Below are 113633 nucleotides of genomic sequence, written 5' to 3' on the forward strand. Positions count from 1 at the left end.
CGACGCGCGCGCCGTCGGCGATGTGGCGGTGGGGAAGGCGGGGTTCTCGGTGGGCACGACGCTCCTCTTCGTTGAGTGACGACGCAAAAACCGTGCGTCGATAGGTAATGAGTATGACGATCATAGCCGGATAATTCAATGGTCGAATTATCTCGATTCGGAAACGCCTGGATGAGGCCGCCTTGCCTCAGCGAGCGGTGAGCCTCAGCGCCCGGCGAGCGTCAGCGGGTCGTCGAGCGCCGCATCCCGTGCCTGGTGCAGGGCGCCGAGCAGCGCGGCATCGGCGCCGAGGCGTCCGGCCAGGATGCGGGGGACAGGGATCGCGGCATCCGGCGTCAGCTGCAACCTCGGGATGCTCGTCTCGGCGATGCGATCGGCGAGCTCGGCCCAGTATCCACCGAGGACGATCGCCGACGGGTCGAGTGTCATCCGCAGGAGGGCGATGGTGCGTCCGATCCACTCTGCCGCGTCCGCGAACGCTGACGTGGCCGCAGGTTCTCCCGCCTTCACCCGCTCGACGAGCAGGTCGAGTGCGGCGGTGAGGCCGTCCCGGTCGCGCACCTCGGCGAGCCCGGCGTTCGCGAGCACGACGTCCGGACCGGCGACCGTCACCAGGCAGCCGTGCTGCCCGCACTCGCAGAGCGCGCCGTCGTAGTCGACGGCCAGGTGGCCGAGCGGTCCGCCGAGGAACGGCGCACGCTCGACGAAGCCTCCGCCGATCACAAACGCTCCGCCGATGCCGCTGTTGCTCTTGAGGTACAGGACAGCGCGCTCCTCGGGCAGCAGCCGCGCTTCCGCCAGGGCGGCGGAGACGTCGGAGTCGAGGGTGGTGTCGGCGGGGAGGCGCGGCTCGCGTTCGCGCAGCATCCCGAGCACGTCGACGCGCCCCCAGCCGAGGTCGGTGTCGGCGAGCACGACGCGCGGATCGCCGCCGACCGGGGCGAGCACGATGACGGTGAAGCCGACCGGGCGCCTGCCCAGCTCGTTCAGCCGGTCGAGCCCGCGGCCGAGGGTGTGGGCGGCGACGTCGAGCACCGCATCCGGATCGCCCATCGGCCTGCCGTGGTGCTCGGCGATGCGAAAGAGTTCCGTGCCTGCGATGTCCTGGGCGAGGAAGATCGCCTGGTCGGCGTCGAGCTGCATAGCGGCGAGGGCGATCGTGTCCGCGGCGAGCGTGAGCATCGTCTTGGGGCGTCCGTTGCCCGTCGCGACGACCTCCGCCTCCCGGATCAGGCCGTGCTCGATCAGCAGGTCGGCCAGGGCTGTGACAGTGCCGCGGGAGAGGCCGGTGCCGGCCGCGAGCTCGCTGCGCGAACACGGGGCGACGGCGAGCCTGCGCACCAGCAGCGCCAGGTTGTGGATGCGCACATCCGCGCTGTCGAGACCGGTGGCAGAACTCATAGCGCCAGACTCTCACACGATGGGCGGGGCTCTCACTCGATGCGCATCCGAGGCCTTGGCCGTTAAAGACTCGACGCCCGGTGGTGCGGCGATGCCTGCGACTCTCCCGGGCGACGAGTTGATCTTGTGATCTAGGTACAAGGTTGCTCCGCATCCCGGAGGAGCGCAAGAGCGGATTTCGGACATGCGCTCTGAGAGAACGCACTTTGACGATGGGCGGCCGAGCCAGTTGGATGGACGCATGGCAGAAAACACCAACCAGAAGCCCGAAGTCGACGCCCCTGACGGCCCGGCTCCGGAGGCGCTCGAAATCGTCGACATCGTCGAGGGCACCGGCCCCGAGGCGACCGCCGGCTCAAAGGTGGACGTGCACTACCTCGGCGTCGAGTACGAGACCGGCGAGGAGTTCGACTCCTCGTGGAGCCGCGGGCAGTCCATCAACTTCCCGCTCAACAACCTGATCAAGGGCTGGCAAGACGGCATCCCCGGCATGAAGGTCGGCGGCCGTCGCAAGCTGACCGTCCCGCCCGCGCAGGCCTACGGCCCCGCCGGCGGAGGGCACCCGCTCTCCGGCAAGACCCTGATCTTCGTGATCGACCTGCTCGGCGTCAGCTGATCGGTGGGTTGACGTGAGCTGACGCTCACACGATTCGTGCGAAAGGTGCGGTGCGGCTCGGCCGCACCGCACCTTTCGCACCGAGTGCACCAGCGCCCAGCGACGGCTCGGGGCGAGACGGCTCGGAGCGTGTCGCGTCAGAGCGCCGGCGGGTGCATGAGCGTCGGGATCGCGATGCGGTTCCAGACATTGATCGTCGCGATCGCCAGCAGCAGGTTCGCCAGCGCCTCCGCGTCGAACTCCGCGAGTGCCCGCGCGTAGAGGTCGTCCGAGACGCCGCCCTGGATGAGCGTGACCTCTTCGGTCAGTTCGAGCGCCACGCGCTCCCGCTCACTGAACCACTCCGACTCGCGCCAGGTGATCACCGAGAACACCTTGCGCAGCGGGTAGCCGCCGGCCTGCAGGTCGACCGAGTGCATGTCGACGCAGAACGTGCATCCATTGATTTGGGATGCGCGCAGCTTGATCAGGTCGCCGAGCGGTTCCTCGACGTTCTTGGCGACGTAGCCGTCGAGTTGGATGACCTTGCGGTAGCCCTCTGGGGCGATGGATGCGATGTCGATTCGTTCTGTCATGCTGCCAGCCTAGAAACGTCATTGGCCGCGGGTAAGCTCCAATTCAGCACATTCGGATCAGGCCAATCGCGGAGGTTCTCGTGGAGTTCCACGTGCAGATCGACGGCAGGGGAGACCGGGCTGACCGCATCTACCGGCAGCTGCGCGACGCCGTGCTGGATGGACGCCTCCGGCACGGCGAACGCCTCCCGGCCACGAGGGAGCTCGCCGAGCGGCTGGGCGTTTCCCGCTCGACCGTCGCCACCGCGTACGAACGGCTCACGGCGGAGGGCTACCTGAGCGCACGCGTCGGCTCCGGGACATTCGTGTCGGCGCCGACGTCCGCGAAGACCGCGTCGGCGGCGCGCGGGCGGCGCACCACCGCGCATCCGGTGGCACGGTGGGCGGACATCGACGACCCGCTCTGGTCGGAGCCGCTGCCGATCGCCTACGACTTCAGTGTCGGCACCCCGGACCCTGCCCTGTTCCCCGCCGAGTCGTGGAGGAGGTTCGTCGCCGCCGAGCTTCGCGGTGGCATCCTGCGCTCCGGGCACTATCGCGACCCTGCCGGGCTGCGCAGGCTCCGCGAGGCGCTGGCCCGGCATCTCGGCGTCGCCAGGTCGGTGGATGCGCTGGCCGACGACATCCTGGTCACCAGCGGGGCGCAGCAGGCGTTCGACCTGATCGGGCGCGTGATGCTGGAACCGGGCGACGTGGTCGCCGTGGAAGACCCCGGCTACCCTCCGGTGCGCCAGCTGTTCGAGACGATGGAGCAGTGGTCGTGCCCGTCCCTGTCGACGCCGACGGCCTCCGGGTGGATGCGCTGCCCTCCTCCGCGAAGCTCGTCTACGTGACGCCGTCGCACCAGTTCCCCCTCGGCGGCGTGCTCACCTTCGAGCGGCGCACAGCGCTGCTCGCCTGGGCGGCCGCGCACGACGCGGTGATCATCGAGGACGACTACGACAGCGAATACCGCTACGCCGACCGGCCACTCGACCCGCTGCAACGCCTCGACAACGAGGGGCGTGTCGTCTACGTCGGCACGTTCTCCAAAACGATGCTGCCGTCGCTGCGGCTCGGCTTCCTGGTCGCCCCGCCATCCCTGATTCCCGCGCTGCGGAGCGCGAAGCGGCTCACCGACTGGCACAACGACCACGTCACGCAGGCGGCGATGGCCCGCTTCATCGACTCCGGCGGCTTCGCCAGGCACGTCCGTCAGGCCACGAAGCAGTACGGGATGCGGCAGCGGCAGATCGTGGAGCAGGCGGAGGCGCTGCTCGGCGGCACCCTGCGCGTCGTGCCGTCGGTGGCGGGGCTGCACGTCTGCCTGCTGCCACGGGATGCGGTGGTCGCCGCGGGGTTCGACGCGGACAGGGTGGCGGCGGAGGCGGCGGCGTCCGGGGTGTCCGTGCAGTCGATCGCGCGATTCGGGATGGGGGAGACCCCGGCCTCCGGACTGATGCTCGGCTTCGGCGCGATCGCGCCAGAGGATGTGCCGGACGGGTTGCGCGTGCTCGCCAAGGCGGTTGCGCGGGCGGGCATGGAGAACACGCGCACGCAGTGAAACGGGGCGCGCTGCCGAAGCAGCGCACCCCGTAGTCGGGCGACGGCGATCAGATCGCCGACCAGCCTCCGTCGGAGGCGAGCACGACCCCGCTGACGTTGGAGGAGTCGTCGCTGAGCAGCCAGGTGATGGAGGCGGCGAGCTGCTCCGGCTGTGCCACCGGCGGCACCATCGTCTGCATCAGCGGGCCGAGGCGCTGTCCGGCCCACTCCGAGCGGAACGGGGCCTCGATGTTGGTCGCGACCGGTCCGGGAGCGACCGCGTTGGTGCGGATGCCCTTGGGGGTGTAGAAGACCGAGGTGCTCTTCGTGAAGCCGACGACAGCGTGCTTCGACGCGGTGTACGCGACTCCGGCGGCGGACCCGCGAAGCCCGGCCTCGGAGCTGACGTTGACGATCGAGCCAGAGCCGGCCTCCAGCATCAGGGGGATCACGGCGCGGGTGAGGCGCATGATCGCGGTGACGTTGATGTTCAGCACGCGGTCCCAGGTGGCGTCGTCGATCTCGCCGGCCGGCTGGAAGCCGTCCATGATGCCGGCGACGTTGGCGAGCGCGTCCACGCGGCCGTCCGCTGCGGCGATGATGGCGGCGATGGTCTCTTCACTCGACACGTCGCCGGCGACGGCAACGAGGTCGAGGTCGGGGTGCTCGGCGGTGAGCGCCTCGAGCCGGTCGGGGGCGATGTCGCTGGCGATGACGCGTCCGCCCTCTGCGGCGATGCGGAGCGCCGTCGCCCTGCCGATGCCCGAGCCTGCGCCGGTGACGATGGCCGTCTTGCCTGCGAAGCGAGCGGAGTCGTTTGTGCTCATTCCTGTGTCTCCTGAGAGTCGTGGTGTGGCGCTCGATCTGGGCGTCACTGCATTTATAGCACTCAGTGCCATAATGGTTGATGTGAATTCGCCAGCAGCCGAACCGGCTCCCCGCCGCCGCGGCAGGCCCGCCGATGTCGACCCTGAGCAGGTCGCCCTCCTCGCCCTGCGCCACTTCGCCGAGCACGGCTACGACGCGACCACGATGGATGACATCGCGCGCATCGCCGGCATCGGCAGGCGCACGCTGTTCCGCTACTTCCCGAGCAAACCCGCCCTGGTCTGGGGCGGCGTCGAACCGGTGGTCGAGCGCACCCGCGCCGAACTGGACGCGGCGAACCAGGACGAGCCGATCGCGTCCGTCCTGCGCCGCGCCATCGCGCACTCACTCGACATGCCGCCGGACCGCGTCGAGGCCACCAGGCGCCGCCTCCTGCTGATCGGCTCCGACGAGTCCCTGATCGCCTTCGGCCTCGGCCGCCTCTCGCTCAACCGCGACGTCCTCGCCGCGTTCATCGCGCGCCGTACGGGCACGGACCAGGACGGGCTGCGTGCGCGCGTCCTCGCCGACGCGCTCTCGGCCGCGTCGTTCTCCGCACTGCTCTGGTGGGCGGCCAACAGCGACGACGACCCCGCCATCGTGATCGAGGAGGCGCTCGCCGCGATCGGCGGCTGAGCGTTCGCACGCGCGCACCCACCGGATGCGCGCGGCCGCCCGCGAATCAGCCGTTCGGCAGGATCACCGCCCGGCCGCGGATCTTCCCCTCGTGCAGCCGCTCGTACGCTTTCGGCGCCTCGTCGAGCGAGTACGTCTCGATCTCCACCTCGATGGAGCCTGCCCGCGCCAGATCCAGCACCTCGATGAGCTCGGCGCGCGAGCCCCAATACGGCGTGCGCACGGCGACGTCGTATGCGATGCGCCCGAAGCCGACCGCGAGCGCGCCTCCGCCGATGCCGACGATCGTCACGTCGCCCTCCGTCGCGGCCATCGCCCCGGCGAGCTCCACGGTGGGCTGGACGCCGACGAAGTCGAAGACGGCGTTCGCGCCCCGGCCGCCGGTCAGGTCGCGGACCGCCGCCACCGCATCCTGATTGGACAGCAGCACGTGGTGGGCGCCGACGGACGTCGCGAGGTCGAGCTTCTCCTGGTTGACGTCGAGCGCGATCACGGTCGCTCCAGAGATCGCCCGCAGGATCTGGATGCCGACATGGCCGAGGCCGCCGGTGCCGATCACCACGGCCGTCGTGCCTGCCCCCAGCTTCGGCAGTGAGTTCTTGATCGCGTGATACGGCGTGAGTCCCGCGTCGGTGAGCGACACGTTCGCCACGGGGTCGAGTCCGTCAAGGGGGACCAGGTGGCGTTCGCTGTCGACCACCAGGAATTCGGCCATCGAACCAGGGGCGCCGAGTCCGGGCGGCCGGATACCTTCCGACTGCGCGTTCAGACAGTAGTTCTCCTTGCCCTGTGCGCACATCAGGCAGCGGCCGCACCCCCACGGCCCGTAGACGGCGACAGCGTCGCCCTTCTTCACGCCGGCCACTCCGTCGCCGACCGCCTCGACGATCCCCGCACCTTCGTGGCCGAGGGTGAGGGGGAGTCCGTAGACGTACTGGTCGGCAGGGAGCCCCATGATGAACTCGTCCGAGTGGCAGACTCCGGCCGCGGTCACTTTCAGAAGCACCTGGCCTGGCCCGATCTCCGGATCCGGGATCTCGACGACGACGGGGCGGGAACCGATCTCACGATACTGAAGCGCTTTCATGTGCGGCACGATACTCCCCGCGGCTATCGCGCGGCCAGAACGGTCACGCGTAGCATTTCGGCCATGCCGATCATCGACTCCTTTCCCCAGGGAACGCCGATCTGGGTGGACCTGCAGAGCACGGACCAGGCGGGCGCGGCCGCGTTCTACCGGCAACTGTTCGGCTGGGAGGTGTCGCCCGCGGGCGCAGAGACCGGCGGATACTCGATGGCGACGTTGCGGGGAGTGCCTGTCGCGGCGATCGGTCCGCTTCCCGCGACGTTCCCCGACGGCAGCACCTCGGTCTGGACCAGTTACTTCACGGTCGATGACATCGCGGCCTCCGCTCGAGCGGCCGAACAGAACGGCGGCTCCGTCCTGCTTCCGCCCGGCGAACTCGCCCCCGGCGTCCAGCTCGCCATCGTGGCCGATCCTGCCGGTGCCGTCCTCGGTCTCTGGCAGACGGAGAAGGACTCCACCTGGCTTCGCGAGGAACCCGGCGCCGTCGACTGGCTGGAGCTCGTCGAGAACGGCTGCGAGAGCTCGTACCCGTTCTACGAGTCCGTGCTCGGCGTCGGCGTGAGCCAGCTGGAGCTGGGCGGCGGGGTTTACACGCTGTTCGACGTGGGGGAGTCGAGCGCCGCCGGCGCATTCGAGCCGGGCAGGGAGGTGCCTCCGCACTGGCTGGTGTACTTCACGGTCGCAGACCTGGATGCGGCGACGGTCCGGCTGACCGAGCTCGGCGGCGCCGTGCGCGGAGAGCGCGCGTCCGCGCAGGGCGTCGGCCGGTGGGTCGGCACCGTCGACCCGTTCGGCGGCGCGTTCGCCCTGCTCGAACCGGAGCCGGAACCCGCGTGAGCGCGCGGAAGGCACCACCTCTCGTCTGGTAAGCTTTCCAGGTTGCCGTCTAACGGCCGCGGATAAAGAGAGCCCGGGCATTCAGCCAACGGGCACCGCGCAACGAGAGAAAGGGGATCACCTCTATGGCACTTGATGCAGACGTCAAGAAGGCGATCATCGAAGAGTACGCGACCCACCCCGGTGACACCGGATCCCCCGAGGTTCAGGTTGCAATCCTGACCAAGCGGATCAAGGACCTCACCGAGCACCTCAAGGAGCACAAGCACGACCACCACTCGCGTCGTGGCCTGCTCCTCCTGGTCGGCCAGCGTCGCCGCCTGCTCGGCTACCTGTCGGACATCGACATCGCCCGTTACCGCTCGCTGATCGAGCGTCTCGGACTTCGTCGCTAGTCCTGCAAGCCGCACACGTGGCAGCTCTGAGCGTGTCTCGCACAGCTCTCCGCTGACACCGCTAGCTTCTTGCGAACGGGCCGTCACCTTCGGGTGGCGGCCCGGTTTCGTCCTTCCGGGGTGCGCTTCCTGTTCGCGGCGGCGCGCGTCAGGCGGCGCGCGCGGCGAGCGTGCGGTCGACGAGGGTGGCGGCGACCAGCGCTGACGCGACCAGTGCAACACCGATCACCACGCCGACGAGGCCGATCAGCGGCGACGCCAGCGGGAGCGCCAGCAGCAGGATCACAGCGATCCCGGTCTTCAGCGGGCGCACGACGACCTCGTCCACCAACGGCTTGTGCAGCACGTAGAGCAGCACCAGGAACACCGCCACCGGAACGGCGACCGCATACTCCACCACCGTGTCCGACACCGTCACTCCTCCGGACGCACCGCGCTGCACCGCCACCTCGATCCCGGCGCCGAGGGCAGCGAGCGAGGCGAAGACCAGGTAGTGCCCGTAGCCCCAGTAGAACGAGCGGCGGCGCCGGGTGCTGAGCCCTTCGCCGGCCGGCTCGAGGAAGTACAGCCACCACAGCGCGAACAGCAGCACGAGCCCCGCCGCCGCGATGGCGACCAGGGGTACGGAGACGCCGTGTGCCTCGAGCCCGTGCTGCACGCCGATGGCCGAGGCGGACACCGATTCGCCCAGCACGATGATGGTGAACAGTCCATAGCGTTCGGCGATGTGGTGCGGATGCCACGACGTCTTCCCTGTCCGCTCGGCCCACACCGGCACGGACAGGTCGAGCACCGCGGCGACGATGAACGTCCACACGTCCGTCTCGGGCGGCAGGAAAAGCCGTGACACCCACAGCACCTGCACCGCCGAGACACCGGCCGCGTAGCGGAACGCGGTGGTCCTGCCCTGGGGATGCTCGATACCCGCTCTGATCCACTGGCTCACCAGGCCGACGCGCATGATGAGGTAGCCGATCGTGATGGCGGTGAAGTCGCCCCCGCCGAACGCGCTCGGCACGCCGGCCGCGAGCACGAGCACCCCGCCCATCTGCACCAGCGTCGTGATGCGGTACGGGACGTCGTCGGTGTCGTAGGCGGAGGCGAACCAGGTGAAGTTCATCCACGCCCACCAGATCGCGAAGAACACCATCAGGTATGGGCCGATGTCCGCGGACAGGTGCCCGCTGATCGTGGCCTCCGCGAGCTGGGCGGCGACCTGGGCGATGGCGACCACGAAGGTGAGGTCGAAGAGCAGTTCGAGCGGGCTCGAGACGCGATGGGCCTCGTCGGTGGCGCGGCCGGTCATCGGGATGCGGAAGGCGCTGGTCATGGTCTCATTCTGGCCGGGATGTGCGTCGGCGCGGGATGTGCGTCGGCGCGGGAGGGCTGCCAGCATAGGGGTATGCTCCGCCGCCACCCTGTGCTCAGCGCCGTCACGGCCGTCTATCTGCTCGCCGTCGGCTGGATCACGATGTCGTCGCAGCCGCAGGACTCTTCACAGAATCACTTCATCCGGGATGTCATCGCCCAGATCGGCCGGTTCCCTCCCACTTCCTGGGTGACGTACAGCGGTGTCGAGTTCACCGCGAACATCGCGATGTTCGTGCCGATGGGCGCGCTGTTCACCCTGCTGCTCGGGATGCGCCGGTGGTGGGTGGCGCTCATCATCGGCTTCGTGGCGACCTGCACCATCGAGTTCATCCAGCTGTTCCTTCCGACCAGGTACAGCGACATCCGGGACATCATCGCGAACACCACGGGAACGATCATCGGGATCGGGATCGTCGCGCTGATCGTGTGGCTGCGACGGCGCGGGAATAGTCCTGGCACCCCGCCCGTTGATGACGATATCCATGCAAACGCATTGAAATAGGGAGCAGCGGAAATGCAGTTCGGAATCTTCAGTGTCGGCGACATCACGACCGACCCCACCACCGGTCAGACCCCGACCGACGCCTCGCGCCTGCAGGACGTCCTCACGATCGCGCAGCACGCGGAGGAGGTCGGCCTCGACGTCTTCGCGATGGGCGAGCACCACAACCCGCCGTTCTTCCCGTCGAGCCCCGTGGCCATCAACAGCTACCTCGCCGCCAAGACCAACCGCATCATCCTGTCGACCGCCACGACGCTGATCACCACGAACGACCCCGTGCGCATCGCCGAGGAGTACTCGATGCTGCAGCACTTGTCCGGCGGCCGGATGGACCTCACCCTCGGCCGGGGCAACACCGGCCCGGTGTACCCGTGGTTCGGCGAGGACATCCGCCAGGGCATCCCGCTCGCGCTCGAGAAGTACGCGCTGCTGCGCCGCCTCTGGACCGAGGAGTACGTGGACTGGGAGGGCAAGTTCCGCACCCCGCTGCAGGGCTTCCAGTCGACCCCGCGCCCGCTCGACGACGTTCCCCCGTTCGTCTGGCACGGCAGCATCCGCAGCCCGGAGATCGCCGAGCAGGCCGCGTACTACGGTGACGGCTTCTTCGCGAACCACATCTTCTGGCCCGCCTCGCACACCCAGCAGATGATCGCGCTCTACCGTCAGCGCTTCGAGCACTACGGTCACGGCACCGCCGACCAGGCGATCGTCGGCCTCGGCGGCCAGGTGTTCATGCGCAAGAACTCCCAGGATGCTGTCGCCGAGTTCCGACCGTACTTCGACAACGCGCCGGTCTACGGCCACGGCCCGACCCTGGAGGAGTTCACCTCGCAGACGCCGCTGACCGTCGGCAGCCCGCAGGAGGTCATCGACCGCACGCTCGGCTTCCGCGACTACGTCGGCGACTACCAGCGCCAGCTCTGGCTGATGGACCACGCCGGCCTTCCGCTGAAGACCGTGCTGGAGCAGCTCGACCTCCTCGGTGGCGAGGTCGTTCCCGTGCTCCGCAAGGAGTTCGCGAAGGACCGCCCCGCGCATGTGCCGGACGGCCCGACCCACGCCGCGATGGTCGCCGAGCGCGACGCGGCCGAGCTCGTGGCCGACGCTGCCGCCGCCGCATCCACTGTTTCTGACGCATCCACTGTTTCGGAGGTGAAGTGATGACCACCCGTAAGATCGCCGTCGTCTCGGCCGGCCTCAGCCAGCCGTCGTCCACCCGGCTCCTGGCCGACCGGCTCGCCGAGGCGACGGTGCGCCGCCTCACCGAGCAGGGCTTCGAGGTCGAGGTGTCGACCATCGAGCTCCGGGATGTGGCGAAGGACGTCACCAACAACCTCCTCGCCGGATTCCCGAGCCCCGCGCTCGCCGACGTGATCGAGACGGTGACGGGAGCGGACGGACTGATCGCCGTGACGCCCATCTTCACCACCAGCTACAGCGGGATGTTCAAGTCGTTCTTCGACATCCTCGACCCGACCGCCCTCGACGGGATGCCCGTGCTGATCGGCGCGACCGGCGGTACGGAGCGGCATTCGCTCGCCCTCGAATACGCCATGCGCCCGATGTTCACCTACCTGCACGGCGTCGTCGTGCCGACCTCGGTGTACGCGGCGTCGGCGGACTGGGGGAGCGGCGCGGACACCGTCAAGGCGCTGCCGGACCGCATCGAGCGCGCCGCTGGCGAGTTCTCCGCGCTGGTGAGCGCGTCGGACCGGTCGGAACGCGTGAAGGACCCGTTCGCGCTCGACGGCGACTTCGCCTCGATGATCGGCGGGTTCCAGGGCGACTGACGCTGCGGCGCGCGTAGGTTCGGTGCATGAGCGCCGAAACCGTGGAGAAGTCCAGACCGGACGCCCCGCCCTTGTTCTTCGAGGCGGAGGCGGCCGGTCTGCGCTGGCTGGGAGACGCGACAGCGACCGGAGGAGCGCGGGTGGTCTCCGTCGTCGATGTCGCGCCCGGCCGGATCGTGCTGGAGCGCGTCGAGGAGACCCGTCCGGCTCCGGATGCGGCCCGGGCGTTCGGCTCGGTGCTCGCTGTGACCCACGCGGCGGGCGCCGCGGCGTTCGGCGCGCGGCCGGACGGCTGGGACGGCCCGCTGTTCATCGGCAAGCGGCCCCTTCCCGCGGCGGACGAAAGCTCGTGGGGACGCTTCTACGCCCGCGACCGCATCCTGCCGTACCTCGACATCGCGGCAGACGCGGGCGGCGTGTCCACGGCGCAGCTCCCGGTGATCCGCGCCGCCGTCGACCGGATCGACTCCGGCGAGCTCGACGACGGGGAGCAGCCGGCGCGCATCCACGGCGACCTGTGGAACGGCAACCTGCTGTGGGATGCCCACGGCGGCATCCTGATCGACCCCGCCGCCCACGGCGGCCACCGCGAGACCGATCTCGCCATGCTCGCCCTGTTCGGGGCGCCGCACCTCGACGCGATCACCGACGGCTACGACGCCGCCGCGCCGCTGCGTGCGGGCTGGCGGCAGCGCGTCCCGCTGCACCAGCTGCATCCACTGGTCGTGCACGCCGCGTCGTACGGGCCCTCCTACGGCGACGCGCTGGCGGACGCCGCAGTCGCCACGCTCGCGCTTCCTGCTGGAATGACAGGCTGACCTGCTAGGATTCTTGTGGTTGGCTGCATGCCGACCGCAACTCAATACTGAGTACCAAACGGAGCAGGCTGGCAGGAGCTGGTCCTCGGTGGTGGTATCCGGATGCGCAGGGCGAGCGAACGCAGCGCAACCGTGTATTTCTACTGATGGCCAGACGGGCACAGAACCGCGCCGGGATACTGTCCCGCGCGCAGGAAGCCGCACGTACACGGAGGACTTCCGTGTCGATCTGCCTGTTCCCCTGCTCCGATGGAGGAGTCGCCGCCCATACGGGGCGACGACGTAAAACAAAGGAGAAAGACCTCTTGGAAGGTCCCGAAATCAAGTTCGCCGAAGCAGTCCTGGACAATGGACGCTTCGGCACCCGCACGGTCCGGTTCGAAACCGGACGCCTCGCACAGCAGGCACAGGGCGCCGTCGCCGCCTACCTCGATGAGGAAACCATGCTGCTGAGCGCGACCAGCGCCAGCAAGCACCCGAAGGACAACTTCGACTTCTTCCCGCTGACCGTCGACGTCGAAGAGCGTTCGTACGCAGCAGGCAAGATCCCCGGCTCGTTCTTCCGTCGTGAAGGCCGTCCGTCCACCGAGGCCATCCTGGTCTGCCGTCTGATCGACCGGCCGCTGCGCCCGTCGTTCGTCGACGGACTCCGCAACGAGGTCCAGATCGTCATCACCGTCCTGAGCATCGCTCCTGACGAGTTCTACGACGCTCTCGCGATCAACGCCGCGTCCATGTCCACCCAGATCTCCGGCCTGCCGTTCAGCGGCCCGATCGCCGCGGTGCGCCTCGCGCTCATCCCGGGCAACGGTGCTGCAGAAGACCAGTGGATCGCGTTCCCGAAGGCTTCGCAGCTGGAGGAGGCCGTCTTCGACATCGTCGTCGCCGGTCGCGTCATCACGGACAAGAACGGCCAGGAAGACGTCGCGATCATGATGGTCGAGGCCGAAGCCACGGAAGGCAGCTGGAACCTCATCCAGGCCGGCGCCACCAAGCCGAGCGAAGAGGTCGTGGCCCAGGGCCTCGAGGCTGCGAAGCCGTTCCTCAAGCAGCTCGTCGCCGCGCAGAACGTCGTCGCCGAGCAGGCCGCGAAGGCCATCGCCGACTACCCGGTGTTCCTGCCGTACTCGCAGGAGACCTACGACAACGTCGCCGGCCTCGCATACGACGAGCTGGTGAACGTCTACCAGATCGCCGACAAGATCGAGCGCCAGAGCGCCGACGACGCGCTCAAGGACCGCGTCAAGGTCGCCCTGACCGAGAAGGTCGAAGCCGGTGTGCTCCCCGCAGAGACGCTCACGCAGTTCTCGGCGGCGTACAAGTCGGTCTCCAAGGTCGTCATGCGCGGACGCGTCCTCCGCGAGGGCATCCGCATCGACGGCCGTGGCCTCACCGACATCCGTCCGCTCGACGCCGAGGTGCAGGTCATCCCGCGCGTCCACGGTTCGGCGATCTTCCAGCGCGGCGAGACCCAGATCCTGGGCGTCACCACGCTGAACATGCTCAAGATGGAGCAGCAGATCGACTCTCTGTCGCCTGTCACCAAGAAGCGCTACCTGCACCACTACAACTTCCCGCCGTACTCGACCGGTGAGACCGGCCGTGTCGGTTCGCCGAAGCGTCGCGAGATCGGGCACGGCTTCCTCGCCGAGCGCGCCCTCGTGCCGGTGCTGCCGAGCCGCGACGAGTTCCCCTACGCGATCCGTCAGGTGTCCGAGGCGCTCAGCTCCAACGGCTCCACGTCGATGGGCTCCGTCTGCGCCTCCACCCTGTCGCTGCTGAACGCCGGAGTGCCGCTGCGCGCCCCGGTCGCCGGCATCGCGATGGGCCTCATCTCCGACACCGTCGACGGTGAGACCCGTTACGCGGCCCTCACCGACATCCTCGGTGCCGAGGACGCGCTGGGCGACATGGACTTCAAGGTCGCCGGTACGAGCGAGTTCGTCACGGCGATCCAGCTCGACACCAAGCTCGACGGCATCCCCTCCGCCGTTCTGGCCGGTGCGCTCAAGCAGGCGAAGGATGCTCGCACGACCATCCTGAGCGTGCTGAACGCCGCCATCGACCAGCCGGACGAGATGGCCCCGACCGCGCCCCGCGTGATCTCGGTCCAGATCCCCGTCGACAAGATCGGTGAGCTGATCGGCCCGAAGGGCAAGACGATCAACGCCATCCAGGACGAGACCGGCGCCGACATCTCCATCGAGGAGGACGGCACCGTCTACATCGGCGCCGTCGACGGTCCGTCGGCCGAGGCAGCCCGTGCCCAGGTGAACGCGATCGCGAACCCCACCAACCCGGAGGTCGGCGAGCAGTTCCTCGGAACCGTCGTCAAGATCGCCGCGTTCGGTGCGTTCGTGTCGCTGCTCCCGGGCAAGGACGGCCTGCTGCACATCTCCGAGGTGCGCAAGCTCGCCGGTGGCAAGCGTGTCGAGAACGTCGAAGACGTGCTCGGCGTCGGCCAGAAGATCCTGGTGGAGATCACCAAGATCGACGACCGCGGAAAGCTGTCGCTCGCCCCGGTCCTCGCCGAGGCCGACGAGGCTGACACGCACGGCCGCGACGCCGCCAGCGAGGGCCCCGCGGCTCCCGCCGAAGGCGAGTAGCCCCGAGTAGTCCGACCGGGCTTCCGCCCGTTCCCGAAGGCCGCGCAGACTCCGTCTGCGCGGCCTTCGCCGTCCCCGCCGCCCGTCCCCGCGCACCCCGCGTCCCCCAGCAATCGAGCCGGGACTTATGCACGCGACACGCCGGCGTGTCGCGTGCATAAGTCCCGACTCGATTACTTGGTGGCGTCGCGGGCGAGGAGGGGGTGCAGGCGGTATGGAATGAGCTCGCCCATGTCGAGGGCGGTCTCGGCGCGCTCGACGCCGTCGGCGGCCTGGATGGCGCCGGTGATGCGGAAGAGGTCCTCCGCGTCGGTGCAGACCACACGCACCAGCAGGTCGGACGGCCCGGAGAGGCCGTGCGCCGACACGATTTCGGGGATCGTGGCCAGTTGCTCGACGATCGTCGCCAGCTTCTGCTGGTGCACGTGCACGGTCACGAACGCCGCGAGCGGGTAGCCGGCGGCGTGCGCGCTGATCCGCCGATCGAACGACAGAAAGACGCCGGAGCGCTCCAATTCGGCCACCCGCGTCTGCACCGTGTTGCGGCTCAGCCCGAGCCGGTCGGCGAGCGTCACGTTCGTCGCTCGAGGGTCTTCTGTGATGGCGACCAGGATGCGTCGGTCGGTGCTGTCGATAGTGCGCATAGTGTGAAAGCTAGCACGCGGCGACACGCCCGAATAGTGCAGGATGCACGGTCGACACGCCGATGGTTGTGCGGGGTGATCCGAAAGCGTAACGTTCCGGGTAATTCCGGCAAAGGGGCCGGAAGCCGGTCGACCGCGCCACAAGTGCGATGACCGGGCGCGAGAGTGAAGGTTGCGTGAACCGTGACGATCGACAATCAGCCTGACATCCGGATGTCCGACGACGACGGTCGGATGGACGATGTGCACCTCGGCGAGCTGCGGCTCGGCGGCATCGACACCGTGCAGCTCCTGACTCCCGACGGGACGAAGTTGAGCGACGACCGGTACGACGCGTGGATCTCCGACATCGGCGACGACCAGCTCCTGTCGTTCTACGAGGACATGGTCGTCATCCGCCGCATCGACACAGAGGCGACAGCCCTGCAGCGTCAGGGCGAGCTGGGGCTGTGGCCGCCGCTGCTCGGCCAGGAGGCCGCCCAGATCGGCTCGGGCCGTGCGCTCCGCTCCGACGACTTCGTCTTCTCCAGCTACCGCGAGAACGGCGTCGCGTACTGCCGCGGCGCCCAGCTCACCGACCTCGTGCGCGTCTGGCGCGGCACGGCGCAGTCCGGCTGGAACCCGTACGACATCAACATGGCCACCCCGCAGGTGATCATCGGCGCGCAGACCCTGCACGCCACCGGTTACGCACTCGGCATCCAGGCCGACGGCACCGACGCGGTCGCCGTCGCGTACTTCGGCGACGGCGCGACGAGCGAGGGCGACGTGAACGAGGCGATGATCTTCGCCGCGACGTATGCCGCTCCCGTCATCTTCTTCTGCCAGAACAACCAGTACGCGATCTCCGAGCCCGTGTCGCTGCAGGCGCAGCGGCCGATCGCCGAGCGCGCGCCCGGCTTCGGCATCCCGAGCGTGCGGGTGGACGGCAACGACGTGCTCGCGGTGCTCGCAGTGATGCGCTCCGCCCTGGAGCGCGCCCGTTCGGGTGGAGGACCGACGTTCATCGAGGCCGTCACATACCGGATGGGCCCGCACACCACCGCGGACGACCCCACTCGTTACCGCGACCCTGCCGAGCTTGAGCAGTGGAAGGTGAAGGACCCGATCGCCCGTGTCGGCGCATACCTGAGCAGCCAGGGCGCCCTGGGCCCCGATCGCGAGGAGCAGGTCGCTGCGAAGGCGGACGCCGTCGCCGCCGAGCTGCGGGCCGGCTGCGTCTCCCTCCCCGATCCCGACCCGATGACCGTGTTCGACAACGTGTACGCCGAGGCGCACACCGGCATCGCACGCCAGCGCGACCACTACTCGCGCTACCTCAGAACCTTCGTCGGAGGCGATGGACGATGACGACACTCACGATGGCGAAAGCCATCAACGCGGGACTCCGCAAGGCGCTGGCAGACGACGAGCACGTGGTCCTGATGGGCGAGGACATCGGAACCCTCGGCGGCGTGTACCGCGTCACGGACGGGTTGCAGACCGAGTTCGGGCCCCGCCGCGTGATGGACTCCCCGCTGGCCGAGTCCGGCATCCTGGGCACGGCGGTCGGCATGGCGTACCGCGGCTACCGCCCGGTGGTCGAGATCCAGTTCGACGGCTTCATCTACCCGGCGTTCGACCAGATCGTGAGCCAGGTGGCGCGGATGCACTACCGCACGGCGGGCGCTGTGCGGATGCCGATCACCATCCGCGTGCCGTTCGCGGGCGGCATCGGGGCGGCGGAGCACCACTCAGACTCTCCGGAGGCGTACTTCGCCCACGCGGCGGGGTTGCGCGTGGTGAGCCCGTCGAGCCCGGAGGACGCGTACACGCTCATTCAGCAGGCCATCGCCTCCGACGACCCCGTGCTGTATTTCGAGCCGAAGCGCCGCTACCACGTGAAGGGCGAGATCGACGAGACCGCGGCCCTCGCGGACGCCCGCCCGATGGGGACGGCGCGCGTCGTGGCCGAGGGCAGCGACGTGACGCTGGTCACCTATGGCGGCCTGGTGCAGACCGCCCGGGATGCGGCAGCAGCGGCCTCCGACGACGGCCTGTCCGTCGAGGTGATCGACCTGCGCTCCCTGTCGCCGCTCGACGTCGACACGGTCGCCGAGTCCGTGCGGAAGACCGGCCGCCTGGTGATCTCGCACGAGGCCGCGCTGTCCGGAGGGATGGGGGCGGAGATCGCCGCGTCCATCACCGAGCGCTGCTTCTACTACCTGGAGCACGCGCCGGTGCGCGTGACCGGCCACGACATCCCGTACCCCGCCGCGAAGCTGGAGGGGGCCCACCTGCCGGACCTCGACCGCATCCTGGACGGCGTGGACCGTGCGATGGACCGCCCGAACTCGCTCACCGGGGTGGAGGAGCTGTGACGGTCAGGGAGTTCGCCCTGCCGGATCTGGGTGAGGGCCTGACGGAGTCAGAACTGGTCAGCTGGAAGGTCGCCGTCGGCGACACGGTGCAGCTGAACCAGATCATCGCGGAGGTGGAGACCGCCAAGGCGCTGGTCGAGCTTCCTGCACCGTATGAGGGACGGGTGTCGCAGCTGTTCGTCGAGCCGGGAGTGACCGTCTCGGTGGGCGAGCGGATCGTGGCGTTCGAGGTCGGCGGTGCGGAGGAGGCTGCTCCGACACCGGATGCGGTTCCCGCCGACGCGCCGGAGCCGAACCTCGTCGGGTACGGGGCGAAGGCGGACTCGACCGATCGCCCGCGACGACGGGCTCGTCCCGGAGTCGGTGTTGCCGAACCGGTCGTGGAGACGGCCGAGCCGGTCGCCGCAGCCCCGGTCGCCGCAGCCCCGGTCGCCGCAGCCCCGGTCGCCGCAGCCACGGTCGTCGGCGATCGGCCTCGGGCGACGCCACCGGTCCGCAAGCTGGCACGGGAGCGCGGGATCGACCTCGCGCGCATCGCCGGGACAGGGGAGCGCGGGCTGGTCACACGCCACGACGTCGAGGCGTTCCTGGACGACGCGGCACCGACCGAACCGACTGCGCCAACAGCGCAGCCAGCGCCGTCCGCGCAGCCAGCCCGGCCCCGCGAGACGCGCATCCCGATCAAGGGCGTTCGCAAGGCGACGGCCGACGCGATGGTCCGCAGTGCCTTCACCGCACCGCAGGCCACGGTCTTCCTCACCGTCGACGCCACTCCCACCATGGAACTGATCGGCCGCCTCCGCGCGTCCGAGCCCCAGGAGCGTCGGCCCGGCCTGCTGACCGTGATCGCGAAGGCGCTCTGCATCGCCGTCCGCCGGACCCCGGAGGTCAACGCCCGCTGGGACGAGGCCGCCCAGGAGATCGTGCAGTTCGGCTACGTCAGCCTCGGGATCGCCGCGGCGACCCCGCGCGGGCTGGTGGTGCCGACGATCCGGGACGCGGACGCTCTCGGCCTCGGCGACCTGGCCGCGAGCATCCGGAGCCTGGCGGAGACGGCGCGCGCCGGACGCACGACACCGGAGAGCATGACGGGCGGGACCATCACGATCACGAACGTCGGCGTGTTCGGGATCGACGCCGGAACGCCGATCGTCACGCCGGGGGAGGCCGCGATCCTCGCGGTCGGCGCCGTGCGGCGTCAGCCGTGGGAGTACCACGGGGAGGTTGCGCTTCGCGACGTGCTGACGCTGGCGCTGTCGTTCGACCACCGGATGATCGACGGAGAGCAGGCGGCCAGGTTCATCGCCGACATCGGCAGGATCGTCGCCGACCCCGCCTCCGTCATCGCGATGGTCTGAGCAGGAACTCCCGGCTACGCGTGCAGGGCGGCGTTCAGTTCGATGCCGCCGCCCGCACGACGGAGCACCTCGACGGCGCCCGTGAGCGAGTTGCGGCGGAACAGCAGTCCGGAGACGCCGGACAGCTCGACCGCCTTGACCGTGCGCGGTGCGCCGTCGGCGGTCGGGGCGTCGCCGACGAGCACGACCTTCGTGCCTGCCGTCACGTACAGCCCGGCCTCGACGACCGAGTCGTCTCCGATCGAGATGCCGATGCCGGAGTTCGCACCGAGGAGCGCGCGCTCGCCGATGGCGACGCGCTGGGTTCCGCCGCCGCTCAGGGTGCCCATGATGGACGCGCCGCCGCCGATGTCGGAGCCGTCTCCGACAACGACGCCCTGCGAGATGCGGCCCTCGACCATGGACACGCCCAGCGTTCCGGCGTTGAAGTTCACGAAGCCCTCGTGCATCACCGTGGTGCCGGGGGCGAGGTGCGCGCCGAGCCGCACGCGCGACGCGTCGGCGATGCGCACGCGGTCGGGGGTGACGTAGTCGAGCAGGCGGGGGAACTTGTCGACGCCCGTCACGTGGATGCCCGCGCGCTGCAGCGTCGGCCGGAGGCGGGAGAAGTCGGCCGGGTGCACCGGGCCCGCGTTGGTCCAGGTGACGATCGGCAGGTGCGAGAAGACGCCGTCGAGGTTGATGCTGTTCGGCCGGACGAGCAGGTGCGAGAGCAGGTGCAGGCGGAGGTACGCATCCGGAGTGGAGGCTGGAGCGGCATCCAGGTCGATCTCGACGGTCACGACGTCGACGCGCACATTGCGGCGGGCGTCCTCGACGGCCAGCGCCTCGAACTCGGCCGGGGCGATCCAGCGGTCGCGCCCTGCCGGGAGGGAACCGAGACGTGGCTCAGGGAACCAGGTGTCGAGCACGGTTCCGTCTCCCGCGACGGTCGCGAGGCCATAGCCCCAGGCGGTGCGAGGGGATGCGGGCGCGGCGGATTCGGAGGAAACGTCGGAGGGCATGGCTCTAGATTAGTAGGGTGCCTCTCGACCTCAGCGCCTCGTCCATCGACATCACCCGCCAGATCTGCGACATCGAGTCGGTGTCCGGCAACGAGAAGGAGCTGGCCGACGCCATCGTGGAGGCGCTCAGCGGACTCGGCCATCTGGAGATCATCCGCGACGGCGACACGGTCGTCGCCCGCACGAACCTCGGCCGGGGTCGCCGTGCCGTCATCGCCGGGCACATCGACACGGTCCCACTGAACGACAACCTGCCGACCCGCTTCGAGACGATCGACGGCATCGAATACCTCTGGGGGCGGGGAACGGTCGACATGAAGTCCGGCACCGCCGTGCAGCTCAAGCTCGCCGCAGAGCTCACCGATCCCGCCATCGACATCACCTGGATGTGGTACGACCACGAAGAGGTCTCCGCCGAGCTCAACGGCCTCGGCCGCCTCGCCCGCAACCGGCCAGACCTGTTCGAGGGCGACTTCGCCATCCTCGGTGAGCCGAGCAACGGCGTCGTCGAGGGCGGCTGCAACGGCAACCTCCGCGTCGAGGTCCGCACCTACGGGCTGCGGGCGCATTCCGCACGCGGCTGGATCGGCGACAACGCCATCCACAAGGCAACGCCGATCCTGGACACGCTGGCGGCGTATCAGGCGCGCGACGTCGAGGTCGACGGCCTGGTGTACCGGGAGGGCCTCAACGCCGTCGGCATCACCGGCGGGGTCGCAGGCAACATCATCCCGGACGAGTGCATGGTGCACATCAACTACCGCTTCGCGCCGTCCCGCAGCTCCGCGGAGGCCATCGAGCACATGCACGAACTGTTCGGCGACTACGAGATCACCGTGGTCGACCGCGCGGACGGCGCTCGCCCCGGCCTGGATGCGCCGCTCGCGCAAGAGTTCCTCGCTGCGGTCGGCGGGGTGGCCAAGCCCAAGTACGGCTGGACGGACGTCGCACGGTTCAGCGCGATGGGCGTCCCCGCCGTCAACTACGGCCCTGGCGACCCTCTGAAGGCGCACGCGGACGACGAGCGCGTCGCGGTCGACCAGATCACCGCCGTCGAGGCGGGACTCCGCTCCTGGCTCACCGGTGCTCCCCGCCGCTGACCTGGAGGCGCCGCCGCAGCAGGCGAGCGGCTTCCGGCGCCCGTGGGGGCTGTGGTGGGTGCGCGTGCTCGCCGTCTACGTCGCCAGCAGGGTCGTCTCGACCGTCCTGCTGCTGATCTTCGCGAGCGTCCAGGGGCAGAACCCGTGGACGGGCGCGCATCCGGACTACTTCTCGTTCGCGACGATCTGGGACGGCGTCTGGTACAACATCGTCGCCGTCTCCGGCTATCCGTCCGCGCTGCCGAGCGTGGACGGCATCCACGTCACCGAGAACGCCTGGGCGTTCATGCCCGGCTATCCCGGGCTGGTCGACGTGGTCATGTTCCTGACCAGGATGCCGTGGGCGCCGGCCGCGGTCACGGTCTCTGTGCTCTGCGGGGCCGGGGCGGCGCTGGTTTTCTACCGGCTGATGCTGCGGGTCGGCCTGTCGGCGTCGACCAGCCTGTTCGCCGTGGTGCTGTTCTGTGTCTCCCCGGTGTCCCCGCTGTTCCAGCTGGCATACGCGGAGTCCCTGTACCTCCTGCTGCTCGCCACCGCGCTGCTGCTCCTGGTGGAGCGCCGGTACGGCTGGCTGTTCCCCGTGGTGACGGTGATGGCGTTCACCAGGCCGAGCGGGCTCGCGTTCGCGCTGGCACTCGGGATGCACGTGATCTACCGCTGGGTGGTGCGCGGACGCGACCCCTTCCCGGTGCGGGACCGCATCCTGAGTGTGTCGCTGGCGGTGTTCAGCGGGATCGCGGGGCTGGCGTGGCCCGCGATCGCCGCGCTGGCGACCGGCTCGATCACGGCGTACACCGACACGGAACTCGCCTGGCGCGCTCCGTACATCGGGTACACGCACCTCGTGCCGTTCAGCTCGTGGTTCCAGGGCGCGTACTGGTGGTCGAACGCCATGCTCGGGCTCCCTGGCTGGCTGGGCATCGTGGTGCTGGTGGTCCTGCTCGCCCTGTTCGCGATCACGCTGTTCTCGCCCGCCGTCCGCAGGCTGGGCGTCGACCTGCGGTTCTGGATCGTGGCGTACGCGCTCTACCTGCTCGCCGTTTTCTTCCCGCAGTCGAGCACGTTCCGGCTGCTGATGCCGCTGTTCCCGCTGCTCGGAGCGCTCGCGCTACCCCGCAGCAGGGTCTACCGGGTGGGGCTCGTGGTGCTGTTCGTGGCGTTGCAGGTGGGCTGGCTGGCCATCGCGTGGGGTGTCGACGGAGCCGACTGGTCGCCGCCGTGATCGGGGTCCGGCCCCGAACGAGGGTGGATTCGATTTCCACCCGCCAGCCCCGATGACAGATAATGGACTTACATCCACGAAAGGGGAGCTGCATGGCGGCCATGAAGCCGAGGACCGGGGACGGGCCAATGGAGGCTGTGAAGGAGGGTCGGCTCATCATCGTGCGGGTGCCGCTCGAAGGTGGGGGACGGCTCGTCGTCTCCGTCAACGACGCGGAAGCCAAAGAACTTCACGATGCTCTCGCGAGCGTCGTGACTTCCTCCTAGCGCACACGTACGAATACCCGACGAACGGGCCCCTTCGGGGGCCCGTTCTGGGTTTCCGGCTGCGCTGACGCCTGGGTTACGGGGTGAGCTTGGTGAGCTGCAGGAGCCCGTCGCCGGCAGGGGAGAGGGCGGCGATGACGGCACCGGAGGCCGCGGTCTCGGTGATGAGGGTGCGGAAGCCCGTCGCGACATCGTCACGGGCGGCGGGGTCGGAGACGCGGCCCTTCCACAGCGCGTGCGCGACGAGGACGGTGCCGCCGGGCCGCGCGAGGCGCAGACCATGTTCGACGTACTCGATCACGGAGGCGGGGTCGGCGTCGACGAAGACGATGTCGTAAGAGTTCTCGTTCATCCGGGGGAGCACATCCAGTGCCCTGCCGGTGATGAGGCGCACCCGGTTGGCCGCGATGCCCGCCTCGGTGAAGAAGCCGCGCGCGTGCTGCTGGTGGTCGACCTCGGAGTCGATCGACGTGAGCTGCGCCTCAGCGCCGCCGGTGAGCAGCCACAGCCCGGAGACGCCGACTCCCGTTCCGATCTCGACGATGCTCTCCGCCGCCGTCGCCGCGACCACGATCGCCGCCTGCGCACCGATGCTCGGCGCGATCGGCTCGATGCCCAGTTCGAGCGACTGCTGGCGGGCGCGCGCGATCACTTCGCTCTCGACGATGACGTCGTCCGCGAACTTCCAATTCGAATCTTTGTCAGACACAGTGCTCCCGATGCTCTCCGTTTCAGGATACGGCCATGACGCACAGCAATACCGGAGGCGCGACCGCGATACTCTTGCTGCTGTGTTCGGTCTGACTTTCGACAAGTTGCTCATCGTGGCGGTGATTGCCGCCTTCCTGCTGGGCCCCGAACGCCTGCCCACCTACGCCGCGAAGCTGGGCAAGTTCACCAGGTCGCTCCGCGATTTCGCCAACGGCGCCAAGTCCAGGATGCGCGACGAGATGGGCCCGGAGTTCGACGAGGTCGACTGGAAGAAGCTCGATCCGCGCCAGTACGACCCGCGCCGGATCATCCGTGAGGCCCTCCTCGACGACCCCGCTGCCGCCTCCGTGGCGACCGAGAGCAGCATCAAACCGGTCACCGAGTCCGCGTACCTGCAGCACAAGCGCAAGCTGGAGGCCGGCGCCGTTCCGCCGTTCGACAGCGAATCCACGTAAGCGGTCTCCATCCACCGCCCGCATCCAATACGATGCGGGAATGATCGCAACGGAGCAGACGGTCGCGCGCGCGACCGTCACCCGCTACGCCGTCGGCTCACTGGGCACAGGCGGCTTCTCCACCCTTCCCGGTCTCGTCCTCGTCTACTACCTGACGGACACGCTCGGAGTCGCCGCGATCGTCGCGGGCATCGTGGTGACGCTCGCCAAAGTGTGGGACGTGGTGATCGACCCGGTGATCGGCGCGCGCTCCGACCGGATGCTCGCGGTGTCCGGTTCGCGCCGCCCGATGATGGTGCTGGGCGCGGTGTCGCTCCCGGTGTTCTTCCTGCTGACCTTCGCCGTGCCGGGCGGCATGTCGCAGCCGTTGGCGGCGGGGTGGGTGTTCGTGGCGTTCCTGCTCACGGCGACCGCCTTCAGCCTGTTCCAGGTGCCGTACATCGCTCTTCCGGCCGAGCTGGCGTCCGGTTACGACCAGCGGACCAGGCTGCTGACCTGGCGCGTCGTCGTGCTCACCTTCGCGATCCTGTTGTTCGGGGCTGGCGGCCCTGCGCTGCGCTCGCTCGGCGGCGACAACCAGTTCGCCGGATACTTCCTGATGGCGCTCGTGGCAGGCGTCGTGATCGGCGCCGGGATGCTCGTGTCGGCGTTCGTCGCGCCCCGCGGCCCGGCCGCGACGGTCGTTCCTCCGAAGGTGGGCATCGTCACGACGCTGCGCACGAACTACGCGGCCGGCGTCCGGGCACTCCGGGACAGCCAGCCGTTCCGGGCGCTGCTCCTGACCTTCCTGCTGCAAGGGCTCGCGACCGGGCTGATGCTCGCGGGGGCCAACTACGTGGCCACCTGGGTGCTGCACTCCGAAGACGCGGTGACGTTCCTGTTCGTCGCGTTGATCGGACCGGCCCTGATCGTGACGCCGGTGTGGGGCGTCGTCTCGCGGCGGATCGGCAAGGAGCGCGGCTTCCTGCTGGCCAGCATCCTGTTCGGGGTGGCGTCGCTGTCGATGCTGCTGCTGATCTGGTTCCCCGGCGCCTGGGTGTATGCGCCGGTCGCGCTGGTCGGTGCAGGATACGCCGGGATGCAGTCGCTGCCGATGGCGATGCTGCCCGACGTGATCTCGCACGATGCGACGCGCAACGGCCCGGGGCGTGCAGGGACTTTCGGCGGGATGTGGACGGCGGGGGAGACCACGGGGATGGCGCTCGGCGCGACCGTGCTGACGATCATCCTGGCCGCCACCGGATACGTCACCCGCTCGATGACGGACTCCGCAGCCGTGTCCGCGTCGCAGCCCGCGAGCGCCGTCGTCGGCATCGTGATCGGATTCAGCATCGTCCCGGCGGCGATCGTGGCGTTCAGCCTCATCCCGCTCTCCCGGTACGGCCTGCGCAAGGAGGACATCGATGGTCGCGTTTGACTCTGCGGCGATCCTGGGGCGGCTCGCCGCGCTCAGGGCCGCCGACGCCCCGACGCACGGCGGACGGGTGCTGAGCTACGTCTACGACTCCGGCTTGGCGGAGGTGGACGAGCTCGCCGCGCAGGCGATGCGGCTCGTGCAGCCGGTGAACGGGCTCGACCCGACCACGTTCACCTCGGTGGCTGTGATGGAGCGGGAGGTGCTCGGCTTCGCCAGGGAGTTGCTGCACGGTTCGGACGACGTAGTGGGCTCGGTCACCTCGGGAGGCACGGAATCGTGCCTCCTCGCGGTGAAGACGGCGCGCGACGTCTGGCGCGCGGCAGGCGGCACCGGGCGGGCGCGCATGGTCGCCCCTGTCACGGTGCACGCGGCGTTCCAGAAGGCCGCGCACTACTTCGACGTGGAGCTGGAACTGGTCTCCGTGCATCCGGAGACCGGCGTGGTGGACCCGGAAGCGATCATCGACAGGCTCGGGCCGGACGTCGCATTCGTCGTCGTCTCCGCCCCTGGCTATCCGCTCGCGGCGCTCGACCCGGTCGAGGCGGTGGCCGCCGCCTGCGACGCCGCGGGCATCGCCTGCCATGTCGACGCGTGCATCGGCGGCTGGATCCTGCCGTTCTGGCGGGCGGCTGACGGCTCGCCGCTGCCGCTCTGGGACTTCCGGGTGGCCGGGGTCACCAGCATCTCGGCGGACCTGCACAAGTTCGGCTACGCCCCGAAGGGCGCCAGCGTGCTGCTGCAACGCGGGCGCGACCGGCAGCGGATGCAGTACTTCGCCACCACTGGATGGCCGGGCTATCCGGTGGTCAACCCGACGATGCTCGGTTCCAAGTCGGCGGGCGCCCTCGCTGCGTCGTGGGCGATCGTCCAGGCGCTCGGGGCGCGCGGCTTCGCCGAACTCGCGGAGTCGTGCCGCCGCGCGACCAGGGCCCTGGCCGACATCGTCGGCGACATCGACGGCCTGCGGATCGTCGGCGATCCGGTCGGGCCGCTGCTGGCCGTCGCCACGGACGAGTCCGTGCCGCCGGAGCGTCGCGTCGACCCGCACCACTGGGCGGACAGGGCGGGCAGGCGCGGCTGGCACCTGCAGCTGCAGCCGGGGATCGTGCAGCCGGATGGCACACGGCTTCCGCACACGACCCACCTGACGATCACGCCGGTGACCGAGGAGCGCGTCGACGAGCTGGAGGCCGCGCTGCGCGCCTCCGCCGACGAGGTGCGCGGGGTGCCGCGCGTCGACCCCTCCGCCATCCTCGGCGCGCTGCCGCCCGGGCTGGCGGACGGCCCGCTCGACGCGGAGTCCGCCTGGGGGGTTCTGCAAGCGATCGGGCTCACCGGGGCGAGCGACGACGCCTCCGGCGCGCGCCTGCCGGACGACCTCGCGCCGTTCCTGGCGCTGATCGAGGCCCTGCCACGCCCACTGACCGAGCGGCTGCTGATCGAACTGCTCGCGCGGATCGTGGAGCCGACCGAGAGTTAGCCGGCAGAGAGTTAGCCAGCGGATAGCCAGCGGAGAGGGCCGCTAGATCACCGAGATCCCGAGCTTGCGCCCGGAGAGCCCCCGCGCACGCGTGGCGAGACGGTCGGCGACCGAGCGGATGGCGACCGACGCCGCATCGGCAGGATCGGTGACCACGATGGGCGCCCCATTGTCACCGCCCGCCCGCAACGGGATGCTCAGGGGTACAGAGGCGAGCAGCGGCACGTCGTCTGCTCCGGCGCTGAGCCTGCGCGCCACCTCGGCGCCACCACCGCTGCCGAACAGGTCGAGCACCGTGCCGTCCGGCTGGGGGAGCCCTGCCATGTTCTCGATGACGCCGATGACCTTCTGGCCGGTCTGGCGGGCGAGAACGCCGCTGCGCTCCGCCACGTCGGCCGCAGCGGGCTGCGGGGTGGTCACCACGATCACCTCGGCGTTGGGCAGCAGCTGGCCGACCGAGATGGCCACGTCGCCGGTGCCGGGCGGCAGGTCGAGGAGGAGCACGTCGAGGTCGCCGAAGAAGACGTCGCCGAGGAACTGCTGGATGGTGCGGTGCAGCATCGGCCCCCGCCAGGCGACAGCGGCGGACGGCGAGTCCACGAACATCCCGATGGACACGACCTTCACGCCGTAGGCGACCGGCGGCAGGATCATGTCATCGACTCTGGTCGGGCGCTGCGCGACCCCGTCGGCGTCGGTGAGGCCCAGGATGCCCGGGATCGAGAAGCCGTGAACGTCGGCGTCGACGATGCCCACCCTGAGTCCGCGCTCAGCGAGGGCGACAGCGAGGTTGGCCGTGACGGTGGACTTGCCGACGCCGCCCTTGCCGCTGGTGATCGCGTACACGCGGGTGAGCGAGTCCGGCCCGAACTGCTGGGCCCTGGCTGCACGTCCGCCGCGGAGCTTCTCGGTGAGCGCCCTGCGCTCCTCCTTCGACATCACGGAGACGTCGACCGTGACATCGGTGACCCCGGACACGCTCGCGGTCGCGATGCGCACATCCCGCTCGATCGTGTCGGCGGCCGGGCAGCCGACGATAGTCAGCTTCACGCCGACCGTCGCGTGCCCGGAGGAGTCGACGGCGACGTCGCCCACCATGTCCAGCTCGGTGATGGGCTTGCGGATCTCCGGGTCGAGCACGCCATCGAGGGCGCGCCGGACCGTGTCGGACAGCTCAGACACGCGCCTGCTCGCCGTCGTCCTCGCGCTTGTCGAGGTCGTCGAGCAGTGCGCGCAGCTCCGCCCGGATGAAGTCCTTGGTCGCGATGTCCTTGATCGCCAGCCGCAGCGCCACGACCTCGCGCGCCAGGTATTCGGTGTCGGCCAGGTTGCGCTCCGCGCGCTGCCTGTCCTGCTCGATCTGCACGCGGTCGCGGTCGTCCTGCCTGTTCTGGGCGAGCAGGATGAGCGGTGCCGCATACGACGCCTGCAACGACAGCACCAGGGTCAGCGCGATGAAGCCGAGCGCGATCGAGTCGAACCGCCAGGCGACCGGCGCCAGCGTGTTCCAGGCCATCCAGAACACCACGAAGACCGTGAGGCCGAGGATGAACCACGGGGTGCCCATCCCGCGGGCGATCAGCTCGGTGAAGCGGCCGAAGCGGTCGTTGTTTCCGACGGTTCCGCCGCGGCGGGGGATGACGGTGGTGCGGAGGCCCTTCGGCGCATCCAGTCTGGTGTCCTGCTTACCTCGTGCCATTGCCGCCCCTCCTTCCGTTCACAATGCGGATACTGCCGGTCTCATCGGAGACGGGCGCGCGTTTCACGGGCTCGTCTTCGTCGTCGTGACTTCGCCAGTCGTCGGGCAGCAGATAGTCGAGGATGTCGTCAATGGTCACCACCCCGACCAGTCGGTGGTTGTCGTCCACGACGGGGACGGAGACCAGGTTGTAGCTGGCCAGGATGCGCGACACCTCGGCGGCCGAGGTCTCGGCGGTCACCGGTTCGAGGCTCGGGTCGAGCAGGGTGCCGAGGCGAACGTGCGGCGGGTAGCGCAGCATCCGCTGGAAGTGCACGACGCCGAGGAAGCGCCCGGTCGGCGCCTCGTACGGCGGCAGGGTGACGCAGACGGCCGCCCCCAGGGCGGGCGCGAGTTCGTGCCTCCTGATTAGGGCCAGGCCCTCCGCGACGGTGGCGTCGGCCGAAACGATAATCGGCTCGGTGGTCATCAGGCCGCCGGCGGTGTCCGGCGCGTAGGTGAGGAGCATGCGCACGTCCTCCGCCTCCTCCGGCTGCATCAACTCCAGCAGATGCTCGCCGCGCTCGTCGGAGAGCTGGGCGATGAGGTCGGCGGCGTCGTCCGGCTCCATCTGGTCGAGCACGTCGGCCGCACGGTCGTCATCGAGCTGGGCGAGGATCTGCACCTGCTCGCTCTCCGGCATCTCCTCCAGCACGTCGGCGAGGCGGTCGTCCGGCAGCTCCTCCGCGACCTCGAGCATCCGCTGTTGGGGAAGGTCGAGCAGGGTGTTCGCCAGGTCGGCCGGCTTCAGCTCCGAATACGTGGCGATCAGCTGTTCGGCGGACTGCGCCTCGCCGCCGGTTTGCTTCTCGCGCACCTCGTTCCAGTTGGCGAACGTGGTCGGCCCCTTGCCGAACGGCGACGAGCCGGTCTTCGGCCTCCGTACGAAGAGCTGGCTGATCGCCCACTCTCCGGTCGACGACTCCTCGATCGCCACATCCTCGATGGTCGCTTCGCCCGAGCCGTCGGCGAACAGCACGCGGCGGCCGAGCATCTCGGCGATCACGCGCACCTCGCCCCCGCGCTGCTCGAACCTGCGCACGTTGATGAGTCCGGTGGTGATGATCTGGCCGCTGCCGATGCTGGTCACGCGACCGATCGACACGAACACCCTGCGCTTGCCGGGGATCTCGACGATCAGGCCGACGACGCGCGGCGGATCGCTTTTTCGGTACACCACCAGGACGTCGCGCACCTTGCCGACCCGGTCGCCGACCGGGTCGAAAACGGTGCACCCTGCCAAACGGGCGACGAAGACTCTGGTGGCACTCACATGTAATAACTTTAAGCCCTCAAAGCGTACGAACGCTGCGGATGGAAGAATGGGTGCATGAGCAGTCAGAGCCCGCTAGGCGGACGCACCCGTGGCCTGTTCCCCACGCTACCCAGGGGAGAGGTCGTCGCGACCTACGAGACGTACCCGGAGGCGCAGCAGGCGGTCGACGTGCTGGCGCGTGCCGACTTCCCCGTGGACAAGGTATCGATCGTGGGAAGCGACCTCAAAAGCGTCGAGCGGGTGACCGGCAAACTCACCTGGGGCCGCGTGGCCGTGGCAGGCGCCGCATCCGGTGCCTGGCTCGGAATCTTCTTCGGACTGCTGCTGGTGATCTTCTCGCCGCAGGTCAGTTTCGCGTTCGTGATCGCCGCCGTGCTGATCGGTGCAGGGTTCGGGATGCTGTTCGGCATCGTCTCCTACGCGATCAACCGCCGTCGCCGCGACTACACCTCGGTGATGCAGGTGATCGCGACCAGCTACTCCCTGCTCGTCGACTCCGAACTCATCAACCGCGCCCGCAACCTCCTGGAGGGCGGCGCGGAGGCCATCCGCGAGGCGCACGTCGCCGAGCCGCACCCCTCCGACCCGCCCGTCGCGCCGCACCCCTCCGACCCGCCGCCGCCCTTCCCGCCGGCCCAGCACCCCAGCGACCCGCCGCCAGCGCCGCCCGCGCCTCCTGCAGACACCCCGCGCTGACAGCCGCTTCAACCGCGGCTAGCGCAGGCGCTGCACCCACGCCTCGACGTCGTCGGCGGTGCGAGGGATGGCGATGGAGAGGTTCTCCGCGCCGTCGGCGGTGACCAGGATGTTGTCCTCGATCCGCACGCCGATGCCGCGGAACGCCTCCGGCACGGTGAGGTCGTCCGGCTGGAAGTACAGGCCGGGCTCGATCGTGAACGTCATGCCCGCTTCCAGAACGCCGTCGATGTAGAGCTCGCGGCGCGCCTGGGCGCAGTCGTGCACATCCAGGCCGAGGTGGTGGCTCGTGCCGTGCACCATGTAGCGACGGTGGTGCTGATTGTCGGCCTGCAGCGCTTCCTCGGCGGTGACCGGCAGCAGGCCCCACTCGGCGGTGCGCGTGGCGATGACCGCCATCGCCGTCGCGTGGATCTCACGGAACCGGATGCCGGGGCGCACGATCGCGAACGCCGCGTCCGCCGCCTCGCGCACTGCCTCGTAGACCAGGCGCTGCGTCTCGGTGAACGTGCCGTCGATCGGGAAGGTGCGGGTGATGTCGGCGGTGTAATAGCTGTCGACCTCCACCCCGGCGTCGAGAAGGATGAGGTCGCCCGGCACCACGGGGCCGTCGTTGCGCGTCCAGTGCAGGATGCACGCGTGCGGTCCGCTGGCGGCGATCGTGTCGTAGCCGACCGTGTTGCCGTCGGCGCGGGCGCGGCCGTTGAAGACGCCCTCGACCAGGCGCTCGCCCCGGGGATGCGCAGTGATGCGCTCCAGGTCGCCGATCACGTCGTCGAAGCCGCGGGCGGTCGCTGCGACGGCGGCGCGGAGCTCCGCCACCTCGTACGCGTCTTTGACGAGCCGCAGTTCGGAGAGGTCGCGCGCGAGCTGGTCGTCGCCGTCGTGCACCTCCGGGTCGTAGCCGGGGGCGGAGGAGTCGTCGCCCGCGAGCACCAGGCGGAGTGCATCCACGGTGTCGGTGAGTGCCGAGTCGGCCTCGCGCAGAACGAGGGTGTCCGCGTCGGTGGCGTCGAGGACGGCGTCGAGGTCGGCGATGCCGCGGGTCGGCAGGGCCAGGTCGGCGGCGACCTGGGCGAGCGACGGGCGCGGTCCGATCCAGAACTCGCCGATCTCCGGGTTGGCGTAGAACTCGTCGGAGTCGCGGCCTGCGCGCTCCCGGAAGAACAGGGTGGCGTCGTGTCCGGCGTCCGTCGGTTCCAGCACCAGGACGCTGCCGGGCTCGGAGTCGGAGCCCCAGCCGGTGAGGTGCGCGAACGCCGAGTGCGCGCGGAAGGCGTAGTCGGTGTCGTTCGACCGCTGCTTGAGCCGGCCGGCCGGGACGATCACGCGCTTTCCGCGATACAGCTCGGAGACGGCGGCGCGCCGGGCGGCGGCGAAGGACGCCTGCTCGCGCGCGGCGGGAAGGGTCTCCTCCCGGTCCGCCCAGCCGCTTCCGATGTACTCCTTGAACCCGTCCGACCCCGGTGTGGTCGACCGGTTGGACGTGGCGCGGGGCGCGGGGGCGGCGGTTGCGGGCTGAGACGGCTGCTGCGAGGACATGCCGACCATTCTTCCACTCCTAGGATGGAGTGCATGGCTGATGAGAGACGCTTCCGTGGTCCCATCGACCTGCACACCCACTCGTCCGTCTCCGACGGCACCGAGACACCGGCCGAGCTGGTGCGGGCCGCGGCGGTCGCAGGGCTCGGCACGGTCGCGCTCACCGACCACGACTCCACGGCCGGCTGGCTGGAGGCGGCGGAGGCAGGCCGGGAGGTCGGCGTCACCGTCATCCCCGGCATGGAGTTCAGCACGCGTATCGAGTTCGCGAGCGTCCACATGCTCGGCTACCTCTTCGATCCGGGGAATCCGGCGCTGGTCGCCGAGACGGCGCGGATCCGGCAGGGCAGGCTCGCCCGCGCGGAGGAGATGGTCACCCGCATCGCGGAGGACTACGACATCACGTGGGCCGACGTGATGGCGCAGGCGACGGAGGGTGCGACGGTCGGTCGTCCGCACATCGCCGACGCGCTCGTCGCACGCGGACTGGCCAGCGACCGCAGTGCGGCCTTCGCGGGCATCCTGCACTGGCGGGGCGGCTACTACCAGCCGCACTACGCGCCAGAACCGCTCACCGGCGTGCGGCTGATCCGCGAGGCGGGTGGCGTCCCGGTGCTCGCTCATCCGGCGACAGGGGGACGCGGCAGGGTCATCCCGGAGGACCGTCTTGCCCGGCTGGTGGATGCGGGCCTCTTCGGTCTGGAGATCGACCACCGCGAGAACACGGTCGACGGCAAGGTGCGGCTGCACGAGCTGGCGGCGAAGTTCGGCCTCGCCGTGACGGGGTCGAGCGACTATCACGGGGCAGGGAAACCGAACCGTTTGGGCGAGAACACGACCGATCCTGTGGTTCTTGACAGGATCATCGAAGAAGCGACAGGCGCGGCGCCCTTCTACGCCTCCTGAGGTTTTCTGCATAGCCTGGTCACGGTCCGGGGGAGTTTCCACCGAGAGCGAGGACATTGCGTGAGCCGACGAAGCTGGTCAGCGACGGTTGCGGCGACGGTGCTGGTCGCCGCCATCGTGACGGCGGGCGGTGCTGCGCCCGCCCTCGCAGACACCTCGTACCCGTCGTGGGACGACGTGCAGGCGGCCAAAGCGAACGCGGCGGCCAGCCAGGCGGAGGTCGACCGCATCAACGGCCTGCTCGCAACCCTGCAAACGTCCGCGAACGCCGCGGGCGACCTCGCCGTCAAGCGTTTGGGGGAGTACGGGCAGGCCGAGGCCGCCCTGCAGTCGGCGACGCAGAAGGCCGACGACCTCCACAGCAAGGCCGACGCCGCCACGGTCAAGGCCGCGTCACTGCGCGCGCAGAGCGGCAAGCTCGCCGAGCAGCTCACCCGTTCCGGCGGCTCGGAACTCTCGCTGCGGCTCTTCCTCACCGGCAACAGCTCGGTGAAGTCGACCCAGCTGCTCTACCAGCTCGGCGCGGTCAGCAAGCTGGCCGATCAGGCGAGCACCCTGTTCGCGCAGGCGACGGCGCAGAAGAACCTCGCAGCATCCCTCAGCCAGCAGGCGGCCGCAGCGCGCACGATCCGCGACCAGCTCGCGACCGCGGCGAAGACAGCACTCGACGCCGCGAAGGCCGCGAAAGAGGCCGCTGACGCCCAGCTCGCCGACCAAAAGCAGCACGCCACGACGCTTTATGCGCAACTCGCGACGCTCAAGAACACCGAGGCGTCCGTCGAGGAGAAGTACGCAGCGGGCGTGGCGGCCGCGGCGGCCGCCCAGCAAGCGGCGAACAATGGCGGCAGCGCCGACGGCGTCGCGCCGCCAGCTGGGATGAACGTCGACCCGGCCGCTGCGCAGGCGTACGCGTCGAGCCGGCTGAGCGCCTTCGGGTGGGGTCAGGACCAGATGGGGTGCCTCATCCGGCTGTGGGACCACGAGTCCGGATGGCGCGCCAACGCATACAACTCGTCGAGCGGAGCGTACGGCATTCCGCAAGCGTGGCCTGGCAGCAAGATGTCCTCGGCCGGCTCGGACTGGATGACGAACCAGAACACGCAGGTCAACTGGGGCCTCGACTACATCAACCGCGCGTACGGCTCCCCGTGCGCGGCGTGGAACTTCGAGATGAGCCACACCCCTAACTGGTACTGAAGAATCGAGTCCGACGTTCTTCCCGCAACACGCTGGCGTGTCGCGGGAAGAACGTCGGACTCGATAGTGGGGGTGCTGAGGGATCAGGCGGTGGGAGCCGTGGGGGCTCCGCCGCGCGAACGGCGGCGACGGCGGCGCGGGGCGCTGTTGCCGTCGTGGTGCTCTGCTCCGCCGCCGTCGTGGGTTCCTGAGGCGGGAACGTCGGACGAAGCGGTGGCGGAGGCCGGGGCGGTCTCGGCTGCGCCGGCTCCGCTCGGGCGTCCTCCGCGCGTGCGGCGGCGGCGCTGGCCGTCACCGGTGTCGCCGGAGCGCTGGCCGCCCTCGGAGCGCCCGCCCTCTGAACGACCACCCTCGGAGCGGCCGCTGTCCGAGCGTCCGCCGGAGCGCTGCGCGCTCTCGGTCTTCACGGCCGGGGTCGCCTTCAGGCGTCCCTTGGAGCCGGTCGGGATGTCGAGGTCGGAGAACAGGTGCGGCGACGACGAGTACGTCTCGGTCGGATCCGGCTGCCCGAACTCGAGCGCACGGTTGATGAGCGCCCACTTGTGCAGGTCTTCCCAGTCCACGAACGTGACGGCGATGCCGGTCTTGCCAGCGCGGCCGGTACGGCCCGCGCGGTGCAGGTAGGTCTTTTCGTCGTCCGGGATGGTGTGGTTGATCACGTGGGTGACGTCGTCGACGTCGATGCCGCGGGCGGCGACGTCCGTGGCGATCAGGATGTCTTTCTTGCCGGCCTTGAACGCGGCCATGGCGCGTTCGCGCTGCTCCTGGTTGAGGTCGCCGTGCACGGCGGCGGCGTTGAAGCCGCGGTCGTTCAGTTCCTCGACCAGCTTGGCGGCTGCACGCTTGGTGCGGGTGAAGACGACCGTCTTGCCACGCCCCTCGGCCTGCAGGATGCGGGCGACGACCTCGTCTTTGTCGAGCGAGTGCGCGCGGTAGATCAGGTGCTTGATGTTCGCCTGGATCTGGCCCTCGTCGGGGTCGGTCGCGCGGATGTGGATGGGGCGCGTCATGAAGCGGCGCGCCAGGGCGACGATCGGGCCGGGCATCGTCGCGGAGAACAGCATGGTGTGGCGCGTGGCCGGGGTCTGAGCGAACAGCTTCTCGATGTCGGCGAGGAAGCCGAGGTCGAGCATCTTGTCCGCCTCGTCGAGCACCATCTTGCGCACATTGGAGAGGTTCAGGAGGCGCTGGCCAGCGAGGTCGAGCAGACGGCCGGGCGTGCCGACGACGATTTGCGCGCCCGACTTGAGCTGGGCGATCTGGCCCTCGTACGCCTTGCCGCCGTAAATGGCGACGACCTCTGTGTCGCGGTTGGCCGCAGCCTGCGACAGGTCTTCGAAGACCTGGACGCACAGCTCGCGGGTCGGGACGACGACGAGCGCCTGCACGCCGGGCTCCGGGTGGAGGCCGAGACGCTGGATGATCGGGAGGCCGAAGCCGAAGGTCTTGCCGGTTCCCGTCTTGGCCTGGCCGATGATGTCCTGGCCGTCGAGGGCGAGCGGAATGGTCTGCGCCTGGATGGGGAACGGCTCGATGATGCCCTTGGCTGCGAGCGCGTCGACCATGTCCTGGTCGACCTTGAGATCTGAGAAAGTCACTGGTGAATATGCCTGTCGATCGTGAATGAAGGTCTACGCCTTGATCCTCGTTCGCAGGCGTAGGGCCGTCGATCCAGCGCCGACGGCATCCCAAGCCTACTGGACGTCCCCGTTACACTGCTGTACGTGGCATCCCTGTTCTCCCGACGCCGGCCCCCGGTCGAGCTTCCCCGTCTGACGCCGCGGAGCACGCCGACACAGGCGATCCGCATCGACCTGCACGAGGTGATGCCCGACCTGCTGCCGTATCTCGGCCAGGCCGCGTACCTGCAGCTGGAGGCGTTCCAAGCGCTGTCGCGCGTGGTCGGGGAGGTGGAGGACCTGTCCGCGAAGGAACTGGTGTCCTCCGCTGCCGGGCACGCGCTGTCCAAGCATCAGGGGGTCGTGGCCGAGATCCGCCGCCGCGGCGACGAACCCGCCGAGGTGATGAAGCCGTTCGCCGACGAGATCGACGGGTTCAGCGCGCTGACCACCGGCTCTGATTGGCGGGAGACGCTCCTCGCCGTGCTGGTGACGAGCGGTCTGCTCGACGACTTCTTCATCCGGCTGTCGGTCGGGCTGCCGGGCGATGTCGGCCCGCGCATCGGCCAGCTGCTCGGCTCCGACAACGGGCAGGACGGCATCCTGGAGGTGCTGCGCGACGAGATCGAGGCGGACCCTCAGTTGTCGTCGCGGCTCGCGCTGTGGGGGAGGCGGCTCGTCGGAGACACGCTCCTCGTGGCCCGCTCCGCCCTGCACCTGTCCGGCAACTCCGCCAAGGACGACGAGCGCATCGAGCCGATCTTCACCGAACTGATCGCCGCGCACACCCGCCGGATGGACGCCCTCGGATTGACGGCGTAAGCAGCACGTCACCGCTTAGCAGCACGACTAGCGCGCGACGGCGCCCTTGGTGAGCTCGGCGAGCAGGTGGTCGTCGCGGGAGGTGCGGACGCGGCCGATCACGAGGTCGGCGACGGCGACGATGACCGCCGTCCCGACGAGCGTGATCCACCAGATCCAGCCGCCGTTCCATTTGAGGCCCGCCCAGGTGAGGGCGACCCAGAGCACGCACGCGACCATCACGCCGAGCGCGGGCATGAGCACGGCGCCGTGCGTGTGGCGGTGCGGCAGGAAGTAGCGCGCTGCGAGGCCGATGATCGCCCCGCCGAGCGCGATGAAGAGCAGTTCCACGCTGGTGAACCTAGCCGACGAAGCCGATGCGGCGCGACTCGTCCGACCCGATCTCCACATAGGCGATGCCGGCGGTCGGGACGACGTACAGCTTGCCCTTGTCGTCTTTGAGACGGAGGAAGCCGGTGCCGCTCGTGAGCGCCGCCTCGACCTGCGATGCGATCTCCTCCGCCGTCTGCGACGACTCGAAGCTGAGCTCGCGAGGAGCGTTGACGATTCCGATGCGGATCTCCACGTGTGGTGCCTTTCGAATCTGACCGGCGGATGTGAGTTCAGACTACGACACGCAGCCACCGGCGCTGCGCAACGTTCTCTGTCGGCGGACGCCGGTACCGTTTCAGGCATGACGATCCGAGGTTTCCGACCGCGCCCCGAAGCGGAGCTCGCGCACGGGGACCGGGCGATCGTGACCCTCGACGACACGCAGTCCGCCGTGCTCTCGCTGCAGGACGGCGCGTCGGCCTCGATCATCGGGGCGCCGGGCACCGGCAAGACGACCACACTGGTCGAGGCGCTGGCCGAGCGGGTGCTGGAGCGCGGCTACGGCACGGGCGAGGTGCTCGCGCTGAGTGCATCCCGATCGGCGGCCACCCGGCTGCGCGACAGGATCGCGCTGCGGATCGGCGTCCCGACCAACGGGCCGCTGGCGAGGACGGCGACGTCCCTGGCGTTCCAGCTTGCGGGGGAGCGCGCGCGAGCGAACGCGCAGGAGCCTCCCCGGCTGCTCACCGGCGGCGAGCAGGACCAGATCATCGCCGAGCTCATCGACGGCCACCTCGAAGACGGAACGGGCCCGGTCTGGCCGGAGCCGCTCGTGGCCGAGGTCCGCACGCTGCGCGGGTTCCGCACCGAGCTGCGTGAGCTGATGGCGCGCTGCGTCGAGCTCGGGATCACGCCGAGCAGGCTGTCCGAGCTCGGGGCGATCACGGGGCACGACGAGTGGAGGGCCGCTGCCCGGTTCATCGGGGAGTACCAGCGCGTCGTCGACAGCTACCGGGGAACGTTCGTCGACTCGTCGGAGCTGATCGCCGAAGCCGTGTCCGTCGTGCGCGCCGGCAGCTCGCTCGACCGGTTGCGGGCGATCTTCGTCGACGATCTGCAGGAGGCGACGCTCGCCACCGTCTCGCTGCTGCGCGCGTTCGCCGCGCGCGGCGTGGCCGTGGTGGCCTTCGGCGACCCGGATGTCGCGTCCACGACCTTCCGCGGCGCGGAGGCGACGGCGCTCGGCCAGCTTCAGGCGCGGCTCGGCGTGCCCGTTTCCCGCTTCGTGCTCGGCACTGCGCACCGTCAGACGCCGGCGCTCCGCGACCTCACGACGCGCGTGACGGAGCGGATCGGCACGGCGGCGGCGGGAGTCCAGCGGCTCGCGGCGGCCGGTCGGGATGCGCCGGGCGGCGCGACCAGCGCCGACGATGCCGTTGGCGGCGTGGGCGCGGCCCAGGAAGTGGTGCGTATCGAGGCGTCCTCCGCCCCCGCCGAGGCCGCGCGGCTCTCGCGCAGACTCCGCGAACAGCACCTCCTGAACGGCGTGCCGTGGAACAGGATGGCCGTCGTCGTGCGCTCCGGCTCACACGTGCCAGGTCTCGCCAGGTCGCTCGCCGTCGCCGAGGTGCCGACGCGCACGAGCGTCGCCGGTCGTGCGCTCCGCGACGACTTCGCGGCAAGGCAGCTGATCAGCGTGGCCGGCGTCGAGCTCGGAGCGGTGGACCTCACTCCCGATGTCGCCACCGACCTGCTGCTCGGGCCGTTCGGCGGCCTCGACGGCATCAGCCTCCGCCGTCTGCGGCTCGCGCTCCGCCAGGAGGAGCTGGCCGGGGAGGGCAACCGTTCGGCGGACGACCTGCTCGTGGAGGCTCTGGGCGCGCCCGGCCGTTTCGCGACCATCGACTCCGCTCCCGCTCGCCGCGCATCCAGATTGGCGGAGACGATGGCGGCCGGGAAGGCGAAAGCGGCCGACGGCGCGACGATCGAAGAACTCCTCTGGCACGCCTGGGAGCGCAGCGGCCTCGCCAAGCGCTGGCTGGAGCAGTCGGAGCGCAGCGGCATCGTCGCAGACGAGGCCAACCGTCACCTCGACGGCGTGGTCGCCCTGTTCACGGCGGCCAGGCGGTTCGTGGAGCGGTATCCGGAGCGGCCGGCGTCCGACTTCGTGGTCGAGCTGCTCGGCGCCGAGGTCCCGGAGGACACCCTTGCGGCCCAGACGGCGGGGGAGGCTGTGCTGGTCTGCACCCCGAGCGCCACCATCGGCGCCGAGTTCGACATCGTCGCCGTCTCCGGGCTCCAGGAGAGCGTCTGGCCGAACCTGCGGCTGCGCGGCTCGCTGCTGCACCCGCAGAAACTCGCCGACGCGCTCGCGGGAATCACAGCGGACACGGTCGACGAACGAGCACAGGTGCTCGGCGACGAGCTCCGGATGTTCGCGCTCGCCGTGTCCCGCGCGCGCACGCAGGTCATCCTCACCGCGACGGCGAACGACGACGAGCAGCCGTCGCCGTTCCTCCGGCTGGCGGCCGACCTGGCATACGACGACACGGACGACTCTGTGCATCCCCTGTCGCTGCGCGGCATGGTCGGGCGGCTGCGGAGGCGTCTGGTCACCACCGGTGCCCCGGATGCGGCCGACGCGCTCGCGCGGCTGGCCGTCGCCGAGGTCGAGGGCGCAGCACCGGACGACTGGTACGGCCTGATCGCGCCGTCGACGGACGAGCCGCTGGTCGACCTGGACGATCCGGAGGCGGTGGTGCGGGTCTCGCCGTCGCGGCTGGAGACGTTCGAGAAGTCGCCGCTCGCCTGGTTCGTCGACGCGATGGCGTCCTCCCCGAGCGGGCTCGCGGCCGGGATCGGCACCGTCGTCCACGCGGTGATGGAGCAGGTCAGCACGGAGCCGGACGGCGACCTCAGCGTGGAGCGGGTCTGGCGCGGCGTCGAGGAGCGCTGGAACGAACTGCAGTTCGAGTCGCCGTGGCTGGAGGAGAAGGAGCGCAGGCGCACCAGGAAGCTCGCCGAGGGCGTCTCCGAATACCTGCGCGACTTCGAGCGCGCGGGAGGGACGCTGCTCGGCTCCGAGGGAGCCTTCGAGCTCGGCGTCGGCCGCGCGCTGATCCGCGGCACCATCGACCGCGTCGAACGCACAGAGGAAGGAACAGTCGTCATCGTCGACCTCAAGACAGGCAACACCGTCCCGAGCGCCGCGCAGGTGGCCGGTCACGCGCAACTCGGCGCGTACCAGCTGGCCATGGAGCACGGTGCAGTGGAGGCGGCGGGCGACGCGCCGTCCGGCGGCGCGAAACTGCTCTACGTCAGCAAGGGCGTGCGCGGCAAGGGTTACCGGGAGGTCGCGCAGGAGCGCGTCGACGACGACGGACTCGACCGGCTGAAGGCGCGCGTCGAAGAGGCTGCGACGGGCATGGCGGGCAACACCTTCGCCGGAGTCGTCGACCTCGGAGACCGCGACCCGCACGCGAAGTACGAGTACCGCATCCACCTGGTGCCGGCGGTCAGCTCATGAACGAGGAGACCGGCGACGGCCTGCTGGAGTGGGGAGCGGAGGAGACGACGCTCGACTTCGTGGAGCAGGCGTTCACGCTCGCCCAGGACGAGCATCCACGACCGGCGCGCCGGATCAGTGCGGTGGAGATCGCGGAGGCGCTCGGCCTGCCGAGCCCGACGCTGCAGCAGCAAGCGGTGATCGAGGCCCCGCTCGAACCCGCGATCGTGGTGGCGGGGGCGGGCAGCGGCAAGACGGAGACGATGGCCAACCGGGTGGTCTGGCTGCTCGCCAACGGGCACGTCAGGGTGCCGGAGATCCTGGGGCTGACGTTCACGCGCAAGGCAGCGGGCGAGCTGGCCCTGCGGATCAGGAAGCGCATCGAGCAGCTGGTGGCCTCCGGCATCACCGACATCGAGTTCGATCCGTTCGATGCCCCGGAGGTGGCGACGTACAACGCGTTCGCCAACGCGATCTTCCGCGAGAACGCGCTGCTGATCGGGCGAGAGCCGGAGTCGGCGGTGCTCAGTGAGGCGTCGGCGTGGCAGCTCGCCCGCCGGCTCGTCGTCACGAGCACGGACGACCGGCTGGTCGAGCTGGAGAAGAGCGTGGACACGGTGACGTCCGCCGTCATCTCGCTGAGCCGCGCGCTCAGCGAGAACGTGGTCGATGCGGCCGACGTGGAGCGCATGACCGAGCGTTTCCAGACGATCGCCGAGCTCCCGACCGGCAGCGGCAGGGTCAAGGAACTGTACGCCTCCGTGCGCGCGGCCATCTCCGTCGTCGGCGCGCTGCCTCCGCTGCTGGACCTCGCCGGACAGTTCGCGGCCGAGAAGGTGCGTCGCGGGTTCGTCGAGTACTCCGATCAGGTCGCCCTCGCGCTGCGGGTCAGCGAGCGGGTGTCGTCGGTCGCCGACGACTACCGCGCCCGGTACCGGGTCGTCCTGCTCGACGAGTACCAGGACACCTCCGTGGTGCAGACCCGCCTGCTCTCCGGCCTGTTCGGCGGGCAGGCCGTAATGGCGGTCGGCGATCCGCACCAGTCGATCTACGGCTGGCGTGGAGCGAGCGCGGCCAACCTCGGCCGGTTCTCCCTCGACTTCACCGGAACGCGCGACGGCGCCGCCGAGTACGCGCTGAGCACGAGCTGGCGCAACCCGACGAGTGTGCTCGACGCGGCGAACGCACTGGTCGCCCCGCTGACCGCCCGCTCTCCCGTGCACGTCGAGCAGCTGCAACCGCGGCCCGGCGCGCAGGAGGGCGAGCTGCTCGCGGTGTTCGAGCAGACCGTCGCCGACGAGGCGGAGGCCGTCGCGGCCTGGCTGGCGGCGCGGCTGTCCACCCGGGATGAGCGGGGCGCCGTTCCGAGCGCCGCCATGCTCTGCCGGTCGCTCAAGAAGATCGACGTGTTCACCGCGGCCCTCTCGCGCAGGAACATCCCGTATCACGTGCTCGGTCTCGGCGGCCTGCTGGAGCAGCCCGTGATCGCCGACCTGGTGAGCGCGATGCGGGTCATGCACGACCCGACGGCCGGGTCGGAACTCATCCGGCTGCTCACCGGAGCGCGCTGGCGCATCGGCCCGAAAGACATCGCCGCCCTGCGGAACGTCGCCTCCTGGCTGGCCGCCCGCGACCACCGGTTCCAGGAGCTCGACCCGGAGGTGCGCAGGCGCATGAGGCAGTCGGTGGCGGGCGACGAGACCGCCTCGCTCGTCGACGCCCTCGACTTCGTGGTCGAGGCGAAGGAGGGCCACTCGCAGCTCTCCGCGTTCAGCGAGGATGGCCTCCACCGGATGCGCGCCGCCGGACGCCAGCTCGACCACCTGCGGTCGCGGGTCGGCCTCGACCTGCTCGACCTGGTGACGCTCGTGCCGCAGGAGCTGCTGCTCGACATCGAGGTCGCCGCGAACGAGACGGCCCAGCTCGGGCAGGCCAGCCTGGACGCCTTCGCCGAGCAGGTCTCCTCCTACCTCGCCAGCGACGACCAGGCGACCCTCGGGTCGTTCCTGGCCTGGCTCGCAGAGGCAGAGCGCCGCGACAACCTGGCGCCGCGCAGTGAGGAGCCGGAGCCAGGCACGGTGCAGATCCTGACCATCCACGGGTCGAAGGGCCTGGAGTGGGACATCGTCTCGGTGCCGCGGATGGTCGACGGCGAACTGCCAGGCGCTCCGCAGAGCAAACGCGGCTGGTTCGAGTTCGGCGCGCTGCCGTACGAGTTCCGCGGCGACGCTACCGAGCTGCCCGTCCTCGCCTGGCGCACCGCCGAGACCCAGAAAGACGTGGACGAGTCGATGACGGCCTTCGAGGAGGAGATCGTCGCCCGGCACGCCGCCGAGCAGCGGAGGCTGGTCTACGTCGCCGTCACCCGGGCGAAGGAGCACCTGCTGCTCTCCGGGTCGTACTGGTCCACCCAGAAGAAGCCGAGGGGGCCGGGGGCGTACCTGCTCGAACTGCAGGCGGCCGGCCTCGTGCCGGACGACGCGTTCCCCGACTGCGACGAGCCGGACGAGAACCCGTTCGCGCTCGACGCGCAGACCGTGCTGTGGCCGCTCGACCCGCTTGGTGCGCGGCACGACAGGGTGCACGCGGCGGCCGCCGCGGTCCAGACCGCGATCGAGCGCGGGCCGGGAGACGGCGGTGTGTACGCCGACGACCTCGACCTGCTGCTCGCCGAGCGCGCCCGCCGCGCGAGCGACGCCGGGCTGGTCGAACTGCCGACGCGCATCCCGGCCTCCCGGTTCAAGGACTACGTGAGCGACCCGGCGTCCGTCGCCGCCGCCCTCCGCCGACCGATGCCCGAGCGGCCGTACCGGCAGACCCGCCTCGGAACGCTGTTCCACGGCTGGGTGGAGCAGCGCTACGGCACGCTCGCCGGAGCGGCCGACGTGATCGACGCCGCCGCGAACGAGCTGGACGACCCGGCAGGGGAACAGCTGGAGGCGGAGCAGCTGGCCGAGCTGCAGCGCACTTTCGCGGCCAGCGAATGGGCAGGACGGAAACCGGACGAGGTGGAGATCGAGATCCACGTCACCCTCGCCGGGCAGGTCGTCGTCTGCAAACTGGATGCGGTCTACCCGGCCGACGACGGCGTGCACAGCCACCAGATCGTCGACTGGAAGACCGGCAAGGCGCCGCGCGACGCCGCCGACCTCGAACGCAAGCAGTTGCAGCTCGCGCTCTACCGGCTGGCGTACGCGCAGTACGCCGGGGTCGACCCGGAGAGGATCGACGCCGTGTTCTACTTCGTGGCGGACGACGAGGTCATCCGCCCGGAGCGCCTCTACTCGGCGGAGGAGTTGCGGTCGCTCTGGTCGTCGTCGACGGGCTTCATGCCTCCGGCGTGACCGTACGCGTCCGAGTTCCGGTCGCCGGGGGTGCGGTCGAGCATCGCCTCGACATCGTCGATGGCGAGGATCGGCCCAGTCGCGGTCGACAGCGGGGTGACGGCGTTGCTGTGCACCCTGTCGACCAGGCCGTCGAGCATCTGCACGGCGTCGTCCACGATGCGCTGGTCGCGGACTTCGCGGCCGTGCAGCAGCCAGCGGGCGACCTCCAGCTCCGCGTAGAGCATGGCGCGCTGGGTGAACTGCCGGTCGGTCGCCACCTGGCGGGTGGACGCGTACGCGCCGAGCGCACCCTCCGTCGCCTCCGGGTTCATCGCGAGCAGCCAGTGCAGGTCGCGTGCTGGATCGCCGACGCGGAGCGCCGACCAGCCGAGCACGGCGAGGACGGTGTCGTCCTCGACCAGGAAGGAGTCGGCGGTGAGTGCGCCGTTGACGACGGTCGGCTGGAACTGCCAGAGCGACTGGTCGGCCGACGCGTCGCGCCAGCGGTCGCGCAGGGCCGACGGCAGCAGCCCGGTGGAGGCGGCGGACTCGATCAGCGCGGTGGTCGACGTGTGGCACTCCGCGGCGCTCAGGACGGGAAGTCCCGCCTCGCCGACAAAGTTCGTCGGAAGCGTGTGGATGGCCGCGATGGCGTGCCCGATGGATCCGGCGAGCCCGTCGCCCGGCGGGATGTCGTCCACGTCGATGTGATGGCCGGGCAGGAAACCGTAGACGATCGCGCGGGTGCCGCCGACCGGCGCCTGGCCGAGATAGGTCGGAACGTCGAACGGGAGGCGGCTGCGGATGCCGGTCGTGAGCGCTCGCAGGGCCACCAGGTCGGCGCTCTGCTCGGTCTCCGCCGCCTGGGACGCGGGGACTCTGATGACCGAGGTGGCGCCGTCCCGTCCGTTCAGGAGGGCGGCGTCGAACTCGCCTGCGCCGCCGAGGCTGTAGCTGCGGGCACCGGAGACCTCGAGCCCCGGCACGGCCGAAGTGGCCAGCGCGGCTAGAGTGAGATGGGATCTGGCCATGCGCCAAGGTTAATCGGACTTCCCCGCGTGAGACGTTCGCCACGCCCCGAAAGGACCTCGATGTCGCCCATCCCACTCGATTCGCTGCCGCTCTCGCGTCACGCCGTCGACCGCGACCACGTGTCACGATCGCGCCCTGCGCTGTTCGACGAGCTCTGGGAGGAGCCGTCGACGCGCGTGCTGGCGTTGTGGAAGGGCCGCGCACTGCTCACCGAGCAGAGCGTGGCCGCCGCGACGCCCACCGCGGACGGCTGGGGTGCATCCGGTGCTGGAGCTGCCGCGCTCGACCTGCTGCCGGTCGAGCGGGTCACCTCGGCGCTGGTCAGGGTCTACCTCGGCCGCACGCTGGTCGCGACAGCTGCCGAGCCGGTGGGAACGGCCGTCGTGCTCGAAGTGCTTACGGACGCCGCCGCGCAGGAGCTCGAACCGGATGAGGACCGCTGGGGCAACCTCCGCACCGTCGCGACCGCGCTGACCGACCGGGATGCCGGGCTCTTCACCGAAGCGCTCGCCATCGCCAACTGGCACGCGTCGCACACGCACTGCCCGCGCTGCGGCACCCCGACGGTCGTCGAACAGGCCGGCTGGGTCCGGCATTGCTTCGAGGACGGCTCCGAGGTCTTCCCGCGCACCGACCCCGCCGTGATCGTCACCGTGCTGGACGCGGAGGACCGGCTGCTGCTCGGCTCGAACGCCATGTGGGAGAACTCCCGGTATTCGCTGCTCGCCGGGTTCGTTGAGCCGGGGGAGTCATTCGAGTCCGCCGTGCAGCGCGAGATCTTCGAGGAGGCGGGCATCCGGGTCGTCGACCCGCAGTACAGGGGATCGCAGCCCTGGCCGTTCCCCGCCTCCGTGATGGTCGGCTTCACCGCGCGGCTCGCCGACGACCAGTCCCCGGATGCGCTCGCCCCGGACGGCGAGGAGATCCTCGACCTGCGCTGGTTCAGCCGCACCGAGCTGTGGGAGGCGCGCGAGCAGGTCATCCTTCCCGGCCGGTCGTCCATCGCCCGCGCGCTGATCGAGGCGTGGTACGGGGGTTCCCTGGACGACGCCCCGGCGGCGGACGAGGCCCCGGTGGCGGGCGAGGCCCCGGCGGCGACGTGAACCCGGACACTCTCCTCGACGGTCTGGATGCGCAACAGCGGGTCGCCGCGGAGGCCCTGCTCGGGCCGGTGTGCATCCTGGCGGGTGCAGGCACGGGCAAGACGCGCGCTATCACGCACCGCATCGCATACGGGGTCGCCTCCGGTGCGTACGCGCCGAACAGGGTCATGGCGCTCACCTTCACCAACCGCGCTGCGGCCGAACTCCGCGGACGCCTCCGGCAGCTCGGTGCGGGCGGGGTCGCTGCGCGCACCTTCCACGCCGCGGCGCTCTCTCAGCTCAACTTCTTCTGGCCGCAGGTCGTCGGAGGCCAGCTCCCGAGCGTTCTCGACGGCAAGGGGCGGGTGCTCGGGCACGCGGCGGAGCGTCTCGGGCTCAAGGTGGACACCGCGACACTGCGCGATGTGGCAGCCGAGGTCGAGTGGCGCAAGGTGTCCGGCCTGACCATCGAACAGTATGCGGCGACGGTCACCACCCGCACGGTGCCGGGCAACCTGACGGCCGACCAGCTCGTCCTGATGCTGCAGACCTACGAAGACCTCAAAGACGAGCGCAAGCAGATCGACTTCGAGGACGTGCTCCTGGTCTGCGCCGGCATGATCGAGATCGAACCGGCCGTGGCGATGCAGGTGCGCGAGCAGTACCGCTTCTTCGTCGTCGACGAGTACCAGGACGTCTCCCCGCTGCAGCAGCAGCTCCTCGACCTGTGGCTCGGCGGCCGGCGCGACGTGTGCGTCGTCGGAGACGCCAGCCAGACCATCTATTCGTTCGCCGGGGCGCGCAGTGAGTATCTGCTCGATTTCGAGCGGGCGCATCCCGGTGCGACGGTGGTGCGGCTGGAGCAGAACTACCGGTCGACGCCCCCGGTGGTGGAGGCGGCGAACCGGCTCATGCGCGGCCGGACCGGTGCGCTGACCCTGCACTCGGCGGCTGTCACGGGAACGACCGCCGCCGGGACCGACGCCGGAACCGCCGCCGCCGAGCCGCCGACCGGCATCCCCGCGCCGTCCTCCTATGAGAACGACAGGGACGAAGCACGCGGCGTCGCGCAGAAGATCGCCGCGGAGCTCGCCGGGGGAGCGAAGCCGGAGGACATCGCGATCCTGTACCGGGTGAACGTGCAGGCCGCCGCCATCGAGCAGGCGCTCGGCGATCTCGGCATCAGCTACCAGATCCGCGGCTCGAAACGGTTCTTCGACCTCCCGGAGGTGCGCCAGGCGATCATGTCGCTGCGCGCGGCCAGCGTTGCCATCGGTGACGAGCCGCTGTTCAAGTCGGTCAGCGACGTGCTGCGTTCGCTGGGCTGGAGCCAGGACCCGCCAGAAGCGCGCGGCGCCGTCCGCGACCGCTGGGAGTCGCTGAACGCCATCATGGGGCTCGTCGACACGATGCCGCCCGGCACCTCGTTCCGTCGGTTCACCGACGAGCTGCTGACCCGCCAGGCCGGTCAGCACGAGCCGACGCTGTCGACCGTCACCCTCGCAACCCTGCACTCGGCGAAGGGCCTGGAGTGGGAGTCGGTGTACCTCGTCGGTCTCAGCGAGGGTCTCGTGCCGATCAGCTACGCGAAGAGCTTCGAGCAGATCGACGAGGAGCGCCGCCTGCTCTACGTCGGCATCACCAGAGCACGCAGCGGTCTGCGGCTCAGCTGGTCGCAGACCGGCCAGTACGCCGGTCGGTCCTCGGTGCGTCAGCCGTCGCGGTTCCTCGCGGAGATGGCGCCGCCAGCCCTCGCGTCCCGCTGAGGTTCGGAACGGGGGTCGGAACAGCGGGCCGGCACAGCGAGGCACCCGCACTCAGGATGCGGTTCCCACGTCTGCGCGGTCCGTTCCCCTGTCGTGTACGCGATGGTCACACTCGACCCGGTGAGTGCGTTGCCCCCGCCCACCAGGTCGAGCACCGCGTAGGCCGCGACGCTCGCGGTGGTGGCGGCGACGAGCGGCGTCTCGCGCCGGGCGTCCCTCGTGTGCAGCTGGCTCGCCATCGCGGGCCACGCCGGGTCTGCGTCGACCAGCCACCGGTCGACGCAGCCGACGCACGGTCCGGCTCCGGGTCGCGCGAGTGGCCCGACCCGCACGCCGTCGTCGCCGAACACCACCGCCAGATGCGGCACGTCCCTGCTCAGCCAGCGCCGGTGCCGCTCCGGCTCGATCGCGAACGCCCCGACGATCACGGAGGCTGCGGCGACGTCGACCACCGGGTCGGCCCAGGTGAGCCCGCTCCGCACCTCCACGCCTGCCGCGCCCAACATCTCGGCCAGGCGCGCAGCCGTCTGCCCCGACCCGTCGAGTATGACAACGGGCCGCATGCGCTGGTCGTCGTCCGGCGCAGGGTCGGCCGGCGGTGCGAGCACCGGCGCGATCCGTTCGAGCAGCCGTTCGACGGCTCCGGAGTCGGCGCGCGCCCTCCGTGCGACCATCTGCAGCCCGGGCATCGTCACCCCGGCGTCGAGCGCGACGAGCATCCGCTCCTCGGCGTTGGTCACATCGTCGAGCGTCAGGATCGCCGTGTCCACGCCGAACTGCAGCATGCTGGGCGACCGCCACACCCGGTGGATGCGCGGATCGAGTGCGTAGACCATCCCGGCATCATGCCGTAGATCGCCGCGGCCCGCAGAAGTTATCCACAGGCCGGCGCTGTCGGTCACAGGACGTGCGCGCCCGTCTTCCTCCACCGCTTCCGGAGCCCGTTCAGGCCGCGGGTGGTCGGGCGCTCCACGATCGCGTAGATCACGCACGAGGCGGTCACCGCCACGCCGACCGCCAGCGTCACGCTCAACCAGCCGAAGCGCGCTCCCGTGAACCCGGCGATCGCGAGTGCCGCCGGCACCATCGGCGCGACCAGCGGATGCGAGAGGTAGAGCGAGTACGACGCGTCGCCGAGCCAGGTCAGCCAGCGCGGGATGAACGGGGAGATCCAGTTCTCGAACAGCACAGCGAGGAGGAGGACGCCGACGATGACCACCCAGGTGATGAGCTTGCCGAGGTCGCCGGAGGCGTATGGGCCGACGAACTCGACGACGGACCAGACGGCGAGGATCAGGGCGCCCCAGAGCAGCGCCTGCCGGGTGTTGCGCGTGCGCGTCCAGCGGGCGATGACCATCCCGGCCAGGAAGAACAGCACGATCGGGTCGAAGTAGAACGCCCAGGCCGGCCAGTCCGGGCCGCGGAGGATGTTGGCGAGGGCGACGACGGTCAGGACGATGCCGCAGAAGCGGATCGCGTCGACCCTGAGTGCGATGGCGATGCTGACCAGCGCGTAGAAGGCCATCTCGAAGATCAGCGTCCAGCCGACCGCGAACAACGGTTGCACGTCCCCGTCGATGTTGCGCGACGGCAGGAACGCATAGGAGAGCACCGTCGTGTCCCAGCGGAGCGCGGCGTGCATCACCAGCGACGGCACGGCGACAAGGGTGATGAGTTTGATCGTGGTGACGATCCAGTAGAGCGGCGCGATCCGGATGGCGCGGCGCAGCGCGAAGTCCGCCCAGTCGCGCCCGCCCTTGCCATCGGCGGTGAGGAGCATCACGAAACCGCTGATGCCGAAGAAGAGCATGACGCCGAGGCCGCCTTGGTACCAGACGCCCATCGACGGGTCGAGCCGTTCCGAGGTGTAGTACATCGAGTGCGTAATGACCACCAGGGCAGCGGCGACGAAGCGCAGAGCCTGGACGCCGCGGTAGGTCTGTCGGGTGGCGCCGCTCGTCGAGGGGTCTCTGCGTGAGCGTGCGGTGCGGCGGAGGGGCGGGTCTGACGGGGAGCGGGTGATCGTAGACATATCAGGAAACATAATAGATATAAATACTGTGTGATTTCCATAACTGTCCCGCAAACACGAAGAAGCGCCGCACCCCGAAGGGTGCGGCGCTGATGCCGGGCGGTGAGGACTACTCCTCGGTCGGGCGCTCCGTGTCGCCGCGCAGCAGGTCTTCGAGGGCCTGGTCGATGGCGTCGCGCTCCGGCTCCTGCCCGCTGGCCGTGGCCGTCAGACGGGCGACCAGCGCAGCGGGGTCGTCGAGGTCGGTGGACTGGGGGAGCAGGTCGGGGTGCGACCACAGGTCGTCCCTGGCCTCCTGACCGACCGCGTCGGTGACGGCCTGCCACATGGCGGCGGCGTCGCGCAGGCGTCGCGGGCGCAGTTCGAGGCCGACGAGCGTGGCGAACGCCGACTCGGCAGGGCCACCGGAGGCGCGGCGGCGGCGAACCATCTCGGCGATGGCGTCGGCCTTCGGCAGAAGCCGGGTCGCGTTGGCCGTGACGACGTCGACCCAGCCTTCGACGAGCGCGAGCACCGTCTCCAGACGTGCGAGCGCCTCCTGCTGCTCCTCGGTCTTCGGCGGGATGAGCGCCCCACTGACCATGGCCTCGCGGAGCTCCTCCGGGTTGGACGGGTCGAAGCCCTCCGCGAGCTCTTCGAGCCGGTCGGTGTCGATGGTGATGCCCTTGGCGAACGCGGTGATCTGGGTGATCAGCTGCAGGCGCAGCCACTTGGCGTGACGGAACAGCCTGGCGTGGGCCAGTTCGCGCACTGCGAGGTAGAGCTGCACCTGGTCGGCGGGGATGTCGAGGCCGTCGCCGAACTCGGCGACGTTCTGGGGAAGCAGTGCCGCCTGGCCGTCCGCCATCAGCGGGATGCCGATGTCGCCCCCGGAGACGACCTCCTTGGCGAGCTGGCCGACCACCTGGCCGAGCTGCATCGCGAACAGGGCGCCCCCGACGCTGCGCATGATCTGCCCGGCGTTGGCGAGCATCCCTTGCATCTCCTCCGGAGCCTGCTCGGTGAGGACACGGGTGAGCGCGTCCGAGATGCTGAGGGCGACCGGCTCCGCGAGCTGCGTCCAGAGCGGCATGGTCTGGCGGGCCCACTCTGCGCGGCCGATCAGCTGCGGGGGACTGGTGAGCTCGGAGACGGTCGTGACCTGGTCGAGCCAGAGCGCGGCGACGTTGAACGCCTGGTCGAGGGTGGCGCGCTCCGCCGGCGTGACGGCGTGGGCGCCCTCCGAGGCGAGGGTGCGCGCCTGGTCGAGCGCGAGGTCCCAGTTGATGCCGCCGTCCGTGTTGCGCATGGCGTTCTGCAGCTGGCCGATCAGGGCCTGGATGCTCGCTGGATCGTTCGGCAGTCCTGCGGCTCCTGCGAGTTGGCTCGGGTCGATGGACGCGTTGCCGGAGAGCATCTCACGAAGCAGGCGGGCGAGTTCGTCGTCCGGTTCCTTGTTGGGATCGTCGGCCATCGTTACGCCTCTTTCGTGTGGTCCGGCTTTCAGGCTTGGAATCTACGCTAGACCGTGAAGGACGGCGCAGGGTGAGAATTGGCCTAGGCTCGGGCTCTGGATGTGCGCCCGTGGCGAACAGACGAGCGACCACCCGGTGCGACACACGAAAGGGACATGCGTGAGCCTCTTCACCGACGACGACGGGCAGCCGCCAGCGGAGCAGCCCCCCACCCGCGTCGCACCGCCGAAGCGGGTGATCGTCGGCTGGGTGGCCGTCGCGGTCGCCGTCGCGCTCACCCTCGTCCTCGCCGTCGCGCCCGCGCCGTACGTGATCGAGCAGCCTGGGCCGGTGTTCAACACGCTCGGACAGGACCAGCCGGTCGGCGCGGAGCCGAGCGACAATGCGAAACCGCTCATCAGCATCCCCGGCCAGAAGACATACCCGACGTCGGGCTCCCTCGACCTGCTCACCGTCTCCGTCGTCGGCAACCCGGATCAGCGTCCCAGCTGGTTCGACATCATCTCCGCCTGGTTCCAGCCGAGCAAGGCCGTGCTTCCCGTCGATGCCGTCTTCCCTCCCGGCACCACGACGGAGCAGTCGAACGCCGAGAACGCCGCCCTCATGGTCAACTCGCAACAGGATGCGGTCGCCGCTGCGCTCAACCACCTCGGCTACGACTTCCCCCAGGCTGTCGCGGTCAAGCAGATCATCAAGGGCACCCCCGCTGCGGACGTCCTCAAAGTCGACGACGAGATCACCAGCGTGAACGGCGAGAAGGTCCCCGGCGTCGCGACGCTTCGCACGCTGATCAGCAAGAACGGCACCGGCAAGGCCGCCGAGATCGGCATCGTCCGCGACGGCGCCGCCTCCACCGTGTCGATCACTCCCGTGAAGTCCGCCGGCCAGACGGTCCTCGGCATCGGCGCAGGGATGGATTACACCTTCCCCTTCGACGTGAAGATCCAGCTCGACAACGTCGGAGGGCCGAGCGCGGGCCAGATGTTCGCCCTCGGGATCATGGACCAGCTCACCCCCGGCTACCTCAACGGCGGCAAGAAGATCGCTGGAACGGGGACGATCGACAACGAGGGCAACATCGGGCCGATCGGCGGTATCCGGCAGAAGATGTACGCGGCGCGCGACACCGGGGGAGCCTCGTATTTCTTCGCTCCGGCATCGAACTGCGACGAGGTGACCGGCCACATCCCGTCCGGGCTCCACGTCTTCGCGGTGAAGACGCTCGACGACTCCCTGGCCGCGCTGAAGGCGATCAGCTCAGGCGGCAGCACCTCCGGCCTGCCGACCTGCCCGGCGTCCTGATGCTGGATGCCTTCATAGCGCTTACATAGGCTTCGAACCCTGAGAACTCTGACACGGCAATCTCCAAGCGAGCGACGCCTAGGATGGGTCTCTGACCTTGCCACGCGAGAGCAATGAGGGCCATTCGTGAGTTCAACAGCAGCCGTCCGACCACCTGGGCGCCGTCGTGCGGCGATCTGGATCACCCTGGGTGTGATCGTCGCACTGGTGATCGCGTTCTTCGTCTTCGCCGGACTGTACGCAGACATCCTGTGGTATCAGCAGCTCGGGTTCCTCAACGTGCTCACCACGCAGTGGTTCGGCGCGATCACGATGTTCTTCATCGGGTTCCTCGGCATGGCGCTGCCGCTCTGGCTCGCCATCCAGCTCGCATACCGGCTCCGGCCTGTGTACGCCAAGCTGAACTCGCAGCTCGACAGGTATCAGCAGGTCGTCGAGCCGCTGCGCCGTCTCGCGATGTACGGCATCCCGATCGTCTTCGGCATCTTCGCCGGCGTCTCGGCGGGCAGCCGCTGGCAGACAGCGGCCATGTGGATCAACGGCACGGCGTACGGCAAGACCGACCCCCTGTTCCACCTGGACATCGGGTTCTACATGTTCGCCCTCCCGTTCTATCGGAGCGCCGTCGGCTTCGCGTCGGCCGTCGTGCTGATCGCCCTGCTGGCGACCCTCGCCACCTGCTACCTCTACGGGTCCATCAGGGTGAACGGCCGTGAGGTGCGCATCTCGAAGGCCGCCCGCGTCCAGATCTCCATCATCTCTGCGCTCTACCTGCTGCTGCAGGGCGTGAGCATCTGGCTCGACCGGTATGCCACGGTCACCGACTCCAACGTCAACGGCATGATCAACGGCGCCGCGTACACCGACGTGAACGCCACCATCCCCGGCCGAGCCATCCTCGCGGGAGCCGCGGTCTTCGTCGCTCTGCTCTTCGTTCTCACGGCGTTCATCGGCCGCTGGCGGTTCCCGGTGGTCGGCACGGCGCTGCTCATCGTGGCGGCGCTCGTGGTCGGCGCGATCTACCCGTGGGTGGTCCAGCGCTTCCAGGTCGAACCGAGCCAGAAGACGCTCGAGACGCCATACGTGCAAGACGGCATCGACGCGACCAGGGATGCGTACGGCCTGAGCAACATCGACGTCATCCCGTACAACGCCACGACCGACGTCGAGCAGGGCCAGCTGAGGCAGGATGCGCAGACCACCGCGCAGATCCGCATCATCGACCCGGCCGTGGTCAGCCCGTCGTTCCGTCAGCTGGAGCAGTTCCGCCAGTACTACGCGTTCCCGAACAACCTCGCCGTCGACCGCTACGACATCAACGGCAAGGAGCAGGACGCCGTGGTCGCCGTGCGCGAGCTGCAGCAGTCCGGCCTGACCAGCGCCCGCAACTGGTACAACGACACGATCGTCTACACCCACGGCTACGGCCTGGTCGCCGCATACGGCAACAAGCGCTCGTCAGACGGTCAGCCGGTGTTCCTCGAGTCCGGGATCCCGAGCCAGGGGTCGCTCGGCACGTACGAGCCGCGCATCTACTTCGGCCAGCAGTCGCCGACATACTCGATCGTCGGCGGCCCGAAGGGCGGCAAGAACGTCGAGCTCGACTACCCGGGAGGTTCGGGAGACGCGCAGCAGACGTACACGACGTTCGCCGGCAACGGCGGTCCCAAGCTCGACAACATCTTCAAGCGGCTCGTCTACGCGCTGAAGTTCCAGGATGAGCAGATCGTCCTGTCCGACGCCGTCAACAACAACTCGCAGATCCTCTACGACCGTGACCCGATCAAGCGGGTGCAGAAGGTCGCGCCGTACCTGACGCTCGACTCGCAGGCATACCCGACCGTCGTGGACGGCCGCGTCAAGTGGGTCATCGACGGATACACGACGAGCGACCAGTACCCCTACTCGCACGTCGGCAGCCTGAGCGACGCCATCGCGGACACCGAGACGCCGAAGCCGGCATACGCCTTCGACGACATCAACTACATCCGCAACTCGGTCAAGGCGACCGTCGACGCGTACGACGGCTCCGTGACCCTCTACGCCTGGGACGCGAAAGACCCGGTGCTGAAGACGTGGGAGAAGGTCTACCCGGCCACGGTCAAGCCGATGAGCGACATGAGCGCGCAGCTCCTCAGCCACGTGCGCTACCCGGCCGACATGTTCAAGGTGCAGCGCTCCGTGCTCGGTCAGTACCACGTGACAGACGCCGGTTCGTTCTACTCGCGGGAGGACGCGTGGACGACGCCGAACGACCCCGTTTCGTCTCCGACAGATCCGACGCTGCAACCGCCGTACTACCTGACGATGCAGATGCCGGGCCAGACCGCTCCGTCGTTCTCGCTGTACACCACCTTCATACCCCAGGCATCCAGCGAGTCGAGCAGATCCGTCCTCAAGGGCTATCTGGCGGTCGACTCCGACGCCGGTTCGACCAAGGGCAAAGTCTCTTCCGCCTACGGCAAGTTGAGACTTTTGACCCTGCCATCGAGCGATACGGTGCCAGGGCCTGGACAGGTGCAGAACACCTTCAACTCGGATCCGACGGTCTCGGCGCAGCTCAACCTGCTGAGACAGGGCAAAACGGATGTGATCAACGGCAACCTGCTGACGCTTCCGGTGGGCGGTGGTCTGCTCTACGTGCAGCCGGTCTACGTCAAGTCGACGGGTGAGACCAGCTACCCGCTGCTGCAGAAGGTGCTGGTGGCGTTCGGAGACAAGATCGCGTTCGAGGACACCCTCGATCAGGCGCTCGACTCGTTGTTCGGGGGTGACTCCGGTGCGACGGCCGGCGACAACAACGTCCCGCAGACCGGGGGAGGCACGAGTACTCCGAGCCCGGGCACCACGGGAACGCCGACGCCGACGAACAATGCGGCGCTGCAGCAGGCGCTCGCGCAGGCCAAGCAGGCACTCTCCGACCGGGCGACGGCCCTGAAGGCCGGCGACTGGACCGCATACGGCCAGGCCGACGCACGACTGCAGCAGGCGCTGCAGGACGCACTCGCGGCCGAGGGGACGACGGCCACCAAGTAGTCCGATCCTCGACAGGGCGGGGCCCGCATCCACTGGATGCGGGCCCCGCCCTTTTGTCGGGCGTTCCGGTGTATGTTCACCCGCCGTACAAAGTGCGAGAACTCTGGAACCGCGCGCTGCCCGGTATTCCGCGACACGCCGCCCGTGACCCCAGAAAATGCTTGCCAAAACTTTGATTGTCGACTTTACTAACAAACATGCTGGTCGACGAAGGACGGCGCTCCACCGCGAGCGATCACGGCTCGGTCCCACGGGATCGGGGCATGGTTCCCGGGCGCGCCCTGCGCCCGCGCGGCAAGGTCCTCCCTGAGCACGCCCGCAACCACAACCGTTCGCTCGTGCTGCAGACGCTGTATCACGCAGGCCAGGTGAGCAGGGCGGACATCGCCCGCGAGACCGGCCTCACCAGGGTCACTATCTCCGACCTCGTCAGCGACCTGATCGCCGAGGGCCTGGTGATCGAACTGGGCCAGCGCGACGACGCCCGCCCTGGCAAGCCCGCCGTGCTCCTCGACATGAACAGGGCGGCCACGCAGATCGTCGGCGTCGACCTCAGCGAGCACTCGGCTTTCCGCGGCGCGGTGCTCGACATCGACGGAACGATCCTCGCAACGGCGGAGGTTCCCCTCGCCGGAAGCCACGGAGACGAGGCCGTCGCCAAGGTGCTCGCCCTGGTCGACCGGCTGGTCGGAATGACCACCGCCCCCATCCTGGGCGTCGGCATCGGCTCGCCTGGCATCGTCGACGCGTCGGGAACCGTTGTCGCCGCCCCGAACCTCGGCTGGATCGACCGTCCGCTGCAGACCGTGATCGAGGACCACACCGGCCTCCCGGTGTTCGTCGCGAACGACGCGAACGTCGCCGTGCTCGCCGAACACGGCTTCGGTGGCGCCCAGGGCGACATGATGCTCGTCAAGATCGGCCACGGTGTCGGTTCTGGACTGCTCGTCGCCGGTGCCCTCGTGCTCGGCAGCCGGTTCGCCGCTGGTGAGATCGGCCAGGTGATGGTCGGGACCGACGACGGCTCCGAGGGCCCATACGACAGGGAGAAATGCCTGGAGGCGTGGCTCGCCGTTCCACGGCTCGAATCGCGCGTCGCGGCAGCGGCGCTCTCCGGGGAGCCCGTCCATCAGGTGCTCCGCGAGGCCGGGCAGAGGCTCGGCGTCGCGCTCGCCCCCATCGTCGGGGCGCTGAACCTGTCGGAGGTCGTGCTGAGCGGCCCGGAGGAACTCCTTGACGGCGCGCTGATCGACGCGGTGGGGGAGACGCTCCGCAACCGAACGATGGCGGGGTTCCACTCCGATGCCACACTCAGGATGACCACGCAGGGCCGGGACATCGTCGTCCGCGGGTGCGTCGTCATGGTCATGTCTGCGCAGCTCGGGGTGTCCTGATGACCCTCGTGCTCGACCGGGCTGCTGAGCCGGACGCGATCGCCAGGTCGTTCGCCTTCTCGAAGCACGCGCTGGATGCGCTCCCCGCGTTCCACGGGCGCTGCACGGTCGTGCGGCTCGCCACGGCGGACAACGAGGTGCTCGGTGTCCCGCGCTGGTCGACGCTCGCCGAGGCGTTCGCCGTGCAGGACTCCAGCGTCGGCCGACTCTGGGAGAGCAACCCCGTCGTGTCGGCCGGTCAGGGCGACGATCCGCATCTGGTCCTGGCGACCAGGTCTCCGGTGGTGATCGTCGGGATCGACAACGAGCGGTTCGCCTGGGTGCGCGCCGTCGTCGACGCGGTGCGTGCATCCTGCCGGTCGGTTCTCGTCGTCGACCTCGGCCACGGCCTCACCGGACACGAATACGCGGACATCGCGACCTTCGGCTACGACAGGGCGAGGGGCGCCGCCCTTCTGGACCTGCTGACGTAGGGACCGCCAAGCGCAGGGTCACCCCATCGGGGTGACGTGAAGCGCAGTGAGGCGTTCCATACTGGTGAGACTTCGGCGAAGGAGCACCCATGGCACCGCCCTCAGAACAGTCATCGGAGCCCGGCATCAGCGTGGGCCCCACCAGCGAGTTCAGCCTCTTCTTCCGCGTCAAAGAAGGAATGGGCGCCTCCCTGCGGGCCGCGTTGAGCGACCTGATGGACACGGACGGCTACCGGCCGGGCGACTACGGGATGGCCGTATCGACTATTCACGAGGCTCGGTTCGTGCTCTTCGACGACGACACCCGGCTGGCCTTCATCACCAGCTTCGACGGGCCGTGGGACTCTTACATGGAGGACTTCTTCAACTCGGGTCCGACGCTGGCGCTCTTCGATGTGATCTTCACCCACACGGAGGGCTATGACGGCCTTCCGGACCTCGCCGCCGAGAAGGCGTTCATCCTCGGCGCCCAGCAGAGCGCAGCGGCATACGCCCGCAACTACGGCGGAACCGTGAAAGAGATCCGCAAGGCGCAGCGCGTGAACGCGGCCTTCCAGCGCGTGCTCGACCACCCGGACGCAGCGACGGCTCTCGCGCATCCCGCACTGCAACCGCTCCTCGACGAGGCAGGGGACTGACGCCTGTGTCGGACCACATCTCCGGGCCGAGGGCGCTCGCCAACTCGATCGCCGACATCACGGATGTCTTCGCCTTCCCGAGCCCGGAGAGCCCGGGACGCCTCGTTGTCGTCATGAACACGCTGCCGTTCGCGAAGGTCACCAACGCGCTGTCAGAGGGCCTCATCTACCGCTTCCGGATCAGGCCGCTCACGGCAGAGCCGGCAGGGAGCCGGCCACCGTTCAGTGCCGGCCCTGAGCACGGCGCCCAGGAATTCGTGTTCGACTGCGTCTTCTCCCCGCCGATCGTCCACGACTCCGAGCCCTTCGAGCAGGAGGGGACGTGCATCACACCCTCCGGTGAGACAGTCCCGTTCCGAGTCAACGACGAAGGCGGCGGCTCCGGACACGGCGTGCGCGTTTTCGCAGGCGCGCGGTGGGACCCGTTCATCCTGGACGCTCCGGCGGCGCTCAAGACCGTCGCGACCGGCCAGCTCGCCTTCGCGGAACTCGGTGCGATCTACATGGACGGCAAGAACATCCTCGGACTCGTCGTCGAGATCGACACCGCCCTGCTCGGAGGAGCGACGCTGGTCGGCGTCGTCGCCGAGACGCTGACGCGCGGCACGTTCAACGTGCGCATCGAGAGGGTCGGGCGGCCCGAGGTGAAGAACCTGATCCTCGCGGCGAAGCAGTTCGATCCGGTCAATCAGGATCTCGAGATCCGCGACCTCTACAACATGGAGGACGCGTTCCACATCCAGCACGGCTACGAGGGCGCGTACCGGGCTCGGCTCAACGCCAACCTCGCGTTCTGGGACGGCCTCGACGGCAACACAGACTGGCCGGTGACCGACGGCGTCCACCCGCTGACCGAGCTGGTGCTCGCCGACTATCTGGTCGTCGACGTCACCAAGCCGTACCAGGAGAAGGGATCGTTCCTTGAAATCGAGCTCGCCTCGCTCGACGGCAAGGACCACGAGACCAGCGGCGGCCGTGCGATCAACGACGACGTCATGGACGTCTTCTTCACGACCCTCATCAACGCAGGCGACGGGCCCATCATCCGCGACGGGGTCGACAAATCGTCCAGACCGGCGACTCAGACCTTTCCATACCTGTCCGCCCCCAACCCCGATCCGCCCGACAAGCCTGAACATCACTGATCGTGAGCACGTCCGACAGCGTGACCCTTGAGCTCGCCGATATTCAAAGCGGCGCGTTGCATGAGCGTCCGTCGCCGTACGTCGGCGCCTACCTGATGCTCCGGATTGACGATCCCGCCGCTGGGCGAGAACTCGTCCGGCGACTGGTGTCGCTCGTGGACTCCGGCGTGCCGGCGCCCGACCCCGCCGACGACACGTGGATCACCGTGGCGTTCACGTACAACGGCCTCAGGGCGCTCGGGGTGCCGCAGGCCTCGCTCGACAGCTTCACGCCGGAGTTCCGCGAAGGGATGGCCGCTCGCGCGGCGATTCTGGGAGACGTCGGCGAGAGCGCTCCGGAGAACTGGGAGAAGCCGCTCGGCACACCGGACGTCCACATCGCGATCGCCGTGCTGTCCAAAGATCTGCCCAGCCTCGACGCCGTCGCCGAGCGGGCTCGCCGTGCCCACGAGGAACTGCCGGGCATCACGGTCGTCTGGCGGCAGGACTGCTATCAGCTCCCCACGGGACGGACTTCGTTCGGCTTCAAGGACGGCATCGGCCAGCCGTCGGTCGAGGGCAGCGGCAGGCCGGCATCCAACCCGCACAAGCGCCCGCTCAAGGCGGGTAAGATCATCCTCGGCTACCCGGACGAGACGGGCGAGCTGCCCCCGATGCCGACTCCGGACGTCCTGGGCAGAAACGGCACGTACGTCGTCTTCCGCAAGCTGCACACGAAGGTCGCCGCCTACCGGCAGTATCTCCGCGCGAAGGCCGCGGATCGCGCGGAGGAAGCACTGCTCGGCGCGAAGATGGTGGGGCGCTGGCAGGACGGAACCCCTCTGGCGCTCTCGCCGCAGCACGGCGACCCGGAACTCGGTGGCGACCCGCGCCGCAACAACGACTTCCGCTATGGCGACGACCCCCGCGGCTTCAAGTGCCCGGTGGGCGCGCACGCCCGCCGCGCGAATCCGCGTGACGCCCTCGACGGCGACGGCAGCGTCGACACCCGCCTGCACCGCATGATCCGGCGCGGGACGAGCTACGGTCCGGAACTTCCCGAGGGGGTGCTGGAGGACGACGGCGCCGACCGCGGCATCATCTTCGTCTTCGCCGGCGCCCACATCAAACGTCAGTTCGAGTTCGTCAAGACCCAGTGGCTGAACGACGGGATCTTCATCGGCGCCCCCGGCGAAGCCGACCCCATCGTCGGCCCCGTCTCCGGCACGACCACCTTCACCATTCCGCAGCGCCCGATCCGACGCAGGCTGCAGGAGGTGCCGCCCTTCGTGGTCACCCGCGGCGGCGAATACTTCTTCGCTCCGAGCCTGTCTGCGCTGCGCTGGCTGGCGGAACTTCCGGAAGCCGCACCGATCGAGGAGAGCCATGACCGCACCATCTGAAGGCACCGACCGCTGGGACTCCCTCGACTTCGCTCCGCCCGCCGCCGACGCTGTTGAGCCGGAATCCTCCGTGCTGCTGGAATATCGGGACGACGACCGGATCGCGGTGATCACGCTCAACCGGCCGCACGCCGACAACGCGATCACCACCGAGATGGGCGCTCGCCTCACCGCGACCGTCGAGACGATCGCCGTCCGCACGAACGTTCGTGTCGTCGTCCTGACCGGTGCAGGGGACCGCGCGTTCTCGGTCGGCAGCGACCTGCGACAGCGAAACGCGATGACCAAGGAGGAGTGGCTCCGCCAGCGCCAGGCCTTCGATCGCACCCTGTACACCGTGAGGCAGCTGCGCAAGCCGCTCTTCGCGGCCGTCAACGGGATCGCCTACGGCGGCGGATGCGAACTCGCCCAGAGCTGCGACTTCATCATCGCCTCCGACAACGCGACCTTCGGCCAGCCGGAGGCGATGATCGGACTCTCGGCCGGGGGCGGATCGCCGGTGTTCCTGCCGCGCCTGCTCGGACGAGGGCGAGCACTGCAGCTGCTTATGACGGGCGACCCGATCACCGCCGCCGACGCGTACCGGCTCGGCATGGTCAACGAGCTCCACAGCCAGAGCGAGCTGGCGGGCGCCGCCCAGCGGATCGCACGGAAGATCGCGGGCAACTCGCCGACGGCGGTCCAGGCGGTCAAACGCGCCGTACAGCTCGGGGAGGGGCAACCGGTGGAGCAGGCCATCGCGATCATGATGGACGCGCACTGGCGTTCGGCTATCCATCCCGACCGCGCCGAAGGCATCGGCGCGTTCAACGACGACCGCGATCCGGTGTTCCGAGACGCGGACTTCTGACCACTGAACGAGGAGGATCCGTCATGGCGATCACCGACGATCTCGACGCTTCGCGCGCCGCTTTGCAGCTGATCAACCCCGCCCCATACAACGCAGAAGCGCCGCCTGCAGCGCTCGTCACCGAGATCACTCCCACCGAGTTCCACTATGTCCGCAGCAACTTCGCGGTGCCGGACCACGACGGAACGCTCGAGATCGGGGGAGCGGTGGCCCATCCACTGTCGTTGACGCTCGACGATCTGCGGGCCAGGCCGGCGCACGAGTGGGCGGTCACGCTCGAGTGCGCCGGAAACGGGCGATTGGAGATGCGTCCGCTGCCCACGGGAGAGCCGTGGGGCGACTACGCCGTGTCGACCGCCCGCTGGAAGGGCGCCCTGCTGCACGAGGTGCTGGCCGAGGCCGGCCCGGTCGCCGAGGGCGTGGACGTGCGGTTCGAGGGCGCCGACCACGGCCCGTACCATCTCAACCCGGTGCTCGCCGACACCGACAGGAACGACCTGGGCTTCGTGCGCGCCCTGCCGCTGGCCACGGCCACCGATCCGGGCGCCGACATCCTCATCGCCTACGAGATGAACGGCGAGCCTCTCGGCCTGGACCACGGGGCGCCTTTCCGGCTCGTCGTTCCGCACTGGTACGCCGTGGCCTCCGTCAAGTGGCTCAAGCGGATCGACGTGCTGACCGAGTTGTTCGCGGGCGAGTTCCAGACCGGCCACTACATGTACGAGTGGGCGGACCGGCCACCGGAGCGCGTCGACATCATGCGCGTCCGAGCGCGGATGACCGAGCCGGCCGCCGGGTCCACCATCGCCGCCGGGCCGTGCACGGTGCGGGGCAAAGCCTGGTCCGGCTCAAGCCCGGTGACGCGCGTCGAGGTCAGTCTGACCGGCGCGGGCGAGTGGTACGAAGCCGACCTTCAACCCGCGACCGGCCCATACCAGTGGCAGGAATGGTCGTACGACTGGGCAGCCACCGACATCGGCCGCCACACGGTGCGGGTCAGGGCCACCGACGCCGCCGGGAACGTGCAGCCGGAAGTCCCGCCGTGGAACCGGCTCGGCTACGGGAACAACGCCGTCGAGGTGGTCTACGTCGACGTCACCTGAGTCGGGGGATCCTTCGTGAGCGCTGCAGCGTCGGCCCGGATCTCCCGGGCGCGAGCGATCAGGCACGCCCTCACCGGCCGCGAATGGATGTCCGTGGCCACGATGGCCGGCGTCGTCATCGGCCTGCACGTCGTCGGCTGGGGGGTCCTGGCCTGGATGGTGGCCCCGCAGAACCTCCAGCTGGGCGCAGGACAGAGCTTCGGGATCGGGCTCGGCGTGACCGCGTACATCCTCGGACTGCGGCACGCCTTCGACGCCGACCACATCGCGGCCATCGACAACACCACGCGCAAGCTCATGGACGCCGCCCACCGGCCGCTCTCGGTGGGGTTCTGGTTCTCGCTCGGACATTCCAGCATCGTGTTCGGGCTCTGCGTTCTCCTCGCATCCGGTGTCAGGGCGCTGGCGGCTCAGGTCGATTCCGGCGCGTCCACCCTCCACAGTGTTCTCGCCGTGATCGGCACCGGCGTCTCCGGGGTGTTCCTCTGGATCATCGGAATCCTCAATCTGCTCGCCCTGGCGGGCATCCTCAAAGGGTTCCGGCGTCTGCGATGCGGCGACGGCGACGACGACGCTCCTGACACCCGGATGCACAGCCGAGGCTTGCTGACCATGATCTTCGGCCGGGCGACCCGTGTCATCACCAAGCCGTGGCAGATGTACGTGGTCGGACTGCTGTTCGGGCTGGGGTTCGACACGGCCACCGAGGTGAGCCTGCTCGTGCTCGCCGGCGGCGCCGCGGCGTTCGCGCTTCCCTGGTACGCGATCCTGACCCTGCCGATCCTGTTCGCGGCGGGGATGAGCCTGCTCGACTCCATCGACGGCTGCTTCATGAACTTCGCATACGGCTGGGCCTTCGCCCACCCGGTCAGGAAGATCTACTACAACCTGGTCGTCACCGCGCTGTCGGTCTCTGTGGCCCTGCTCATCGGCACGATCGAACTCGTGTCGATCGTGGCCGACCAAGCGGGTATCACGACGGGCCCGCTGGCGGCCATCGGCCGGCTGAACCTCAACGATGCCGGCTATCTCGTCGTCGCCGTCTTCGTCCTCGTCTGGCTGCTCGCGGTGACGATCTGGAAGTACGGACGCATCGAAGAAAGATGGTCGCCCTCCGTCGGCGGCCAGGAGGACTCGCCGTAGGGAGGTGCGCCTAGAGCGCCCAGCTCACCCCGAGGGTCGACTGCATGGCGTGCTGCGCCGCTCCCCGGAACGGCTGTTCCAGGGCGATCTTGGCGTAGCGGAAGCTGAGCGGCATCGCGGCACGGACGGTGTGCCGCGCCGCCTCGGCCCGTAGGTGCCCGATGAACTCGTCGCCGAGTTTCGGCGCTGCCCCGCCGAGCACAACGTTCGGCACGTCGAGGGCGGCGCCGACCAGCAGCAGCGCCCTGGCGAGCGCACGGGCGCCCGCCGCGATGCGCTCCCTGGACTCCGGCGTCGCCGCGAGGCCCGTGACGTCGACGGACTCCAGGTCGGCCCCGTGCGGGAGCCCGAGCAGGGACGTGACCGACACGACCTCTTCCAGGCAGCCACGGTTGCCGCACGGGCAGAGCGGCGCGTCCGGGCCGAACAGCACGGGGACGTGGCCGATCTCTCCCGCGCGGTGGGCTGCTCCGGCGAGCACGGTGCCGTCGACGATGAACGCCGCCCCGACACCGGTGCTCAGCGAGACGAACATCTGATTCGCGCCGAACTGGTCGGACGTGGAGTAGTCGGCGATGGCTTCGGCGTCCGCGTCGTTGACGAGGTGCACGGGCGCGTCGACGATGCCGCTGAGCGCAGCACCGAGGTCGAGGTCGGTCCAGCCGAGCTGCACGGACTCCCGGATGAGTGGGCCGTCCGCGATCCCAGGCACCTGGAGGCCGACGGCCACGACCCTCGCCGTGGTGGAAGAGGCGAGCTTGCGGACGACGGCCTGCACGTCCTCCACGGCGCCGGGCGCGGACGGGCGTTGCGAGACGGTGGAGAGCTCGACGCCGAGCAGGTTCACGACGGCGCCGCGCACGAGGCCCGGCTGCACGATCACCGATAGCAGCACGTGCCGCTCCTGGTCGACCTGCAGGGTCGTCGCCCGTTTGCCTCCCGTGCTCTCCGCCCGCTGGCCCTCCAGGACGAGCCCGTCGGCGATCAGTCCGGCGAGCAGGGAGGAGACGGTGGCGGAGGTCAGTCCTGTGCGCCTGGCGATGCCCGCGCGGGTCGCGGTCCCTCCGCCGGAGACGACGAGTTGCAACGCGCTCCTGACGTTGCGCTCACGGACGGCGGCCTGCGTCGCCTTGCTGTGATCGTCTGCCACCGTTTGTCCGCTCCCTGTGCGCAGTTCCGTGCGCGCGTTGCTGTCTGCTGTCGACCATAGCGAATCGGGAGGTGTCGGCGGATGATGGACAGCATGGGTTATGGATTGATGCTGGTGGATGTGCAACGCAACATGCTCGACGGCGAGACAGCGATCGAGGGTGCCGCGGCCTTCCGGGAGACGATGTCCGGCCTGCTGGCGCGCGCGAGGCAGGCGCGCATCCCGATCGTCCACGTACAGAACGACGGCGAAGCGGGCGACCCTGACGAGCCGGGAACGCCGGGATGGGAGTTCGTCTTCCGCCCGCTTCCTGGCGAGCCTGTGGTGCGCAAAGACGTGACGAACACTTTCGAGTCGAACCCGGCGCTGGCGGACGTGCTGCACGCGATGGGCGTCTCGACGCTGATCGTCGCTGGTCTGCAGAGCGAATACTGCGTCCAGTCGACGGCCCTCGGCGCGCTGGAGCGCGGCTTCGAGGTGATCGTGCCTGCCGACGGTCACGCGACATACGACGACGGCGAGTCCGCAGCGGAGATCAGCGAGCGGGTGGCGATCGAACTCGCGGCGGAGGGCGTGACGATCGTGGACCTGGTCGAGGTCCGGTTCGACTGATGCTGCTCCACGACTGACTGTGACCCGGATGGCGGTGCGGTGTGGCGACGGTCGATCACTACAAGGTCCTCGGGGTGGCTCCGACCGCTTCGCAGGCCGAGCTGAAAGCGGCGTACACGCGTCTGGCCCGCCAGGTGCATCCCGATCTCGGCGGTTCGAGCGAACTGTTCATCCTGGTGCAGGAGGCCTGGGAGGTGCTGGGCGACCCGCGCCGCAGGGCGGCGTACGACGCGGGGAGACAGGCGGGGGCAGCAGGGCACTCCGGATGGGCTGGCAACGGCGACCGGCAGCGTGAACAGGCGGAGCGCGAGGCCCGCAACCGCGCCGCGCGGGTCAGGCCGTACATCGTCGCCGTCGAGAGCCTGGAACGGGAGTACCGCGACTATCACGAGGACGATCAGGTTCCGCTGCGGACCGTGCTCGGCTGGAGGGCCGCCGACAAGACGGCGTTCCACGCCGTCGTCGTGTTCTGGGCGGCGCTGACCGTGGCGTTCTGCTCGTTCATCTCCACGAATATCGCCAGCGGCGGCGACTCGGAGTTCGTCGTGCTGGTGATCGCGGCCTTCGTCGGCCTCGCGCTGGCCGCCGTCATCGGGAGCATCCGGTTCGTCGTCCTCGGGATCATCCGCGCGAGGCGGTTGAACGCCAACCGCAGGGTCGGGGTCACGCCGAACGAGTTGTGCGACGAATACCTGCGCACGCTGTAGCCGTTAGGACGGGAGCCGGAGCTGGCGCAGCGAAGCGTCGTGTTCAGAGCGTCGCTTCCATCACTGTCATCTCGGGATGCTCGCTGTTCTGCCCGACGGCGGAGAACCCGAGCGAGACGTACGTGCGGATCGCCACGGCGTTGGCGGAGATCACGTTCAGACTGAGTGCGCTCACGCCCTCGTCGCGTGCGGCCTCCATCGCGGCGGAGACGAGGCTGCGCCCGTGACCGTGTCCACGCGCCGCCGGGTCGAGGAGGACGCGGGCGAGGCGACCCGTCGCCGGTCCGGTTCTGACGAGCTCGATGTGGCCGACGGCGGTGCCGGGGTCTGAGGCGAGGTGGGCCGTCCACGGCGTCACGCCCTCCGCAGTCAGCCAGCTCGTGAGAGTGGCGTCGGTGAGCGGCCAGTGCCGTCTGGCCCCCGCGAAGAGGTAGACGTCGTCCTCGGTCGGCGCCCAGGAGCGCAGAGCGGGGAAGTCGGCGACGTCGAAGGGTCTCAGCACGAGCATGACACTCATATTAGTGAGTTGTTACGAATGTAACAATCACATTAACAACTTGCGAAACTGTATCAAACGGTACAAGTATGAACCCACCGAGTAACGCACCATGGTGCCGACAAGTGAGGTAGTCAATGAAGAGAAGCACTCGCATTGCCGTAGGAGCGCTGGTGAGCGCGGCCGCCCTGGTCCTCGCAGGCTGCAGCGCAAGCGGAACAGGCTCGACCACAGCATCTGCGAAAGGCGGCGATCTCGTGATCGCCCGCCCGGCCGACGCCGTGTCCATGAACAACACCACCACGTTCGACAACCCGTCGATCTTCACCTTCGAGCAGATCATGGAACCGCTCTTCACCGTCAGCAACGACGGCAAGACGGTCAAGCCGTGGCTCGCCACCGGATACACGGTGTCCCCGGACAAGCTCACATACACGATCAAGCTCCGCTCCGGTGTGAAGTTCTCGAACGGCACGCCCGTCACCGCCGACGACGTGAAATTCTCGATCGACGCCGACACGGCGACCGCCGACACCGGCTGGGGGTACATCAACGCCGCCATCGGCTCCGTCTCCGTGGTGGACAAGGCGACCGTCGACGTCAAGCTCAAGTACGCCTGGGCTCCGCTGATCGCCGACCTGTCGCTGTTCAGCAACGCGATCGTCCCCGCCAACTACGGCGGCAAGACCGCTGACGAGTTCTACCAGGCTCCCGTCGGCACCGGGCCCTTCAAGTGGGGCGAGTGGAAGAAGGGTCAGTCCCTCAAGCTCGTCAAGAACACGAACTACTGGCAGAAGGACAAGCCGTCGCTCGACAGCGTCACCTGGAACGTCGTGCCGGACGCGAACACCCGCAAGCTCCAGCTGCAAGGCGGCCAGATCGACATCGACGACACGCCGGACTGGTCGAGCTTCGACTCGCTGAAGAGCTCCCGGGGATCGTGGCCCACGCCTTCCCGTCCACCCAGATCGACTACGTCGCCTTCAACCAGCAGCGTGCTCCGTACAACGACGAGCACATCCGTCGTGCCATCGCTTACTCGATCGACAGGCAGTCGCTCGTGAAGGCCGTGCTCTTCGGGAACGGCACGGCGGCGAACTCGCTGCTCTCGCCCGGCACCCCGTTCTACGACAAGAACGCCAACGGTCCGGCATACGATCCGGCGAAGGCCAAGTCGGAGCTGGCGCTGTCGTCGAAGCCGAACGGCTTCAGCACCAGCCTGCTCATCCGTTCCGGTGATGCCAACCAGGCGTCCGTCGCGCAGATCCTCCAGTCAGAGCTCAAGAAGCTCGGGATCACCGTCGAGATCAAGCAGCTCGACCCGACCGCCAACAAGCAGGCGAGACTCAAGTCGGACTTCGACATGACCCTGTCGGCCTGGACCATGGACATCCCAGACCCCGACGAGTGGACGACGTTCGCCGTCGACCCGAACGGCGGCGCCAAGTCCGCGTTCACGTACTACGACAACCCGGCGGTGGTGCAGCTCAACAAGCAGGCGCAGCAGGAGATCGACCCGACCAAGCGTCAGGAGCTCTACAACAAGCTGCAGGAGCTGACCGGCCAGGATGCGTTCCTCGCGTACACGTACTACTCCCCGTATGCATACGCCACGACCGACAAAATCAAGGGCTTCGCAGTGACCCCTCTCGGCAACTACCACGTCGAAGACATCACCAAGTCCAAGTAAGACCGGAGGCGGGGTGCTCTGTGCGACGCCCCGCCTCCCGACCTGCCCGACCAGACCCGACCTCATCTCCGGGAGGTGAACCATGATCCAGCGCCTTCGCTTCGTGCCGGCCAGACTGCTGCAAGCGGTCCCCGTGATCTTCGGTGTGACCCTGCTCGTCTTCTTCATGGCGCACCTCCTGCCCGGCGATCCCGCCGTGGCGATCCTCGGAGAGCACGCCACGGCGGCGCGGGTCACCGAGCTGCGCAAGCAGCTCGGGCTCGACCAGCCGATCTGGACCCAGTACTTCCTCTTCCTCGGACGCCTGGTTCAGGGCAACCTCGGCACCAGCCTGACGTATCAGCAGCCGGTGTCCGGGCTGGTGCTCGCGGCCATCCCCGTCACTTTGTCGCTGCTGTTCTTCGCCGTGGTGCTGTGTCTCGTCATCAGCATCCCGCTCGCGGGGATCGCGGCGACGGCGCCAGGCAAGGGCCGCGACCTCGGGGTGCGCATCTACACTCTGCTCGGCCAGGGGATGCCGCAGTTCTGGGTGGGCATCATGCTCATCCTGCTGTTCGCGGTCAACCTCAAGATCTTCCCGGTCGGCGGCTTCGGCGACACCCCGCTCGACCACGTCTACTATCTGGCGCTCCCCGCGCTGACCATGGCGATCGCGATGTCGCCGACGATCATCCGCAGCCTGCGGTCGTCCACCATCAACGTCCTCGGCTCCGAGTACGTCGCCACCGCTCGCTCCAAGGGCGCGGGAGGGATGCCGCTGTTCCGCGGGCACGTGCTGCGCAATGCGGCGATCCCGACGGTCTCGATCCTCGGCGTCAACCTCGGCTATCTGGTCGGCGGTTCGCTCGTGATCGAGAAGGTGTTCGCGCTGCCGGGGCTCGGCTCCCTGATGATCAACGCGATCTTCACCCGCGACTTCCCGACGATTCAGGCGGTCGCGCTGTTCGTTGCACTGTTCGTGGTGATCGTCGGCATCCTGACCGATGTCGTCTATACGGTGCTCGACCCGCGGGTCGACCTCAGCTCGAAGGTGGCAGCATGAGCACGCCGACCGCCGTCCTCGACGGCTACCAGACCAGGCGCAGGACGGCCAGGTCGCGCGTCCTGAAGCCGTGGTATCGCAACGGCTCGCTGATGGCCGGCCTCGGGGTGATCGGCTTCCTGGTGCTCGTCGCCATCTTCGCCCCGGTGATCTCTCCGTACGACCCGATCAAGCAGGACCTGCAGAACGCGCTCGCCTCTCCCGGCGCCGCCCACTGGCTCGGCACGGACAAGTACGGCAGGGATGTGCTCTCCCGCCTGATCTGGGGCGCGCGCGTCGACCTGCGCATCGGATTCCTCGCCGTCATCATCCCGTTCGTCGTCGGCTCCGTCCTCGGCGGCCTGGCCGGCTACTTCGGCGGCTGGTTCGACACCATCGTGATGCGGATCGTCGACATCTTCTTCGCGTTCCCGTTCTACGTGATGGTGATCGTGCTGGTCTTCGTGCTCGGCTCCGGCGAGGCGAGCATCTATCTCGCCATCGCGGCCGTCTCGTGGGTGTCGTACGCGAAGATCGTGCGCGGCGAAGTGCTGGTGGCCAAGAAACAGGACTGGGTGACCGCGGCCAAACTCGGCGGCATGTCGGATGCGCGCATCCTGACCAGGCACATCGGCCCGAACGTGCTGTCGCAGGCCATCATCTACGGCACGAGCGACGTGGTCATGGACATCATGGCGATCGTCACGCTCGGCTACCTCGGGCTCGGCATCGCCCCTCCGACCCCGGAGTGGGGCTCGATGATCCTCGACGGCCAGGAGTTCATCACCACGCACTGGATGCAGGCGACCATCCCCGGTCTCGTCGTCGTCCTGGTCAGCCTCGGGATGTCGTGGCTCGGCGACGGCCTCTCCGATCTGCTCAACCCGGAAAGGCGGAAGTGACGTGACAGACACCATCCTCGACGTCGCCAACCTCACGCTCGGCGTCCGCAACGGAAACCAACCGCCGACGGTGATCGTCGACGACGTGTCGTTCCGGATCGCGCGCGGCGAGCGGTTCGGCATCGTCGGCGAGTCCGGCTCAGGCAAATCGATGACGCTGCGGAGCATCGTCGGACTGCTCCCGCGCGGCGTCGAGATCCTGAGCGGATCCCTGCGCTACGGCGACACCGAGCTGACCAGCACCACCGGAGCGGCCAGGCGCGCCTTGATGGGCCCGGAGATCGCGATGATCTTCCAGGAGCCGATGACCGCCCTCAACCCCGTGCTGCGCGTCGGCGACCAGATCGCGGAAGGATCGCGCCGTCACCTCGGCCTGTCCAAGGCGGAGGCGTGGGACCTCGCGGTCACGATGATGGCCAAGACGGGCATCCCCGACCCGGCCAGGCGGGCGCGGGCGTACCCGCACGAACTCTCCGGCGGCCTCCGGCAGCGCGTGATGATCGCCATGGCGCTCTCCTGCAAGCCGAAACTGCTGCTCTGCGACGAACCGACGACCGCCCTCGACGTGACCGTGCAGCACCAGGTGCTCCGGCTGCTGGAGGAGCTCTGCGAGGAGGTCGGCGCCTCCCTGCTGTTCGTGACGCACGACCTCGCCGTCGTCAACCAGACCTGCGACGAGCTGGCCGTGATGTACGCGGGCCGCATCGTGGAGCGGGGGAGCGTCGAACGCGTCTTCCGCAGGCCGGAGCACCCGTACACCGCCGGCCTGCTCGCCTCCGCGCCGGACTTCGACCAGCCGGACCGCGCGCTCGTCGCCATCCCCGGCTTCCCGCCGAACCTGGCGCGCCGCACGCAGGGCTGTGCCTTCGCGCCACGCTGTGCGTTCGCGCAGGAGCACTGCCACACGGCGTCCCCGGCACTCGACGAGCACGAGCCGGGCCACGCATCGGCGTGCTTCGAAGTGGACAGACTGCTGGAGGTGACGGCGTGACCGATCTGCAGGTGCGCGAGAACACGGAGATCCTCCGTGTCGCGAACATCTCCAAGACCTACGACCTCGGCGGCAGGATGCCGTGGTCGCGTGGCCCCGGATCGACCCTCACCGCGCTCGACGGCGTCGACCTCGACCTGCGCAGAGGCGAGATCCTCGCGCTCGTCGGCGAGTCCGGCTCCGGCAAGTCGACGCTGGCGAAGATCCTCGTCGGCAGCCTCACCCCCACGACGGGCAGCCTCGACTGGGATGCGCCGGGCGACGCCCAGCGCGGCCGTCACGCCGCCCGCAGGGTGCAGATGGTCTTCCAGGACCCGTACTCGTCGCTGAACCCGAGGCTCAGCGTGCGCGCCATGCTCAGCGAACTGCTGCTGCTGCACCGCATCGTTCCGCGCTCGGAGGTCACGGCAGAGTGCCTCAGGCTGCTCAATCAGGTCGGCCTCGACGCCGATGCACTCGACGCGTACCCCAGCCAGTTCTCCGGCGGCCAGCGGCAGAGGCTCGCCATCGCGCGGGCGCTCGCCGTGCGGCCGGACGTCCTGATCGCCGACGAACCCGTCTCCGCTCTCGACGTGTCCGTGCAGGCGACGATCCTCGACCTCTTCGCGACGCTGCAGAAGGAGCTCGGGCTGAGCATCCTGTTCATCGCGCACAACCTCGCTGTCGTGCAGCACCTCAGCCAGCGGGTCGCCGTGATGTACCTCGGCCGTATCGTCGAGGTCGCCGATACCGCCGAACTGTTCTCGAACCCCCGCCACCCGTACACCAGGGCGCTGATCGACTCCATCCCGCGGATGAACCCCGGCAGCAGGAACAGCAAGCCGATCATCGACGGGGAGCCGCCCAGCCCGTTCGACGTTCCGGCCGGATGCCGGTTCAGCCCCCGCTGCGCGTTCGCGTCGGAGGAGTGCACCATCGTCGATCCTCAACTGACAGCGGTGGCGACCGACCACAGCGCCGCCTGCATCAAGTCCGTGGCACTACCGAGCATCGCCCCGACCGGCGAATAGAAGGAGAATCAATGAAGGTCTGGATATCGTTCGACATGGAAGGTGTCGCCGGCATCGTCGACTGGGACCAGTGCCGCCCGGGAAGCGGCGCCTCGTACACCCTCGGCTGCGAACTGCTGCAGGACGAGGTCAACGCCGCGATCACCGGAGCCATCGCGGGAGGCGCGACGGAGATCGTCCTGAACGACTCGCACAGCCGTATGGCGAACCTCGACCCGCGGAAGATCGCGGGGGAGGCCAAATACCTGGCAGGCCGCCACAAGCCGCGCTACATGATGCAGGGCCTCGACGAGACGTTCGACGCGATCTTCTTCGTCGGCTACCACGGTTCCATCTCCGGCCGCCCGTCCACTCTCTCGCACACCTACAACCCCGAGGTGTTCACCAGGGCGGCCGTCAATGGCGTCGAGGTGGGGGAGAGCGGCATCAACGCGCTCGTCGCCGAGCACTTCGGAGTGCCGATCGCCTTCCTGTCTGGGGATGCGGTGGTCCAGGAGGAGACGCGCCCGTTCGCACCGGATGCGGTCACCGTCACCACTAAGGAGTCGATCACCCGCTTCAGCGCGCTGAACCTGCACCCTGCCGAGTCCTGCCGTCTCATCGAGGCGGGCGCGAAGCAGGCGATGGAGGCCGTCGCAGCTGGGCACGTCGCCGGAACCGGGATCACTGCGCCCGCGACGCTCGACCTGGAGTTCCAGACGGGAGACATGGCCGAGGTCGCCACGTGGGCGCGCGGTGCGGAGCGCACGGCGGAGCGCGCTGTGCGCATCCAGGGCGACGACCTGCTCGCGATGTTCGAGTCGTTCGTCGCCGTCAACTACATCACCCGTCAGGCGGGTGGCCGCTGATGCCGACCACGATCATCGACGTCGCTCCCGGCGACGACGGCTACGCACTCGTGCTCCACGGCGGGGCGGGCGGGCGCATCGAAGAGCTCTCCCTCGAAGCGCAGGGCGACTACCAGCGCGGTCTTTCCGAGGCGCACGCGGCAGGCGCCGCCGTCCTCGACGCCGGCGGCTCCGCCTTGGACGCCGTCTGCGAGACCGTGCGGCACCTGGAAGACAACCCGCTGTTCAACGCGGGCAGGGGAGCAGCGCTCACAGCCTCCGGTGCTGCCGAACTCGACGCCTGCGTGATGACGGGCGACGGCCGCGCAGGAGCGGTCGCCGTCTCGCGCACGGCGAAGAACCCGGTGTTCCTCGCCAAGGCCGTGCTGGAGGGGTCCGACCACGTGCTGCTCGTCTCCCCGCGCGACGAGCAGGTGCTGGAGTGGGGCCTCGAACAGGTGAGCCCCGACTACTTCGTGACCCCGGCCAGGCAGCTGCAGCTCACGAACGTGCAGGCCAAGCGCCTGGAGGCCTCCCGCCACGGGACAGTCGGCGCCGTCGCCGTCGACAGGAGCGGCCGCGTCGCTGCGGCGACCTCGACCGGCGGCATGGTCAACCAGCGCGACGGACGCGTCGGTGACACCCCGATCGTCGGCGCAGGCACATACGCCCGCGACGGTGTGGTGGCCGTGTCGTGCACGGGAGAGGGCGAATCGTTCATCGAGGGCGTCGTCTCGCACGACATCTCCTCCAGGATGCGCTACACCGGCGCCGACCTCGCCGCCGCCGTCGCAGCGACCATCGAGACCGAGCTGGACAGCAGGGGAGCAAGCGGCGGCATCATCGCCGTCGGGGCGGACGGCCGCGTCGTCGTCGCCCACAACTCCCCGGCCATGTTCGCCGCATACCGCACTCCGTCCGAGCTCGTCGCTCTGACGTAATACTGAGAGCACACGCGACGAGCTTCCACTGGAGGAACCCCATGACACCGATCAAAGACGAGATCTTCGCCAGGATGGACGAGCTGAGCCCGGCCGAGCGCAAAGCCGCCCGTGCCCTGCTCGCCGACTATCCGAGCGCCGGTCTCGCAAGCGCGGCGTCCCTGGCCCGCACAGCGGGGACGAGCACGCCGACGGTGCTGCGGCTGATTTCGCGGCTGGAGATCGGCGGCTTCGCCGAGTTCCAGGCGCGGTTGCGCTCTGAGGTGTCCCACCAGCTCAACGCGCCGGTGACCAGGGCGCAGCAGGTGTCGCCTCCCGGAACAGAGGAGGGCGTGTTCCGGCGGTCAGTCGCTCAGCGTGCGCGGCTGGTCGACCGGCTGTACGCGACGATCCCTCCCGCAGAGTTCGAGAGGGCGGTCGCAGCGCTCGGAGCCAAGCCCAAGTCCGTGCTGCTCTCCGGCGGCTACTTCTCCCGCCACCTTGCGGATGTCCTGGCGATGCAGCTGGACCAGCTCATCCCTGGCGTGGAGTACGCACCGGAGCCGCTCGGCCGCGACATCGGCAAGTACCTGGCGCTCAAGAAGGACTCTGTCGCGATCATCTTCGATCTGCGCAGGTACGAGCTGACGAGCAAGCAGGTCGCGGAGCTCGCCCGTGAGCAGGGCGCGACGGTGATCGTCATCACCGACGAGTTCCTCTCGCCGAGTGCCGAGGACGCCGACATCGTCCTCCCCGTGGCGGTCGAGGGCATCCCCTTCGACTCGTTCGCCGGCCTCATGGTGCTCATCGAGGCGCTCGTCGAGGGCGTCTTCCACGAGGTGGGTGAGCGGGCGATCCGCCGGATGAGCGCGTGGGAGGAGAAGGTGCACATCCATCGCTCCTTCCGGGCGAGCGAATATCAGAATCGACAGGACGGACACAGCAGTGACGGGTGATGAGAACGAGTTCGACGGCCTGACCGCCGTGGTGACGGGCACGGCGCAGGGGATCGGGCAGGCCATCGCGGCCGAGCTCGAGCGCGGAGGGGCGACCGTCTTCGGCGTGGACCGCGACACAGTCGACCTCTCCAACACGGCGGAGGCGACGGCGTATTTCGCCTCCCTGCCCGCCGTCGACATCCTGGTCAACAACGCGGGAGGGGTCACCGGTCAGACGCACACCCCGATCGACGAGCTCGACGATAGCGACTGGTTCGCGGTGCTCGACGCCAACCTGCAGACCACCTTCCAGAGCACCAGGGCCGCGGCCGGCCGGATGAAGGAGCAGGGCTTCGGCCGCATCGTCACCATTTCGTCCGGCGCAGGCCGCAGCGTGAGCCTCACCGGCATCCAGGCGTACACGACGGCCAAGGCGGCGCAGATCGGTTTCACCAGGCAGCTCGCGCACGAGCTCGGCCCGTTCGGGATCACCGTCAACTGCATCGCGCCGGGGTTCGTCCTCTCGAACCCATCGTCGCGCGCCCAGTGGGAGAGCTACGGGGAGGACGGCCAGCGTGCCCTGGTCGAGAAGATCGCGACCCGCAGGGTCGGCGAGCCGTTCGACATCGCGCGCGGCGTCCGGTTCTTCGCAGCGCCGAGCGCCGGCTGGATCAGCGGGCAGACCCTCTCGATCGACGGCGGGCACTCGCTGTTCTGATCCGCGTTCCGACGCGCCCGTTTCCCGTCCCACCCTCAGACCGAACCCAAGGACTCCCGTGAACGACAGTTCCACCGCGGCCTCCGCCGCCCTCGCCGATCTCGGTCGGCAGTACTTCACCACCCAGCACACCTTCGACCCGTACAGCGCGACGCTGCTCGGCATCCAGGACTTCGACCACCTCAGCAACGACCCGTCCGTCGAGGCGAGCGAGCAGGCTGCCGCCGACTTCCGTGCCATCGCGGCCGACCTCGACCGGCTGCCGACGGACGGACTGTCGGAGGCCGAGCTGATCGACCACCAGGTGCTCGGCACGCTCACCTGGGGCGCCGAACGGGATGCGCACCACGCCCAGTGGGCCACGAACGCCTCGGCGAAGAGCTACGTGAGCAGGCAGGCGCTGATCTTCCAGGCGCTCCCGGCGATGACGATCCTGGATGCCGACGGCGGCGACCGCTACCTCGCCAGGCTGAACGGCGTCGCGGCGTCGCTCACCGCGCTCGGCGACCGCTACGCCGTCGAGGCGGCCCGCGGCAGGATCGCGCCGCAGGTGGGCATCCAGCACGCCGTGCAGCAGCTGACCGGATACGCCGCCCTCCCGCTCGACCAGGATGTGCTGCTCAAGCCGACCGCGAGCACAGCGGGTGCGGCGGTGCGGGAGCGTGCGCAGCGGATCGTCGCCGACAGCATCCGGCCCGCCATGCTCGCCCTCGCCGACCGGATGCGCGACGAGCTGCTTCCCGGAGCCAGGGACGACGCGCACGTCGGCATCCTGAACGTGCCGGGCGGTGAGGGCATCTACGCCGACAGTGTTCGCCGCCACACGACCACGTCGCTGGATGCCGCGAGCATCCACCAGCTGGGGCTCGACATCATCGCCGAGCAGCGGGAGAGCTGGCAGGTGCTCGGCCTGAGCGCGCTCGGCACCAGCGACTTTGACGAGATCCGCCGGCGGCTGCGCGACGACCCTGCGCTCCGGTTCGAGACGCGCGAGCAGATCATCGGCGTCGCGGAGGCTGCGCTGGCGAGGGCGGAGGCAGCGCGCTCGCTCGCGTTCCCGCACGTCGACATCCCGTCCTGCGTGATCGAGGAGATCAACCCGATCGACGCCGAGCACGCCGCGCTCGCGTACTACCGCCCTCCGGCGGCCGACGGAAGCCGCCCGGGAGCGCACTGCCTGCTGACCACCGACCCGTCGAGCAGGTACTCGTATGAGTACGAGGCGCTCGCGTTCCACGAGTCGACCCCCGGCCACCACCTGCAGCTCGCGACGGCTCAGACCCTCGACATCCCGCGCTACCGCCGCTACCTCGACACGGAGCTCTGCGGATTCATCGAGGGCTGGGGGCTCTACGCGGAGAAGCTCGCGGACGAGCTCGGCCTGTATACCGACGACCTTCAGCGGCTCGGGATGCTCTCCTTCTCCTCGCTGCGCGCCTGCCGCCTGGTGATCGACACGGGCATCCACCACTTCGGCTGGTCGAGGGAGCGCGCGATGCGGTTCATGTGGGACAACACGGTCACCACAGAGGCGAACGTCCGCAACGAGGTCGACAGGTACATCGCCTGGCCGGGCCAGGCCCTCGCATACATGATCGGCCGTCAGGAGATCGTGCGGCTCCGCTCGGAGGCGGAGCGCACGCTCGGCGACCGCTTCACCCTCCCCGGTTTCCACGGCGTCGTGCTCGGAAACGGCGCCGTCCCCCTGTCCGTCCTGGCCGGCGCCGTGCAGCGCTGGCAGGCGGGCGTTATCAGCGAGAAAGGTCACGCATGAACGTCACGATCAATGGCTGCAGGCTCAACGTCGAGGTCTTCGGCCCGGAGGACGGGCCGGTGCTCATCGCCCACCACGGCGGCGGCGGCATCGGCTCGCTCGCGGAGCCGCGGGCGACGTTCGGTCCCCTCGCCGACCGGTTCCGCGTCATCGTCTTCGACGCGCGCGGCTGCGGTCTGAGCGAGGGCATCCCTCCGTATTCGCACGAGCAGTGGGCGGCGGACGTCGACGCGATCCGCGAGTGGGCTGGCGTGGAGAAGGTGGTCGTCGCCGGTGGTTCGTACGGCGGCTTCATCGCCCTCGAGTACGCGGTCGCGTATCCGGAGCACGTGTCGGCGATCATCCTGCGCGACACGTCGGCCGATGGAAGCAACCTCGCCTTGGCCTTCGAGAACGCGCGCAACCAGGATCGGGTGGAGATCAACTGGGACAATTTCAACAGGTACTGGGGCGGCGAGATCCACGACGACGCCGACCTGAAGGCGTGCTGGGCGGAGCTCATCCCGCTGTACGACTTCGACTACGACGCCGAGAAGTCTGCCGCCCGCGTCGAGGCAGGCATCTACCGGCACGAGTCGCACAACTGGTGCTTCCAGCAGAACTGGCCGATCTACGACGTCAAACCGGCGCTGCCGGCTGTCACGGTGCCGACGCTGGTCACGGTCGGCCGCAAAGACTGGGTGACGCCGGTCAGCGCCTCTGAGACCATCGCACGCCTCATCCCCGGCGCAGAGCTCGTGATCTTCGAGAAATCGGGACACTCGCCGCAGGTCGAGGAAGCCGAGGAGTTCCAGCGTGTGCTGCGCGCGTTCGCCGACCGCGCTGTTCCCGTGGCGGAGGTCGTCCGATGAGGATGCACATCATCGGTGCGGGGGCGATCGGCGGCACCATCGGCGCCCTGATGACCGTCGACGGCCACGACGTCACGCTCTGCGACGCCGACGCCGCCCACGTGGAGGCGATCAATCGCGACGGGCTGCGCATCGAGGGTCCCGTCAACCAGCTCACGGTGCGCGTGCCCGCGATCCTCCCCGACGAACTGCCGCCCACCATCGACCGCGCCATCGTCGCCGTCAAGAGCCACCACACGCGATCTGTCGCCGACCTCCTCGCGCCCCGGCTGTCCGCGGACGGCTACGTCCTCACAGTTCAGAACGGTCTCACCGCCGACATCCTCACCGGAGCGCTCGGCGCCGACAGGGTCGTGTCGAGCTTCGTCAACTTCGGTGCGGATGTGATGGGGCCGGGTCGCATCATGCAGGGCAACATCGCAACCTTCCGGGTGGGTGAACTCGGTGGCGGCAGCATCACGCCACGCGTCCAGGACCTCGCGGATGCGCTGCCGTACGCCGAGGCGACGGACAACGTCCTCGGCTACCTGTGGGGCAAGGAGGCATACGGCGCGATGCTGTGGGCCGGTGCGGTCTCCGATCTCTCCATCGCCGACTCCCTCGAAGACCCCCGGTATCGTCCGGTGATGATCGCCATCGCGCGCGAGGTGCTGGCACAAGCGCCCGTGCGGGTGGAGAGCTTCGACGGCTTCGTGCCGGACGACCTCGACGGCTCCCTCGACCGTCTGGCCGCCTTCAACCGCCGAAGCGCGAAGACCCACAGCGGCATCTACCGCGACCTCACCGTGCGCAAACGCAAAACCGAGATCGACGAGATGCTCCGCGACATCGACGGCCCGATCTTCCGCAAGGTCGGCGACCTCATCCACGACATCGAGAACGGCGACCGCGTCTGCGAGGTCGCGAACCTCGACGAGCTCGCGGCGTTCGTGGCCGCCCGCTCAGCCGGGTAACCGCGTCGCGCACGCCCTTTCTGGCAGTATCGGAGGCGACGCCGATACGAGGGGGAATCGTGATGCGGACGATGGGGACGAAGACGGTGGACACCGTGGAGACCTCCCGGCTTCCGGCCGGGCCGATCCTGGTGTGCATCCGGAGGCTGCTGATCACCACGGCGATCGCGGGCGTCGTGTACAGCGCGCTCGGCACCGGCAGCAAGGGCCAGTGCTCCGGGATGCCGGGGACGGCAGGGCAGCCGTCGACGGAGACGTGCGTGAACATCACGATGCACCCGAGCTGGATCGTCTATGTCGCGTTCGCGGCGATCGTGTTCGTCGCCATCGGCAGAGTGGGCCGCCTGGCGTCGACCGTCGAGCAGGCGGGCCGCATCTTCGACAGGGCTGCGATCGCCGTGATGGCTCTCGCCGCCGTCTCCATCATCGTCGGAGGGCTGTGGCTGGCCCTGCTCCCGTTCGACTCGCTGACCGGGACGGGAACGACCATCTATCCGTTCCCGTTCAATTCACCGGAGCTGACCGTCACGCACAACCCGTGAAATGGGGCGCCGAACAAGCGAAAGGCCCGGTCAGAATCTCTTCTGACCGGGCCTTCTTGGTTGCGGGGGCAGGATTTGAACCTACGACCTCTGGGTTATGAGCCCAGCGAGCTACCGAGCTGCTCCACCCCGCGTCACAAGAATTTACTTTAGCACCGGCTGGTGTTCATAGAAAATCGAGGTCGAATCCCGGGCGCGCCGCCCGTGATTCCGGGTTTCAGGTAGACCGATCTGTCGATGCCGTGTTTCGGGGCGAGACCCGGCGGCGGGCCGCCGGTAGAGTCTGTGGGACAGGGAGGCCGCCCATGCCGAGTTCGCTTCAGAAGTACCGTGTCTGCGTGATCGAAGACGATCCGGACGTCGCCTTCTACATGAAGACCGTGCTGGAGAAGCGGGCGGACGCCGTGGTCGTCGCGATCACCGACCCGTCGAAGGCGCTGGCGGCCATCGCCGAGTTCGAGCCGGACCTGGTGCTCACCGACATCGAAATGCCCGGCATCTCCGGTCTCGAGCTGCTCAAGGTGCTGCGCAGCCAGTATCCGGGGATGCCCGTCGTCGTGATGACGGCGCACGTCTCCGTCGACTACGCCGTGTCGGCGCTGCGGGCGCAGGCGGACGAATTCCTCACGAAGCCGGTCTCATCCTCCGATCTGATCTCCATCGTCACCCGGCTGTCCGAGGAGGGGCGCACCAAGAAGGCGGCCGCCCGTCCGCAGGTGGTGCTGGCGATCGGCGCGCACCCGGACGATGTCGAGATCGGCGTCGGCGGCATCCTGTCCGCGCATCGGGATGCGGGAAACACCGTGGTCATCCTCACCATGTCCAGAGGCGCCAGGGGAGGGGACGCCGACGACCGGCAGCACGAATCGCTCGCCTCCGCCGAACTGCTCGGCGCCAGGCTGTTCATGGAGGATCTGGAGGACACCCAGATCTCGGCGGCCGACCCGACGGTCGGCATCATCGAGCGCGTGGTCGCCGAGGTGCAGCCGGACATCGTCTACACGCACTCCGCGCACGACCGGCACCAGGACCACCGTGCCGTGCACTCGGCGACGCTCGTCGCGACCAGGTCGGTGCGCACCGTGTGCTGCTATCAGAGCCCGTCGGCGACGATCGACTACCGGCCGACCAGGTTCGTGCCGATAGATGGTTTCACAGACGCGAAACTGCGTCTGATCGACTGCTTCCGGTCGCAGACCGAGCTTCGTGCATATCTCGAACCCGATTTCGTGCTCGCCACGGCGCGCTACTGGTCGCGTTTCGGCGGTGGGCAGAGCTGCGAACCGCTGGAAGTGATCAAGGACACCGCTGACATCTCGGTGCCGGCGTCGTCGCTGACGACGGAGGCTCGCACCAGAGGATCGGCCATGAACAGAGGAACAGAAGTGAATCGAGGAACAGAGAAGTGACCCGTGTTCTCGTGACAGGCGCCGGCGGCCCGGCCGGTGTCGCCGTCATCCGTTCCCTGCTGGCCCGCGACGACGTGCAGGTGCTCGCCGCCGACATGGACGGCTGGGCGAGCGGACTGTACCTGGTCGACGCCGCCGACCGGCGCATCGTGCCGGCCGGGGAGTCCGCCGGGTTCGTCGATGAACTGATCAGGATGTGCGAAGCCGACGGCGTGGACGTGCTGTTCTCGACCGTCGACGTCGAACTCCCCGGCCTCGCCTCCCGCCGCGACGACCTGCTCGCCGTCGGAACGGCGCTCGCCGCTCCTGGCATCGAGACGCTGACGGTCTGCCTCGACAAGTTCCTCCTGGCCGAGCGCTGCAGAGGCTCGCTCGCGGTTCCGGAGACCCGGCTGCTGAACGCAGACGGCGTCGCGCACGACTGGACGTTCCCCGTCATCATCAAGCCGCGCAGCGGCGCAGGCTCGCGCGGGGTCCGCCTCATCGCCGACCGGGAGGCATTGGAAGCGCTCGGCACCGACGAGAGCATCATCATCCAGGAGAACCTGCCGGGCGAAGAGTTCTCGGTCGACGTGCTCGCCGCGCTCGACGGCAGCGTCATAGCCGCCGTTCCCCGTTCGCGCGAGCGGGTCGACTCCGGGGTCTCCATCGCCGGCCGCACCGTCAAGCGGGCCGAGCTGTCGCAGACGGCCGCCGACGTCGCCAGGTCCATCGGGCTCACCGGCGTCGCGAACGTGCAGCTCCGGTACAGCACGGCGGGCATCCCGGCGTTGCTCGAAGTGAACCCGCGCTTCCCCGGCGCCATGCCGCTCACCATCGCCGCCGGCGTCGACATGCCGTCGCTGCTGCTCGACCTCGTGACCGGCGCCGACGTGCCTGCGACGGTCGACTTCGCCGAACTGGCGAACGTGCGCTTCCTGGAGGACGTCTTCCTCGACCCGTCCGACGTGCTCGTCTCCGAGAACGCCGCGCACGCGGAAGGTCCGGGCGAGGAGTGACGACGGGCCCCGCCCCGCTGCCGGACCGCTCGCTGCTGCTCGGCTCGCTGCTGCTCGGTGACTACCACGTCCACTCGACGTTCTCCGACGATGCGGTGAGCACGATCGAGGAGAACCTCGCAGCCGCCGGCGCCGCCGGGCTGCGCGAGCTGCGGCTCATCGACCATGTGCGGGCGTCGACCACCTGGGTTCCCGAGTTCGTGCGCGCGGTGGCCGCCGAGCGCATCCCGGGCGGCCTGACCGTGTACACCGGGGTGGAGACGAAGCTGCTGGATGTGTCCGGCGCCGTTGACACGCCGGCCGATCTGATCGTCGGCGTCGGCGGTGTCGACGCGATCGTGATCGGCGATCACCAGTTCCCCGGCATCGACGGACCGTGGTCGCCCAGGGAGACGATGGAGCGCCTGGCCGGGGGACTCTCGGCCGACGACGCGCTCGACCAGCTCGTCACGGCGAGCATCAACGCGATGCAGCGCATCCCGAACGTGCAGCTGGCGCACTGGTTCTCGATCCTGCCCAAGGTTGGGCTGACCGAGGACCAGCTCGGCGCCGATAGGCTCGACGCCTTCGCGACGGCGGCGGCGAGGACGGGCACCATCGTCGAGGTCAATGAGAAGTGGGCGTGCCCTGGTCCCGCGGCCGTCGCAGCGCTGATCAGCGCGGGAGCGCGCATCGTCGCGTCTACGGACAGCCACGTCGCCACAGAGGTCGGCCGCTACGAACGTGTGGCGCGCATCCTCGACGACGCCTATCGTCGAACCGAGACGGACAATCCGATTCCGGCCGAACCAGGGGAGGAGGACCGATGAGCCCCATCGACATGAACAGTGAGCAGTACGAGAAGATTCAGCGCGAGATCGACGCGAACAAGCGCTGGGAGTACCGCCTGCTCCCGTATGCAGGGATCGCCCTGGTTGTGCTGGCCGCGATCGTCGTCGTTCGCACGGTGTTCCTCCCGTGAGCGACGCCGCCGTGCCCCGCGTCGTCATCGCGGACGATGACGACGACATCCGCGGACTCATGCTGATCGCCGCCAGACGCGCAGGCGTCGAGGTGGTCGCAGCCGTCGACAACGGCCAGGCCGCGCTCGACGCCGTGCGCGCCGGCGGCATCGACCTCGTCGTCCTCGACATCTCGATGCCGGGGATGAACGGGGTCGAGGTCGCTGAGGCCGTCCGGGCCGATCCCGTCGTGAGCGCGACGCTCATCCTGATGGTGTCGGCGTCGGTGCAACTCCTCACCGACCACGGCGTCGTCGCCGAACGCTCCGACAGCTTCATCATCAAGCCGTTCAGCCCCAAGCTGCTGACCGGGCGCATCCGCGACATGCTCGGGATGGAGGCCACAGTATGACCATCGACCGCTGGCTCGGAAGAATCTCCCTCGACTCGCCGACCCCGTTCATCAAGCAGCTGCCGACGATCATCGGCTTCCTGATCGCGGTCGGTGTCATCCTGCTGCCGGTCAGCCCCTCCCCGACGGAGCCGCTGTACTTCTATCTCGGCGTCATTCTGGCGGCAGCGGCGAGCATCCTGTCGTTCGCACTGCCCTGGCGGAGGCTGAAGACGGAGTGGTCGATCCTCATCCCGGTGTTGTCGCTGATCGCGGTGGGGCTGTTTCGCCTGGGCACAGGCGGCTCGAGCTCGCCGTACGGCGCGCTGCTGCTGCTCCCGTTCGTGTGGATCGCGACGGAGGAGGGCAGGATCAACGCGGTGATCGCTGCCCTCGGCACCTTCCTCGTGCTGCTGGCGCCTCTGATCTCCACCTCTGTGCCGACGACCGTCGGCGATATGGTGCGGGCGATCTTCTCTCCACTGATCTACATGATCGTCGCGGTGGTCATCAACGAGATCGCGCACAGGGTGAGAGTGCAGCTCGCCTCGGCGAACGAGGCGGCGAAGCTGCGCAAGGAACTGCTCGAACAGGCTGTGCGCTCGCAGGACGAACTGGTGCTCAACGAGGCCAGGCTGAAGACGGCCAACCGCCTCATCCAGAGCATCTGGAACGCCGTCACCGAGCAGTCCGTGATCGGCACGGACCTCGACGGGCTCATCGACGTCTGGAACCCGGGAGCCGAGAAGATGCTCGGCCTCACCGAGAAGCAGGCGATCGACGGCAGACGTCACGTCATCGACTTCCACCTGCAGGAGGAGCTGGAACAGCGCCTCCGCGACATGGATGCGCGGGTGCAGACCGTGTCGAGCGCCGAGGACTTCTCCGCTCTGGTCGACGCCGTCCGCTCCGGATACGCCGACGTGCGCGACTGGACGTACGTGCGGCCGGACGGCAAGCACGTGCCCGTTCAGGTCGCTGCGACACCGCGGCTCGACGAGAACGGTCACCGGGTGGGCTTCATCTTCGTCGCCACGGACATGACGCAGGCGCGCGAGTTCGCCCGGCTGAAAGACGAGTTCGTCGGCCTCATTTCGCATGAACTGCGTACGCCGCTCAGCTCGATCCTCGGCTACCTGGAACTGATGCGCGACGACGAGGACGACCCGCTGTCGGAGGAGCAACTCCAATACCTGGGGGTCGCGGAGCGCAATGCGCACCGCCTGCTGAAGCTCGTAGGCGACCTCCTCTTCACCGCACAGGTGGAGTCCGGACGCTTCCCGCTGGAGCAGAAGGACCTGGAGCTCGGGCCACTCGTCTCGGCCTCGGTCGAGTCGGCCGGCCCGGTCGCCGCGAATGCCGGCGTCGCGCTCTCCGCCTCGCTGCCGGAGCAACCCGTCACGATCTTCGGCGACCCGATCCGGATCGGCCAGTCCATCGACAACCTCGTCTCCAACGCGATCAAGTTCACGCCGTCGGGAGGCAGCGTCACGGTGACGCTCTCCCGCGACGGCGGCGATGCGGTCATCGCGGTCACCGACACGGGCATCGGCATCCCCGCCGTGGAACTCGGGCAGCTCTCGAACCGGTTCTTCCGTGCCTCCACTGCCACCCGCAACGCCGTGCCAGGAGTCGGTCTCGGCCTGACGATCACGAAGGCGATCGTCACAGCGCACGGTGGAAGCATCGACATCGCCAGCGAAGAGGGCGTCGGAACCACGATCAGCCTGCGCCTGCCGTTGGAGATCGCGGCTACGACAGCGGTCGACGCAGGGCACTGACGCAGGGCACTGACGCAGGGCACGCCGTACACGCGGGAGGAACGATGGACGAGTCGCAGGGAATCACGGTCGCCGTCGTGCAGTTCGCGCCGACGGACGATCGCGTGCACAACAGGGACGCCGTCGCGGCGTTCGTCGCCGTCGCCGCCGGGCGCGGGGCACGGCTGGTGGTGTTCCCGGAGTACTCGTCGTACTTCGTGCATCCACTGGGCGACGGCTTCCTGCACAACGCGGAATGGCTGGACGGGCCGTTCATCAGCGCCTTGGCGGCGGCGGCGCGCGAGCACGCCGTCTTCGTGGTCGCGGGGCTCGTGGAGCGCACGGAGGACCGGCGCCGGTTCTCCAACACGCTCGTCGCCGTCTCCCCGATCGGGGACATCGTCGCCACGTATCGCAAGCAGCATCTCTACGACGCGTTCGGGGCGCGCGAGTCGGACTGGGTGGTTCCGGGCGGCCTCGACACGCCCCAGACGTTCGACGCCGACGGCATCACCGTCGGGATGCAGACCTGCTACGACCTGCGGTTCCCCGAAGTGACCAGGCGACTGGCGGATGCGGGGGCGGAACTGGTGCTCGTGCCCGCCGAGTGGGTGCGTGGCCCGCTGAAGGAGCAGCACTGGCGCACGCTGATCGCCGCGCGCGCCATCGAGAACACGCTCTACGTCGCCGCGGCGGACCACACGCCGCCGATCGGTGTCGGCGGGAGCACGATCGTCGACCCGATGGGCGTCGCCCTGGCAACACTCGGCGAGACGACCGGCGTGGCGGTCGCCGACGTGAGCGCCGAGCGCATCCGGTCGGTGCGGGAGCTGAATCCCGCGCTGGCTCTGCGGCGCTACCGCGTGCAGCCGATCAACTGACCGGGAGCGTCCGCGGGTCAGCGACGCAACTCGGCGAGTTGGGCAGCCGCCCGCTCCAGCACCTCCGTGCGCTTGCAGAACGCGAACCGCACGAGGGAGGCCGTTTGTGCGCTGTACTCCTGCGTGCAGAACGCCGAAAGCGGCACGGCGACGACCCCGGCGAGCTCCGGAAGCTCCCGGCAGAACCGCACAGCGTCCGGGTAGCCGAGCGGGGCGGCGTCGGCGACCACGAAGTACGTCCCGTCCGAGTTCGCGACGCCGAACCCCGCAGCCCGGAGGCCGTCGGACAGGAGGTCCTTCTTGGTGCGCAGCGTCGCGGCGATGCCGTCGAAGTACTCGTCGCCGAGCCGGAGCCCCGCCGCGATGGCGGGCTGGAACGGCGCGCCGTTGACGTAGGTGAGGAACTGCTTCACCGCGAGGATGGCGGTGACGAGGTCGGCAGGGGCCGTGAGCCAGCCCACCTTCCAGCCCGTCGTGCTGAACGTCTTCCCTCCGGAGGAGATGCTCACCGTGCGCTCCTTCGCCCCCGGCAGCGTTGCGATGGGGACGTGCGGGAGCCCGAAGGTGAGGTGCTCGTACACCTCGTCGGTGACGATGACCGCATCGTGCTGGTGCGCCAGCTCGACGATCGTCCGCAGCACCTCGGGGAGAGGACCGTTCCCGTCGGATTGTGCGGGGAGTTGACCAGGATGATCCTGGTGCGGTCGGTCACGGCGTTCCGGAGTTCGTCCAGGTCGGGCTGGAAGTCGGGGAGGCGCAGCGGCACAGTGCGGTGTCTGGCATCCGCCAGGCCGATGAGGGCGCCGTACGCGTCGTAGAACGGCTCGAAGGTGACGACTTCGTCGCCTGGCTGGAGCAGTGCGAGCAGCGTCGCGGCGATGGCCTCCGTGGCGCCCGCCGTCACGAGGACCTCCCTGTCCGGGTCGACGGTGAGCCCATAGAAACGCTGCTGATGCTCGGCGATGGCCAGCCGCAGGTTGGGAATGCCGATCCCTGGCGGGTACTGGTTGTCTCCGGAGCGGATGGCGGCGACGGCGGCCTCCAGTACCTCGGCCGGCCCGTCCTCGTCCGGGAAGCCCTGGCCGAGGTTGATCGCACCGGTGCGCACGGCCAGCGCGCTCATCTCGGCGAAGATCGTCGCCGCGACCGAACCGTCGGAGCCGAGCAGTCCTGCTCCGCGTGCCGCGCGCCTCCACGCCCCTGTCACCGTCATGGGTCCGTCCTCTCCGGTCGTGCGTTCCAACCTACGGGGTGTCGGGCGTACGCCGCATTCGGTACGTTGTGCAGAGTCATTGACAGGCAGTAGCTCGTCCACAGGACCCGCAAATAGAACACCCAGGTTCGCATCCCAAGCTGTCAGTGCTTGGAAGGAGCAACACCATGACTGACACCCCGATCACTCCGGAGCCCGCGAAGGCCCAGCACGACGCCGACACCGAGTCGGTCGCGGGTGCTGCAGCCGAGACGCCCACCAGCGCAGACCACCAGGTCGCGGCAGAGGCAGCGCCTGCTGCCGACGCAGCGCCTGCTGCCGACGCAGCGCCTGCTGCCGACGCAGCGCCTGCCGCACCGGCAGCCACGCCGGCCTGGGAGGCGCCCGCCGCCGCGCAGCCGACGGATGCGCAGCCCACCGTACCGCAGCCGACCGCACCCGCGGTCCCCGCGGCACATCAGACCCAGCCGACGCAGCCGGTCCCGCCGCAGCCATACGGCCAGCAGCCGACCGCGCAGCAGCCGACCGCGCAGCAGCCGACCGCGCAGCAGCCGACCGCGCAGCAGCCGAACTACGGGCAGGGCTCGTTCGGCCAGCCGTCGCACGCCTACCAGGGTGCACCGCAGCAGCCGTACGCACCGCACGCGCAGCAGGGTCCGTACGCGACAGCTCCCGGCGTCGCCACCGCGGACAAGCCGGCCAAGAAGCGCAACACCGGCATGATCATCGCCACGCTCGCGATCGGCGCCCTCATCGGCGGCGTCGCCGGAGCGGGAGCCGGTGTCGGCCTGTACGCCGCGACTAGCTCGAACAACGCGACCATCAAGACGGTCTCCGGCCCGCAGAACATCACGGTCAACGACGCCAACAATGCCACCACGATCACCGCCGTCGCCGCCAAAGCGTCGCCGAGCGTCGTCACCATCTCGGTGACGGGGTCGAGCGAGGGAGGGACGGGCTCCGGCATCGTCCTCACCTCCGACGGCTACGTCCTCACCAACACGCACGTCGTGACGCTCGACGGCCAGGCGTCGAACGTGACCGTCAGCGTCCAAGACAACGACGGCAAGATCTACACGGCCAAGATCGTCGGCACCGACCCGACCACCGACCTCGCGGTCATCAAGCTCGACGGTGCGTCCGGCCTCACCCCGATGAAGTTCGCCGACTCGAGCAAGCTGAACGTCGGCGACACCGCCGTGGCGATCGGCGCACCGCTCGGCCTCTCCGGGACGGTCACGGACGGCATCGTCAGCGCGCTCAACCGCAGCATCAGCATCGCGTCCTCGGCTGCTCCCACGTCCGGGGACAGCTCGTCCGGCGGCAGCGGCAGCGGCAGCAGCGGCACCCCGTGGAACTTCGACTTCCCCGGTCAGGGCGGCTCAGGCTCCGGCTCCGGCTCGCAGAGCACCACGACGGCCACGATCTCGCTGCCGGTCATCCAGACCGACGCGGCGATCAACCCCGGCAACTCGGGCGGCGCGCTGCTCAACAGCAAGGGCGAACTGATCGGCGTCAACGTGGCCATCGCCAGCGCGAGCGGCACGTCGTCGTCCGGCACCCAGTCGGGCAGCATCGGCGTCGGCTTCGCCATCCCGGCGAACCTCGCGCAGCGCATCTCGCAGGACATCATCAAGAACGGCTCCGCGACGCACGGCCTGCTCGGCGCCTCCGTCACCGACTCGTCCTCCGACACCAAGGCGACGAGCGTCGGCGCCATCATCAAAGACGTCACGTCCGGTGGCGCAGCGGCGGGCGCCGGCCTCAAGGCCGGTGACGAGATCGTGAACTTCAACGGCGTTCCGATCACGAGCGCGACCGACCTCACCGCTCAGGTCCGCGCCCTCGCGGCCGGCTCGAAGGCGGATGTCACGTACATCCGCGACGGCCAGACCAAGACGACGACTGTCACGGTGGGTTCGCTCCCGGCGAGCTGATCGCCCGGCGCACCGACCACGAGGCCGTCCCGCAGCAGCGGGGCGGCCTCGCGGCGTTCATGCGACCTCTCAGGCGTGAGGATGCGCGGCTGATAAGCTCGAACGACCCGAAAACGACGAATGGAACCGATGCCGGACAACACTGTGCACACCCTCACCGGTGTCTCGTACGTGATGCCCGTTCTGAACGAAGTCACTCACGTGCGGGCGGCTGTCGACAGCCTCCTCGCCCAGGACTACGCAGGACCGTTCGAGGTCACCATTGCGCTCGGCCCGAGCATGGACGGGACCACGGAGCTCGTCGAAGAGCTCGCAGCCGTCGACAACCGCATCCACATCGTCGAGAACGTCGTCGGCTCGACGCCGGCCGGTCTCAACCTGGCTATCCGCCAGTCGCACTTCCCCGTGGTCATCCGGGTGGATGCCCATTCGGTCCTGCCGACCGACTACGCCCGCATCGCCGTCGAGACCATCCTGGAGACCGGCGCCGACAACGTCGGCGGGCTGATGGATGCGCAGGGCACGACGCCGTTCGAGCGCGCGGTCGCCCGGGCGTACGGCAGCCGGATCGGCCTCGGCGGAACGAAGCTCCACGTCGGAGGTGAGGCAGGCCCGGCCGAGACCGTCTACCTCGGCGTCTTCCAGCGTGACAGGCTCCTCGAAGTCGGCATGTTCGACGAGGACATCAAGCGCGGGCAGGACTGGGAGCTGAACCGTCGCCTCCGGTCGACGGGCGGCACGGTGTGGTTCACGCCGCGCCTCAAGGTCACATACCGTCCCCGCCCGAACCTCTACCGGCTGGCCAGGCAGTTCGTGTCGACCGGCGTCTGGCGCGGTGAGCTCGCCCGTCGCTTCCCCGCGGCCAACGGCCTGCGCTACTTCGCGCCTCCGCTGATGGTGATCGGCGTGGCCGTCGGGCTGATCCTGGGCATCGTCGGCATCGTCCAGGCCATCCTGGGTGCGGCGCCGTGGCTGCTCATCGGTTTCGCGATCCCCGCGTTCTACGTGCTGATCGTGATCGTCTCGGCGTTCCTCTGGGGCAGGAAAGACGGCTTTCGGTCGTTCTTGTGGTTTCTCGTAGTCTTGCCGTGCATCCATTTCTGCTGGGGGAGCGGATTCATCCTCGGATACCTGTCCCTCACCCGCAACATCACCGCCCACACGGGAAGGTAGCCATGTCAGCCCCTGGAACCGGCGCGCACGGAGCGCGCCCGACCTCGATCGCCGAACTGCGCGCCGTCGCGCAGCCGCCTGAGGTGCGCGGCCGACGCAACGCCGAACACTGGACGGCGTCGCTCTACCTGCGCAACCTGTCGCCATACCTCACCTGGTTCCTGCTCAAGACCTCGATCTCGGCCAACGGTGTCACCGGCCTGATGATCCTGACCGGCTGGGTCACCGCGGCGAGCCTGCTCATCCCCGGCATCGGCGGCGCAGCGCTCGCGCTCATCCTGGGTCAGCTGCAGATGCTCGTCGACTGCTGCGACGGAGAAGTCGCGCGGTGGCGCAAGACGTCGTCGCCCGCTGGAATCTTCCTCGACAACGTCGGGCACTACTCCACCGAGACGCTGATCGCGATCGCGCTCGGCATCCGCGCGGCCGGGTACCCGTTCGAGGCCCCGGCCGACTACTTCTGGACCAACCTGGGCACGCTGCTCGCCCTCATCATCGTGCTCAACAAGGCGCTCAACGACATGGTGCGCGTCGCTCGGGCGAACGCCGGGCTCGGCAAGCTGGCAGACACGCAGGCAGCGTACGCGCCCACCCACGGCGTGATCGCCAGCCTGCGCCGTGCCGCACGGTTCGTGCCGTTCCACCGCCTCTACCACTCGGTCGAGCTGACGATCATGATCTTCGTGTTCTCGATCGTCGGGCTCTTCATCGGCGATCAGCTGGCCAACCGCATCCTGTTGTCCGCCCTCGTCCCGCTCGCCTTGCTGGCGCTGATCGGGCACTTCGTGGCCATCATGTCGTCGAAGCGGGTCCGTGGCTGACCGGCGGGTCGCCGTCGTCGTGCTCACCCAGGGCACGCGGCCGGTCGAGCTGCGCCGCGGCATCGACTCGGTGCTGGCGCAGACCGGGGTCACGACCGACATCGTCGTCGTCGGCAACGGCTGGGACCCTGCCACGTCCGACCCAGCGCTTCCCGGCGGCATTCAGACGCTGCACCTGCCGGACAACCTGGGCATCCCGGCCGGCCGCAATGCCGGCGTCCCGCTCGTCTCCGGCGACGTCCTGCTCTTCTTGGACGACGACGCGTGCATCCCGTCGCCCGCCTTCCTCAGCGATGCGATCGGGAAGCTCGACGCCGACCCCGGCATCGGGATGATCCAGCCGCGCATCGTCGACCCGTCCGGCACCATGTCCCCCCGCCGCTGGATCCCGCGCATCCGGAAGGGCGACCCCGCGCACCCGAGCAATGTGTTCTCGGTGTGTGAGGCGGTCATCGTGCTGCCGCGCGCCGTCTTCGATACGGCGGGCGGCTGGGCCGCCCCGTTCTTCTATGCCCACGAGGGCATCGACCTGGCGTGGAAGGTCTGGGACCAGGGCAAGCGCACCTGGTACGCGGGCGACCTGATCGCCAACCACCCTGCTGTGTCGCCGACGCGGCACGCATACTATTACCGGCTCAACGCCCGCAACCGGGTGTGGCTGGCACGACGCAACCTGCCGGTGGTGCTCGTCCCGCTGTACGTCGGATCGTGGACGGGCATCCAGCTCCTGCGGTGGTCCCGGAAACCGGCCGTGCTCAAGGCCTGGTTCGGCGGCTGGCGTGAAGGCTGGCGCACCGACCCGGGGGAGCGCCGACCGCTCCGCTGGCGCACGGTCTGGCGCATGACGCTCGCCGGGCGACCGCCGATCGTCTGACCGCTGTTAGTCGTCTGCGCGCTCGTCTGCAGCCAGCTCGACTGCTCTCCGCTCGTCTGCTCCCAGCTCTTCGTCGCTCAACTGGTCGTCGCTCAACTGGTCGTCGCTCAACTGGTCGTCGCTCAACTGGTCGTCGTTCAGCGGGGCAGCATCCAGTTCGTCGACGTCCGCACCGTCGACGCCGATTCCGGCTGCGCCCAGCTCGCCCTGTGCCGGGCGTCCGGCGGACGACGAGCGTCGCCGGGGAAGAGCGCCGCGCAGCGCCGTTCCGGCCCTGACCGCTGCGCCTCCTGCGCTCACGCCCATCCGGCGGACGCCCTCGGCCGTCGCCGCGATGGAGCGCCCGGCGATGCCGGGCGTGCCGTCTCCGGCCGCGACGGCCCGCACGACAGGATCGGTCACGGCGGGGAACACCTCCGGCGGTCGGCCGAACGCCAGCCGGGAGTTCTGCACGACACGACGGCCCAGGATGTTGTTGCCCGCTCCGCCGATGACGGCGCCGATCCCGAACGGGATCGCGCGGCCGATGATGCCGGCGCCGCCTCGCACCGCGAACTGGCGGATGAAGGCGCTCTTCAGGCGATCCACCAACGGGCCGACCGCGATCGTAGGCAGGCTCGAGGTGACGAGCTCGCCCCAGTACGCGCTCCTTCCCGCGCCGGAACCGCTGACCTGCCCGGCGAGCTGTCGCACGAGGTCGGAACCCTCCCTGCCCAGCATCATCGTGAGCACGAGGGCCCGGGCGCGCTCCGGGTCGTCTACCGCGATGCCGTGCAGTTCGCTGAGTGATTGGGCGTAGAGCGCCGTGGCCTCCAGGAAGCCGGCCGTCTCCAAGCCGGAAAGGGCGATCGTGACGCCGGTGCCGATCGCGGGGATGACCGCGGTGACTCCGACGGCGGCGCCTCCCGTGGTCACGGCGGCCAGGTAGCGTCGTTCGAGGATCGCCGCGAGCTGGGCGGGCGTGGCACCGGGGTTCCTGCGGCGGATGCTGCGCAGGTGCGCGAGCACGGCTGGTCGGTGGATCGCGAGGAACCGGTCGAGCGTCGAGTTGAGCACGCGAGGCGTTTCTGCCCCCGTCGCGGACGTCCCGGTGACCGATACGAGCGGTTTCTGCTGTCTAGCCATCGACCCCGAGTGTATGCGTACATTCTGCGAGGAACAGGGGATTGATTTTCCGTGTTCCTCGCAGAAGGTCTTCCCCCGTCAGGGGCTGGGCGGCTCGATCAGCGTGAGCGCTCACCGGATCCGGTGCGCGACCGGAGGTATTCGGCGGCGGACAGCACGCTGTAACCCTCCGGCAGATGTTCTCCGGTCAGTTCGGTGGTGAGCGTCCCGACGTCTACGCCGAGGACGCTCGCGATCCGAAGGATCGTGACGAGACTCGGATTCGAGACGCCGCGCTCGATCTTGCCGTAGTTGGTGACGTGCATCTGAGCGAGGTCGGCGACGTTCTCCTGGCTGAGTCCGAGTTCGACACGGACGCCGCGGACACGGCTGCCGAAGATCACGGCGGCTGGGGACAATGGTTGAGCTGGCATAAATAACAAATACGGTGATCTCGTGTAGACCGCCAGAGTCGGCATGCCTCGGACACTCTCGCCGTGTGCTTGAAAGATGCAAAATACATACGTTTCAACCCCTCGTCAGAAGCTGACGTTCCAGAGGTATTCCGTGCCGTCGGGCCGGAACCACCGCACGACGAGGATGGTGTCTCGCGCGAGGTCGTGCCCGGTGACGGTCGCGCCGACGGCGTCGCCCGGCGCGACGGCGGCCGGGCTGCTCACGGTCAGCCGGGAGCGTCCGGCGATCTGCACGGTGACGCCGCGGAGGACGTCTCTGCTGGTGTTGATCAGGCGATACAGCGGCGGCGCGCTGCGATCGACCTGCCAGGGGACGGGGTGGGCCACGGCGGCTGCCCGGCGGGTGGACGATGGACTGTGCAATGTGCGGTGTCGGCGGATCATGCCATCACACTATGGATCGCATCCGACGCTGGATCGCTCAGATCTGGCGTCTGTGCCTTTTCTGTGGAGAACTCGTCGAATTCTTTTCTGTGGAGGGATTGGCTACCCCTCCGGAATGCCCCGCTGACCGGGGGTTTCGATCAGTTTCCGTAATCGCGATTGTAGAGGTCGAGCACCTCGTCGATGGAGCCGTCGAGCACGAGCGCACCCTTGTCGAGGTACAGTCCGCGTTCGCAGAATCGGCGCAGGTCTTTCTCATTGTGCGACACGAAGAAGAGTGTTCTGCCGCCGGCCAGAAGCTCCTCGATGCGCCGGTAGCACTTCTCGCGGAATCCGCGGTCGCCGACCGCGAGCACCTCGTCGACCAGGATGATCGGCTCCTCCAGCTGCGAGATGACGGAGAACGCGATGCGCACCTTCATGCCGCTCGACAGATGCTTGTACGGGGTGTCGACGAAGTCGCCGATCTCGGCGAAGTCGATGATGCTCTCGAACCGCTCGTCGATCTGCGACTTCGACATGCCGTGCAGGCCGGCCGTCAGGTAGACGTTGTCGCGCACGGTGAGGTCGTCGACGAAACCGCCGGTGATCTCGATCAGCGGCGCGACGCCCTCGTCGATCGTGACGGCGCCCTCATCCGGCAGCATGACGCCGGCGACCAGCTTCAGCAGGGTCGACTTGCCCTGGCCGTTCCGGCCGACCACGCCGATCGCCTCGCCCTCGTTCACGGCGAAGCTGACGTTGCGGAGGGCCCAGAAGTCGTCAGGGCGTGCGCGGCGGGGCCGCGAGCTGAACAGGTCTTTGAACGAGCGTCGTCCGCCGCGGTTGCGACGGAACCGGACACCGAGCCCGGTGACGTCGATGATCGGTTCCGACATCAGATCTCCTTCAGGACGGCGCGCTCGCTGCGCCGGAACACCAGGACGCCGACCACGAGCAGGATGAGGGACACCAGGGCGCTCATCAGCACCAGGTACCAGTCGAGCTCCTGGGCGAAGAAGGTCGCCCGATAGAGGCTGAACAGCCCGGTGAGCGGGTTGAACGCCGCCAGATCCTTCAGGATGTGGACGTGCTCCAGGTCGCGCGCGCTGTAGATGATCGGCGACGCGTAGAAGAGGAAACGCAGGAAGAGCTTGATCGCGCGCTCCAGGTCGCGGAAGAACACGACGAGCGGTGCGACGATCAGGCCGACCCCCATCGTCAGGATCACCTGGATCACGATGGCGAGCGGGAACAGCAGGATGTCGATGTTGACCTTCGCGCCCCCGGCGATCGCGAAGAACGCGAGCACCGGCAGCGAGAGCAGGAACTCGATCCCTTTGGAGGCGACGATCCTGTTCACCCAGATCGAGCGGGGGATCATCGTGGACCTGATGAGCTTCGACTTGCGCAGGAACGCACGGGTGCTGTCCGAGACGGCGCCGTTGAACCACATCCAGGGCAGCAGCGCCGCGAGCAGGAAGACGATGTACGGCTCTTCGCCGACGTTGCGGTGGAAGATCTGCGTGAAGACGAGCCAGTAGATTCCGCTCATCACCAGCGGGTCGAGGATCGACCACAGGTAGCCGAGAACGCTCGTCGAATAGCGGACGCGCAGATCGCGCTTGGTCAGCAACCAGAGGGAGTGCCGATAGCGGGCGAACTTCGTTCGCTGCGCCGGGCGCACTGCAGTGAATGTACTGGTCACGGAACCCATCGTATTGATCGAAGCTGCGTGCTCGTCACGCAGCGGATTCGACTATACGAAAAACCGGCGACTAAACGAAAAGGTTGGCGCGTTCGAGGTCTTCCTGGAAGTCGACCTCGACCGCGTACAGGTCGGAGATGTTCACCGGCTCGACGAGCAGTGCATCCTGCTCGATGGCGAGCTCGATGCCGCGCTCGAAGTAGTCCTGGTCGCCGACACGCTGCAGCTGGCGGAGCAGCGCGGCCTTGTCGGTGCTGGACACGTAATTGATGCCGACGGCCTCGCCCAGACCGTTCTTGACGGTCTTGGAGAGCTCCTGGATGTAGCCCTCGGCGCCGGTGGTGTACTTGACCTCCTCGTCGGCGACCGACGAGGTGTTGACGGTCACGAAGGTCTGGTCGCGGTTGACGGTCGCTGCAGCGCGAACGAGGACGGCGGGGTCGAAGACGACGTCGCCGTTCATCCAGAGCACGCCGCCAGTGCCGGACGCCTGCAGGGCACGCATGAGGCTCTTGGAGGTGTTGGTCTGGTCGTACTGCTCGTTGTAGACGAAGGAGGCGTCGGGGAACGCCTCGATGATGTGCTCCAGCTTGTAGCCGACCACGATGGTCACCTTGGCGTCTTTGCCGAAGGCCGCGTGGATGTTGTCGAACTGCTGCTGCATGATGGTGCGGCCGTCGCTCAGCTCGGTGAGAGGCTTCGGAAGGCTTCGTCCGAGGCGGCTGCCCATGCCGGCGGCCAGAATCACTACCTGGGTCGTCACAATTGTCTCCTTGGGTTCCGTGCGGAGGGAGGCGATGGCCTGCTGGACACCACTTAACCGAAATCCGGTTCAGGGTTCGCCCAGGGTTCAGCCGCACTTACGCGTATCGACACCCCTTCATGCCTCGACCAGAGTACCGGCGCACCCTTTCGAGGGGCAGGGGTTGACCGATGTCGTTGTTGGGTCGTTATGTTCCTCACAGGAGTTTCCGTAGGCTGCGAGACCTCGTCAGTTGGCGGGGTGGGGCTCCCAAGGCCCGGGGCTCTTGGTACGTTAGCTGGGTGAGTTCCGAGCAAGCGCCATCCGACAGCACCGAGCAGATTCCGGTGAGCGCTCCGGCGAGGACTCCACGGACAACGAAGGACGAAACGCCAAGCGCTGGGGAGCGGACGGGGGACGAGATGGCGGCGAATGCTGGTGACGGAGACGGGGTCTCCGCACCGCCGAAGACTGCGGCGGTGAAGCCCACTGCGAAGCGTGCTCCCGCGGCCAAGACGGCGGCCGCCGCTGCCGGTTCGAGCACGCGGAGTGCCGCTCCGCGCGCACCGAGGACCACGAAAGCCAGGGCTGCAAAGGTCGCGCTTCCGATCGAGACCACGGCAACAGTGGATGCGGTCGTCGCGCCCGCCGATGTCGTCGCGCCTGCCGAGGTCGCCGCGCCTGCCGATGTCGCCGCGCCGGTCGAGGTCGCCGCGCCTGCCGAGGCGCAGCCGGCCGCTCCGGCAACGCAGGCGGGACCTGCGGCGTCTGCGGGCCAAAGCGTGCTCAGTGTCACCGGGTTGTACAAGCGCTTCGGGGACACCGTCGCCGTGGATGGCGTGTCGCTCGAAGTGAAGGAAGGCTCCTTCTACGGCATCGTCGGCCCCAACGGGGCAGGCAAGACGACAACGCTCTCGATGGTCACGGGGCTGCTGCGACCGGACGCAGGCCGCGTGCTCGTGCACGGCATCGACGCCTGGAGCGATCCGGTGCGCGCCAAGAGGGCGATCGGCGTCCTCCCCGACAAACTGCGGCTGTTCGACAGGCTCACCGGCGCCCAGCTGCTCCACTACTCCGGAACGCTCCGCGGCCTGAGCGCCAAGACCGTCCGTCTGCGCTCCGCCGACCTCGCGTCGGCGTTCGGCATCGAAGACGCCCTCGACCGTCTCGTCGCCGACTACTCGGCCGGCATGACGAAGAAGATCGCCCTCGCCGCCGCCATGATCCACTCTCCCCGGCTGCTGGTGCTCGACGAGCCGTTCGAATCCGTCGACCCCGTTTCCGCCGCGAACGTCATCGAGATCCTGCAGCGCTACGCGGCGGCGGGAGGCACGGTCGTTCTCTCCAGCCATGGCATGGACCTCATCCAGCGGGTGTGCGACAGCGTGGCGATCATCGTGCAGGGCAAGGTTCTCGCCGCCGGCACGATCGACGAGGTGCGCGGCGAGCAGACCCTCGAAGAGCGTTTCGTCGATCTGGCGGGCGGACGCAAGGCAGCGGAGGGCATGGAGTGGTTGCACAGTTTCTCGGACTGAAGCTGCGCCTCATGGGCAACGCCTTCCGGCGGAGCCCGTGGCAGGTCGTCGGCCTCGTAGTGGGGCTGGTCTACGGGTTCTTCGTCACGGTGATCGTCGTCGGGAGTCTCATCGCCGCCCGTTTCGTGCCAGACGTCTCGCAGGTGCACCACGTGCTCGTGGTGGTCGGCTCGATCGTCGTGGCCGGGTTCTTCCTGCTGCCGCTGGTCTTCGGCGTCGACGACACCCTCGACCCACGCGCGTTCTCGCTGTTCGGCATCCCGAATCGGCAGTTGTCCACGGGGCTGCTCCTGGCGGCACTGATCGGGATCCCGTCGATCGTGCTGTCGATCTGCGCCGTGGCGACCGTCGTCACATGGTCGCGGGATGTCGGCACGGCTCTGATCGCGATCGTGTCTGCCGCCCTGCTGGTGCTGACCTGCATCCTGGCGAGCCGGGTGTCGACCTCGGTCGCGTCGTTCCTGCTCGCCACGCGCCGGTCGCGCGAGTTCGGCGGTGTCATCGGCATCCTGGTCATCGTTTTCATCGCCCCCGTCATCATCCTGCTCATGACGATCGACTGGGGGCGAGACGGGCTGGGGGTCCTGTCCGGTTTCTCGGCGTGGCTCGGCTGGACGCCGCTCGGCGCCGTGTGGTCCGTGCCAGGCGAGGCCGCGGAGGGCGCCTGGGGCGTCGCCGTGCTGAAGCTGGTCGTCGCGGTCGCTACGGTCGGGCTGTTGTGGCTCGCGTGGACCTCGCTGGTCGCGAAGATGCTCGTCACCCCGCAGCGCGAGGCGCACGCGAAGGCGTACCACGGCCTGGGCTGGTTCGACCGGCTGAAGGGCGGCCCGACGGCGGCCATCGCCGCCAGGTCGATGACGTACTGGGGGCGCGACCCGCGCTACTGGATCTCGCTCGTGATGATCCCCGTCGTCCCGATCTTCGTCATCGTCGCACTGACGCTCGCCGGCATCCCCAGTCACTACGTCTCCCTCGTCCCGCTTCCCCTCGTGTGCCTGTTCCTCGGCTGGACGATCCACAACGACGTCGCGTACGACAGCACGGCCGTCTGGCTGCACATCGTCTCGGGCACCCGCGGCATCGCAGACCGGGTGGGCAGGATGTTCCCGCCGATCCTGTTCGGCATCCCGGTCGTGATCGTCGGCTCGCTGATCACGGCGGCGGTCTACGGCGACTGGGCCGTGCTTCCGGCGGTCGGAGCGCTGAGCGGCGCGATCCTGTTGATCGGGCTCGGACTCTCCAGCCTGTTCTCCGCGCTGTTCCCGTATCCGGCCACCAAGCCCGGCGACAGTGCGTTCGCCCAGCCGCAGACCTCCGGCGCGTCGGCTGCGCTGGTGCAGGCGCTGAGCTTCTTCGCCATCTTGATCCTCGCCTCGCCGATCATCGTCTTCCTCGTGCTCGGTCTGACCATCAGCCCGTTCTGGCTCGCCATCGCCCCGGTCGCCGCGATCGTGCTCGGCTTCGGCGCCCTCTTCGGCGGCCTCTACCTCGGCGCGAAGGCGTTCGACCGCCGCGGCCCTGAGATCATGGCCTTCGCCAACCGCAACGACTAGCTCCGAAACAATCGCGCCTGCACTTCTTCACGCTTTTCCGGGCGGAAAGCGTGAATATGTGCGGGCTCGATGATCGGGGGAGGTGGCGAACGTACACTGGTGGGATGTACGACGACAGCATCTCTGAACCCGGTGGACTGCCGGACGGCGGCGGAACGGCGACGCTCGACCGCGAACTGGAAGAGCTCCTGCAGAACGAGGCTATCGAGCCGGGCGACCACGAGCGATTCTCGCACTACGTCAAGAAGGAGCAGATCCTCGAGTCGGCCATGTCGGGCAAGCCGGTCAAGGCGCTCTGCGGCAAGATGTGGACGCCGGGACGCGACCCGCAAGAAGTTCCCGGTCTGCCCCAGCTGCAAAGAGATCTACGAGAAGCTGCGCGACGAGTAGCGCGACTCAGCCGTGAGGCGATCGGCCGTCAGGCGGCTTAGCCTCGCGACGGTTCAGACGTAGAGGGTCGGGAGCACCGGATCGCCCCGCCCGACGCGGAACGCCTGATCCGGCAGTTCGGCCATGGCCAGCGCCCTGTGCTCTCGCGCCGCCGCCGTGCCGGAAGCGCCCAGGTGCTCGCGGTGCACCTCGCCGTCCGTGATCAGCGGCACGAGCAGGTCGCGCCCGTGGTCGTCGACGCGCGCGCCGTGCTCGATCACGTGCACAGCCTCCGCCACCGCCGTCCCGTTGTCGTCGAGCCTCCGCACCGGATGCTTGCGGCCGCCGACGGTCGCCTTGCCGTCCGACTTCTTGGCCACGGAGATCCACTCGCCCGTGCCGTCGACGCTGCGGTGGGCGACGAGTTTGTAGACCATGCCGGAGGCAGGGCTCCCCGAACCGGTGACCACCGAGGTGCCGACGCCGTAGGAGTCGACGGGGGAGGCGGCGAGCGCGGCGATGGTGAACTCGTCGAGGTCGTTGGTGACGGTGATCCTCGTGTTCACGGCGCCCAGCGCATCCAGTTGGGCGCGGACCCTGCGCACCAGGTTCGGCAGGTCGCCGGAATCGAGGCGGACGGCGCCGAGCTCCGGACCGGCCACCCGCACAGCGGTGTCGATCGCCTTCTCGACGTCGAACGTGTCGACCAGCAGCGTCGTGCCAGGGCCGAGCGCATCCACCTGGGCGCGGAAGGCGTCCTCCTCGCTGTCGTGCAGGAGGGTGAAGGCGTGCGCGGCCGTGCCCATCGTTGGCACGCCCCAGTGGCGACCGGCCTCCAGGTTGGAGGTGGCGCTGAAACCGGCGATGTATGCGGCCCTGGCCGCGGCGACGGCCGCCCGCTCGTTCGCGCGCCGCGACCCCATCTCGGCGACCGGCCTGCCGCCGGCGGCGGTGACCATCCTGGCGGCGGCGCTGGCGACGGCGGAGTCGTAGTTGAACACGCTCAGGATGATCGTCTCCAGGATGACCCCCTCGGCGAACGGTGCGTCCACGATGAGGAACGGCGAACCGGGGAAGAACACCTCGCCCTCGCGGTATCCGGCGATGGTGCCGCTGAACCGGTAGTTCGCCAGCCAGTCGACGGTCGCATCCCGCACCACGTGGTTGTCGCGGAGGTATTCGAGCTCTGCGTCGCCGAAACGGAACTGCTCGATCAGTTCGAGCAGCCGCCCGGTGCCGGCGAGGATGCCGTAGCGGCGCCCGGCCGGCAGGCGGCGGGTGAACGCCTCGAACACGCACTCCCTGTCGTGTGTGCCCTTGAGCAGGGCCGCATCGAGCATGGTGAGTTCGTAGCGGTCGGTCAGCAATGCGGAGGAGGCCATCACGCGCCCAGCCTAGCGGGGTGTCGCCGAGGCTCTCGTTGTATGGTGGCTTCTTGTGAGCGATGCACCGATTGGGATTTTCGACTCCGGTGTCGGCGGCCTCACCGTCGCCCGCGCCGTCCGGGATCAGCTCCCGAACGAGTCCATCCTCTACGTCGGTGACACGCTGCACTCGCCATACGGACCCAAGCCGATCGCCGACGTGCGCCGCTTCTCGCTCGACGTGCTCGACATGCTCGTCGACCAGGGCGTGAAGATGCTCGTCATCGCGTGCAACACCGCGTCGTCCGCCATGCTCCGGGATGCGCGGGAGCGGTACTCCGTGCCCGTCATCGAGGTCATCCAGCCGGCCGTACGCCGCGCGGTCGCCGCCACCCGCAGCAATAGGGTGGGCGTGATCGGCACCGTCGGGACGATCAACTCGCGCGCATACGAGGACGCGTTCGCCGCGGCGCCGTCGCTCGAACTGTTCACGCAGGCCTGCCCGCGATTCGTGGAGTTCGTGGAGTCGGGCGTGACCAGCGGAGAAGAAGTCCTCAGGGTAACGGCCGAGTACCTGCAGCCGCTGCGCGACGCCGACGTGGACACGCTGGTGCTCGGCTGCACGCACTATCCGTTCCTGAAGGGCGCGATCTCCTACGTGATGGGGGAGGGCGTCTCGCTGGTGTCGAGCGACACGGAGACGGCGAAGGACGTGTACCGGACCATCGTCGGCGGCGGCCTGGAGCGCACCTCGCCGCTCGCCCCGACCATCCACTACGAGGCGACCGGCGCGGACACCGACACGTTCCTGCGCCTGGCGCACCGCTTCATCGGCCCGCAGGTCGCCTCCGTCGATCTCGTGCAGACCGGCGTGATCGAGCTGCCGTCCTGACCACCCAGACCATCCAGCACTATCGAGGAGAAACCGTGACCGACATCATCCGCGCCGACGGGCGCACCGCCGACCAGCTGAGGCCGGTCACGATCGAGCGTGGCTGGAGCAAGCAGGCGGAAGGCTCTGCGCTCATCTCGTTCGGCAACACCCGCGTGCTCTGCACGGCATCGTTCACCAACGGCGTTCCGCGCTGGATGGCCGGCAAAGGCAAAGGCTGGGTGACGGCGGAGTACTCGATGCTCCCTCGCTCCACGAACAGCCGCATGGACCGCGAGTCCGTCAAGGGCAAGATCGGCGGCCGCACGCACGAGATCAGCAGGCTGATCGGCCGCAGCCTGCGCGCCGTCGTCGACATGAAGGCGCTCGGCGAGAACACCATCGTGCTCGACTGCGACGTGCTGCAGGCCGACGGCGGCACCCGCACGGCCGCGATCACCGGAGCGTACGTCGCCCTCGCCGACGCGCTCGAATGGGGCAGGGAGCACCGCTTCATCGGCCAGAAGGCCACACCGCTGATCGACTCCGTCTCCGCGGTGTCCGTTGGCATCATCGACGGCGAGCCGATGCTCGACCTCGCGTATGTCGAGGACGTGCGCGCAGAGACCGACATGAACGTCGTCGTCACCGGCCGCGGCCTGTTCGTCGAGGTGCAGGGCACGGCGGAGGGCGCGCCGTTCGACCGCCGCGAACTGGACGCGCTGCTCGACCTGGCCGTGGGAGGCGCAGTGACCCTCTCCGACATCCAGACCACCGCGCTGGCCGTCTCCCTCGGCGCAGCGGAGGCGTGATGGTGCGCGTCGTCCTCGCCACCCACAACCAGCACAAGGCGGCGGAGTTCCAGCAGATCCTCGGGGATGCGGTCCCCGGCTTGGAGATCGTGGCGTACGACGGTCCTGAGCCGGTCGAAGACGGTGTCACGTTCGAGCAGAACGCGCTGATCAAGGCGCGCGTCGCCGCCGCCCACACCGGGCTGCCGGCACTCGCCGACGACTCCGGCATCTGCGTGGACGCGATGGGCGGCGCGCCCGGCATCTTCTCCGCACGCTGGGCCGGCTCGCACGGCGACGCAGAAGCGAACCTCGGCCTGCTGCTCGACCAGCTCGCCGACCTGCCGGACGGCACGCGCGGCGCGCACTTCACGGCGACGCTCGCGCTCGTCACCCCGGACGGGCAGGAGAGGGTGGTGGAGGGCGTGTGGCCAGGCAGCATCGCACGCACTGCACGCGGGACGCACGGCCACGGCTACGACCCGATCTTCGTCCCCGCCGGGTATGACGACACGGCCGCCGAGCTCGGCCCCGCCGTCAAGAACGCCGAGAGCCACCGCGCCAGGGCGTTCGCCGCGATCGTGCCAGCGCTCAACGCGCTGGTCGCCGCCGCGCGCTGACGCGCGCACCCTGCGCTGCCAGATCGAGTGGTCCCGAATTGCCGTGCGGTGTGTGTTTGCGCGGCAATTCGGGACCACTGGATCGGGGCGTCGTGAGAATGAGAACGGCACTCATTCCTATCTAGGGCTCAGACCTGGCGGGTCGCGCATCCACTGCATACCGTTGGGGGTGATGAGTCACAACCACGGGCATGCAGCCAATCGCACCAGACTCCTGATCGCGATCGGGATCGTCGCGACCGTTCTGGTCGTCGAGGCGTTCGGCGCGTGGCTGAGCGGGTCGCTGTCGCTGCTCGCGGACGCCGGCCACATGCTCAGTGACCTGACCGGACTCATCGTCGCCCTCGTCGCAACCATCGTGGCCGCGCGGCCGGCGAGCGACAGGCAGACGTTCGGCTACCGCAGGGCCGAGGTGTTCGGCGCGCTCATCAACGGGCTGATCCTGCTGGTCGTGGCGGTCGTCGTGACCATCGGCGCCGTCGGACGCCTCGTGTCGGGGGAGTCGGACGTGCAGAGCGTCCCGATGCTCATCGTCGCGGCGATCGGCCTGGTCGCCAACCTGGTCGCGCTGCTGCTGCTTCGGCCGGCGGCGGAGCACTCGATCAACATGCGCGGCGCATACCTGGAGGTGTTCGGCGACCTGGTCGGGTCGGTGACGGTCATCGTCGCGGCTGTCGTCATCCTGACCACAGGATTCGCACCGGCCGACGCAATCGCGTCCCTCCTGATCGCGGCGTTCATCGTGCCGCGCGCCTACCTGCTGCTGCGGGATGTGGTGCGCGTACTCAGCGAGGCGGCTCCCGCGGACACGGACGTGGCGGAGATCAGAGACCACATCCGGAAGACTCCGGGGGTGGTCGCGGTGCACGACGTTCACGTGTGGGCGATCACGTCGGGGGCGCCGGTGTTCACGGCGCACGTCGTGGTGGAACCGTCCGTGTTCCAGTCGAGCAAGACGGGGGAGTTGCTCGACGAACTGTCCGGCTGCCTGTCGAAGCACTTCGACGTCGAGCACTCGACGTTCCAGCTGGAGCCGGCGGAGCACGCCGCCCACGAGGACGAGTTCCACGCCTGAGCGCTGCCCGGAGGCGACGCGCCGGTGAGGTGGTGACGGCGCTGCGTGGACGTGGGGGTGCGTGGCCACGGCGGTGCGTGGCCACGCGCGAGCGGCTAGGCCTCCGGCGTCGGGCGGGCCTCGGTCGTTGCCGGGGTGCTCGTGGCCGCTTCTGCCTCTGAGGCCGCAGCCTTCTTCTTCGCCTTGTGCAGCGACTGGAAGTAGTGGATGAGCGTGGGCACAAGGGTGATCACCACGGCGCCGATCAGGATGATGTCGATGTAGCTGGAGACGAAGTTCGCGACCGGCGGGATGTAGCCGATGAGGAAGCCGAAATAGGTGAGGCCTGCGCCCCAGAGGAGCGCGCCGATGGCGTTGTAGAGCGAGTACTTCTTGTAGTTCATGTGGCCGACGCCTGCGGCGACGGGCGCGAACGTGCGCACGATCGGCACGAAGCGGGCGACGATCACGGCGAGGGCGCCGAACCGGTCGAAGAACGCATTGGTGCGACGCACGTTCTCCATGCTGAACAGACCGCTCTCTTTGCGTTCGAACACTCTCGGCCCGAACTTGTGCCCGATCAGATAGCCGACCTCACCGCCGAGGAACGCAGCGAACGCGATCACCAAGCAGACCCACCAGATGTCGATGCCGAAGACCAGCGCCGTGTGCGTGAGGAGTCCGGAGATCACCAGGAGCGTGTCGCCAGGCAGCAGGAACCCGACGAGCAGGCCGGTCTCCGCGAAGACGATCGCACCGACGACGACCAGTGCCCACGGACCGGCCGCATCGATGATGGTGTGCGGGTCGAGCCAGGGAATGAGTCCAGCGTGATGGATCAAGGTTCTCCAGGGGAAGAAGTCGGGGTGATTGCTGCCGAGTTTACTGGCCCCTTGCTGCACAGACCATGCGAATCTGCACGCTGTGAGAAAAGATCATCCTGTGGTCTGACCCTGTCCGGCCTTTGCGCCCCCTGAGTGCTACCGAGCCCAGGGTTTCGGCGAGTGCGGGAGAAGGGACTTGAACCCTCACGCTCGAAAGCACAGGAACCTAAATCCTGCGTGTCTGCCAATTTCACCACTCCCGCGGTGCGTTGGACGCGGCTACGACAATAGCTCATGCACGCGGGGCGCGACCTCGGTGCCGTACAGTTCGATGGCCCTCATGAGGTGGTCGTGGCCGAGCGTCCCGTTGCTGATCTTGAGGTCGAAGCGCTCGATGCCGAGGCCGTTGGCTGTGTACGCGATCTTCTTCGCGACCGTCTCCGGCGAACCGACGAACAGGGCGCCGTCCTCTCCAGCCTCGTGCTCGAAGCGGGCGCGGGTCGCCGGCGGCCAGCCCCGCTCGCGGCCGATGCGGTTGGTCATGGCTTCGTAGTGCGGCCAGAGCGTCTCCTTGGCCTCGTCGTCGGTCGCGGCGATGAAACCGGGGGAGTGCACGCCGATCGGGAGCGCCGCATCCTGGCCGAACTGTTCGAGGGCGTTGCGGTAGAGCTCGGCGAGCGGCTTGAAGCGCATCGGGCCTCCTCCGATGATCGCGAGCATCAGGGGCAGGCCGTAGTGGGCGGCGCGCACGACGGATTCCGGGCTGCCGCCGACGCCGATCCAGGTCTTCAGCAAGCCGTGCTCGAGGTGCGGGTACACCGACTGGCCATCGAGGGAGGCGCGGAGAGCGCCCGTCCACGACACCGGCTCCTGCTTGCGCACCTCGGTGAACAGGCTGAGCTTCTCTTCGAACAGTTCCTCGTACTGGCCGAGGTCGTAGCCGAACAGGGGGAACGACTCGATGAACGATCCGCGGCCCAGGATGACCTCCGCGCGTCCGTTGGACACGCCGTCGAGGGTGGCGAAGCGCTGGAAGACGCGAACGGGGTCGTCCGAGCTGAGCACGGTGACTGCCGACCCCAGGTGGATGCGCTCGGTCTGGCCCGCGATGGCGGCGAGGACGACCTCGGGTGCGGAGACGGCGAAGTCCTGACGGTGATGTTCACCGACGCCGATGAAGTCGAGGCCGACCTGGTCGGCGAGCACGCCCTGTGCGACGACGTTGCGCAGCACCTGCGCCTGGGGGAGAGGCTGACCGTCTGCGTCGTTGGTGACGTCGCCGAACGTGTCGATCCCGAGTTCGAGCTTCGTGCTCATGATGTCCCTCATCCCGTGCTGTGATTGTATGCGTTTGCATACACCTCAACACTGTTGCCCCGAGACTATTCCACGCGTCGTGCGGGCGCGGCGTGCGCGCGGGCAGGCGCGCCCTCAGGCGCGGCGGGGCACGTAGCGCGGGATGTATCGCGCCAGGACCGCGGCGCCGACGAGGCCGAGGGCGCCGATGACGCCGCTCGCGAAGGCGAGCGAGACGAGCGCGGTCAGCAGCGACACGAGCAGCGGGGCTCCGGCCTGGCCCGCGTCGCCGGCGAAACGCCACGCGCCGAGGAACGGGGCGGGGCGGTCTTCGGCGCCAGGTCGGCGCCGAGGGTCATGATGATGCCGGAGCCGATGCCGTTGGCGACCGAGAGGAAGATGGAGATGCCGATGTACCAGGCGACCCGCGCATCCAGCTCGTGGGTGAAGGCGAGCGTGAGGAAGCCGAGTGAGAGCCCGAGCATCGATGGGAGGGCGCTCCACATCCGGCCGAAGCGGTCCATGATCTGCCCGCTCGCGTAGAACAGGGCGAAGTCGACGGCGCCCGCGATGCCGATGATGAGCGCCGTGTTCGCCTCGCTGAGTCCGATGCTGATCGCCCAGAGCGGCATCAGTACGGTGCGGGCCGACCGGATGGCGCCGATCAGCGCGACCCCGGTGCCCATCCTGGCCAGCACGGCCTTGAACGACCAGATCGTACGGAACAGCCCGTGCGTGCGCTCCTCCGCCTCCTCTTCTCCTGCGGTCAGCTGCTCGCCGTCCTCCGCCGCCGTGACCGGGCTGGTGCCGAACATCGTCTCGGGGTCAGGCAGTACGAGCAGCACGATCACCGAGCCGAGACAGCTCACGATGAAGATCCAGAACACTGACTGCGTCGAGCCGGTCAGACTGATCACGAGCGACGCGATCAACGGTCCGACGAACCAGCCGGCCCGGAAGATGCCGCCGAGCGTCGACAGCGCCCGCGCGCGGTACTTCTGCGGAACGTACGAGGTCATGAACGCGTGCCGGGCGAGGGCGAAGACCGCCGTCGCAAGGCCGACCACGAAGATCCCGGCCATGAGCACCCAGTAGTTGGGCGCGACCAGGCAGACCACCACGCCCAGGATGGCGACGACGGCGGCGTAGATCATCGACGTCCGCTCGCCGAACCGCGAGACCACCCAGCCGCTCGGGATGTCGCCGGCCAGCTCGCCGAGCATCACCATGGAGGAGATGAACCCCGCGATGGCGAGGGTCGCTCCGAGGTTGCCCGCCGCGATCGGGATGATCGGGATGATCGCGCCCTCACCGATGGAGAAAAGCAGAGTGGGGAGGAATGCGGCGAGTGCCACCGACCGGAAACTGAAGGGGCGCTCGTCAGAAGTCATGTCGTTAACACACTACAACTGGTTGCGTGCTGCCCCCGGCGGCGGGACCGCCCCGGTAGGCTGGTCCGCGACATGATTGAACTCGATCTTTCCCAGCAGATCAACGAACTGCGCTCCACGTTCGCCGATATCCGTTCGGTGGTGAACGTGGATGCGCTCACGGCCGAGATCGCCGCGCTCAGCGAGCAGGCGGGAGTGCCGGACCTCTGGGACGACACGGAGAACGCCCAGAAGGTCACCAGCGCTCTCAGCCACCGGCAGTCCGAGCTCGCGCGCATCACCACGATCGAGCGTCGCCTCGACGACCTCGAGGTGCTCGTGGAGATGGCCAACGACGGCGAGGGCGACGAAGCCACTGCCGCCGAGGCGAAGACGGAGCTGGAGTCGCTGCAGAAGAGCCTCGGCGAGCTGGAGGTGCAGACGCTGCTGAACGGCGAGTACGACCCGCGCCCGGCCGTCGTCACGATCCGCGCCGGTGCGGGCGGCGTCGACGCGGCCGACTTCGCCGAGATGCTGCTGCGCATGTACCTCCGCTGGGCGGAGCAGCACAAATACCCGGTCAAGGTCATGGACACCAGCTACGCGGAAGAAGCAGGCATCAAATCGGCCACGTTCGAGGTCGACGCCCCATACGCCTTTGGCACGCTGTCGGTCGAGGCAGGAACGCACCGGCTGGTCCGGATGAGCCCGTTCAACTCGGCGGGCAAGCGTCAGACGTCGTTCGCGGCGGTCGAGGTCATCCCGCTGATCGAGGAGACCGAGTCGATCGAGATCCCGGACAACGACATCCGGGTCGACGTGTTCCGCTCCTCCGGCCCTGGCGGCCAGTCGGTCAACACGACCGACTCCGCCGTCCGCATCACCCACCTCCCGACAGGGACCGTGGTGTCGATGCAGAACGAGAAGAGCCAGATCCAGAACCGCGCGGCCGCCATGCGCGTGCTGCAGAGCCGCCTGCTCCTGCTGCAGCGCGAGGCGGAGGCCGCAGCCAAGAAAGAACTCGCCGGGAACATCACGGCCAGCTGGGGCGACCAGATGCGCAGCTACGTGCTCGCGCCGTACCAGATGGTCAAAGACCTGCGAACGGACTACGAGGTCAACAACCCCACCAACGTGTTCGACGGCGACCTCGACGGCTTCATCGCGGCGGGCATCCGCTGGCGGGCCGGAGCGAAGGCCGACGCGTGAGCGCCGCCCCCGCCGTCGTCGAGACCGTGACGGCCGTCGACGACGAACTGGTGGATGCAGTGGTCACGCTGCTCCCGCAGCTCTCGTCGAGCGCGTCCTTCGACAGGGCGCTCCTGGAGCGGGTCGTGACCAGCGAGGCCGCGACCCTCTTCGTCGCGCGCCTCGACGGGGCGATCGTCGGAATGGCGACCCTGGTGACGTACGCGATCCCAACCGGAGTGCGCGGACACATCGACGACGTGGTCGTCGACGAGAGCACCCGCGGTCGCGGCGTCGCACGCAGCCTGCTCGAAGCGATGATCGCGCGATCGGCCGAGCTGGGCATCCGGACGCTCGACCTCACGTCGCGCCCGTCGCGGGTGGCGGCGATCCGGCTCTACGAGTCCGTCGGTTTCGTGCGCCGCGACACCAACACCTTCCGCTTCGCCGGATAGCGCTCTGACGGCTGGCGTTCGGGCCGCGTCCAGGCTTGGTGCGCAATGGTATGTCGCTACTGCGGATCGTCCTCGAGTTGCTTAGTCTCTAGAGGTCATGATCCGGTTCGAACACGTCTCCAAGCAGTACTCGGGCACCTCGCGCCCGGCACTCAACGCCATCAACCTCGAAGTGCTGCGCGGGGAGTTCGTCTTCCTCGTCGGCGCGTCCGGCTCTGGCAAGTCCAGCTGCCTGCGGCTCATCCTCAAAGAGGAGAAGCCGACCGCGGGGAAGATCCATGTGCTCGGGCAGGACCTGGGCACAATCTCATCGCGCAAGGTCCCGTACTTCCGCCGCAACATCGGCGTGGTGTTCCAGGACTTCCGCCTCCTTCCCAACAAGACGGTCTTCGAGAACGTGGCATTCACGCTCCAGGTGATCGGCAAGTCGCGCGGCTTCATCCAGGAGGCCGTCCCCGACGTGCTGAAGATGGTCGGCCTCGACGGCAAGGCGCAGCGCCTGCCGCACGAGCTCTCCGGTGGTGAGCAGCAGCGTGTCGCCATCGCGCGCGCCGTCGTCAACAAGCCGCAGGTGCTGCTGGCCGACGAGCCGACAGGAAACCTCGACCCCACCACCAGCGCGGGGATCATGGCCGTGCTCGACCGCATCAACGCCGGGGGCACGACCGTCATCATGGCCACGCACGAGGCGGCGATCGTCGACCAGATGAAGCGCCGCGTGATCGAGCTCGTCAACGGCCAGATCGTCCGCGACGAGCGGCACGGAGGGTACGGCGTCACCGCCGCCGTCCCGACGCTGCAGGCCGCCAACCAGGCTCCGGATGCGCGGCAGGCTCCGGCCTCCGCGCCGCAGCCGGTGTCCGCGCCGCAGCCGGTGTACGCCCAGCAGCAGCCCGCGTACGCGCCGCAGCAGCCGACCTTCGAGCAGCCGATGACCAGGCCGCAGGTCCCTACTTCCGACCCCGCCGGGCCCGTCAGCGTTCCGGTACCCGTCCAGGCCGCACCGCAGCAGACCGCATCCGCCCTCGGTGAGACGCAGCAGCCGGCACCTGTCCAGCAGGCTGCCCCCGCGCATCCGGAGCCTGTGCAGCAGCAGACCGCACCCGTTCAGCCGGCTCCCGTCGCGCAGCAGCAGCAGCAGTCACAGCAGCCCTCGCCTTCGCACTATCCCGCTCCCGTGCAGTTCGCGACGGCGGCGCAGCCGACAACGCCGCCGCCCCCTCCGCCCGCGAGCGAGGACCTCCCAGACCACCTCAACTTCACCGCGAACCTCGACCTCCGGGGTCTGCGGGACGACAGCGACCGCGACGGCGAGCAGAATGTGGGGCCGACCAAATGAGATTCGGTCTGATCTGGTCGGAGGCAGCCAACGGGCTGCGCCGCAACGTCTCGATGGTCATCTCGGTCATCCTCGTCACCTTCATCTCGCTGACCTTCGTCGGGACGGCTGTTCTGCTGCAGATGCAGATCAGTCAGATGAAGACGTACTGGTACGACAGGGCGCAGGTCGCCGTGTACATGTGCACCTCGACCGACAACTGCGTCGGCGGCGCTGCGAACGAGCAGACCATCGCCGCCGTGAAGCAGCAGCTCGAGTCGCCGGAGCTCTCGCCGTATATCCAGAAGTTCTACTTCCAGGATCAGAAGCAGGGCTACGAGCAGTTCAAGCAGCAGTTCAAGGGCAACTCGATCGCCGACTTCGTCACGCCGGAGATGATCCCGCAGACGTTCTGGGTGAACCTGAAAGACCCGAGCAACTCCGCTGTCCTGACCGAGACGCTGTCCGGCGCCACCGGTGTGCAGAGCGTGGTCGATCAACGAAGTTACCTCGACCAGATCTTCTCCATCCTCCGCGCGGCCAGTTTCACCGCGATCGGTATCGCAGCGCTGATGCTCGTGGCGGCGGCGTTGCTGATCGCGACCACCATCAGACTCTCGGCGTTCTCGCGAAGACGGGAGCTCGGCATCATGCGGCTGGTGGGGGCGTCGAACAGGTTCATCCAGACCCCGTTCATCCTGGAGGGCGTGTTCGCGGCACTGATCGGTTCGATCCTGGCGGCGGGGGCGGTGTACGGGATCGTGCACTTCTTCGTGCGCGGATTCCTGTCTGAACGCATCCAATCGATCAACTTCGTCGGGGACGGGGATGCGCTCGTCGTGGCGCCGTTGCTCCTGCTCGTCGGGGTGGTCTTGGCGGCGGCGTCGGCGAACTTCGCGATCAGTCGCTATCTAAAGGTCTAGTCGCGATAGACTGGGTGGCTGCCCGGCGTCCGCCGGGCGGCATCCATTCGACATCATTCAGGAGTGCGCTGTGCCCAGGGAACGTGGCCAGAAGGTGGTGGCCACCAATCGCAAAGCCCGCCACGACTACACCATCGAAGACACCTACGAGGCCGGACTGGTCTTGACGGGGACCGAGGTGAAGTCGCTGCGGGCCGGTCGCGCGTCCCTCGTCGACGGGTATGCGTTCGTCGATGGTGGAGAGGCGTGGCTCGACGCCGTGCACATCCCGGAGTACGCGGACGGCACCTGGAACAACCACGCGCCGCGGCGCAAGCGCAAGCTGCTGCTGCACAAGGCGCAGATCCTCAAGATCCACAACAAGGTCAAAGAGGGCGGATACACGATCGTCCCGCTGCAGATCTACTTCAGCGACGGGCGCGCCAAGGTCGAGCTCGCGGTCGCGAAGGGCAAGCGCGAGTACGACAAGCGCCAGGCGCTGCGCGAGCGGCAGGACAAGCGCGAGGCAGACAGGGCCATGTCGAGCAGGAAGCACCTGGGGGAGTAGCCCCGTCGTCGTGGCGGGGAGTATGCCGCGTCGGCGGTCGCTGACAGACTAGAGCGCATGACGACCATCGCACCGCTCATCCCGATCAACGGCACGTACAACTTCCGCGATGTGGGCGGCTATCAGGCCGACGGCGGCACGGTCCGCTTCGGCAAGTTGTTCCGCTCGGACGGGCTGCACTCGCTCGGCGACGCGGGCAAAGACGGCCTGCGCGACCTGGGGGTGCGCGTGGTGATCGACCTGCGCGACGAGTTCGAGACGAACGTGATGCCGGACGATCTGGATGGTCTCGATGTGGAGGTGCTGCACCTCCCGGTGTTCGAGGGGTCCGGGGCGTCCCAGTCGACGATCGGCGCGACCCTCGCCGACCTGTACGCCAAGATCGTGCTGCAGCACACGGATGTGGTGATCACGGCGCTCCGCGAGATCGCCGATACCGGAGACGAGGGCGTGGTCGTGCACTGCACGGCGGGCAAAGACCGCACCGGCGTCGTCATCGCGCTGGCGCTCCTCGCCGTCGGCGTCGATCGCGCGACGGTCGTGGCCGACTACGCGCGCACCCAGGCGAACCTCGCCGGTGCCTGGCTCGACGGGATGCTCGCGCTGATGCAGAGCCACGGGGTCGAGGTCACTCCCGACCTGCGCATCATCCTGGGCGGCAGCCCGCCGGAGGCGCTCGAATCGGCGCTCGACCTGATCGACAGGGAGCGCGGCGGGGTGCACCAGTACCTCCGGGATGCGGGACTCGACGACCTGGAGCTCGCCAAGCTGCGCTCGGTGCTGGTCGACGCGGGCTGACGGCTCAGGAGGCGGCGAAGCGCGCGTGCACCTGCACAGCGATCGTGATGT

The 113633-nt window shown here is 68.8% G+C and carries 105 protein-coding genes, 2 tRNA genes and 5 pseudogenes (2 of these 112 cut by a window edge); 76 read left to right on the plus strand and 36 right to left on the minus strand.

Annotation, left to right across the window (positions count from 1 at the left end):
* Both AC37TH_RS18175 and AC37TH_RS18180 read right to left on the minus strand, forming a co-directional pair.
* A protein-coding gene (locus AC37TH_RS18175) for an MFS transporter (RefSeq protein ID WP_490765747.1) crosses the window boundary here: on the minus strand, positions 1-57 show its beginning. The gene continues 1227 nt to the left of window position 1, outside the view; 57 of the gene's 1284 nt are visible here — the first part of the coding sequence; the start codon lies at positions 55-57; its stop codon lies off the left edge, out of view.
* A gap of 147 nt (positions 58-204) precedes the next feature.
* On the minus strand, positions 205-1401 hold the full coding sequence (locus AC37TH_RS18180) for an ROK family protein (protein ID WP_490765748.1): 1197 nt from the start codon (positions 1399-1401) through the stop codon (positions 205-207).
* 241 nt (positions 1402-1642) lie between these two features.
* Between AC37TH_RS18180 and AC37TH_RS18185 the strand changes: the two genes are divergently transcribed.
* Positions 1643-2017: an FKBP-type peptidyl-prolyl cis-trans isomerase gene (locus tag AC37TH_RS18185; RefSeq protein WP_055892399.1), complete on the plus strand. Its 375-nt coding sequence runs from the start codon at positions 1643-1645 to the stop codon at positions 2015-2017.
* A 137-nt stretch (positions 2018-2154) separates the two neighbouring features.
* Here AC37TH_RS18185 and AC37TH_RS18190 read toward each other — a convergent pair whose 3' ends face one another.
* Positions 2155-2592 carry a carboxymuconolactone decarboxylase family protein gene (locus AC37TH_RS18190; RefSeq protein ID WP_490765749.1) on the minus strand — a complete coding sequence of 146 codons (438 nt, stop codon included), beginning with the start codon at positions 2590-2592 and terminating at the stop codon, positions 2155-2157.
* Between the two features lie 152 nt (positions 2593-2744).
* On the opposite strand from AC37TH_RS18190, the pseudogene pdxR reads away from it, so the two are divergent.
* A pseudogene (pdxR, locus tag AC37TH_RS18195) lies at positions 2745-4135 on the plus strand (MocR-like pyridoxine biosynthesis transcription factor PdxR).
* Between the two features lie 49 nt (positions 4136-4184).
* Here pdxR and AC37TH_RS18200 read toward each other — a convergent pair.
* Positions 4185-4943 (minus strand): SDR family NAD(P)-dependent oxidoreductase, encoded by a 759-nt coding sequence (locus tag AC37TH_RS18200; RefSeq protein ID WP_490765750.1) that lies wholly within the window; start codon positions 4941-4943, stop codon positions 4185-4187.
* A gap of 82 nt (positions 4944-5025) precedes the next feature.
* Between AC37TH_RS18200 and AC37TH_RS18205 the strand changes: the two genes are divergently transcribed.
* Complete coding sequence (locus tag AC37TH_RS18205) at positions 5026-5619, plus strand: acyl-CoA-like ligand-binding transcription factor (RefSeq protein WP_490765751.1); 594 nt, start codon at positions 5026-5028, stop codon at positions 5617-5619.
* A 46-nt stretch (positions 5620-5665) separates the two neighbouring features.
* On the opposite strand, the gene AC37TH_RS18210 is transcribed toward AC37TH_RS18205, so the two are convergent.
* Positions 5666-6706: an NAD(P)-dependent alcohol dehydrogenase gene (locus AC37TH_RS18210; protein WP_490765752.1), complete on the minus strand. Its 1041-nt coding sequence runs from the start codon at positions 6704-6706 to the stop codon at positions 5666-5668.
* 63 nt (positions 6707-6769) lie between these two features.
* Between AC37TH_RS18210 and AC37TH_RS18215 the strand changes: the two genes are divergently transcribed.
* Positions 6770-7543 (plus strand): VOC family protein, encoded by a 774-nt coding sequence (locus tag AC37TH_RS18215; protein ID WP_490765753.1) that lies wholly within the window; start codon positions 6770-6772, stop codon positions 7541-7543.
* 125 nt (positions 7544-7668) lie between these two features.
* Positions 7669-7938 carry a 30S ribosomal protein S15 gene (rpsO, locus tag AC37TH_RS18220; protein ID WP_055892416.1) on the plus strand — a complete coding sequence of 90 codons (270 nt, stop codon included), beginning with the start codon at positions 7669-7671 and terminating at the stop codon, positions 7936-7938.
* A 148-nt stretch (positions 7939-8086) separates the two neighbouring features.
* Here rpsO and AC37TH_RS18225 read toward each other — a convergent pair whose 3' ends face one another.
* On the minus strand, positions 8087-9268 hold the full coding sequence (locus AC37TH_RS18225) for a low temperature requirement protein A (protein WP_490765754.1): 1182 nt from the start codon (positions 9266-9268) through the stop codon (positions 8087-8089).
* Between the two features lie 72 nt (positions 9269-9340).
* Here AC37TH_RS18225 and AC37TH_RS18230 point away from each other — a divergent pair, with 72 nt between their 5' ends.
* From AC37TH_RS18230 to AC37TH_RS18250, 5 genes are all read left to right on the plus strand, one after another.
* Entirely contained in the window at positions 9341-9811 is a 471-nt protein-coding gene (locus AC37TH_RS18230) for a VanZ family protein (RefSeq protein WP_490765755.1), read from the plus strand.
* A 12-nt stretch (positions 9812-9823) separates the two neighbouring features.
* Complete coding sequence (locus AC37TH_RS18235) at positions 9824-10972, plus strand: LLM class flavin-dependent oxidoreductase (RefSeq protein WP_490765756.1); 1149 nt, start codon at positions 9824-9826, stop codon at positions 10970-10972.
* Positions 10972-11601, plus strand: a complete 630-nt coding sequence (locus AC37TH_RS18240) for an FMN reductase (RefSeq protein WP_490765757.1) — start codon at positions 10972-10974, stop codon at positions 11599-11601. Before AC37TH_RS18235 ends, AC37TH_RS18240 begins: the two co-directional genes overlap by 1 nt.
* 26 nt (positions 11602-11627) lie before the next feature.
* A complete protein-coding gene (locus tag AC37TH_RS18245; RefSeq protein ID WP_490765758.1) occupies positions 11628-12419 on the plus strand; it encodes a fructosamine kinase family protein in 792 nt (263 codons plus the stop codon).
* Positions 12420-12724: 305 nt separating this feature from the next.
* Entirely contained in the window at positions 12725-15025 is a 2301-nt protein-coding gene (locus AC37TH_RS18250; protein ID WP_490765759.1) for a polyribonucleotide nucleotidyltransferase, read from the plus strand.
* Between the two features lie 173 nt (positions 15026-15198).
* Here AC37TH_RS18250 and AC37TH_RS18255 read toward each other — a convergent pair whose 3' ends face one another.
* Entirely contained in the window at positions 15199-15669 is a 471-nt protein-coding gene (locus AC37TH_RS18255) for an Lrp/AsnC family transcriptional regulator (protein WP_490765760.1), read from the minus strand.
* 234 nt (positions 15670-15903) lie between these two features.
* Between AC37TH_RS18255 and pdhA the strand changes: the two genes are divergently transcribed.
* The 3 genes from pdhA to AC37TH_RS18270 are packed head-to-tail and all read left to right on the plus strand — an operon-like array spanning position 15904 to position 19387.
* A complete protein-coding gene (pdhA, locus tag AC37TH_RS18260; protein WP_490766091.1) occupies positions 15904-17019 on the plus strand; it encodes a pyruvate dehydrogenase (acetyl-transferring) E1 component subunit alpha in 1116 nt (371 codons plus the stop codon).
* Complete coding sequence (locus AC37TH_RS18265) at positions 17016-18029, plus strand: alpha-ketoacid dehydrogenase subunit beta (RefSeq protein ID WP_490765761.1); 1014 nt, start codon at positions 17016-17018, stop codon at positions 18027-18029. The genes pdhA and AC37TH_RS18265 overlap by 4 nt, the downstream gene beginning before the upstream one ends.
* Positions 18026-19387: a dihydrolipoamide acetyltransferase family protein gene (locus AC37TH_RS18270; RefSeq protein WP_490765762.1), complete on the plus strand. Its 1362-nt coding sequence runs from the start codon at positions 18026-18028 to the stop codon at positions 19385-19387. The genes AC37TH_RS18265 and AC37TH_RS18270 overlap by 4 nt, the downstream gene beginning before the upstream one ends.
* A 14-nt stretch (positions 19388-19401) precedes the next feature.
* Here AC37TH_RS18270 and dapD read toward each other — a convergent pair whose 3' ends face one another.
* A complete protein-coding gene (gene dapD / locus AC37TH_RS18275) occupies positions 19402-20391 on the minus strand; it encodes a 2,3,4,5-tetrahydropyridine-2,6-dicarboxylate N-succinyltransferase (RefSeq protein WP_490765763.1) in 990 nt (329 codons plus the stop codon).
* Between the two features lie 17 nt (positions 20392-20408).
* Here dapD and dapE point away from each other — a divergent pair, with 17 nt between their 5' ends.
* The 3 genes from dapE (at position 20409) to AC37TH_RS18290 (ending at position 22979) form a co-directional block, all read left to right on the plus strand.
* Complete coding sequence (dapE, locus tag AC37TH_RS18280; protein ID WP_490765764.1) at positions 20409-21491, plus strand: succinyl-diaminopimelate desuccinylase; 1083 nt, start codon at positions 20409-20411, stop codon at positions 21489-21491.
* On the plus strand, positions 21475-22713 hold the full coding sequence (locus AC37TH_RS18285) for a hypothetical protein (protein WP_490765765.1): 1239 nt from the start codon (positions 21475-21477) through the stop codon (positions 22711-22713). The genes dapE and AC37TH_RS18285 overlap by 17 nt, the downstream gene beginning before the upstream one ends.
* 92 nt (positions 22714-22805) lie before the next feature.
* Positions 22806-22979 carry a DUF3117 domain-containing protein gene (locus AC37TH_RS18290; protein ID WP_490765766.1) on the plus strand — a complete coding sequence of 58 codons (174 nt, stop codon included), beginning with the start codon at positions 22806-22808 and terminating at the stop codon, positions 22977-22979.
* A gap of 76 nt (positions 22980-23055) precedes the next feature.
* Here the strand turns inward: AC37TH_RS18290 and AC37TH_RS18295 are convergent, their stop codons facing one another.
* Complete coding sequence (locus AC37TH_RS18295; protein ID WP_490765767.1) at positions 23056-23688, minus strand: O-methyltransferase; 633 nt, start codon at positions 23686-23688, stop codon at positions 23056-23058.
* 82 nt (positions 23689-23770) lie between these two features.
* On the opposite strand from AC37TH_RS18295, the gene AC37TH_RS18300 reads away from it, so the two are divergent.
* From AC37TH_RS18300 to AC37TH_RS18310, 3 genes are read left to right on the plus strand one after another with little or no spacing between them, the layout of a single operon-like run.
* A complete protein-coding gene (locus AC37TH_RS18300; RefSeq protein WP_490765768.1) occupies positions 23771-24145 on the plus strand; it encodes a twin-arginine translocase TatA/TatE family subunit in 375 nt (124 codons plus the stop codon).
* A gap of 40 nt (positions 24146-24185) precedes the next feature.
* The gene (locus tag AC37TH_RS18305; protein WP_490765769.1) at positions 24186-25562 is read left to right on the plus strand and encodes an MFS transporter; all 1377 of its coding nucleotides are present in this window, start codon (positions 24186-24188) and stop codon (positions 25560-25562) included.
* Positions 25549-27042 carry a pyridoxal phosphate-dependent decarboxylase family protein gene (locus tag AC37TH_RS18310; protein ID WP_490765770.1) on the plus strand — a complete coding sequence of 498 codons (1494 nt, stop codon included), beginning with the start codon at positions 25549-25551 and terminating at the stop codon, positions 27040-27042. The genes AC37TH_RS18305 and AC37TH_RS18310 overlap by 14 nt, the downstream gene beginning before the upstream one ends.
* Positions 27043-27084: 42 nt before the next feature.
* On the opposite strand, the gene AC37TH_RS18315 is transcribed toward AC37TH_RS18310, so the two are convergent.
* Genes AC37TH_RS18315 through AC37TH_RS18325 form a run of 3 tightly spaced genes read right to left on the minus strand, consistent with a single transcriptional unit; the run spans position 27085 to position 30053 of the window.
* Positions 27085-28224, minus strand: coding sequence for an Mrp/NBP35 family ATP-binding protein (locus AC37TH_RS18315; protein ID WP_490765771.1), 1140 nt, complete (start codon positions 28222-28224; stop codon positions 27085-27087).
* On the minus strand, positions 28217-28741 hold the full coding sequence (locus AC37TH_RS18320) for a DUF1003 domain-containing protein (protein WP_490765772.1): 525 nt from the start codon (positions 28739-28741) through the stop codon (positions 28217-28219). Before AC37TH_RS18320 ends, AC37TH_RS18315 begins: the two co-directional genes overlap by 8 nt.
* Positions 28728-30053 (minus strand): magnesium transporter MgtE N-terminal domain-containing protein, encoded by a 1326-nt coding sequence (locus AC37TH_RS18325; protein ID WP_490765773.1) that lies wholly within the window; start codon positions 30051-30053, stop codon positions 28728-28730. The genes AC37TH_RS18320 and AC37TH_RS18325 overlap by 14 nt, the downstream gene beginning before the upstream one ends.
* Before the next feature lie 57 nt (positions 30054-30110).
* On the opposite strand from AC37TH_RS18325, the gene AC37TH_RS18330 reads away from it, so the two are divergent.
* On the plus strand, positions 30111-30752 hold the full coding sequence (locus AC37TH_RS18330) for a YflT domain-containing protein (protein ID WP_490765774.1): 642 nt from the start codon (positions 30111-30113) through the stop codon (positions 30750-30752).
* An 18-nt stretch (positions 30753-30770) separates the two neighbouring features.
* On the opposite strand, the gene AC37TH_RS18335 is transcribed toward AC37TH_RS18330, so the two are convergent.
* The gene (locus tag AC37TH_RS18335; protein WP_490765775.1) at positions 30771-32294 is read right to left on the minus strand and encodes an aminopeptidase P family protein; all 1524 of its coding nucleotides are present in this window, start codon (positions 32292-32294) and stop codon (positions 30771-30773) included.
* Positions 32295-32327: 33 nt separating this feature from the next.
* Here AC37TH_RS18335 and AC37TH_RS18340 point away from each other — a divergent pair, with 33 nt between their 5' ends.
* Together AC37TH_RS18340 and AC37TH_RS18345 are read left to right on the plus strand one after the other, a co-directional pair.
* Positions 32328-33200 (plus strand): PHP domain-containing protein, encoded by an 873-nt coding sequence (locus AC37TH_RS18340; RefSeq protein WP_490765776.1) that lies wholly within the window; start codon positions 32328-32330, stop codon positions 33198-33200.
* A 60-nt stretch (positions 33201-33260) separates the two neighbouring features.
* Positions 33261-34397: an aggregation-promoting factor C-terminal-like domain-containing protein gene (locus AC37TH_RS18345; RefSeq protein WP_490765777.1), complete on the plus strand. Its 1137-nt coding sequence runs from the start codon at positions 33261-33263 to the stop codon at positions 34395-34397.
* A gap of 83 nt (positions 34398-34480) precedes the next feature.
* Here AC37TH_RS18345 and AC37TH_RS18350 read toward each other — a convergent pair whose 3' ends face one another.
* A complete protein-coding gene (locus AC37TH_RS18350) occupies positions 34481-35995 on the minus strand; it encodes a DEAD/DEAH box helicase (RefSeq protein ID WP_490765778.1) in 1515 nt (504 codons plus the stop codon).
* Between the two features lie 126 nt (positions 35996-36121).
* On the opposite strand from AC37TH_RS18350, the gene AC37TH_RS18355 reads away from it, so the two are divergent.
* Positions 36122-36838: a ferritin-like fold-containing protein gene (locus tag AC37TH_RS18355; RefSeq protein WP_490765779.1), complete on the plus strand. Its 717-nt coding sequence runs from the start codon at positions 36122-36124 to the stop codon at positions 36836-36838.
* A 27-nt stretch (positions 36839-36865) separates the two neighbouring features.
* On the opposite strand, the gene AC37TH_RS18360 is transcribed toward AC37TH_RS18355, so the two are convergent.
* Positions 36866-37168: a hypothetical protein gene (locus AC37TH_RS18360; protein WP_490765780.1), complete on the minus strand. Its 303-nt coding sequence runs from the start codon at positions 37166-37168 to the stop codon at positions 36866-36868.
* Positions 37169-37178: 10 nt separating this feature from the next.
* Positions 37179-37403, minus strand: coding sequence for a DUF3107 domain-containing protein (locus AC37TH_RS18365; protein WP_490765781.1), 225 nt, complete (start codon positions 37401-37403; stop codon positions 37179-37181).
* Positions 37404-37511: 108 nt separating this feature from the next.
* Here AC37TH_RS18365 and AC37TH_RS18370 point away from each other — a divergent pair, with 108 nt between their 5' ends.
* The gene (locus AC37TH_RS18370) at positions 37512-40676 is read left to right on the plus strand and encodes an ATP-dependent helicase (protein ID WP_490765782.1); all 3165 of its coding nucleotides are present in this window, start codon (positions 37512-37514) and stop codon (positions 40674-40676) included.
* A complete protein-coding gene (locus tag AC37TH_RS18375; RefSeq protein WP_490765783.1) occupies positions 40673-43999 on the plus strand; it encodes an ATP-dependent helicase in 3327 nt (1108 codons plus the stop codon). The genes AC37TH_RS18370 and AC37TH_RS18375 overlap by 4 nt, the downstream gene beginning before the upstream one ends.
* On the opposite strand, the gene AC37TH_RS18380 is transcribed toward AC37TH_RS18375, so the two are convergent.
* The gene (locus AC37TH_RS18380) at positions 43936-45012 is read right to left on the minus strand and encodes a phosphotransferase (protein WP_490765784.1); all 1077 of its coding nucleotides are present in this window, start codon (positions 45010-45012) and stop codon (positions 43936-43938) included. The genes AC37TH_RS18375 and AC37TH_RS18380 overlap by 64 nt on opposite strands.
* Positions 45013-45072: 60 nt before the next feature.
* On the opposite strand from AC37TH_RS18380, the gene nudC reads away from it, so the two are divergent.
* Both nudC and AC37TH_RS18390 read left to right on the plus strand, forming a co-directional pair.
* Positions 45073-46116 (plus strand): NAD(+) diphosphatase, encoded by a 1044-nt coding sequence (nudC, locus tag AC37TH_RS18385; protein ID WP_490765785.1) that lies wholly within the window; start codon positions 45073-45075, stop codon positions 46114-46116.
* Positions 46113-47861: an ATP-dependent helicase gene (locus AC37TH_RS18390; RefSeq protein ID WP_490765786.1), complete on the plus strand. Its 1749-nt coding sequence runs from the start codon at positions 46113-46115 to the stop codon at positions 47859-47861. The genes nudC and AC37TH_RS18390 overlap by 4 nt, the downstream gene beginning before the upstream one ends.
* Here the strand turns inward: AC37TH_RS18390 and AC37TH_RS18395 are convergent.
* From AC37TH_RS18395 to AC37TH_RS18405, 3 genes are all read right to left on the minus strand, one after another.
* A complete protein-coding gene (locus tag AC37TH_RS18395) occupies positions 47807-48697 on the minus strand; it encodes a TOMM precursor leader peptide-binding protein (RefSeq protein WP_490765787.1) in 891 nt (296 codons plus the stop codon). The two genes, AC37TH_RS18390 and AC37TH_RS18395, sit on opposite strands and share 55 nt — an antisense overlap.
* 62 nt (positions 48698-48759) lie before the next feature.
* Positions 48760-49893 carry an acyltransferase family protein gene (locus AC37TH_RS18400; protein WP_490765788.1) on the minus strand — a complete coding sequence of 378 codons (1134 nt, stop codon included), beginning with the start codon at positions 49891-49893 and terminating at the stop codon, positions 48760-48762.
* Between the two features lie 109 nt (positions 49894-50002).
* Positions 50003-51346, minus strand: coding sequence for a zinc-dependent metalloprotease (locus AC37TH_RS18405; protein WP_490765789.1), 1344 nt, complete (start codon positions 51344-51346; stop codon positions 50003-50005).
* A 160-nt stretch (positions 51347-51506) separates the two neighbouring features.
* On the opposite strand from AC37TH_RS18405, the gene AC37TH_RS18410 reads away from it, so the two are divergent.
* The 10 genes from AC37TH_RS18410 (at position 51507) to nicT (ending at position 63813) form a co-directional block, all read left to right on the plus strand.
* A complete protein-coding gene (locus tag AC37TH_RS18410) occupies positions 51507-52649 on the plus strand; it encodes a YlbL family protein (RefSeq protein ID WP_490765790.1) in 1143 nt (380 codons plus the stop codon).
* Between the two features lie 126 nt (positions 52650-52775).
* The gene (locus tag AC37TH_RS18415) at positions 52776-55685 is read left to right on the plus strand and encodes a UPF0182 family membrane protein (RefSeq protein ID WP_490765791.1); all 2910 of its coding nucleotides are present in this window, start codon (positions 52776-52778) and stop codon (positions 55683-55685) included.
* 197 nt (positions 55686-55882) lie between these two features.
* Positions 55883-57079: an ROK family transcriptional regulator gene (locus tag AC37TH_RS18420; RefSeq protein ID WP_490765792.1), complete on the plus strand. Its 1197-nt coding sequence runs from the start codon at positions 55883-55885 to the stop codon at positions 57077-57079.
* On the plus strand, positions 57079-57552 hold the full coding sequence (locus AC37TH_RS18425; protein ID WP_490765793.1) for a hypothetical protein: 474 nt from the start codon (positions 57079-57081) through the stop codon (positions 57550-57552). Before AC37TH_RS18420 ends, AC37TH_RS18425 begins: the two co-directional genes overlap by 1 nt.
* An 89-nt stretch (positions 57553-57641) precedes the next feature.
* Positions 57642-58190 (plus strand): hypothetical protein, encoded by a 549-nt coding sequence (locus AC37TH_RS18430; protein ID WP_490765794.1) that lies wholly within the window; start codon positions 57642-57644, stop codon positions 58188-58190.
* Between the two features lie 5 nt (positions 58191-58195).
* Complete coding sequence (locus AC37TH_RS18435) at positions 58196-59335, plus strand: DUF4331 family protein (RefSeq protein WP_490765795.1); 1140 nt, start codon at positions 58196-58198, stop codon at positions 59333-59335.
* A 2-nt stretch (positions 59336-59337) separates the two neighbouring features.
* Entirely contained in the window at positions 59338-60717 is a 1380-nt protein-coding gene (locus tag AC37TH_RS18440) for a Dyp-type peroxidase (RefSeq protein WP_490765796.1), read from the plus strand.
* Entirely contained in the window at positions 60701-61567 is an 867-nt protein-coding gene (locus tag AC37TH_RS18445; RefSeq protein WP_490765797.1) for an enoyl-CoA hydratase/isomerase family protein, read from the plus strand. The genes AC37TH_RS18440 and AC37TH_RS18445 overlap by 17 nt, the downstream gene beginning before the upstream one ends.
* Positions 61568-61590: 23 nt before the next feature.
* On the plus strand, positions 61591-62670 hold the full coding sequence (locus AC37TH_RS18450; RefSeq protein WP_490765798.1) for a sulfite oxidase: 1080 nt from the start codon (positions 61591-61593) through the stop codon (positions 62668-62670).
* Positions 62671-62685: 15 nt separating this feature from the next.
* A complete protein-coding gene (nicT, locus tag AC37TH_RS18455) occupies positions 62686-63813 on the plus strand; it encodes a Nickel transporter NicT (protein WP_490765799.1) in 1128 nt (375 codons plus the stop codon).
* 10 nt (positions 63814-63823) lie between these two features.
* Here nicT and AC37TH_RS18460 read toward each other — a convergent pair whose 3' ends face one another.
* A complete protein-coding gene (locus AC37TH_RS18460; RefSeq protein ID WP_490765800.1) occupies positions 63824-64963 on the minus strand; it encodes an ROK family transcriptional regulator in 1140 nt (379 codons plus the stop codon).
* A 93-nt stretch (positions 64964-65056) separates the two neighbouring features.
* On the opposite strand from AC37TH_RS18460, the gene AC37TH_RS18465 reads away from it, so the two are divergent.
* Entirely contained in the window at positions 65057-65575 is a 519-nt protein-coding gene (locus AC37TH_RS18465) for an isochorismatase family protein (RefSeq protein WP_490765801.1), read from the plus strand.
* Between the two features lie 41 nt (positions 65576-65616).
* Positions 65617-66282, plus strand: coding sequence for a J domain-containing protein (locus tag AC37TH_RS18470; protein WP_490765802.1), 666 nt, complete (start codon positions 65617-65619; stop codon positions 66280-66282).
* Between the two features lie 43 nt (positions 66283-66325).
* Here the strand turns inward: AC37TH_RS18470 and AC37TH_RS18475 are convergent, their stop codons facing one another.
* Positions 66326-66790, minus strand: coding sequence for a GNAT family N-acetyltransferase (locus AC37TH_RS18475; protein ID WP_490765803.1), 465 nt, complete (start codon positions 66788-66790; stop codon positions 66326-66328).
* Positions 66791-67119: 329 nt separating this feature from the next.
* On the opposite strand from AC37TH_RS18475, the pseudogene AC37TH_RS18480 reads away from it, so the two are divergent.
* From AC37TH_RS18480 to AC37TH_RS18540, 13 genes and pseudogenes are all read left to right on the plus strand, one after another.
* Positions 67120-68468: pseudogene (locus tag AC37TH_RS18480) on the plus strand (ABC transporter substrate-binding protein).
* A gap of 82 nt (positions 68469-68550) precedes the next feature.
* Positions 68551-69510 carry an ABC transporter permease gene (locus tag AC37TH_RS18485; RefSeq protein ID WP_490765804.1) on the plus strand — a complete coding sequence of 320 codons (960 nt, stop codon included), beginning with the start codon at positions 68551-68553 and terminating at the stop codon, positions 69508-69510.
* A complete protein-coding gene (locus tag AC37TH_RS18490; RefSeq protein ID WP_490765805.1) occupies positions 69507-70391 on the plus strand; it encodes an ABC transporter permease in 885 nt (294 codons plus the stop codon). Before AC37TH_RS18485 ends, AC37TH_RS18490 begins: the two co-directional genes overlap by 4 nt.
* Before the next feature lies 1 nt (position 70392).
* Positions 70393-71382, plus strand: a complete 990-nt coding sequence (locus AC37TH_RS18495) for an ABC transporter ATP-binding protein (protein ID WP_490765806.1) — start codon at positions 70393-70395, stop codon at positions 71380-71382.
* Positions 71379-72392: an ABC transporter ATP-binding protein gene (locus AC37TH_RS18500; protein WP_490765807.1), complete on the plus strand. Its 1014-nt coding sequence runs from the start codon at positions 71379-71381 to the stop codon at positions 72390-72392. Before AC37TH_RS18495 ends, AC37TH_RS18500 begins: the two co-directional genes overlap by 4 nt.
* An 11-nt stretch (positions 72393-72403) precedes the next feature.
* A complete protein-coding gene (locus AC37TH_RS18505; RefSeq protein WP_490765808.1) occupies positions 72404-73240 on the plus strand; it encodes a M55 family metallopeptidase in 837 nt (278 codons plus the stop codon).
* Positions 73240-74160, plus strand: a complete 921-nt coding sequence (locus tag AC37TH_RS18510; protein ID WP_490765809.1) for an isoaspartyl peptidase/L-asparaginase family protein — start codon at positions 73240-73242, stop codon at positions 74158-74160. Before AC37TH_RS18505 ends, AC37TH_RS18510 begins: the two co-directional genes overlap by 1 nt.
* 41 nt (positions 74161-74201) lie before the next feature.
* Positions 74202-75095: a MurR/RpiR family transcriptional regulator gene (locus AC37TH_RS18515; RefSeq protein WP_490765810.1), complete on the plus strand. Its 894-nt coding sequence runs from the start codon at positions 74202-74204 to the stop codon at positions 75093-75095.
* Positions 75085-75795: an SDR family NAD(P)-dependent oxidoreductase gene (locus tag AC37TH_RS18520; protein ID WP_490765811.1), complete on the plus strand. Its 711-nt coding sequence runs from the start codon at positions 75085-75087 to the stop codon at positions 75793-75795. The genes AC37TH_RS18515 and AC37TH_RS18520 overlap by 11 nt, the downstream gene beginning before the upstream one ends.
* A 58-nt stretch (positions 75796-75853) precedes the next feature.
* The gene (locus tag AC37TH_RS18525) at positions 75854-77569 is read left to right on the plus strand and encodes a DUF885 domain-containing protein (protein ID WP_490765812.1); all 1716 of its coding nucleotides are present in this window, start codon (positions 75854-75856) and stop codon (positions 77567-77569) included.
* Complete coding sequence (locus AC37TH_RS18530; RefSeq protein ID WP_490765813.1) at positions 77566-78420, plus strand: alpha/beta fold hydrolase; 855 nt, start codon at positions 77566-77568, stop codon at positions 78418-78420. Before AC37TH_RS18525 ends, AC37TH_RS18530 begins: the two co-directional genes overlap by 4 nt.
* Positions 78417-79373 (plus strand): ketopantoate reductase family protein, encoded by a 957-nt coding sequence (locus AC37TH_RS18535; RefSeq protein ID WP_490765814.1) that lies wholly within the window; start codon positions 78417-78419, stop codon positions 79371-79373. The genes AC37TH_RS18530 and AC37TH_RS18535 overlap by 4 nt, the downstream gene beginning before the upstream one ends.
* A 59-nt stretch (positions 79374-79432) precedes the next feature.
* The gene (locus AC37TH_RS18540; RefSeq protein ID WP_490765815.1) at positions 79433-79915 is read left to right on the plus strand and encodes a hypothetical protein; all 483 of its coding nucleotides are present in this window, start codon (positions 79433-79435) and stop codon (positions 79913-79915) included.
* Between the two features lie 57 nt (positions 79916-79972).
* Here AC37TH_RS18540 and AC37TH_RS18545 read toward each other — a convergent pair.
* A tRNA-Met gene (locus AC37TH_RS18545) sits at positions 79973-80049 on the minus strand.
* Between the two features lie 171 nt (positions 80050-80220).
* Between AC37TH_RS18545 and AC37TH_RS18550 the strand changes: the two genes are divergently transcribed.
* The 7 genes from AC37TH_RS18550 to AC37TH_RS18580 are packed head-to-tail and all read left to right on the plus strand — an operon-like array spanning position 80221 to position 86295.
* Positions 80221-81324, plus strand: a complete 1104-nt coding sequence (locus AC37TH_RS18550; RefSeq protein WP_490765816.1) for a PIG-L deacetylase family protein — start codon at positions 80221-80223, stop codon at positions 81322-81324.
* Positions 81321-82322: an ATP-grasp domain-containing protein gene (locus AC37TH_RS18555; protein WP_490765817.1), complete on the plus strand. Its 1002-nt coding sequence runs from the start codon at positions 81321-81323 to the stop codon at positions 82320-82322. Before AC37TH_RS18550 ends, AC37TH_RS18555 begins: the two co-directional genes overlap by 4 nt.
* On the plus strand, positions 82319-83131 hold the full coding sequence (locus tag AC37TH_RS18560) for a PHP domain-containing protein (protein ID WP_490765818.1): 813 nt from the start codon (positions 82319-82321) through the stop codon (positions 83129-83131). The genes AC37TH_RS18555 and AC37TH_RS18560 overlap by 4 nt, the downstream gene beginning before the upstream one ends.
* Positions 83128-83283 (plus strand): hypothetical protein, encoded by a 156-nt coding sequence (locus AC37TH_RS18565; protein ID WP_490765819.1) that lies wholly within the window; start codon positions 83128-83130, stop codon positions 83281-83283. The genes AC37TH_RS18560 and AC37TH_RS18565 overlap by 4 nt, the downstream gene beginning before the upstream one ends.
* The gene (locus tag AC37TH_RS18570; RefSeq protein ID WP_490765820.1) at positions 83280-83675 is read left to right on the plus strand and encodes a response regulator; all 396 of its coding nucleotides are present in this window, start codon (positions 83280-83282) and stop codon (positions 83673-83675) included. The genes AC37TH_RS18565 and AC37TH_RS18570 overlap by 4 nt, the downstream gene beginning before the upstream one ends.
* Positions 83672-85435: a sensor histidine kinase gene (locus AC37TH_RS18575; protein ID WP_490765821.1), complete on the plus strand. Its 1764-nt coding sequence runs from the start codon at positions 83672-83674 to the stop codon at positions 85433-85435. The genes AC37TH_RS18570 and AC37TH_RS18575 overlap by 4 nt, the downstream gene beginning before the upstream one ends.
* Before the next feature lie 44 nt (positions 85436-85479).
* Positions 85480-86295 carry a carbon-nitrogen hydrolase family protein gene (locus tag AC37TH_RS18580; RefSeq protein ID WP_490765822.1) on the plus strand — a complete coding sequence of 272 codons (816 nt, stop codon included), beginning with the start codon at positions 85480-85482 and terminating at the stop codon, positions 86293-86295.
* Positions 86296-86312: 17 nt separating this feature from the next.
* On the opposite strand, the pseudogene AC37TH_RS18585 reads toward AC37TH_RS18580, so the two are convergent.
* Positions 86313-87508 (minus strand): annotated as a pseudogene (locus AC37TH_RS18585) (pyridoxal phosphate-dependent aminotransferase).
* Positions 87509-87675: 167 nt separating this feature from the next.
* Here AC37TH_RS18585 and AC37TH_RS18590 point away from each other — a divergent pair.
* The 4 genes from AC37TH_RS18590 (at position 87676) to AC37TH_RS18605 (ending at position 92313) form a co-directional block, all read left to right on the plus strand.
* Positions 87676-89445: a S1C family serine protease gene (locus tag AC37TH_RS18590; RefSeq protein ID WP_490765823.1), complete on the plus strand. Its 1770-nt coding sequence runs from the start codon at positions 87676-87678 to the stop codon at positions 89443-89445.
* A gap of 129 nt (positions 89446-89574) precedes the next feature.
* On the plus strand, positions 89575-90618 hold the full coding sequence (locus AC37TH_RS18595) for a glycosyltransferase family 2 protein (RefSeq protein ID WP_490765824.1): 1044 nt from the start codon (positions 89575-89577) through the stop codon (positions 90616-90618).
* Positions 90619-90620: 2 nt separating this feature from the next.
* A complete protein-coding gene (locus AC37TH_RS18600; RefSeq protein WP_490765825.1) occupies positions 90621-91439 on the plus strand; it encodes a CDP-alcohol phosphatidyltransferase family protein in 819 nt (272 codons plus the stop codon).
* Positions 91432-92313 (plus strand): glycosyltransferase family 2 protein, encoded by an 882-nt coding sequence (locus AC37TH_RS18605; RefSeq protein ID WP_490765826.1) that lies wholly within the window; start codon positions 91432-91434, stop codon positions 92311-92313. The genes AC37TH_RS18600 and AC37TH_RS18605 overlap by 8 nt, the downstream gene beginning before the upstream one ends.
* A 6-nt stretch (positions 92314-92319) precedes the next feature.
* Here AC37TH_RS18605 and AC37TH_RS18610 read toward each other — a convergent pair whose 3' ends face one another.
* The 6 genes from AC37TH_RS18610 to AC37TH_RS18635 form a co-directional block, all read right to left on the minus strand.
* Positions 92320-93438 carry a hypothetical protein gene (locus AC37TH_RS18610; RefSeq protein WP_490765827.1) on the minus strand — a complete coding sequence of 373 codons (1119 nt, stop codon included), beginning with the start codon at positions 93436-93438 and terminating at the stop codon, positions 92320-92322.
* A gap of 98 nt (positions 93439-93536) precedes the next feature.
* Complete coding sequence (locus AC37TH_RS18615; RefSeq protein WP_490765828.1) at positions 93537-93851, minus strand: helix-turn-helix domain-containing protein; 315 nt, start codon at positions 93849-93851, stop codon at positions 93537-93539.
* A 105-nt stretch (positions 93852-93956) separates the two neighbouring features.
* Positions 93957-94277: a hypothetical protein gene (locus AC37TH_RS18620; RefSeq protein WP_490765829.1), complete on the minus strand. Its 321-nt coding sequence runs from the start codon at positions 94275-94277 to the stop codon at positions 93957-93959.
* A gap of 140 nt (positions 94278-94417) precedes the next feature.
* Positions 94418-95155, minus strand: coding sequence for an ABC transporter ATP-binding protein (locus AC37TH_RS18625; RefSeq protein WP_490765830.1), 738 nt, complete (start codon positions 95153-95155; stop codon positions 94418-94420).
* A complete protein-coding gene (locus tag AC37TH_RS18630) occupies positions 95155-95964 on the minus strand; it encodes an ABC transporter permease (protein ID WP_490765831.1) in 810 nt (269 codons plus the stop codon). The genes AC37TH_RS18625 and AC37TH_RS18630 overlap by 1 nt, the downstream gene beginning before the upstream one ends.
* Positions 95965-96034: 70 nt before the next feature.
* Positions 96035-96727: a phosphocholine cytidylyltransferase family protein gene (locus AC37TH_RS18635; protein WP_490765832.1), complete on the minus strand. Its 693-nt coding sequence runs from the start codon at positions 96725-96727 to the stop codon at positions 96035-96037.
* A gap of 458 nt (positions 96728-97185) precedes the next feature.
* Here AC37TH_RS18635 and AC37TH_RS18640 point away from each other — a divergent pair, with 458 nt between their 5' ends.
* From AC37TH_RS18640 to AC37TH_RS18650, 3 genes and pseudogenes are all read left to right on the plus strand, one after another.
* Entirely contained in the window at positions 97186-98241 is a 1056-nt protein-coding gene (locus AC37TH_RS18640) for an ABC transporter ATP-binding protein (RefSeq protein ID WP_490765833.1), read from the plus strand.
* Positions 98217-99794 carry a hypothetical protein gene (locus AC37TH_RS18645; protein WP_490765834.1) on the plus strand — a complete coding sequence of 526 codons (1578 nt, stop codon included), beginning with the start codon at positions 98217-98219 and terminating at the stop codon, positions 99792-99794. The genes AC37TH_RS18640 and AC37TH_RS18645 overlap by 25 nt, the downstream gene beginning before the upstream one ends.
* A gap of 104 nt (positions 99795-99898) precedes the next feature.
* Positions 99899-100184: pseudogene (locus tag AC37TH_RS18650) on the plus strand (DUF3039 domain-containing protein).
* 53 nt (positions 100185-100237) lie between these two features.
* On the opposite strand, the gene AC37TH_RS18655 reads toward AC37TH_RS18650, so the two are convergent.
* Positions 100238-101545 carry a nicotinate phosphoribosyltransferase gene (locus AC37TH_RS18655; protein ID WP_490766093.1) on the minus strand — a complete coding sequence of 436 codons (1308 nt, stop codon included), beginning with the start codon at positions 101543-101545 and terminating at the stop codon, positions 100238-100240.
* 55 nt (positions 101546-101600) lie between these two features.
* On the opposite strand from AC37TH_RS18655, the gene murI reads away from it, so the two are divergent.
* The 4 genes from murI to AC37TH_RS18675 all read left to right on the plus strand — a co-directional run bounded on the left by murI (position 101601) and on the right by AC37TH_RS18675 (position 104884).
* Positions 101601-102419 carry a glutamate racemase gene (gene murI, locus AC37TH_RS18660; RefSeq protein ID WP_490765835.1) on the plus strand — a complete coding sequence of 273 codons (819 nt, stop codon included), beginning with the start codon at positions 101601-101603 and terminating at the stop codon, positions 102417-102419.
* Between the two features lie 35 nt (positions 102420-102454).
* A complete protein-coding gene (gene rph / locus AC37TH_RS18665) occupies positions 102455-103210 on the plus strand; it encodes a ribonuclease PH (RefSeq protein WP_490765836.1) in 756 nt (251 codons plus the stop codon).
* The gene (gene rdgB, locus AC37TH_RS18670; RefSeq protein WP_490765837.1) at positions 103210-103809 is read left to right on the plus strand and encodes an RdgB/HAM1 family non-canonical purine NTP pyrophosphatase; all 600 of its coding nucleotides are present in this window, start codon (positions 103210-103212) and stop codon (positions 103807-103809) included. Before rph ends, rdgB begins: the two co-directional genes overlap by 1 nt.
* 172 nt (positions 103810-103981) lie before the next feature.
* Positions 103982-104884: a cation diffusion facilitator family transporter gene (locus AC37TH_RS18675; protein WP_490765838.1), complete on the plus strand. Its 903-nt coding sequence runs from the start codon at positions 103982-103984 to the stop codon at positions 104882-104884.
* Positions 104885-104979: 95 nt separating this feature from the next.
* Here the strand turns inward: AC37TH_RS18675 and AC37TH_RS18680 are convergent, their stop codons facing one another.
* The 4 genes and pseudogenes from AC37TH_RS18680 to AC37TH_RS18695 form a co-directional block, all read right to left on the minus strand.
* A complete protein-coding gene (locus tag AC37TH_RS18680; protein ID WP_490765839.1) occupies positions 104980-105705 on the minus strand; it encodes a DedA family protein in 726 nt (241 codons plus the stop codon).
* A 163-nt stretch (positions 105706-105868) separates the two neighbouring features.
* Positions 105869-105950, minus strand: a tRNA-Leu gene (locus AC37TH_RS18685).
* A 16-nt stretch (positions 105951-105966) separates the two neighbouring features.
* Complete coding sequence (locus AC37TH_RS18690; RefSeq protein ID WP_490765840.1) at positions 105967-107004, minus strand: LLM class flavin-dependent oxidoreductase; 1038 nt, start codon at positions 107002-107004, stop codon at positions 105967-105969.
* A gap of 114 nt (positions 107005-107118) precedes the next feature.
* Positions 107119-108374: pseudogene (locus AC37TH_RS18695) on the minus strand (MFS transporter).
* Between the two features lie 72 nt (positions 108375-108446).
* On the opposite strand from AC37TH_RS18695, the gene prfB reads away from it, so the two are divergent.
* The 6 genes from prfB to AC37TH_RS18725 all read left to right on the plus strand — a co-directional run bounded on the left by prfB (position 108447) and on the right by AC37TH_RS18725 (position 113582).
* Complete coding sequence (gene prfB, locus AC37TH_RS18700) at positions 108447-109562, plus strand: peptide chain release factor 2 (protein WP_490765841.1); 1116 nt, start codon at positions 108447-108449, stop codon at positions 109560-109562.
* The gene (locus tag AC37TH_RS18705) at positions 109559-109996 is read left to right on the plus strand and encodes a GNAT family N-acetyltransferase (RefSeq protein WP_490765842.1); all 438 of its coding nucleotides are present in this window, start codon (positions 109559-109561) and stop codon (positions 109994-109996) included. The genes prfB and AC37TH_RS18705 overlap by 4 nt, the downstream gene beginning before the upstream one ends.
* Positions 109997-110093: 97 nt before the next feature.
* On the plus strand, positions 110094-111335 hold the full coding sequence (ftsE, locus tag AC37TH_RS18710; protein ID WP_490765843.1) for a cell division ATP-binding protein FtsE: 1242 nt from the start codon (positions 110094-110096) through the stop codon (positions 111333-111335).
* Positions 111332-112237 carry a permease-like cell division protein FtsX gene (gene ftsX, locus AC37TH_RS18715; RefSeq protein ID WP_490765844.1) on the plus strand — a complete coding sequence of 302 codons (906 nt, stop codon included), beginning with the start codon at positions 111332-111334 and terminating at the stop codon, positions 112235-112237. The genes ftsE and ftsX overlap by 4 nt, the downstream gene beginning before the upstream one ends.
* 70 nt (positions 112238-112307) lie before the next feature.
* The gene (smpB, locus tag AC37TH_RS18720; RefSeq protein WP_490765845.1) at positions 112308-112784 is read left to right on the plus strand and encodes an SsrA-binding protein SmpB; all 477 of its coding nucleotides are present in this window, start codon (positions 112308-112310) and stop codon (positions 112782-112784) included.
* A gap of 57 nt (positions 112785-112841) precedes the next feature.
* Complete coding sequence (locus AC37TH_RS18725; RefSeq protein ID WP_490765846.1) at positions 112842-113582, plus strand: tyrosine-protein phosphatase; 741 nt, start codon at positions 112842-112844, stop codon at positions 113580-113582.
* Between the two features lie 4 nt (positions 113583-113586).
* On the opposite strand, the gene AC37TH_RS18730 is transcribed toward AC37TH_RS18725, so the two are convergent.
* Positions 113587-113633, minus strand: partial view of an SIMPL domain-containing protein gene (locus AC37TH_RS18730; RefSeq protein ID WP_490765847.1) — the 3' portion only. 622 nt of this gene lie beyond the right edge of the window; the window shows 47 of its 669 coding nt (coding positions 623-669); the start codon falls outside the window, past its right edge; its stop codon occupies positions 113587-113589.

The sequence above is a fragment of the Leifsonia sp. McL0627 genome, assembly GCF_058244615.1.

Coding starts and splice junctions, on each gene's coding strand:
- AC37TH_RS18180 (WP_490765748.1), bottom strand. CDS start 1,401: ATGAGTTCTGCCACCGGTCTCGACAGCGCGGATGTGCGCATCCACAAC.
- AC37TH_RS18185 (WP_055892399.1), top strand. CDS start 1,643: ATGGCAGAAAACACCAACCAGAAGCCCGAAGTCGACGCCCCTGACGGC.
- AC37TH_RS18190 (WP_490765749.1), bottom strand. CDS start 2,592: ATGACAGAACGAATCGACATCGCATCCATCGCCCCAGAGGGCTACCGC.
- AC37TH_RS18200 (WP_490765750.1), bottom strand. CDS start 4,943: ATGAGCACAAACGACTCCGCTCGCTTCGCAGGCAAGACGGCCATCGTC.
- AC37TH_RS18210 (WP_490765752.1), bottom strand. CDS start 6,706: ATGAAAGCGCTTCAGTATCGTGAGATCGGTTCCCGCCCCGTCGTCGTC.
- AC37TH_RS18215 (WP_490765753.1), top strand. CDS start 6,770: ATGCCGATCATCGACTCCTTTCCCCAGGGAACGCCGATCTGGGTGGAC.
- rpsO (WP_055892416.1), top strand. CDS start 7,669: ATGGCACTTGATGCAGACGTCAAGAAGGCGATCATCGAAGAGTACGCG.
- AC37TH_RS18225 (WP_490765754.1), bottom strand. CDS start 9,268: ATGACCAGCGCCTTCCGCATCCCGATGACCGGCCGCGCCACCGACGAG.
- AC37TH_RS18230 (WP_490765755.1), top strand. CDS start 9,341: ATGCTCCGCCGCCACCCTGTGCTCAGCGCCGTCACGGCCGTCTATCTG.
- AC37TH_RS18235 (WP_490765756.1), top strand. CDS start 9,824: ATGCAGTTCGGAATCTTCAGTGTCGGCGACATCACGACCGACCCCACC.
- AC37TH_RS18240 (WP_490765757.1), top strand. CDS start 10,972: ATGACCACCCGTAAGATCGCCGTCGTCTCGGCCGGCCTCAGCCAGCCG.
- AC37TH_RS18245 (WP_490765758.1), top strand. CDS start 11,628: ATGAGCGCCGAAACCGTGGAGAAGTCCAGACCGGACGCCCCGCCCTTG.
- AC37TH_RS18255 (WP_490765760.1), bottom strand. CDS start 15,669: ATGCGCACTATCGACAGCACCGACCGACGCATCCTGGTCGCCATCACA.
- pdhA (WP_490766091.1), top strand. CDS start 15,904: ATGGACGATGTGCACCTCGGCGAGCTGCGGCTCGGCGGCATCGACACC.
- AC37TH_RS18265 (WP_490765761.1), top strand. CDS start 17,016: ATGACGACACTCACGATGGCGAAAGCCATCAACGCGGGACTCCGCAAG.
- dapD (WP_490765763.1), bottom strand. CDS start 20,391: ATGCCCTCCGACGTTTCCTCCGAATCCGCCGCGCCCGCATCCCCTCGC.
- AC37TH_RS18290 (WP_490765766.1), top strand. CDS start 22,806: ATGGCGGCCATGAAGCCGAGGACCGGGGACGGGCCAATGGAGGCTGTG.
- AC37TH_RS18305 (WP_490765769.1), top strand. CDS start 24,186: ATGATCGCAACGGAGCAGACGGTCGCGCGCGCGACCGTCACCCGCTAC.
- AC37TH_RS18310 (WP_490765770.1), top strand. CDS start 25,549: ATGGTCGCGTTTGACTCTGCGGCGATCCTGGGGCGGCTCGCCGCGCTC.
- AC37TH_RS18320 (WP_490765772.1), bottom strand. CDS start 28,741: ATGGCACGAGGTAAGCAGGACACCAGACTGGATGCGCCGAAGGGCCTC.
- AC37TH_RS18330 (WP_490765774.1), top strand. CDS start 30,111: ATGAGCAGTCAGAGCCCGCTAGGCGGACGCACCCGTGGCCTGTTCCCC.
- AC37TH_RS18335 (WP_490765775.1), bottom strand. CDS start 32,294: ATGTCCTCGCAGCAGCCGTCTCAGCCCGCAACCGCCGCCCCCGCGCCC.
- AC37TH_RS18340 (WP_490765776.1), top strand. CDS start 32,328: ATGGCTGATGAGAGACGCTTCCGTGGTCCCATCGACCTGCACACCCAC.
- AC37TH_RS18370 (WP_490765782.1), top strand. CDS start 37,512: ATGACGATCCGAGGTTTCCGACCGCGCCCCGAAGCGGAGCTCGCGCAC.
- AC37TH_RS18375 (WP_490765783.1), top strand. CDS start 40,673: ATGAACGAGGAGACCGGCGACGGCCTGCTGGAGTGGGGAGCGGAGGAG.
- AC37TH_RS18380 (WP_490765784.1), bottom strand. CDS start 45,012: ATGGCCAGATCCCATCTCACTCTAGCCGCGCTGGCCACTTCGGCCGTG.
- nudC (WP_490765785.1), top strand. CDS start 45,073: ATGTCGCCCATCCCACTCGATTCGCTGCCGCTCTCGCGTCACGCCGTC.
- AC37TH_RS18395 (WP_490765787.1), bottom strand. CDS start 48,697: ATGGTCTACGCACTCGATCCGCGCATCCACCGGGTGTGGCGGTCGCCC.
- AC37TH_RS18400 (WP_490765788.1), bottom strand. CDS start 49,893: ATGTCTACGATCACCCGCTCCCCGTCAGACCCGCCCCTCCGCCGCACC.
- AC37TH_RS18405 (WP_490765789.1), bottom strand. CDS start 51,346: ATGGCCGACGATCCCAACAAGGAACCGGACGACGAACTCGCCCGCCTG.
- AC37TH_RS18420 (WP_490765792.1), top strand. CDS start 55,883: ATGCTGGTCGACGAAGGACGGCGCTCCACCGCGAGCGATCACGGCTCG.
- AC37TH_RS18425 (WP_490765793.1), top strand. CDS start 57,079: ATGACCCTCGTGCTCGACCGGGCTGCTGAGCCGGACGCGATCGCCAGG.
- AC37TH_RS18430 (WP_490765794.1), top strand. CDS start 57,642: ATGGCACCGCCCTCAGAACAGTCATCGGAGCCCGGCATCAGCGTGGGC.
- AC37TH_RS18445 (WP_490765797.1), top strand. CDS start 60,701: ATGACCGCACCATCTGAAGGCACCGACCGCTGGGACTCCCTCGACTTC.
- AC37TH_RS18450 (WP_490765798.1), top strand. CDS start 61,591: ATGGCGATCACCGACGATCTCGACGCTTCGCGCGCCGCTTTGCAGCTG.
- AC37TH_RS18465 (WP_490765801.1), top strand. CDS start 65,057: ATGGGTTATGGATTGATGCTGGTGGATGTGCAACGCAACATGCTCGAC.
- AC37TH_RS18475 (WP_490765803.1), bottom strand. CDS start 66,790: ATGCTCGTGCTGAGACCCTTCGACGTCGCCGACTTCCCCGCTCTGCGC.
- AC37TH_RS18485 (WP_490765804.1), top strand. CDS start 68,551: ATGATCCAGCGCCTTCGCTTCGTGCCGGCCAGACTGCTGCAAGCGGTC.
- AC37TH_RS18490 (WP_490765805.1), top strand. CDS start 69,507: ATGAGCACGCCGACCGCCGTCCTCGACGGCTACCAGACCAGGCGCAGG.
- AC37TH_RS18505 (WP_490765808.1), top strand. CDS start 72,404: ATGAAGGTCTGGATATCGTTCGACATGGAAGGTGTCGCCGGCATCGTC.
- AC37TH_RS18510 (WP_490765809.1), top strand. CDS start 73,240: ATGCCGACCACGATCATCGACGTCGCTCCCGGCGACGACGGCTACGCA.
- AC37TH_RS18515 (WP_490765810.1), top strand. CDS start 74,202: ATGACACCGATCAAAGACGAGATCTTCGCCAGGATGGACGAGCTGAGC.
- AC37TH_RS18530 (WP_490765813.1), top strand. CDS start 77,566: ATGAACGTCACGATCAATGGCTGCAGGCTCAACGTCGAGGTCTTCGGC.
- AC37TH_RS18535 (WP_490765814.1), top strand. CDS start 78,417: ATGAGGATGCACATCATCGGTGCGGGGGCGATCGGCGGCACCATCGGC.
- AC37TH_RS18550 (WP_490765816.1), top strand. CDS start 80,221: ATGCCGAGTTCGCTTCAGAAGTACCGTGTCTGCGTGATCGAAGACGAT.
- AC37TH_RS18565 (WP_490765819.1), top strand. CDS start 83,128: ATGAGCCCCATCGACATGAACAGTGAGCAGTACGAGAAGATTCAGCGC.
- AC37TH_RS18575 (WP_490765821.1), top strand. CDS start 83,672: ATGACCATCGACCGCTGGCTCGGAAGAATCTCCCTCGACTCGCCGACC.
- AC37TH_RS18580 (WP_490765822.1), top strand. CDS start 85,480: ATGGACGAGTCGCAGGGAATCACGGTCGCCGTCGTGCAGTTCGCGCCG.
- AC37TH_RS18590 (WP_490765823.1), top strand. CDS start 87,676: ATGACTGACACCCCGATCACTCCGGAGCCCGCGAAGGCCCAGCACGAC.
- AC37TH_RS18595 (WP_490765824.1), top strand. CDS start 89,575: ATGCCGGACAACACTGTGCACACCCTCACCGGTGTCTCGTACGTGATG.
- AC37TH_RS18600 (WP_490765825.1), top strand. CDS start 90,621: ATGTCAGCCCCTGGAACCGGCGCGCACGGAGCGCGCCCGACCTCGATC.
- AC37TH_RS18610 (WP_490765827.1), bottom strand. CDS start 93,438: ATGGCTAGACAGCAGAAACCGCTCGTATCGGTCACCGGGACGTCCGCG.
- AC37TH_RS18615 (WP_490765828.1), bottom strand. CDS start 93,851: ATGCCAGCTCAACCATTGTCCCCAGCCGCCGTGATCTTCGGCAGCCGT.
- AC37TH_RS18620 (WP_490765829.1), bottom strand. CDS start 94,277: ATGATCCGCCGACACCGCACATTGCACAGTCCATCGTCCACCCGCCGG.
- AC37TH_RS18625 (WP_490765830.1), bottom strand. CDS start 95,155: ATGTCGGAACCGATCATCGACGTCACCGGGCTCGGTGTCCGGTTCCGT.
- AC37TH_RS18655 (WP_490766093.1), bottom strand. CDS start 101,545: ATGGCCTCCTCCGCATTGCTGACCGACCGCTACGAACTCACCATGCTC.
- rdgB (WP_490765837.1), top strand. CDS start 103,210: ATGGTGCGCGTCGTCCTCGCCACCCACAACCAGCACAAGGCGGCGGAG.
- AC37TH_RS18675 (WP_490765838.1), top strand. CDS start 103,982: ATGAGTCACAACCACGGGCATGCAGCCAATCGCACCAGACTCCTGATC.
- AC37TH_RS18690 (WP_490765840.1), bottom strand. CDS start 107,004: ATGAGCACGAAGCTCGAACTCGGGATCGACACGTTCGGCGACGTCACC.
- prfB (WP_490765841.1), top strand. CDS start 108,447: ATGATTGAACTCGATCTTTCCCAGCAGATCAACGAACTGCGCTCCACG.
- ftsE (WP_490765843.1), top strand. CDS start 110,094: ATGATCCGGTTCGAACACGTCTCCAAGCAGTACTCGGGCACCTCGCGC.
- ftsX (WP_490765844.1), top strand. CDS start 111,332: ATGAGATTCGGTCTGATCTGGTCGGAGGCAGCCAACGGGCTGCGCCGC.
- AC37TH_RS18725 (WP_490765846.1), top strand. CDS start 112,842: ATGACGACCATCGCACCGCTCATCCCGATCAACGGCACGTACAACTTC.